Annotated in this window: 106 protein-coding genes and 2 pseudogenes (1 of these 108 running past the window's edge); 53 read left to right on the plus strand and 55 right to left on the minus strand. The window is 59.0% G+C overall.

Annotation, left to right across the window (positions count from 1 at the left end; translation table 11 throughout):
* Nucleotides 1-139 precede the first annotated feature (139 nt).
* The 4 genes from PG5_RS14550 to dadA form a co-directional block, all read right to left on the minus strand.
* Nucleotides 140-556 carry a cytochrome c5 family protein gene (locus tag PG5_RS14550; RefSeq protein WP_020797888.1) on the minus strand — a complete coding sequence of 139 codons (417 nt, stop codon included), beginning with the start codon at nt 554-556 and terminating at the stop codon, nt 140-142.
* Between the two features lie 182 nt (nt 557-738).
* Nucleotides 739-1,287, minus strand: coding sequence for a cupin domain-containing protein (locus tag PG5_RS14555; protein WP_020797889.1), 549 nt, complete (start codon nt 1,285-1,287; stop codon nt 739-741).
* A gap of 127 nt (nt 1,288-1,414) precedes the next feature.
* The gene (gene alr, locus PG5_RS14560; protein WP_020797890.1) at nt 1,415-2,488 is read right to left on the minus strand and encodes an alanine racemase; all 1,074 of its coding nucleotides are present in this window, start codon (nt 2,486-2,488) and stop codon (nt 1,415-1,417) included.
* Nucleotides 2,489-2,606: 118 nt separating this feature from the next.
* Entirely contained in the window at nt 2,607-3,911 is a 1,305-nt protein-coding gene (gene dadA / locus PG5_RS14565; RefSeq protein ID WP_033044263.1) for a D-amino acid dehydrogenase, read from the minus strand.
* Between the two features lie 157 nt (nt 3,912-4,068).
* Between dadA and PG5_RS14570 the strand changes: the two genes are divergently transcribed.
* Nucleotides 4,069-4,557: an Lrp/AsnC ligand binding domain-containing protein gene (locus PG5_RS14570; RefSeq protein WP_003177284.1), complete on the plus strand. Its 489-nt coding sequence runs from the start codon at nt 4,069-4,071 to the stop codon at nt 4,555-4,557.
* Nucleotides 4,558-4,595: 38 nt separating this feature from the next.
* Here the strand turns inward: PG5_RS14570 and PG5_RS14575 are convergent, their stop codons facing one another.
* On the minus strand, nt 4,596-4,949 hold the full coding sequence (locus PG5_RS14575) for a YkgJ family cysteine cluster protein (protein ID WP_020797892.1): 354 nt from the start codon (nt 4,947-4,949) through the stop codon (nt 4,596-4,598).
* 146 nt (nt 4,950-5,095) lie between these two features.
* On the opposite strand from PG5_RS14575, the gene PG5_RS14580 reads away from it, so the two are divergent.
* Nucleotides 5,096-6,409 carry an FAD-binding oxidoreductase gene (locus PG5_RS14580; RefSeq protein ID WP_020797893.1) on the plus strand — a complete coding sequence of 438 codons (1,314 nt, stop codon included), beginning with the start codon at nt 5,096-5,098 and terminating at the stop codon, nt 6,407-6,409.
* Nucleotides 6,410-6,549: 140 nt separating this feature from the next.
* Here PG5_RS14580 and PG5_RS14585 read toward each other — a convergent pair whose 3' ends face one another.
* Complete coding sequence (locus tag PG5_RS14585; RefSeq protein WP_020797894.1) at nt 6,550-6,795, minus strand: DUF1127 domain-containing protein; 246 nt, start codon at nt 6,793-6,795, stop codon at nt 6,550-6,552.
* Between the two features lie 179 nt (nt 6,796-6,974).
* Between PG5_RS14585 and PG5_RS14590 the strand changes: the two genes are divergently transcribed.
* Together PG5_RS14590 and PG5_RS14595 are read left to right on the plus strand one after the other, a co-directional pair.
* Nucleotides 6,975-8,408, plus strand: coding sequence for a PLP-dependent aminotransferase family protein (locus tag PG5_RS14590; protein WP_020797895.1), 1,434 nt, complete (start codon nt 6,975-6,977; stop codon nt 8,406-8,408).
* A 60-nt stretch (nt 8,409-8,468) separates the two neighbouring features.
* Nucleotides 8,469-10,037, plus strand: coding sequence for a phospholipase D family protein (locus PG5_RS14595; RefSeq protein WP_042955424.1), 1,569 nt, complete (start codon nt 8,469-8,471; stop codon nt 10,035-10,037).
* A gap of 78 nt (nt 10,038-10,115) precedes the next feature.
* On the opposite strand, the gene PG5_RS14600 is transcribed toward PG5_RS14595, so the two are convergent.
* Together PG5_RS14600 and PG5_RS14605 are read right to left on the minus strand one after the other, a co-directional pair.
* Nucleotides 10,116-11,258: an MFS transporter gene (locus PG5_RS14600; RefSeq protein ID WP_020797897.1), complete on the minus strand. Its 1,143-nt coding sequence runs from the start codon at nt 11,256-11,258 to the stop codon at nt 10,116-10,118.
* A gap of 184 nt (nt 11,259-11,442) precedes the next feature.
* On the minus strand, nt 11,443-12,936 hold the full coding sequence (locus PG5_RS14605) for an aldehyde dehydrogenase (RefSeq protein ID WP_020797898.1): 1,494 nt from the start codon (nt 12,934-12,936) through the stop codon (nt 11,443-11,445).
* Between the two features lie 234 nt (nt 12,937-13,170).
* Here PG5_RS14605 and PG5_RS14610 point away from each other — a divergent pair, with 234 nt between their 5' ends.
* Nucleotides 13,171-13,533 (plus strand): cupin domain-containing protein, encoded by a 363-nt coding sequence (locus tag PG5_RS14610; protein ID WP_008054608.1) that lies wholly within the window; start codon nt 13,171-13,173, stop codon nt 13,531-13,533.
* Between the two features lie 71 nt (nt 13,534-13,604).
* Here the strand turns inward: PG5_RS14610 and rpmG are convergent, their stop codons facing one another.
* Both rpmG and rpmB read right to left on the minus strand, forming a co-directional pair.
* Nucleotides 13,605-13,760, minus strand: a complete 156-nt coding sequence (rpmG, locus tag PG5_RS14615; RefSeq protein ID WP_007894709.1) for a 50S ribosomal protein L33 — start codon at nt 13,758-13,760, stop codon at nt 13,605-13,607.
* Between the two features lie 11 nt (nt 13,761-13,771).
* Nucleotides 13,772-14,005, minus strand: a complete 234-nt coding sequence (rpmB, locus tag PG5_RS14620; RefSeq protein ID WP_003176907.1) for a 50S ribosomal protein L28 — start codon at nt 14,003-14,005, stop codon at nt 13,772-13,774.
* A gap of 447 nt (nt 14,006-14,452) precedes the next feature.
* On the opposite strand from rpmB, the gene PG5_RS14625 reads away from it, so the two are divergent.
* Nucleotides 14,453-16,039, plus strand: coding sequence for an ABC transporter substrate-binding protein (locus tag PG5_RS14625; RefSeq protein ID WP_020797899.1), 1,587 nt, complete (start codon nt 14,453-14,455; stop codon nt 16,037-16,039).
* Between the two features lie 130 nt (nt 16,040-16,169).
* On the opposite strand, the gene radC is transcribed toward PG5_RS14625, so the two are convergent.
* The gene (gene radC / locus PG5_RS14630) at nt 16,170-16,844 is read right to left on the minus strand and encodes a DNA repair protein RadC (protein WP_020797900.1); all 675 of its coding nucleotides are present in this window, start codon (nt 16,842-16,844) and stop codon (nt 16,170-16,172) included.
* 136 nt (nt 16,845-16,980) lie between these two features.
* On the opposite strand from radC, the gene coaBC reads away from it, so the two are divergent.
* From coaBC to argB, 4 genes and pseudogenes are all read left to right on the plus strand, one after another.
* The gene (gene coaBC / locus PG5_RS14635; protein ID WP_020797901.1) at nt 16,981-18,189 is read left to right on the plus strand and encodes a bifunctional phosphopantothenoylcysteine decarboxylase/phosphopantothenate--cysteine ligase CoaBC; all 1,209 of its coding nucleotides are present in this window, start codon (nt 16,981-16,983) and stop codon (nt 18,187-18,189) included.
* Nucleotides 18,190-18,194: 5 nt separating this feature from the next.
* Nucleotides 18,195-18,650 carry a dUTP diphosphatase gene (gene dut, locus PG5_RS14640; protein ID WP_008054604.1) on the plus strand — a complete coding sequence of 152 codons (456 nt, stop codon included), beginning with the start codon at nt 18,195-18,197 and terminating at the stop codon, nt 18,648-18,650.
* A 175-nt stretch (nt 18,651-18,825) separates the two neighbouring features.
* Nucleotides 18,826-20,229: pseudogene (locus PG5_RS14645) on the plus strand (phosphomannomutase/phosphoglucomutase); the annotation flags it as partial.
* 17 nt (nt 20,230-20,246) lie between these two features.
* Complete coding sequence (gene argB / locus PG5_RS14650; protein WP_020797904.1) at nt 20,247-21,152, plus strand: acetylglutamate kinase; 906 nt, start codon at nt 20,247-20,249, stop codon at nt 21,150-21,152.
* A gap of 179 nt (nt 21,153-21,331) precedes the next feature.
* Here argB and pyrE read toward each other — a convergent pair whose 3' ends face one another.
* Complete coding sequence (gene pyrE / locus PG5_RS14655) at nt 21,332-21,976, minus strand: orotate phosphoribosyltransferase (protein ID WP_020797905.1); 645 nt, start codon at nt 21,974-21,976, stop codon at nt 21,332-21,334.
* Nucleotides 21,977-22,058: 82 nt separating this feature from the next.
* Here pyrE and PG5_RS14660 point away from each other — a divergent pair, with 82 nt between their 5' ends.
* On the plus strand, nt 22,059-22,838 hold the full coding sequence (locus tag PG5_RS14660) for an exodeoxyribonuclease III (protein ID WP_008062840.1): 780 nt from the start codon (nt 22,059-22,061) through the stop codon (nt 22,836-22,838).
* A gap of 167 nt (nt 22,839-23,005) precedes the next feature.
* Here PG5_RS14660 and PG5_RS14665 read toward each other — a convergent pair whose 3' ends face one another.
* The gene (locus PG5_RS14665) at nt 23,006-23,374 is read right to left on the minus strand and encodes a DUF4870 domain-containing protein (RefSeq protein ID WP_020797906.1); all 369 of its coding nucleotides are present in this window, start codon (nt 23,372-23,374) and stop codon (nt 23,006-23,008) included.
* A 29-nt stretch (nt 23,375-23,403) separates the two neighbouring features.
* Complete coding sequence (gene rph / locus PG5_RS14670) at nt 23,404-24,126, minus strand: ribonuclease PH (protein WP_020797907.1); 723 nt, start codon at nt 24,124-24,126, stop codon at nt 23,404-23,406.
* A gap of 267 nt (nt 24,127-24,393) precedes the next feature.
* Here rph and PG5_RS14675 point away from each other — a divergent pair, with 267 nt between their 5' ends.
* The 6 genes from PG5_RS14675 (at nt 24,394) to PG5_RS14700 (ending at nt 29,698) form a co-directional block, all read left to right on the plus strand.
* Nucleotides 24,394-25,257 carry a YicC/YloC family endoribonuclease gene (locus PG5_RS14675; RefSeq protein WP_020797908.1) on the plus strand — a complete coding sequence of 288 codons (864 nt, stop codon included), beginning with the start codon at nt 24,394-24,396 and terminating at the stop codon, nt 25,255-25,257.
* Between the two features lie 10 nt (nt 25,258-25,267).
* On the plus strand, nt 25,268-25,888 hold the full coding sequence (gene gmk, locus PG5_RS14680; protein ID WP_020797909.1) for a guanylate kinase: 621 nt from the start codon (nt 25,268-25,270) through the stop codon (nt 25,886-25,888).
* Nucleotides 25,889-26,055: 167 nt separating this feature from the next.
* Nucleotides 26,056-26,319 (plus strand): DNA-directed RNA polymerase subunit omega, encoded by a 264-nt coding sequence (rpoZ, locus tag PG5_RS14685; protein WP_007921129.1) that lies wholly within the window; start codon nt 26,056-26,058, stop codon nt 26,317-26,319.
* A 57-nt stretch (nt 26,320-26,376) separates the two neighbouring features.
* On the plus strand, nt 26,377-28,482 hold the full coding sequence (spoT, locus tag PG5_RS14690) for a bifunctional GTP diphosphokinase/guanosine-3',5'-bis pyrophosphate 3'-pyrophosphohydrolase (RefSeq protein WP_008062824.1): 2,106 nt from the start codon (nt 26,377-26,379) through the stop codon (nt 28,480-28,482).
* 27 nt (nt 28,483-28,509) lie between these two features.
* Complete coding sequence (locus PG5_RS14695; protein WP_003229509.1) at nt 28,510-28,890, plus strand: RidA family protein; 381 nt, start codon at nt 28,510-28,512, stop codon at nt 28,888-28,890.
* 67 nt (nt 28,891-28,957) lie between these two features.
* The gene (locus PG5_RS14700; protein WP_020797910.1) at nt 28,958-29,698 is read left to right on the plus strand and encodes a hypothetical protein; all 741 of its coding nucleotides are present in this window, start codon (nt 28,958-28,960) and stop codon (nt 29,696-29,698) included.
* 126 nt (nt 29,699-29,824) lie between these two features.
* Here PG5_RS14700 and PG5_RS14705 read toward each other — a convergent pair whose 3' ends face one another.
* The gene (locus PG5_RS14705) at nt 29,825-30,682 is read right to left on the minus strand and encodes an SDR family oxidoreductase (protein WP_020797911.1); all 858 of its coding nucleotides are present in this window, start codon (nt 30,680-30,682) and stop codon (nt 29,825-29,827) included.
* A 190-nt stretch (nt 30,683-30,872) separates the two neighbouring features.
* On the opposite strand from PG5_RS14705, the gene exbB reads away from it, so the two are divergent.
* The 6 genes from exbB (at nt 30,873) to PG5_RS14735 (ending at nt 37,695) form a co-directional block, all read left to right on the plus strand.
* Nucleotides 30,873-31,847: a tonB-system energizer ExbB gene (gene exbB / locus PG5_RS14710; RefSeq protein WP_033045207.1), complete on the plus strand. Its 975-nt coding sequence runs from the start codon at nt 30,873-30,875 to the stop codon at nt 31,845-31,847.
* A 6-nt stretch (nt 31,848-31,853) separates the two neighbouring features.
* A complete protein-coding gene (gene exbD, locus PG5_RS14715) occupies nt 31,854-32,282 on the plus strand; it encodes a TonB system transport protein ExbD (RefSeq protein ID WP_020797913.1) in 429 nt (142 codons plus the stop codon).
* Complete coding sequence (locus tag PG5_RS14720) at nt 32,279-33,028, plus strand: energy transducer TonB (protein WP_020797914.1); 750 nt, start codon at nt 32,279-32,281, stop codon at nt 33,026-33,028. The genes exbD and PG5_RS14720 overlap by 4 nt, the downstream gene beginning before the upstream one ends.
* A gap of 174 nt (nt 33,029-33,202) precedes the next feature.
* Nucleotides 33,203-34,132: a hydrogen peroxide-inducible genes activator gene (locus tag PG5_RS14725; protein ID WP_008064487.1), complete on the plus strand. Its 930-nt coding sequence runs from the start codon at nt 33,203-33,205 to the stop codon at nt 34,130-34,132.
* Nucleotides 34,133-34,140: 8 nt separating this feature from the next.
* Nucleotides 34,141-36,216, plus strand: coding sequence for an ATP-dependent DNA helicase RecG (recG, locus tag PG5_RS14730; protein WP_020797915.1), 2,076 nt, complete (start codon nt 34,141-34,143; stop codon nt 36,214-36,216).
* A 78-nt stretch (nt 36,217-36,294) separates the two neighbouring features.
* Nucleotides 36,295-37,695 carry an aminoacyl-tRNA deacylase and HDOD domain-containing protein gene (locus PG5_RS14735; RefSeq protein ID WP_020797916.1) on the plus strand — a complete coding sequence of 467 codons (1,401 nt, stop codon included), beginning with the start codon at nt 36,295-36,297 and terminating at the stop codon, nt 37,693-37,695.
* A gap of 91 nt (nt 37,696-37,786) precedes the next feature.
* On the opposite strand, the gene PG5_RS14740 is transcribed toward PG5_RS14735, so the two are convergent.
* The 7 genes from PG5_RS14740 to PG5_RS14770 all read right to left on the minus strand — a co-directional run bounded on the left by PG5_RS14740 (nt 37,787) and on the right by PG5_RS14770 (nt 43,437).
* Nucleotides 37,787-39,091, minus strand: a complete 1,305-nt coding sequence (locus PG5_RS14740; protein ID WP_177326141.1) for a hypothetical protein — start codon at nt 39,089-39,091, stop codon at nt 37,787-37,789.
* A gap of 141 nt (nt 39,092-39,232) precedes the next feature.
* Nucleotides 39,233-39,619, minus strand: coding sequence for a hypothetical protein (locus PG5_RS14745; protein ID WP_020797918.1), 387 nt, complete (start codon nt 39,617-39,619; stop codon nt 39,233-39,235).
* A 148-nt stretch (nt 39,620-39,767) separates the two neighbouring features.
* Nucleotides 39,768-40,142 (minus strand): DUF6124 family protein, encoded by a 375-nt coding sequence (locus PG5_RS14750; RefSeq protein WP_020797919.1) that lies wholly within the window; start codon nt 40,140-40,142, stop codon nt 39,768-39,770.
* 376 nt (nt 40,143-40,518) lie between these two features.
* On the minus strand, nt 40,519-41,424 hold the full coding sequence (locus PG5_RS14755; protein WP_042955426.1) for a leucine-rich repeat domain-containing protein: 906 nt from the start codon (nt 41,422-41,424) through the stop codon (nt 40,519-40,521).
* Between the two features lie 205 nt (nt 41,425-41,629).
* Nucleotides 41,630-41,905 (minus strand): HU family DNA-binding protein, encoded by a 276-nt coding sequence (locus PG5_RS14760; RefSeq protein ID WP_003213368.1) that lies wholly within the window; start codon nt 41,903-41,905, stop codon nt 41,630-41,632.
* 194 nt (nt 41,906-42,099) lie between these two features.
* Nucleotides 42,100-43,248: an NAD(P)/FAD-dependent oxidoreductase gene (locus PG5_RS14765; RefSeq protein ID WP_020797922.1), complete on the minus strand. Its 1,149-nt coding sequence runs from the start codon at nt 43,246-43,248 to the stop codon at nt 42,100-42,102.
* Nucleotides 43,249-43,266: 18 nt separating this feature from the next.
* Nucleotides 43,267-43,437, minus strand: a complete 171-nt coding sequence (locus PG5_RS14770; protein ID WP_007995385.1) for a rubredoxin — start codon at nt 43,435-43,437, stop codon at nt 43,267-43,269.
* A gap of 202 nt (nt 43,438-43,639) precedes the next feature.
* Between PG5_RS14770 and PG5_RS14775 the strand changes: the two genes are divergently transcribed.
* Complete coding sequence (locus PG5_RS14775; protein ID WP_033045499.1) at nt 43,640-44,203, plus strand: chorismate lyase; 564 nt, start codon at nt 43,640-43,642, stop codon at nt 44,201-44,203.
* Nucleotides 44,203-45,093: a 4-hydroxybenzoate octaprenyltransferase gene (gene ubiA, locus PG5_RS14780; protein WP_020797925.1), complete on the plus strand. Its 891-nt coding sequence runs from the start codon at nt 44,203-44,205 to the stop codon at nt 45,091-45,093. Before PG5_RS14775 ends, ubiA begins: the two co-directional genes overlap by 1 nt.
* A gap of 113 nt (nt 45,094-45,206) precedes the next feature.
* On the opposite strand, the gene PG5_RS14785 is transcribed toward ubiA, so the two are convergent.
* A complete protein-coding gene (locus PG5_RS14785; RefSeq protein ID WP_020797926.1) occupies nt 45,207-45,593 on the minus strand; it encodes a hypothetical protein in 387 nt (128 codons plus the stop codon).
* A 152-nt stretch (nt 45,594-45,745) separates the two neighbouring features.
* Here PG5_RS14785 and phoB point away from each other — a divergent pair, with 152 nt between their 5' ends.
* The 3 genes from phoB to PG5_RS14800 all read left to right on the plus strand — a co-directional run bounded on the left by phoB (nt 45,746) and on the right by PG5_RS14800 (nt 49,266).
* Nucleotides 45,746-46,435, plus strand: a complete 690-nt coding sequence (gene phoB, locus PG5_RS14790) for a phosphate regulon transcriptional regulator PhoB (protein WP_020797927.1) — start codon at nt 45,746-45,748, stop codon at nt 46,433-46,435.
* Nucleotides 46,436-46,515: 80 nt separating this feature from the next.
* Complete coding sequence (phoR, locus tag PG5_RS14795; RefSeq protein WP_240963565.1) at nt 46,516-47,802, plus strand: phosphate regulon sensor histidine kinase PhoR; 1,287 nt, start codon at nt 46,516-46,518, stop codon at nt 47,800-47,802.
* 123 nt (nt 47,803-47,925) lie between these two features.
* A complete protein-coding gene (locus tag PG5_RS14800) occupies nt 47,926-49,266 on the plus strand; it encodes a hemolysin family protein (RefSeq protein WP_008064508.1) in 1,341 nt (446 codons plus the stop codon).
* A 114-nt stretch (nt 49,267-49,380) separates the two neighbouring features.
* Here the strand turns inward: PG5_RS14800 and PG5_RS14805 are convergent, their stop codons facing one another.
* From PG5_RS14805 to PG5_RS14840, 8 genes are all read right to left on the minus strand, one after another.
* A complete protein-coding gene (locus PG5_RS14805; protein WP_020797929.1) occupies nt 49,381-50,277 on the minus strand; it encodes a peptidoglycan DD-metalloendopeptidase family protein in 897 nt (298 codons plus the stop codon).
* A 175-nt stretch (nt 50,278-50,452) separates the two neighbouring features.
* Complete coding sequence (locus tag PG5_RS14810; RefSeq protein WP_020797930.1) at nt 50,453-51,349, minus strand: response regulator; 897 nt, start codon at nt 51,347-51,349, stop codon at nt 50,453-50,455.
* A gap of 80 nt (nt 51,350-51,429) precedes the next feature.
* A complete protein-coding gene (gene phoU / locus PG5_RS14815; protein ID WP_008064514.1) occupies nt 51,430-52,191 on the minus strand; it encodes a phosphate signaling complex protein PhoU in 762 nt (253 codons plus the stop codon).
* 71 nt (nt 52,192-52,262) lie between these two features.
* Nucleotides 52,263-53,096: a phosphate ABC transporter ATP-binding protein PstB gene (gene pstB / locus PG5_RS14820; protein ID WP_020797931.1), complete on the minus strand. Its 834-nt coding sequence runs from the start codon at nt 53,094-53,096 to the stop codon at nt 52,263-52,265.
* 131 nt (nt 53,097-53,227) lie between these two features.
* On the minus strand, nt 53,228-54,898 hold the full coding sequence (gene pstA / locus PG5_RS14825) for a phosphate ABC transporter permease PstA (RefSeq protein WP_020797932.1): 1,671 nt from the start codon (nt 54,896-54,898) through the stop codon (nt 53,228-53,230).
* Between the two features lie 15 nt (nt 54,899-54,913).
* Nucleotides 54,914-57,196 (minus strand): ABC transporter permease subunit, encoded by a 2,283-nt coding sequence (locus tag PG5_RS14830; protein ID WP_020797933.1) that lies wholly within the window; start codon nt 57,194-57,196, stop codon nt 54,914-54,916.
* A 190-nt stretch (nt 57,197-57,386) separates the two neighbouring features.
* Nucleotides 57,387-58,385, minus strand: coding sequence for a phosphate ABC transporter substrate-binding protein PstS (locus tag PG5_RS14835; RefSeq protein ID WP_020797934.1), 999 nt, complete (start codon nt 58,383-58,385; stop codon nt 57,387-57,389).
* Nucleotides 58,386-58,619: 234 nt separating this feature from the next.
* Nucleotides 58,620-59,918 (minus strand): MFS transporter, encoded by a 1,299-nt coding sequence (locus PG5_RS14840; RefSeq protein ID WP_020797935.1) that lies wholly within the window; start codon nt 59,916-59,918, stop codon nt 58,620-58,622.
* A 362-nt stretch (nt 59,919-60,280) separates the two neighbouring features.
* On the opposite strand from PG5_RS14840, the gene PG5_RS14845 reads away from it, so the two are divergent.
* Complete coding sequence (locus PG5_RS14845; RefSeq protein WP_007896491.1) at nt 60,281-60,685, plus strand: acyl-CoA thioesterase; 405 nt, start codon at nt 60,281-60,283, stop codon at nt 60,683-60,685.
* Nucleotides 60,686-60,758: 73 nt separating this feature from the next.
* Entirely contained in the window at nt 60,759-61,658 is a 900-nt protein-coding gene (locus PG5_RS14850; protein ID WP_020797936.1) for a D-hexose-6-phosphate mutarotase, read from the plus strand.
* Between the two features lie 84 nt (nt 61,659-61,742).
* Here PG5_RS14850 and PG5_RS14855 read toward each other — a convergent pair whose 3' ends face one another.
* From PG5_RS14855 to PG5_RS14875, 5 genes are all read right to left on the minus strand, one after another.
* Nucleotides 61,743-62,279: a DUF3299 domain-containing protein gene (locus PG5_RS14855; RefSeq protein ID WP_020797937.1), complete on the minus strand. Its 537-nt coding sequence runs from the start codon at nt 62,277-62,279 to the stop codon at nt 61,743-61,745.
* Nucleotides 62,280-62,362: 83 nt separating this feature from the next.
* Nucleotides 62,363-62,608 (minus strand): GlsB/YeaQ/YmgE family stress response membrane protein, encoded by a 246-nt coding sequence (locus tag PG5_RS14860; RefSeq protein WP_020797938.1) that lies wholly within the window; start codon nt 62,606-62,608, stop codon nt 62,363-62,365.
* Between the two features lie 112 nt (nt 62,609-62,720).
* Complete coding sequence (locus PG5_RS14865) at nt 62,721-63,803, minus strand: 5-(carboxyamino)imidazole ribonucleotide synthase (protein ID WP_020797939.1); 1,083 nt, start codon at nt 63,801-63,803, stop codon at nt 62,721-62,723.
* A gap of 11 nt (nt 63,804-63,814) precedes the next feature.
* Entirely contained in the window at nt 63,815-64,306 is a 492-nt protein-coding gene (gene purE, locus PG5_RS14870) for a 5-(carboxyamino)imidazole ribonucleotide mutase (RefSeq protein ID WP_007971731.1), read from the minus strand.
* Between the two features lie 308 nt (nt 64,307-64,614).
* The gene (locus PG5_RS14875; protein WP_020797940.1) at nt 64,615-65,529 is read right to left on the minus strand and encodes a LysR substrate-binding domain-containing protein; all 915 of its coding nucleotides are present in this window, start codon (nt 65,527-65,529) and stop codon (nt 64,615-64,617) included.
* Between the two features lie 180 nt (nt 65,530-65,709).
* Between PG5_RS14875 and aspA the strand changes: the two genes are divergently transcribed.
* The 3 genes from aspA to PG5_RS14890 all read left to right on the plus strand — a co-directional run bounded on the left by aspA (nt 65,710) and on the right by PG5_RS14890 (nt 70,142).
* On the plus strand, nt 65,710-67,134 hold the full coding sequence (gene aspA, locus PG5_RS14880) for an aspartate ammonia-lyase (RefSeq protein ID WP_020797941.1): 1,425 nt from the start codon (nt 65,710-65,712) through the stop codon (nt 67,132-67,134).
* A gap of 412 nt (nt 67,135-67,546) precedes the next feature.
* A complete protein-coding gene (locus PG5_RS14885) occupies nt 67,547-68,998 on the plus strand; it encodes a sodium:alanine symporter family protein (protein WP_020797942.1) in 1,452 nt (483 codons plus the stop codon).
* A gap of 139 nt (nt 68,999-69,137) precedes the next feature.
* On the plus strand, nt 69,138-70,142 hold the full coding sequence (locus PG5_RS14890; RefSeq protein ID WP_020797943.1) for an asparaginase: 1,005 nt from the start codon (nt 69,138-69,140) through the stop codon (nt 70,140-70,142).
* Nucleotides 70,143-70,229: 87 nt separating this feature from the next.
* On the opposite strand, the gene PG5_RS14895 is transcribed toward PG5_RS14890, so the two are convergent.
* Nucleotides 70,230-73,094, minus strand: coding sequence for an EAL domain-containing protein (locus PG5_RS14895; RefSeq protein ID WP_020797944.1), 2,865 nt, complete (start codon nt 73,092-73,094; stop codon nt 70,230-70,232).
* A gap of 257 nt (nt 73,095-73,351) precedes the next feature.
* On the opposite strand from PG5_RS14895, the gene uvrD reads away from it, so the two are divergent.
* From uvrD to PG5_RS14915, 4 genes are all read left to right on the plus strand, one after another.
* Nucleotides 73,352-75,535, plus strand: a complete 2,184-nt coding sequence (uvrD, locus tag PG5_RS14900; RefSeq protein WP_020797945.1) for a DNA helicase II — start codon at nt 73,352-73,354, stop codon at nt 75,533-75,535.
* Between the two features lie 53 nt (nt 75,536-75,588).
* Nucleotides 75,589-76,029: an EamA family transporter gene (locus tag PG5_RS14905; RefSeq protein WP_020797947.1), complete on the plus strand. Its 441-nt coding sequence runs from the start codon at nt 75,589-75,591 to the stop codon at nt 76,027-76,029.
* Nucleotides 76,030-76,208: 179 nt separating this feature from the next.
* Complete coding sequence (locus PG5_RS14910) at nt 76,209-77,087, plus strand: Tim44 domain-containing protein (RefSeq protein ID WP_020797948.1); 879 nt, start codon at nt 76,209-76,211, stop codon at nt 77,085-77,087.
* Nucleotides 77,088-77,225: 138 nt separating this feature from the next.
* The gene (locus PG5_RS14915; RefSeq protein ID WP_003187120.1) at nt 77,226-77,633 is read left to right on the plus strand and encodes an SMI1/KNR4 family protein; all 408 of its coding nucleotides are present in this window, start codon (nt 77,226-77,228) and stop codon (nt 77,631-77,633) included.
* Nucleotides 77,634-77,656: 23 nt separating this feature from the next.
* Here the strand turns inward: PG5_RS14915 and PG5_RS14920 are convergent, their stop codons facing one another.
* Nucleotides 77,657-79,420 (minus strand): cation:proton antiporter, encoded by a 1,764-nt coding sequence (locus tag PG5_RS14920; RefSeq protein WP_020797949.1) that lies wholly within the window; start codon nt 79,418-79,420, stop codon nt 77,657-77,659.
* A gap of 286 nt (nt 79,421-79,706) precedes the next feature.
* Here PG5_RS14920 and PG5_RS14925 point away from each other — a divergent pair, with 286 nt between their 5' ends.
* On the plus strand, nt 79,707-80,189 hold the full coding sequence (locus tag PG5_RS14925) for an acyl-CoA thioesterase (RefSeq protein ID WP_020797950.1): 483 nt from the start codon (nt 79,707-79,709) through the stop codon (nt 80,187-80,189).
* A gap of 63 nt (nt 80,190-80,252) precedes the next feature.
* Here PG5_RS14925 and pdxY read toward each other — a convergent pair whose 3' ends face one another.
* Complete coding sequence (pdxY, locus tag PG5_RS14930; protein WP_020797951.1) at nt 80,253-81,125, minus strand: pyridoxal kinase PdxY; 873 nt, start codon at nt 81,123-81,125, stop codon at nt 80,253-80,255.
* A 120-nt stretch (nt 81,126-81,245) separates the two neighbouring features.
* Here pdxY and PG5_RS14935 point away from each other — a divergent pair, with 120 nt between their 5' ends.
* Complete coding sequence (locus tag PG5_RS14935) at nt 81,246-81,659, plus strand: DUF3301 domain-containing protein (RefSeq protein WP_020797952.1); 414 nt, start codon at nt 81,246-81,248, stop codon at nt 81,657-81,659.
* A 70-nt stretch (nt 81,660-81,729) separates the two neighbouring features.
* On the opposite strand, the gene PG5_RS14940 is transcribed toward PG5_RS14935, so the two are convergent.
* Nucleotides 81,730-82,695 carry a GTP-binding protein gene (locus PG5_RS14940; RefSeq protein ID WP_020797953.1) on the minus strand — a complete coding sequence of 322 codons (966 nt, stop codon included), beginning with the start codon at nt 82,693-82,695 and terminating at the stop codon, nt 81,730-81,732.
* Between the two features lie 26 nt (nt 82,696-82,721).
* On the opposite strand from PG5_RS14940, the gene PG5_RS14945 reads away from it, so the two are divergent.
* A complete protein-coding gene (locus tag PG5_RS14945; RefSeq protein ID WP_042955427.1) occupies nt 82,722-83,078 on the plus strand; it encodes a hypothetical protein in 357 nt (118 codons plus the stop codon).
* Nucleotides 83,079-83,081: 3 nt separating this feature from the next.
* Here PG5_RS14945 and zigA read toward each other — a convergent pair whose 3' ends face one another.
* Entirely contained in the window at nt 83,082-84,287 is a 1,206-nt protein-coding gene (gene zigA / locus PG5_RS14950; RefSeq protein ID WP_020797955.1) for a zinc metallochaperone GTPase ZigA, read from the minus strand.
* Between the two features lie 94 nt (nt 84,288-84,381).
* Between zigA and folE2 the strand changes: the two genes are divergently transcribed.
* Together folE2 and PG5_RS14960 are read left to right on the plus strand one after the other, a co-directional pair.
* A complete protein-coding gene (gene folE2 / locus PG5_RS14955) occupies nt 84,382-85,278 on the plus strand; it encodes a GTP cyclohydrolase FolE2 (protein ID WP_020797956.1) in 897 nt (298 codons plus the stop codon).
* A 195-nt stretch (nt 85,279-85,473) separates the two neighbouring features.
* On the plus strand, nt 85,474-86,373 hold the full coding sequence (locus tag PG5_RS14960) for a His/Gly/Thr/Pro-type tRNA ligase C-terminal domain-containing protein (protein ID WP_020797957.1): 900 nt from the start codon (nt 85,474-85,476) through the stop codon (nt 86,371-86,373).
* Nucleotides 86,374-86,434: 61 nt separating this feature from the next.
* Here the strand turns inward: PG5_RS14960 and PG5_RS14965 are convergent, their stop codons facing one another.
* Nucleotides 86,435-86,956 (minus strand): DUF3617 domain-containing protein, encoded by a 522-nt coding sequence (locus tag PG5_RS14965; RefSeq protein ID WP_020797958.1) that lies wholly within the window; start codon nt 86,954-86,956, stop codon nt 86,435-86,437.
* Between the two features lie 133 nt (nt 86,957-87,089).
* Between PG5_RS14965 and cls the strand changes: the two genes are divergently transcribed.
* Nucleotides 87,090-88,529: a cardiolipin synthase gene (gene cls, locus PG5_RS14970; protein ID WP_020797959.1), complete on the plus strand. Its 1,440-nt coding sequence runs from the start codon at nt 87,090-87,092 to the stop codon at nt 88,527-88,529.
* Nucleotides 88,530-88,532: 3 nt separating this feature from the next.
* Here the strand turns inward: cls and cfaB are convergent, their stop codons facing one another.
* The 5 genes from cfaB to hflK (PG5_RS14995) form a co-directional block, all read right to left on the minus strand.
* Entirely contained in the window at nt 88,533-89,720 is a 1,188-nt protein-coding gene (cfaB, locus tag PG5_RS14975; RefSeq protein WP_020797960.1) for a C17 cyclopropane fatty acid synthase CfaB, read from the minus strand.
* Between the two features lie 168 nt (nt 89,721-89,888).
* Nucleotides 89,889-91,802, minus strand: a complete 1,914-nt coding sequence (locus PG5_RS14980) for a heavy metal translocating P-type ATPase (RefSeq protein ID WP_020797961.1) — start codon at nt 91,800-91,802, stop codon at nt 89,889-89,891.
* A complete protein-coding gene (gene hflK, locus PG5_RS14985) occupies nt 91,799-92,857 on the minus strand; it encodes a protease modulator HflK (protein ID WP_020797962.1) in 1,059 nt (352 codons plus the stop codon). The genes PG5_RS14980 and hflK (PG5_RS14985) overlap by 4 nt, the downstream gene beginning before the upstream one ends.
* On the minus strand, nt 92,854-93,888 hold the full coding sequence (gene hflC, locus PG5_RS14990) for a protease modulator HflC (RefSeq protein WP_020797963.1): 1,035 nt from the start codon (nt 93,886-93,888) through the stop codon (nt 92,854-92,856). The genes hflK (PG5_RS14985) and hflC overlap by 4 nt, the downstream gene beginning before the upstream one ends.
* Nucleotides 93,885-95,849, minus strand: coding sequence for a protease modulator HflK (gene hflK, locus PG5_RS14995; protein ID WP_020797964.1), 1,965 nt, complete (start codon nt 95,847-95,849; stop codon nt 93,885-93,887). Before hflK (PG5_RS14995) ends, hflC begins: the two co-directional genes overlap by 4 nt.
* A gap of 218 nt (nt 95,850-96,067) precedes the next feature.
* Between hflK (PG5_RS14995) and lpdA the strand changes: the two genes are divergently transcribed.
* Nucleotides 96,068-97,468 carry a dihydrolipoyl dehydrogenase gene (gene lpdA / locus PG5_RS15000; protein ID WP_020797965.1) on the plus strand — a complete coding sequence of 467 codons (1,401 nt, stop codon included), beginning with the start codon at nt 96,068-96,070 and terminating at the stop codon, nt 97,466-97,468.
* A gap of 109 nt (nt 97,469-97,577) precedes the next feature.
* On the opposite strand, the gene PG5_RS15005 is transcribed toward lpdA, so the two are convergent.
* Nucleotides 97,578-98,051, minus strand: coding sequence for an Lrp/AsnC family transcriptional regulator (locus tag PG5_RS15005; protein WP_008064568.1), 474 nt, complete (start codon nt 98,049-98,051; stop codon nt 97,578-97,580).
* Nucleotides 98,052-98,197: 146 nt separating this feature from the next.
* On the opposite strand from PG5_RS15005, the gene PG5_RS15010 reads away from it, so the two are divergent.
* Entirely contained in the window at nt 98,198-98,827 is a 630-nt protein-coding gene (locus PG5_RS15010) for a LysE family translocator (protein WP_020797966.1), read from the plus strand.
* Nucleotides 98,828-98,830: 3 nt separating this feature from the next.
* Here the strand turns inward: PG5_RS15010 and PG5_RS15015 are convergent, their stop codons facing one another.
* The 6 genes and pseudogenes from PG5_RS15015 to PG5_RS35365 form a co-directional block, all read right to left on the minus strand.
* On the minus strand, nt 98,831-100,960 hold the full coding sequence (locus tag PG5_RS15015) for a hypothetical protein (protein ID WP_020797967.1): 2,130 nt from the start codon (nt 100,958-100,960) through the stop codon (nt 98,831-98,833).
* The gene (locus PG5_RS15020; RefSeq protein WP_020797968.1) at nt 100,947-102,143 is read right to left on the minus strand and encodes a DUF3142 domain-containing protein; all 1,197 of its coding nucleotides are present in this window, start codon (nt 102,141-102,143) and stop codon (nt 100,947-100,949) included. Before PG5_RS15020 ends, PG5_RS15015 begins: the two co-directional genes overlap by 14 nt.
* Nucleotides 102,144-102,255: 112 nt before the next feature.
* Nucleotides 102,256-104,286, minus strand: coding sequence for a pyridoxamine 5'-phosphate oxidase family protein (locus tag PG5_RS15025; protein ID WP_020797969.1), 2,031 nt, complete (start codon nt 104,284-104,286; stop codon nt 102,256-102,258).
* A gap of 63 nt (nt 104,287-104,349) precedes the next feature.
* The gene (locus PG5_RS15030) at nt 104,350-104,976 is read right to left on the minus strand and encodes a glutathione S-transferase family protein (protein WP_020797970.1); all 627 of its coding nucleotides are present in this window, start codon (nt 104,974-104,976) and stop codon (nt 104,350-104,352) included.
* 131 nt (nt 104,977-105,107) lie between these two features.
* The gene (locus PG5_RS15035) at nt 105,108-106,010 is read right to left on the minus strand and encodes a LysR family transcriptional regulator (RefSeq protein ID WP_020797972.1); all 903 of its coding nucleotides are present in this window, start codon (nt 106,008-106,010) and stop codon (nt 105,108-105,110) included.
* A 79-nt stretch (nt 106,011-106,089) separates the two neighbouring features.
* Nucleotides 106,090-106,182, minus strand: a pseudogene (locus tag PG5_RS35365) (hypothetical protein); the annotation flags it as partial.
* A 383-nt stretch (nt 106,183-106,565) separates the two neighbouring features.
* Here PG5_RS35365 and PG5_RS34200 point away from each other — a divergent pair.
* From PG5_RS34200 to PG5_RS15070, 8 genes are all read left to right on the plus strand, one after another.
* The gene (locus tag PG5_RS34200) at nt 106,566-106,736 is read left to right on the plus strand and encodes a hypothetical protein (protein WP_020797973.1); all 171 of its coding nucleotides are present in this window, start codon (nt 106,566-106,568) and stop codon (nt 106,734-106,736) included.
* Nucleotides 106,737-106,824: 88 nt separating this feature from the next.
* Entirely contained in the window at nt 106,825-108,042 is a 1,218-nt protein-coding gene (locus tag PG5_RS15040) for a YcaO-like family protein (protein WP_020797974.1), read from the plus strand.
* Nucleotides 108,023-108,703: a TfuA-like protein gene (locus tag PG5_RS15045; protein ID WP_052024693.1), complete on the plus strand. Its 681-nt coding sequence runs from the start codon at nt 108,023-108,025 to the stop codon at nt 108,701-108,703. Before PG5_RS15040 ends, PG5_RS15045 begins: the two co-directional genes overlap by 20 nt.
* Entirely contained in the window at nt 108,700-109,464 is a 765-nt protein-coding gene (locus PG5_RS15050; RefSeq protein ID WP_042955428.1) for a hypothetical protein, read from the plus strand. Before PG5_RS15045 ends, PG5_RS15050 begins: the two co-directional genes overlap by 4 nt.
* 9 nt (nt 109,465-109,473) lie before the next feature.
* Complete coding sequence (locus PG5_RS15055; protein ID WP_020797977.1) at nt 109,474-109,746, plus strand: MoaD/ThiS family protein; 273 nt, start codon at nt 109,474-109,476, stop codon at nt 109,744-109,746.
* Between the two features lies 1 nt (nt 109,747).
* Nucleotides 109,748-110,875: a HesA/MoeB/ThiF family protein gene (locus PG5_RS15060; RefSeq protein ID WP_020797978.1), complete on the plus strand. Its 1,128-nt coding sequence runs from the start codon at nt 109,748-109,750 to the stop codon at nt 110,873-110,875.
* Between the two features lie 45 nt (nt 110,876-110,920).
* Nucleotides 110,921-112,225, plus strand: a complete 1,305-nt coding sequence (locus PG5_RS15065) for an MFS transporter (protein WP_020797979.1) — start codon at nt 110,921-110,923, stop codon at nt 112,223-112,225.
* Nucleotides 112,226-112,270: 45 nt separating this feature from the next.
* The gene (locus tag PG5_RS15070) at nt 112,271-113,491 is read left to right on the plus strand and encodes a spermidine synthase (protein WP_020797980.1); all 1,221 of its coding nucleotides are present in this window, start codon (nt 112,271-112,273) and stop codon (nt 113,489-113,491) included.
* A 53-nt stretch (nt 113,492-113,544) separates the two neighbouring features.
* Here PG5_RS15070 and glmS read toward each other — a convergent pair whose 3' ends face one another.
* Nucleotides 113,545-113,777: the 3' portion of a glutamine--fructose-6-phosphate transaminase (isomerizing) gene (glmS, locus tag PG5_RS15075; protein WP_020797981.1), read on the minus strand. 1,600 nt of this gene lie beyond the right edge of the window; 233 of the gene's 1,833 nt are visible here — the last part of the coding sequence; its start codon lies beyond the right edge, outside the window; the stop codon is at nt 113,545-113,547.

Genomic DNA, 113,777 nt, shown 5'->3' on the forward strand with positions numbered 1-113,777 from the left:
GTCGCCCTCATGCAGTTGCGCTTCACTTCGTTCGCTGTGGTCAGCTTACGGCGGGACTTTCACCCACAAGATTGCGCCCATGCTGGGCGCACACAAAAAAAGCCGCTCGAAAGCGGCTTTTCAGCAGGAAGACTCAGGCTTATTTCAGGCCGGACATCTTCTGGATGGCGCCTTTGAGCTCGGCGTCGGAGCAGTCAGCGCAGGTGCCTTTAGGTGGCATCGCGTTGATACCGGTAATGGCTTTGGCCAGGATGCCGTCGAGGCCGCCCTGGTGATCGGCACGCTCTTTCCAGGCGGCGGCATCACCGATTTTCGGTGCGCCCAACAAGCCTGAACCGTGGCAAGCGTTGCAATGTTTTGCAATCACCTCATCCGGGGTTTTTGCACCACCGCCGCCGCCAGCAGCAGCGGCGACTTCCATGCCCTTGCACTCTTTGCCCTGGACACAGACCTGGCCGACTGGCTCAAGGCGCTTGGCGATTTCGTCATTGGTCGCAGCTTGAGCGCTGGCAGCCCAGAGGGCCAATACGGTTGCTGGTACGGCCAGCATTTTCATAATTAGATTCACGCGTTCACCCTCAATGGTGGCTAGTCACGCCTACGGCCACGGTTCGCAGGCGGGCGCAAGTATAGCGGTAAGCCCGCGACACTGAAACAACCCCAAAGTCGAAGGGGTCTTGTTGCGCAACGGTCAAACGGCTCAAGTGCCTCTGCCGTGCTGGCAGGACGCCTCTTTCCTTAAAAGTTCGCGGGTGTTGCTGCGCTGATTAGTCGCGCCGGCGCATCGAACGGATTACGGAAACGATGCGGCTTGGTACTTTCAAAGTAGTAGCTATCGCCAGCTTCGAGCACAAAAGTTTCAAGCCCGACCACCAGTTCCAGTCGCCCTTCCAGCAAAATCCCGGTTTCCTCGCCCTCATGGGTGAGCATCTCCTCACCGGTATCGGCGCCTGGAGGGTAGATTTCATTGAGGAATGCGATAGCGCGGCTCGGGTGAGCCCGGCCGACCAGTTTCATGGTCACTGCACCATCGGAAATATCGATCAGCTCGTTGGCTTTGTAGACGATCTGAGTCGGTATTTCCTGCAGGATTTCTTCGGAAAAGAACTCGACCATGGACATGGGAATCCCGCCCAACACCTTCCTCAGCGAACTGATCGAGGGGCTGACGCTGTTCTTCTCGATCATCGAAATCGTGCTGTTGGTGACGCCCGCGCGTTTGGCGAGCTCACGCTGGGAAAGACCTTTGAGCTTGCGGATTGATTGCAGTCGTTCACCGACGTCCAAGCTTGCGCCTCCAAGGATTCAGGTTGTTGGAATATTGAGCGTTATCATGGCGACAGCGTTCAGTATTTACAACACCTTGACCTGAATCCTGTTCGGCGAGGCGACTTCCGGTCTGGGCGGCTTTGCCCTAGCTCCCGGAATAGAGCATTGGCACCCGGCGCAGGTTGCAGAAGATCTGGTACGGAATCGTGCCGGCGGCGATGGCCACGTCGCTGGCGAGGATGTTTTTGCCCCATAACTCGACGGTCGAGCCCAGGCCTGCTTGTGGAATGTCAGTCAGATCGACGCACAGCATGTCCATCGACACCCGGCCGATCAACTGGCTGCGTTGCCCGGCGACCAATACTGGCGTCCCGGTCGGTGCCAGCCGCGGATAGCCATCGGCATAACCCATGGCCACCACGCCAACGCGCATCGGCTTCTGGGTAATGAATTTGGCGCCGTAGCCGATCGGCTCTCCAGCAGGCAATTCACGGACGCTGATCACCTTCGATTCAAGGGTCATCACTGGTTGCAGGCGCGAGGCCACGGCGTTGGCTTCCTCGAACGGCGTGGCGCCGTACAGCATGATCCCCGGGCGAACCCAGTCGCTGGGAATCTGCGGCCAACCCAGCACCGCCGGGGAATTTCGCAGGCTGACCTCGGCCGACAAGCCCTGACGCGCCGCTTCAAAGACCGCGACCTGCTCGGCACTGGCCTGGCAGTTCAATTCGTCAGCACGGGCGAAATGGCTCATCAGCACAATCTTCGCAACTTTGCCGCTGGCCAGCAGCCGTTGATAGGCTGCCTGATAGTCCTTCGGATGAAGGCCGACCCGATGCATGCCCGAGTCGAGCTTGAGCCAGACCGTGATCGGCTTGCTCAATGCAGCTTTCTCGATCGCTTCGAGTTGCCACAGCGAATGCACAACGCACCAGAAATCATGCTCGACAATCAGCGGCAGTTCATCGACTTCGAAAAAACCTTCAAGCAGCAGGACGGGCGCGCGAATGCCCGCCGCCCGCAACTCCAGGGCTTCTTCGATGCAGGCCACGGCAAACCCGTCCGCCTCGGCTTCCAGCGCCTGGGCGCAACGCACCGCGCCATGGCCGTAGGCATCGGCCTTGATCACCGCAAGAGCACGGGCACCCGTGACTTCACGGGCGATCTGGTAATTGTGACGCAGGGCTTGGAGGTCGATCAGGGCACGGGCAGGACGCATGGCGGCAGACTTCTGGTCGGTCGGTTAAAAAAAACCGGCGCTGCGGGCGGCGATAACCGCCAGTAGCACCGGGAGAGGGATCTCGCATTATCGCTTTCGCAGCGCGCCTAGCGTGGGCTCACTGGTGAGCCGGCGCTGGATTGACATGTTTTGCAGGCTCCTGACGGTTGCTGCCATACCGGGAGATATCCAGCCCTTCGGCACTGATCTGCGGCTTTTTCTTGGCCATCAGGTCGGCCAGCAAGCGGCCAGAGCCACACGCCATGGTCCAACCGAGGGTGCCATGACCGGTGTTCAGGAACAGGTTCTTGAACGGGGTAGCGCCGACAATCGGCGTGCCGTCCGGCGTGGTCGGACGCAGGCCGGTCCAGAAGCTGGCTTCGGCCAGATTGCCGCCCTGAGGATAAAGGTCGTTGACGATCATCTCCAGGGTTTCGCGCCGACGCGGGTTCAGCGACAGGTCAAAACCGGCGATTTCCGCCATGCCGCCAACGCGGATACGGTTGTCGAAACGGGTGATCGCGACTTTGTAGGTCTCGTCGAGAATGGTCGAAGTCGGGGCCATCGCCGGGTTGGTGATCGGCACGGTCAGGGAGTAACCCTTGAGCGGATACACCGGCGCCTTGATGCCCAGCGGCTTGAGCAATTGCGGCGAGTAGCTGCCGAGCGCCAGCACGTAGCGGTCAGCGGTTTCCAGTTTGCCATCGATCCACACACCGTTGATGCGGTCACCGGCGAAGTCGAGGCTCTGGATGTCCTGGCCAAAGCGGAATTGCACGCCAAGGTTAGTGGCCATCTCTGCCAACTTGGTAGTGAACATCTGGCAGTCGCCAGTCTGGTCGTTCGGCAGGCGCAGGGCACCGGCGAGGATGTCGGTCACATTGGCCAGGGCCGGCTCGACGCGGGCAATGCCTTCGCGGTCAAGCAGTTCGAACGGCACGCCGGACTCTTTCAGCACGGCGATGTCTTTTGCAGCGCCATCGAGCTGAGCCTGGGTGCGGAACAATTGAGTAGTACCCAGGCTGCGGCCTTCGTAGGCAATACCGGTTTCGGCGCGCAGTTCGTCAAGGCAGTCACGGCTGTACTCGGACAGGCGGACCATGCGCTCCTTGTTCACCGCGTAGCGGCTGGCGGTGCAGTTGCGCAGCATCTGTGCCATCCACAGGTACTGATCGATGTCGGCAGTGGCCTTGATCGCCAGGGGCGCATGGCGCTGCAACAGCCATTTGATAGCCTTGAGCGGCACACCCGGCGCGGCCCACGGCGAGGCATAGCCCGGCGAGACCTGCCCGGCGTTGGCGAAACTGGTCTCCATGGCAGCAGCCGGCTGCCGGTCCACTACCACCACTTCAAACCCGGCGCGTGCCAGATAATAAGCACTGGTGGTACCGATGACGCCGCTACCCAAGACCATAACGCGCATTTTCATTTCCCTCATCGCGGCTAACCGCTGACGTTTGTTGTTCAAAGCTTCGGATGTGCGCAGTGTAAAAAAGATTTGCCAGTGCTTTTCACTATATAAGCGCCTATATTTGGCGACAATTCTCGGCAAAAACCCTTTTCACGGAGGCGCATCCCCTATGCGTACCAACACTCAAACCAAACGTGAGCTGGACAAGATCGACCGCAATATCCTGCGGATCCTGCAAGCGGATGGGCGCATATCTTTTACGGAACTTGGGGAAAAGGTCGGGCTCTCGACCACGCCCTGTACCGAGCGGGTGCGGCGCCTGGAGCGCGAAGGGATCATCATGGGCTACAACGCCCGGCTCAATCCGCAGCACCTCAAGGGAAGCCTGCTGGTATTCGTCGAGATCAGCCTCGACTACAAGTCCGGTGATACCTTCGAAGAATTCCGACGCGCCGTGCTGAAACTGCCCCACGTCCTGGAGTGCCACTTGGTATCAGGCGACTTCGACTACCTGGTAAAGGCGCGGATATCGGAGATGGCCTCGTACCGCAAACTGCTGGGCGACATCCTGCTCAAGCTGCCGCATGTGCGCGAATCCAAGAGTTATATCGTGATGGAAGAGGTGAAAGAGAGCTTGAGCCTGCCGATTCCGGATTGACTCGACATGGATCGTTCCCAGGCGGAGCGTGGGATCGATCAAACAAGAACCTGCCGGGTGCTGGCCATGTATTCATGGATCTGCTTCTCGACCCGAGGGTGAATCAGCTCTACCGGCCGCCGCCCATTGGGGCATGGCAGTGTTTGTGTAGTGCCAAACAGCCGACAGATCAGCGGCCGTTCGTCATACACCGTGCAGCCGTTCGGCCCCAGATGGACGCAGTTGAGTTCATCCATCGCCGCATCCTGCTCGGCGCGGCTCTTGCGTGGCAGGCGGGACATTTCCTCCGGCGAGGTTGTTACCGGACCACAGCAGTCATGGCAGCCGGGGACGCACTCGAACGAGGGAATCTGCTGGCGCAACGTGCGAATTTTCTGACTGTTGCAGCTCATCCAAACTATTACCGATCTCGAAACAGAGGCAGATTCTGACGTAAAAATCCCCAACCAGACAGCACCGAGCGACCAGTGTTGCCCGCCTTCGAGGTCCGGCTTATGCTCCGTCGAATTTTCTAGACACACCCATCAGGATCACGCACATGAATGGCCGTGCCCAGCAGCCTGTCCCGAATCACCGGCACACCGCCTCCTATTACGCCGCCAGCAGCCTGCCTCAGCCTGACTATCCGGTGCTGTCCGGCGAACAGATGGCTGACGTCTGCGTGGTCGGGGGCGGTTTCTCCGGGTTGAACACAGCGCTGGAACTGGCGGAACGCGGCCTGAGCGTGGTGCTGCTGGAAGCCCATAAAATCGGCTGGGGCGCCAGCGGCCGCAATGGCGGGCAACTGATTCGCGGGGTTGGCCATGGCCTTGATCAGTTTGCCAACGTGATAGGCGCCGACGGTGTACGTCAGATGAAGCTCATGGGCCTGGAAGCAGTTGAAATCGTCCGACAGCGGGTCGAGCGTTTTCAAATCCCCTGCGACCTGACGTGGGGTTACTGCGACCTGGCCAACAAGCCCCGTGATCTCGAAGGTTTCGCCGAAGACGCCGAAGAATTGCGCAGCCTCGGCTACCGCTACGAAACCCGTCTGCTGCAACCCCATGAAATGCACACCGTAGTGGGCTCCGACCGCTACGTCGGCGGTTTGATCGACATGGGTTCCGGGCATCTGCACCCACTGAACCTGGCGCTGGGCGAAGCCGCCGCCGCCCGGCAACTGGGCGTGAAACTGTTCGAACAGTCGGCCGTCACGCGCATCGACTACGGCCCCGAGGTCAAGGTGCACACAGCCACAGGCTCGGTCCGGGCAAAGACGCTGGTACTGGGCTGCAACGCCTACCTCAATGAGCTCAATCCCGAACTCAGCGGCAAGGTGTTGCCCGCCGGCAGCTATATCATCGCGACCGAACCCTTGAGCGAAGAACTGGCCCACGCACTGTTGCCGCAGAACATGGCGGTCTGCGATCAGCGGGTGGCGCTGGATTACTATCGACTCTCGGCGGATCGCCGCCTGCTGTTCGGCGGTGCCTGCCATTACTCGGGGCGGGACCCGAAAGATATCGCCGCCTATATGCGGCCAAAAATGCTGGACGTCTTCCCGCAATTGGCCGACGTGAGGATCGATTATCAGTGGGGCGGGATGATCGGAATCGGCGCCAACCGTCTACCGCAGATCGGACGACTTAAAGATCAGCCAAATGTGTATTACGCCCAGGCATATTCCGGTCACGGGGTGAACGCCACGCACCTGGCGGGCAAGTTGCTGGCCGAGGCCATTAGCGGGCAGCACAGCGGTGGCTTCGATCTGTTCGCCCAGGTGCCGCACATTACTTTCCCCGGCGGTAAGCATTTGCGCTCGCCGTTGTTGGCGTTGGGGATGTTGTGGCATCGGCTCAAAGAGTTGGTCTGATATTTGGCTGTGGTCTTTGCGGCCCCATCGCGGGCAAGCCCGCTCCCACAGGGTTCTCGTCGTACACAGCATTTGTGACCGGCGGGGTCATTGTGGGAGCGGGCTTGCCCGCGATGAGGTCCGCAAAAACGCTACAGGACTCAAATCCGCCAAAATGGCTTAAGCCCCTCCTCCCGCGCCTGCTCACGCGTCAGCCCGACATCCTTGAGCTGAGCGGGTGTCAATTCCAGCAATGCCTTGCGCGTGTGCAGACGACGCCAGAACCGATCCCAGCGCTTCAGGTCTGACGGCGCGCCGCGCATGTCCGCCTCGCGCGCACCGTGATCCTGCCCTGCCGTCAGCTCCTGACTGTGTAACGTCAGCCGCACATCGCTCAAGCCGTTCATTTTGATTGCTCCTGTTTACTTGGGTAGCCAGAGCTTTCATGATGCGTGGACGGCGAAAAGCATTACAGATTCAACCAAAGTGTATTATCTCCATACAGATTTAACGCTGTAGGTACTGAATCCTGATTTTTTGCTCCATCTGTACTGGTCAATCCCACGACCTCAGACGAGACTGCACCATGACTCTCTACGTCAACCTCGCCGAACTGCTCGGCACGCGAATCGAACAAGGCTTCTATCGCCCCGGTGACCGATTGCCGTCGGTGCGCGCGCTGAGTGTTGAACACGGCGTCAGTCTGAGCACGGTGCAGCAGGCTTATCGCGTGCTGGAAGACAGCGGACTGGCCACGCCAAGGCCTAAATCCGGATATTTCGTACCGGTCAGCCGCGATCTACCCGAACTTCCAGCGGTGGGTCGCCCGGCTCAGCGGCCGGTAGACATTTCCCAATGGGACCAGGTGCTGGAGCTGATCCGTGCGGTGCCGCGCAAGGATGTGGTGCAACTGGGTCGCGGCATGCCAGACATCACAACGCCGACCCTCAAGCCGCTGCTGCGCGGCCTGGCGCAGCTCAGCCGCCGACAAGACATGCCCGGCCTGTATTACGACAACATCCACGGCAATCTGGAACTGCGCGAGCAGATCGCCCGGCTGATGCTCGATTCCGGCTGCCAACTGGCCCCCGGCGACCTGGTGGTAACGACTGGCTGCCACGAGGCGCTGTCCACCAGCATTCGTTCGATCTGCGAGCCAGGCGATATTGTGGCTGTGGATTCGCCAAGCTTTCATGGCGCCATGCAAACCCTCAAGGGCCTGGGGATGAAAGCCCTGGAAATCCCCACCGACCCGCTCACCGGGATCAGCCTGGATGCACTGGAACTGGCATTGGAACAGTGGCCGATCAAGGCCATACAGTTGACCCCAAACTGCAACAACCCGCTGGGCTATATCATGCCGGAGTCGCGCAAACGCTCACTGTTGACGCTTGCACAGCGCTTTGACGTGGCGATCATCGAAGACGATGTGTATGGCGAGCTGGCCTACAGCTATCCTCGCCCGCGCACCATCAAGTCTTTCGACGAAGACGGTCGTGTCCTGCTGTGCAGTTCGTTTTCCAAGACCCTCGCTCCCGGCCTGCGCATTGGCTGGGTCGCGCCGGGACGCTATCTGGAGCGCGTGCTGCACATGAAATACATCAGCACCGGTTCGACCGCGCCGCAGCCACAGATCGCCATCGCCGAGTTTCTCAAGGCCGGTCATTTCGAACCGCATTTGCGGCGCATGCGCACGCAATACCAGCGCAATCGCGACGCGATGATCGATTGGGTCACGCGGTATTTCCCCGCAGGCACCCGCGCCAGCCGCCCGCAAGGCAGTTTCATGCTGTGGGTCGAGTTGCCGGAAGGCTTCGACACCCTGAAACTCAATCGCGCCTTGCACGATCAGGGCGTACAGATTGCCGTCGGCAGCATCTTTTCTGCCTCGGGCAAGTACCGCAATTGCCTGCGCATGAACTACGCTGCCAAACCAACAGCACAGGTTGAAGAAGCTGTGCGCAAGGTCGGCGCCGCTGCCATCCAACTGCTGGCGCAAACCAACGGGCTGACTGACTGACCTTTCTGCGCAAATTAGCGTCCATATACCAACATCTGCCGCCAATCGGAACGGTCCCACGTGAGAATCAGACAGCCCCTGCTAGCTCTGGTGTTACTTGCTTCGTTCCTTGGCGGCTGCGCCAGCCTCGACGTGCAGCGCGAACAAAGCCAGGCGCTGCCGGCGAGCGCTTCGGCATTTGGCCGTTCGGTCCAGGCGCAGGCGGCACCCCATGAAGGGAAATCCGGCTTTCGCCTGCTATCGGACAGCACCGAAGCCTTCACCGCCCGCGCCGAACTGATCCGCAACGCCCAAGGTAGTCTCGATTTGCAGTACTACATCGTGCATGACGGCGTCAGCACGCGGATGCTGGTGGAGGAATTGCTCAAGGCCGCCGACCGCGGGGTGCGTGTGCGCATCCTGCTCGACGACACCACCAGTGACGGCCAGGACGTCACCATCGCCACGCTTGCAGCGCATCCGCAGATCCAGATTCGAGTGTTCAACCCTTTGCACCTGGGGCGCAGCACCGGCGTAACGCGTACCATGGGTCGCTTGTTCAACTTGTCACAACAACATCGGCGCATGCACAACAAGCTGTGGCTGGCGGACAACAGCATGGCCATCGTCGGCGGGCGTAATCTGGGTGACGAGTATTTCGATGCCGAACCCAATCTGAATTTTACCGACATCGACATCCTCGGCGTCGGCCCGGTCGCGGAGCAGCTCGGGCACAGTTTCGACCAATACTGGAATAGCGCCCTGAGCAAACCGGTCGAACAGTTTCTGTCGAGCAAACCGACCGCACAGGACCTGAAAAATACCCGGGCCCGACTGGAAGAATCCCTGGAACAATCACGCAAACAGAACCATGCGCTCTTTCAGCAGTTGAGGAAGTTTGCCACGGACCCGCGCCTGGATACCTGGCGCAAAGAGCTGATCTGGGCCTGGAACCAGGCGTTGTGGGATGCACCGAGCAAAGTGCTTGCGGACGGCGAGCCAGACCCGCACCTGCTGCTGACCACCCAATTAGCACCCGAACTCGATGGCGTCAGTAAAGAACTGGTGATGATTTCCGCTTATTTCGTGCCCGGTCAGCCGGGCCTGGTGTATCTGACCGGCCGCGCCGATGCCGGCGTGTCGGTGAGGTTGCTGACCAATTCATTGGAGGCCACGGACGTACCGGCGGTGCATGGCGGCTACGCCCCGTATCGCAAGGCGTTGCTGGAGCATGGCGTACAACTCTTCGAACTGCGCCGCCAGCCCGGCGATGAAAGCGGCAGCGGACCGCGCCTGTTTTCCCGCAGGTCCTATGGCGAGTCCGACTCCAGCCTGCACAGCAAGGCGATCATCTTCGACCAACAGAAATCCTTCATCGGCTCATTCAACTTCGATCCGCGCTCGGTACTGTGGAACACCGAAGTCGGCGTGCTGGTGGACAGCCCGGAACTCGCGGCCCGCGTGCGCGAACTGGCATTGGAAGGCATGGCGCCAGCCCTGAGTTATCAGGCGCGGCTGGAGAATGGCCAAGTGGTATGGGTGACCGAAGACGACGGCAAGATGCACACCCTGACCGAAGAGCCGGCCAGTTGGTGGCGACGTTTCAATGCCTGGCTCAGCACTACAGTGGGACTGGAGCGCATGCTTTAAAAGACCCGAGCGTTCGGCAGTCCTGCCACTGAAATGCGATCGCCTGCAGGCGCTGCCGAAGATTGCGATCTTTTGATCTTATGCTGGCTGTACGGCGCCAAATGCCCCTTGGCGCGACAGCAGAATCACCAGGCCAAACGCTCCCGCCGCCATTAGCAATGGCAACGCGTGCCCGCTGATCCACTGGCTGCCAGCACCGGCGATCAACGGCCCGAGCAGGCAACCGATGCCCCACAACTGTGCGATGTGGGCATTGGCTCGGACCAGCGCATCGTCGCGATAACGCTCGCCAATCAGGATCAGCGACAAGGTAAACAGCCCGCCAGCACTGGCGCCGAACAGCACCCACAGCGGCCAGATCATCAGAGTGTCGATCAGCAGCGGGATCGCCAGGCTCGACACCAGCAGGACCATCGCGCACCAGGTGAACAATGCTCGGCGCGACATCCGGTCCGCCAGCGCGCCGATTGGCAATTGCAGCAACGCATCCCCCACCACCACCGTGCTGACCATCGCCAGGGCGATTTCCGTGGTGAAGCCCTGGCGCAGGCAATACACCGGCAGTAACGTCAAGATCATCGCTTCGAACGCCGCGAACAGCGACACCGCCCAGGCAATCGCCGGCAGGCCACGGCAGAAAGTCAGCAAATCACCGAAGGTCACGCTGCACGCCTCGCTACTGGGCGCACCACTGCGGCCCAACAACAGCAACGGTGCCGCCACCAGCAATCCGACGCCAACCCAGAAGCCATAATCGTGCTGGGTGCCCAGGACGCCCAGCAATATCGGCCCAGCCAATTGGCTCAACGCATAACTACTGCCGTACAGCGCCACCAGCCTCCCGCGCCACTCTTCGACCACCAGTTGGTTGATCCAGCTCTCACCGAGGATAAAGACCAGGGTCAGAACCACACCGATCAACAAGCGCAGCACCAGCCAGATCGGATAGCTGGGCAACAATGCCAGCAGGCCGATGGACACAGCCCCACCCCACAAACACAGGCGCATCAGATTGGCTGTGCCGAGACGCGCTGCCAGGTGACTGGAAATCTTCGCGCCTAATAAAACACCAATGGCCGGCATCGCGGCCATTACGCCGATGGCAAACGAGCCGTATCCCCAGCTTTCCAGGCGAAACGACACCAGCGGCATGCTGACACCCAGGGCCAGGCCGACACTCAAGACAGACGCCAATACGGCGAAATACGTCGCCCAACGCATGTTCCACGCTCCTGTGGATAATTTTTGTACAGCACAAAACACTGTGGGAGCGGGCTTGCCCGCGAAGAGGCCATCACATCCAACATCAAAGTTGACTGTCATGGCGCCTTCGCGGGCAAGCCCGCTCCCACAAGGGATCTGCGTCGCTCAGAAGCCCGGTCAGCTGCCGGACTCCCTCACTGGCTTACAACTTGATCCAGGTCGCCTTCAGCTCGGTGTACTTGTCGAACGCATGCAGCGACTTGTCGCGACCGTTGCCGGACTGCTTGAAGCCACCGAACGGCGCCGTCATGTCGCCACCATCATACTGGTTGACCCAGACGCTACCGGCACGCAGTGCGCGGGCGGTCAGGTGAGCCTTGGAGATGTCGGCAGTCCACACCGCGGCGGCCAGGCCGTAAGGCGTGTCGTTGGCGATGGCGACGGCTTCTTCGGCGCTGTCGAAGGTGATGACCGACAACACTGGCCCGAAGATTTCTTCCTGGGCGATTTTCATCGCGTTGCTTACGCCGTCGAAAATGGTCGGCTCAACGTAGGTGCCCCCCGATTCCTGAAGCGTACGCTTGCCACCGGCCACCAGTTTGGCGCCGTCGGCATGGCCAGACTCGATGTATGACAGCACAGTGTTCATCTGCTGGGTATCGACCAGCGCGCCGACATTGGTCGCCGGATCCAGCGGGTTGCCAGGCTTCCAGGTCTTCAAGGCTTCGATCACCAGCGGCAGGAATTTATCCTTGATGGAGCGTTCCACCAGCAGGCGCGAACCAGCGGTGCAGACTTCGCCCTGGTTGAACGCGATGGCGCCCGCAGCGGCTTCGGCGGCTTCTTGCAGGTTCGGTGCATCGGCGAACACGATGTTGGGGCTCTTGCCACCGGCTTCGAGCCAGACGCGCTTCATGTTCGACTCGCCGGAGTAGATCAGCAGTTGCTTGGCGATCTTGGTTGAACCGGTGAATACCAGGGTGTCGACATCGTTGTGCAGGGCCAAGGCCTTGCCGACGGTGTGACCGTAACCCGGCAGCACGTTGAGCACGCCTTTCGGAATACCGGCTTCGACGGCCAGGGCAGCGATGCGGATGGCAGTCAGCGGGGATTTTTCCGACGGCTTGAGGATCACCGAGTTACCGGTGGACAGCGCCGGGCCGAGTTTCCAGCACGCCATCATCAACGGGAAGTTCCACGGCACGATGGCACCGACAACACCGACTGGCTCGCGAGTGACCAGACCCAGTTGATCGTGCGGGGTTGCCGCCACTTCGTCGTAGATCTTGTCGATGGCTTCGCCGCTCCAGCTCAGTGCTTGCGCCGCGCCAGGAACGTCGATGTACAGGGAGTCGCTGATCGGCTTGCCCATGTCCAGGGTTTCAAGCAGGGCCAGCTCTTCGGCGTGCTGTTTCAGCAGGCCGGCGAAACGAATCATGGTGGCTTTGCGCTTGGTCGGCGCCAGGCGCGACCAGACGCCAGAGTTGAAGGTGGCGCGGGCGTTTTCAACAGCGCGCTGGGCATCGGCGGCGTCACAGCTGGCGATCTTGCCCAGCAGGCGGCCATCGACCGGGCTGATGCACTCGAAGGTCTCGGCGGAGACGGCATCGGTGTATTCACCATTGATGTAGGCGCGGCCTTCGATCTTCAGATCGCGAGCGCGTTGCTCCCAGTCGGCACGAGTCAGGGTGGTCATGCGAGTGTCCTCCTCTTATTGAATACGACACCCGCGTTCTTCGCGGGCGCTGTCAGGAATTCTGCCCGGCCAGCCAGCTTGCGGCCCAAGGCAACCACCACCCTAAACCAGCGGCAGGTGAAGTTTCAATATATTTGACATAACACCGGCAAACGGCCTTGCGATGTTCATTTTAATAAACATAGACTTAAACATTACCAGCCACTCGCACCGCAAAGACGGGGGAATACAATAATGAGCATCCAGAACATCGTAGACTTCAGCCAGGCCACCACTGCCGTCGAACGCTATCGCCCAGACCCGGCGAAAGTTCTCAAAGGCGATCCCGAGCAAGCCGTGTACAACCACTACAACAGCCCTTGCGGACAGTTGAATGCCGGTGTGTGGGAAGGCGCGGTCGGCCAGTGGCTGGTGAATTTCACCGAGCACGAATACTGCGAAATCGTTCAGGGTGTTTCTGTGTTGCGTGACAACGACGGCAACAGCAAAACCGTACGCGCGGGCGATCGCTTCGTGATCCCGGCAGGCTTCCGTGGCACCTGGGAAGTGCTGGAGCCGTGCCGCAAGATCTATGTGGCGTTTGAACAGAAAGCCTGATTTTTTTGCAGGCAGCAAAAAAGGCCCGTATCTCGCGATACGGGCCTTTTTCGTAAGTCAGGAAAAATCAATTACTTGATTTTGCCTTCCTTGTAGATCACGTGCTTGCGAACAACCGGATCAAATTTCTTGATCTCGATTTTGTCCGGAGTAGTACGCTTGTTCTTGTCGGTAGTGTAGAAATGACCAGTACCGGCGCTCGAAATCAAACGAATCAATTCACGCATGATTAGCTCCCTTAGATCTTGCCAGCGGCGCGGATTTCGGCCAGCACGACAGTGATGCCACGCTTGTCGATGATGCGCATGCCTTTGGCAGATACGCGCAGACGCACGAAACGTTTCTCTTCTTCAACCCAGAAGCGGTGATGCTGCAGGTTCGGCAGGAAACGACGACGGGTTTTGTTATTTGCGTGGGAAATGTTATTCCCAGTCACCGGACCCTTACCGGTAACTTGACAGACTCTCGACATGCCTCAGCCCTCTAAAACCACATGCCCAACCCGGCATGGGTTGGCCGCTTAATCTCTCAGTCATTTGGCGCCAGGCGCCGCGTTTCTTTAAGGGTCTTACCGGCTACACCTACAAACGAAGGAACCGGGCCCCTAGAAAAGAGCGCTGCTTTATACCAGAAAGACTAGAGAGCAACAACATTCAGTGTGCGCTGAGTTGATAAAAACCCTGTTTTTCAGGCGCCAGGCGCCTTGGATCAAGGCTATCGTCGCTTGCGACCGCTCGTCGCAGAGAATCTGCGCAACAAGCCGATCCAGCTTTTTCCCAACCAGCGCTCGCCAGAATCGATCGGCTATAGTCCCCTGAAAACGAAAAAGGGGATAGTCATTTGCAATCCAGCCCACTAGGGTAAGCCTTTTCCAGACTGCACTTGCAGATGGGCCTTCGATCTGTAAAGGAACCCGACCATGCGCCTCGCTGCCCTACCGCTGTTGCTTGCCCCGCTCCTGCTGGGCCCACAGGCCTACGCCGCCGCCCTGAGCGTCTGCACCGAGGCCAGCCCCGAAGGGTTCGATGTGGTGCAATACAACTCGCTGACCACCACCAACGCTTCGGCTGACGTGCTGATGAACCGATTGGTGGACTTCGACAATGCCAGCGGCAAAGTTGTCCCCAGCCTCGCGGACAGTTGGGAGGTCACACCGGATGGCCTGACCTACATCTTCAAGTTGCACCCCCAGGTGAAATTTCATCGCACCGACTACTTCAGCCCAACGCGTGAACTGACCGCCGAGGACGTGAAGTTCAGCTTTGACCGGATGCTCGATCCGGCCAACCCATGGCACAAAGTCGCCCAGAGCGGCTTCCCCCATGCTCAGTCGATGCAATTGCCCGCACTGATCAAGAAGATCGACGCACTGGACCCCCTAACCATACGCTTTACCCTGGATCACCCGGACTCCACCTTCCTCGCCACCCTGAGCATGGGCTTCGCCTCGATTTACTCGGCCGAGTACGCTGACAAGCTGATGAAAGCCGGCACGCCGGAAAAGCTCAATAACCAACCGATCGGCACTGGCCCGTTCGTATTCACGCGTTTCCAGAAGGACGCCACCGTTCGCTACAAAGCCAACGCCGAGTACTTCCGCGGCAAGCCCTCGGTCGATCCGCTGATCTTTGCCATTACCCCTGACGCCAACGTGCGCTTGCAGAAATTGCGCCGCAATGAATGCCAGATTGCGCTGTCGCCCAAGCCTCTGGATGTCCAGGCGGCGCTGAAGGAGCCGACGCTGAAAGTCGAAAAGACTGACGCCTTCATGACCGCCTTCGTTGCCATCAACAGTCAGCACCCGCCTTTGGACAAACCCGAAGTGCGCCAGGCGATCAACCTCGCCTTCGACAAGGCCAACTACGTCAAGGCCGTGTTCGAAGACACCGCTGAACCCGCCAACGGCCCCTACCCGCCCAACACCTGGAGCTATGCGAAAACATTGCCGGGTTACCCGCATGACGTCGAGAAAGCCAAGGCGTTGATGGCTAAGGCCGGGCTCAAGGAGGGATTCCAGACCACCATCTGGACCCGCCCTTCCGGCAGCCTGCTGAACCCTAACCCGAGCCTCGGCGCTCAACTGCTTCAGTCCGATTTGGCGGAAATCGGCATTCAGGCCGAAATCCGCGTCATCGAATGGGGTGAGTTGATTCGCCGCGCCAAAGCTGGCGAACACGACTTGCTTTTCATGGGCTGGGCGGGTGACAACGGTGACCCGGATAACTTCCTCACGCCGCAGTTTTCCTGCGCAGCCGTCAAGTCCGGCACCAACTTTGCGCGCTATTGCAACCAGGACCTGGACAAGTTGATCAGCGCCGGCAAGACCACCGGTGAGCAAGGCGTGCGCACCAAGCTCTACGAACAGGCCCAGACGCAGATCCAGCAACAGGCGTTGTGGCTGCCCCTGGCGCATCCGACCGCCTTCGCCCTGACCAGCAAGGCCGTCGAGGGATACTCGGTCAGCCCGTTTGGGCGACAGGATTACTCGAAGGTCAACATCAAATAGGCCACCCGACACAAAACCCTGTAGGAGCGAGCATGCTCGCGATGGTCGTCAACGATGACGAGGGCCGCCTGAAAGAAAGCGGTGCCACTACCACCATCGCGAGCATGCTCGCTCCTACACGGGGGGGGGGTCACATCCACCCGTACTCCGCCATCGACAGCGGGTTGCCATCGCCAATGATGAAATGGTCGAGCACCCGCACATCGATGAGGTCCAGCGCCTTCTGCAGGCGCTTGGTCAGCATCCGGTCAGCCTGGCTGGGGTCAGTGTTGCCTGACGGATGGTTGTGACAGAGGATCAGTGCCGCCGCATTGTGAGCCAATGCACGCTTGACCACTTGCCGCGGGTGAACGCTGGTGTTGTCTATCGAGCCGCGAAACAGCACCTCAAACGCCAGGACCTGATGCCTGGAGTCGAGAAACAGGCACCCAAACACCTCGTGGGGCTCATGTCGCAGCATCGACTTGAGGTATTCACGCACCGCCTGCGGGTTTTCCAGGGCCGACTTTTCTCGCGCACGCTCGGCCAAATGGCGCCTGCTCATTTCCTGAGCAGCCTGCAACTGCGCGAATTTCGCCGGACCGAGCCCCAACTGCTTACTGAACGTTTCCTGGTCGGCCTCCAACAGCAAACGCAGGCTGCCAAACTGATTCAACAGGTGTCGCGCCAGATCGACGGCACTTTTACCCACCACGCCAGTTCGTAAAAATATCGCCAGCAACTCGGCGTCCGAAAGACTTCCCGAGCCCTGTTCAAGCAACCTCTCCCGCGGCCGTTCCGACGCCGGCCAATCGCGAATACTCATACCACCTCCCTGTCTGTGGGCGCCGCTGTTCCGTTGCGGTCGCTGTGATATCGTAGCCCATCTTTTTTGCGGGCGATTTCACTCCTGGGGAGGGGGTATCGCAACGCAGTCATCAACGAAAATGAAAGGCAGGCCTATGCAGCGGCTGTATCGGAAACGCATTGTTCTGGGCGTCGGCGGCGGTATCGCTGCCTACAAGAGCGCCGACCTGGTTCGCCGCCTGATCGATCAGGGCGCGGAAGTGCGCGTGGTCATGACCCGTGGCGGCGCTGAATTCATTACTCCGCTGACCATGCAGGCCCTGTCCGGGCATCCAGTGCACCTGGACCTGCTGGACCCGGCGGCCGAAGCGGCGATGGGCCACATTGAGCTGGCCAAATGGGCCGATCTGGTGCTGATCGCCCCCGCCACCGCGGATTTGATCGCGCGCCTGGCCCAAGGCATTGCCGATGACCTGCTGACTACGCTGGTGCTGGCCACCGACGCAGTGGTTGCCATCGCTCCGGCGATGAACCAGGCCATGTGGCGCGATCCGGCCACCCAGGCCAACCTGCAAACCCTCGAAAACCGTGGCATCAAGGCCTTCGGTCCAGCTTCGGGCAGCCAGGCCTGCGGCGACGTCGGCCTGGGACGCATGCTCGAAGCGACGGAGCTGGCTCAATGCGCGGCAGACTGCTTCCAGCGCCAGGCATTGACCGGCAAGCACGTGCTAATCACCGCCGGCCCTACCCAGGAAAACATCGACCCGGTGCGCTACATCACCAACCACAGCTCCGGAAAAATGGGCTTTGCCCTGGCGGAAGCGGCGGTTGAAGCCGGCGCCCGCGTAACCCTGATCACGGGCCCGGTGCATCTGCCGACCCCGGACCGTGTTACGCGCATCGACGTAGTCAGCGCCCGCGACATGCTCGCCGCGTGCGAAGCGGCGATTCCTTGCGACCTGTTTATTGCCTCGGCAGCGGTCGCGGACTACCGCCCAGAAGTCGTCGCACCACAGAAACTCAAGAAAGATCCTACGAACGGCGACGGCTTGTTGCTACAAATGGTGCGCAACCCGGACATCCTGGCCAGCATCGCTACACGCCCCGACCGTCCGTTCAGCGTCGGTTTCGCCGCCGAAACCGAACACCTGCTCGACTACGCTGCCCGCAAGCTGAAAGACAAGAACCTCGATTTGATCGTCGCCAACGACGTCGCCAACCCGAGCATTGGCTTCAACAGCGAAGAAAACGCCTGCAGCGTAATCGACCGTGAACTTCACGCCACACTCTTCGCCCAGACCAGCAAGAGCAAGATTGCTCGCCAGCTGATCACTTTTATCGCCGAACGTCTGAACCAGGTTTAATTTACATGCACGCTTTGCAAGCCAAGATCCTCGACCCCCGCATCGGTACCGAATTTCCGCTGCCACAGTACGCCACGCCAGGTTCCGCCGGCCTCGACCTGCGCGCCATGCTGGAGCAGGACATCGTGATCAAGCCGGGTGAAACGGTACTGATCCCCACTGGCCTGTCGATCTACATCGGCGACCCGAACCTGGCGGCGCTGATCCTGCCGCGCTCCGGCCTGGGCCATAAACACGGTATCGTCCTGGGCAACCTGGTCGGGCTGATTGACTCCGACTACCAGGGACCGCTGATGGTCTCCTGCTGGAACCGTGGCCAGACCGACTTCACCATGGCCGTCGGCGAACGCCTGGCGCAGCTGGTGCTGGTGCCGGTGGTGCAGGCGCATTTCGAGATGGTTGAAGAGTTCGTCGAAACCCAGCGTGGTACCGGCGGTTTCGGTCATTCCGGCAGTCACTGATACGTTCGCTATACCCCTGAAATCAATGGATTGAACGGCCCAAAGCCGCTCGCGTCGCTGGCATGGCCTTTTCGCACCACGAACTCTGCGCGAAAAACGCCGTCATACCTTTCAGTTTGAACCTGTCGACGACTTATTCGCAGGCCGGTCCAGCCACTTTCACGATGGAGCATTTCCCCAGATGAGCACCCCTGTACGCGTTGCCCCCAAGTTCCCCGACAGTATTTTCCGTGCCTATGACATACGCGGCACCGTCCCGGAATTTCTCAACGCCGAAACGGCTTACTGGCTTGGTCGCGCCATCGGTGCACAGAGCCTGGCCCAGGATGAACCGAATGTATCCGTTGGTCGTGACGGTCGCCTGTCCGGCCCCGAGCTGGTTGAACAGCTGATTCAAGGCCTGGCCGACAGCGGCTGCCACGTCAGCGATGTCGGCCTGGTGCCTACGCCCGCGCTGTACTACGCCGCCAACGTGCTGGCCGGCAAATCCGGGGTGATGCTCACTGGCAGCCACAACCCAGCGAACTACAACGGCTTCAAGATCGTCATTGCCGGGGATACCCTGGCCAACGAACAGATCCAGGCCCTGCATGACCGCCTCAAGACCAACAACCTGACCAGCGGCAAGGGCAGCATCACCCGGGTCGAGATCCTTGATCGCTACAACACCGAAATCGTCCAGGACATCAAACTGGCCCGCCGCCTGAAAGTCGTGGTGGACTGCGGCAACGGTGCAGCCGGCGTGATCGCCCCGCAATTGATCGAGGCGCTGAACTGCGAAGTCATCCCGCTGTTCTGCGAGGTCGATGGCAACTTCCCTAACCATCACCCGGACCCGGGCAAGCCTGAAAACCTCGTCGACCTGATCGCCAAGGTCAAGGAAACCAATGCGGATATCGGCCTGGCTTTCGACGGCGACGGCGACCGCGTCGGCGTGGTGACCAACACTGGCAGCATCGTTTTTCCGGACCGCCTGTTGATGCTGTTCGCCCGCGACGTGGTGGCGCGCAATCCGAACGCCGAAATTATCTTCGACGTTAAATGCACTCGCCGCTTGATCCCGCTGATCAAGGAATACGGTGGTCGTCCGCTCATGTGGAAAACCGGTCATTCGTTGATCAAGAAGAAAATGAAACAATCCGGCGCCCTGCTGGCCGGCGAAATGAGCGGGCATATCTTCTTCAAGGAGCGCTGGTTCGGTTTCGACGACGGCATTTACAGCGCCGCGCGGTTGCTGGAGATCCTGAGCAAGGAGAAATCCACGGCCGAAGAGTTGTTCGCGACCTTCCCGAACGATATTTCTACGCCGGAAATCAATATCCATGTGACCGAAGAGAGCAAATTCAGCATCATTGATGCATTGCACGACGCGAAGTGGGGCGAAGGCGCCGACCTGACCACCATTGACGGCGTGCGAGTCGACTATGCCAAAGGCTGGGGCCTGGTTCGCGCTTCCAACACCACACCGGTGCTGGTCCTGCGTTTCGAGGCCGATGACGAGGCAGAACTTTCGCGCATCAAGGACGTTTTCCACGTCCAGTTGAAGCGTGTTGCACCTGATCTCCAACTACCGTTCTGATTCACCCGGAGCCCTGAATGACCCTCGAACGCGAAGCCGCCGCCAACACCGCCAAGGTCCTGTCCGAAGCGCTGCCTTACATTCGCCGCTATGTCGGCAAGACACTGGTGATCAAATACGGCGGCAACGCGATGGAAAGCGAGGAGCTGAAAACCGGCTTCGCCCGCGACATCGTGTTGATGAAGGCCGTGGGCATCAACCCGGTCGTGGTTCACGGCGGCGGCCCGCAAATCGGCGATCTGCTCAAGCGCCTGTCGATCGAGAGCCACTTCGTCGACGGCATGCGCGTTACCGATGCCGCTACCATGGACGTGGTCGAGATGGTCCTCGGTGGCCAGGTCAACAAGGACATCGTCAACCTGATCAACCGTCATGGCGGCAGCGCCATTGGCCTGACCGGCAAAGACGCCGGGCTGATTCGTGCGAAGAAACTGACCGTCACCCGCCAGACACCGGAGATGACCCAACCGGAGATCATCGACATCGGCCAGGTGGGCGAAGTGGTCGGGATCAACACCGAGCTGCTGAACCTCCTGGTCAAAGGCAACTTCATCCCGGTGATCGCGCCAATCGGCGTCGGCGAGAACGGCGAGTCGTACAACATCAATGCTGACCTGGTGGCCGGCAAAGTCGCCGAAGCGCTGAAAGCCGAGAAGCTGATGCTGCTGACCAACATCGCCGGCCTGATGGACAAGGCGGGAACGGTCCTGACCGGCTTGACCACCCAGCAAGTCGACGACCTGATCGCCGACGGCACCATCTATGGCGGCATGCTGCCCAAGATCCGTTGTGCACTGGAAGCGGTCCAGGGTGGCGTGGGCAGCTCGCTGATCATTGACGGTCGGGTACCGAATGCGATTCTGCTGGAGATCTTCACCGATACCGGTGTGGGCACCCTGATCAGCAATCGCAAGCGTCCGTAAGCGATAGCGCACAAAAAAGACCCCGCTCAGCCTGGCTGAACGGGGTCTTTTTTTGCCCACGATCCCTATGAAACCTGAATATCCCTGTAGGAGCTGCCGCAGGCTGCGATCTTTTGACTTGGCTTGTAAAAAACAGGATCAAAAGATCGCAGCCTGCGGCAGCTCCTACAGGGATCGTGTTAAACGCCGAATTGGGCGCGGTAGGCTTCCACGGCTGGCAGGTGCTGCTTGAGCTGCGGATCGTCAGCCAGGAACTCGAGCACCTGGTTCAGCGAAACGATGCTGATCACCGGAATACCGAAATCACGCTCCACTTCCTGGATCGCTGACAACTCACCGTTGCCACGCTCCTGACGGTTCAGGGCGATCAGCACGCCGGCCGCCTTGGCGCCGTCCTGGGAGGCGATGATCTGCATCACTTCACGGATCGCGGTGCCAGCGGTAATCACGTCGTCGATGATCAGCACATTGCCGGTCAGCGGCGCGCCGACCAGGCTACCGCCTTCACCGTGAGCCTTGGCTTCCTTGCGATTGAAGCACCATGGCAGGTCACGACCGTGATGTTCGGCCAATGCCACTGCAGTGGTCGCCGCCAAAGGGATCCCTTTGTAGGCCGGACCGAACAGAACATCGAAGCCAATACCGCTTTCGGCAATGGCTGCAGCGTAGAAACGACCCAGCTGCGCCAGGGCCGAACCCGAGTTGAACAGGCCCGCATTGAAGAAGTAAGGACTGGTGCGCCCGGACTTCAGGGTGAACTCACCGAAGCGCAAAACGCCGCGATCGATGGCAAAACGAATGAAATCGCGCTGATACGCTTGCATGAAAAAAACCCCAAATACCACGGATTTAGCTAATTAGGTTGACGCCGTGTATCATACACGCACGCGATTTTTGGGGCCATTTATGCGGATCATCAGTGTGAACGTCAATGGTATTCAGGCTGCAGTCGAGCGAGGTTTGCTCAGTTGGCTGCAGGCACAGAATGCCGACGTCATCTGCCTGCAGGACACCCGTGCCTCCGCCTTTGAACTGGACGATCCAGCCTTCCAACTGGATGGATACTTCCTTTATGCCTGCGACGCCGAAGTTCCCGCCCAAGGCGGCGTGGCTTTGTACTCGCGGTTGCAACCGAAGGCTGTCATCAGCGGTCTCGGTTTCGAGACGGCAGACCGCTACGGGCGCTACCTGCAAGCAGATTTCGACAAAGTTAGTATTGCAACCCTGCTGCTTCCTTCCGGGATGAACGGCGATGAGGACTTGAACCAGAAGTTCAAGCTCATGGACGACTTCGCCAAGTACCTGGACAAGCAGCGGCGCAAACGCCGCGAGTACATTTATTGTGGCTCGCTGTATGTGGCGCAACAGAAACTGGACATCAAGAACTGGCGTGACAGCCAGCAATCCCCGGGCTTCCTGGCGCCTGAACGCGCCTGGATGGACGAGATTGTCGGCAACATGGGTTACGTCGATGCCCTGCGCGAAGTCAGCCGTGAAGGCGACCAGTACAGCTGGTGGCCGGATAACGAACAGGCCGAAATGCTCAACCTCGGCTGGCGCTTCGATTACCAGATCCTGACCCCGGGCCTGCGCCGCTTCGTACGCAGCGCGCGCCTGCCACGTCAGCCACGGTTCTCGCAACATGCGCCACTGATCGTGGACTACGACTGGACGCTGACCATCTAAGTGTCAGATGCAAAAAAGCCGACAGCGATGTCGGCTTTTTTATGGGTGATTAGTTTTCTGTCGGAGCGAGCCTGCTCGCGAAGGCGGAGTGTCAGTTAATACAAATGTCGCCTGGCACAATGCTTTCGCGAGCAGGCTCGCTCCCACAAAAAGATCTTCGCTGATCGTTATTTGATCAACCGCCAGGTGAACGGATACCGATATGGCACCCCTTCATTGGCTTTCACACCACCGATGATGGTCAAGACCAGCGCCCCAATCGCCACCAGGCCGAACAGGAAAAACCCGATAATCACCAGCATCAGCAGCAAGCAAATGGCGGAAGCAATGGCGACCGTGATCTGAAAGTTCAGCGCCTCCTTGCCCTGCGCGTCGATGAACGGGTCCATCTCGCGCTTCATCTGCCACAGAACCAGCGGGCCGATCAGCGTACCGAATGGAATCCAGATCCCCAGCAAGGCGGACAAGTGACAAAACATGGCCCACTGCCGAACCTCTTTGCTCGGGGTGGGAAGTAGCTGTTGCTCTTCACTCATGGCGCCCTCCTTGCCTACAGGTATCCAGATCAGTCGGCCAGTGCAGCCTTTTGCAGATCAAAGATTTCGTTCATGCCTTTTTTCGCCAGTTCCAGCATGGCGTTCAGCTCTTCAGGCTGGAACGGCGCGCCTTCGGCAGTGCCCTGGACTTCGATGAAGCCGCCAGTGCTGGTCATCACCACGTTCAGGTCGGTCTCGGCCGCCGAATCTTCCAGGTAGTCGAGGTCGAGCACAGGTTCGCCTTGATACATGCCCACCGACACGGCGCCGATCATTTGCTTGAGTGGGTCGCCGCCTTTCAGGCCGCCACGCTTCTTGATCACTTTCAAGGCATCGACCAGGGCAACCATGGCGCCGGTGATGGAGGCGGTGCGCGTGCCACCGTCAGCCTGGATCACATCGCAGTCAACGTACAGGGTGATGTCACCCAGCTTGGACATGTCCAGCGCAGCGCGCAGGGAACGGCCGATCAGGCGCTGGATCTCCAGGGTACGGCCGCCTTGCTTGCCGCGGCTGGCTTCACGCTGGTTACGCTCGCCGGTGGCGCGCGGCAACATGCCGTACTCGGCCGTCAACCAGCCCTGGCCCTGGCCCTTGAGGAACCGCGGCACGCCGTTTTCGACGCTGACGGTGCAGATGACCTTGGTATCACCGAACTCGACCAGTACGGATCCCTCGGCGTGTTTGGTGTAGTTGCGGGTAATGCGGATCGAGCGGAGCTGATCGGCAGCGCGACCACTTGGACGTTTCATAAGGGATACCTGTACGGGGACGGAAAACTGCGGAGCATTATAGAGCCGCCAGCCACGACTGGGCACTTCTAAAAAAATCCTCGGACGAGCGAAGGCTCTGCACAGCCCGCTGCCGACGACCTGCAGGCCTTTGTCACACCGTGTGTTTGGGCGCATCCACGCCACTGCGCTACAATCCTGCGCCTTTGCTGCCAGTCGGCTTAAATTCATTCATATCGGATTGCCGGAACGTCAGTTGCGCGCCGATCTGCATTGCGAGGTACCTCCATGGTGCACAGCATGACCGCCTTCGCCCGCGTCGAGAAAGCCGGGGGCCAGGGCACCCTGAGCTGGGAGCTGCGCTCGGTCAACAGCCGCTACCTGGAACCCCACTTGCGCCTGCCGGAGTCCTTCCGCGACCTCGAAGGCGCCGTACGCGAAGCGCTGCGCCAGGCTGTCTCCCGAGGCAAGCTCGAATGCACCCTGCGCTTCACCGAAGAAAATACCGGTAAACCACTGCAGGTGGACCAGGCACGCGCAGCACAACTGGTTGCGGCCGCCGAGACCATTGCCAGCCTGATCAAGAACCCAGCTGCGCTCAACCCACTCGAAGTGCTGGCCTGGCCCGGCGTATTGGTGGGCGACGCGACCGACCCGCAAGCGCTGAACGCCGAGGCACTGGCACTGTTCAACCAGGGCCTCAAAGAGCTCAAGGCCGGCCGCGAGCGCGAAGGCGCGGAGCTGGCACGGCTGATCAACGATCGCCTGACGTCCATTGAAGAAGACGTGGTGACCCTGCGCGAACTGGTTCCGCAGATGCTCGCCACCCAGCGCCAGAAAGTGCTCGACCGCTTTGCCGACATGAAGGCCGAGATGGACCCGCAGCGCCTGGAGCAGGAAATGGTCATGCTCGCGCAAAAAAGCGACGTCGCCGAAGAACTGGATCGCCTGAGCACTCACATCATCGAAGTTCGCCGGGTGCTCAAGTCCGGCGGCGCCGCCGGTCGGCGCCTGGACTTCCTGATGCAGGAACTCAACCGCGAAGCCAACACACTGGGCTCCAAAGCCTTCGACCCGCGCAGCACCCAGGCTGCGGTCAACCTCAAGGTGTTGATCGAGCAGATGCGCGAACAAGTGCAGAATATTGAGTAAGGCAAACCCCATGACCCATAGCACCGGCACCCTCTACATCATTTCCGCGCCTTCGGGCGCCGGCAAGACCAGCCTGGTCAAGGCCTTGATCGACGCCCAGCCGCAGATCCAGGTTTCCGTTTCCCACACCACCCGCGCGATGCGCCCGGGCGAAGTGGATGGCGTGAACTACAACTTCGTCTCGCGCGAACAGTTCGTGAAGATGATCGAGCACGGCGATTTCCTTGAGCGCGCCGAGGTGTTCGGCAATCTCTACGGCACCTCGCAGAGCCATCTGCAGCAGACGCTGGACGAAGGCCATGACCTGATCCTGGAAATCGACTGGCAAGGCGCCGAGCAGGTGCGCAAGCTGATGCCCCAGGCGCGCTCGATCTTCATCCTGCCGCCGAGCCAGGAGGCCCTGCGCCAGCGCCTGGACAATCGCGGCCAGGACAGCAACGAGATCATCGAAGGTCGCATGCGCGAAGCCGTCAGCGAAATGAGCCACTACGTCGACTACGACTACCTGATCATCAACGACGATTTCGCCCACGCACTGGACGACCTGAAGGCGATTTTCCGCGCCAATCAGTTGCAACAAAAACGCCAGCAGCAACGTTTTGGCAAATTACTGGCTGAATTACTCGGCTAAAGAGCTCTTCCCAAAACAGCTGCAAGGGCTTTACATTGGCACTTGCAGCGCGTTGAAGAGCTTGGTCAAAAAATCAGCGCTTCCCTAAACGCTGGTGATTTTTTAAACTGTTGAGTCCGCTCGCCCATCCGGGCAGCGCGCATATTGCATTTGCTACGAGGAAGACCATGGCCCGCGTAACCGTTGAAGACTGCCTAGAACACGTGGATAACCGCTTTGAGCTGGTCATGCTCTCTACCAAGCGTGCCCGTCAACTGGCCACCGGCGGCAAAGAGCCGAAAGTAGCATGGGAAAACGACAAGCCTACCGTCGTCGCCCTGCGTGAAATCGCTGAAGGCCTGATCGACTACGCAGCTATCGCCGAAGCCGAAATCGTTGAAGATGAACCGCTTTTCGCTGCATTCGAGGACGAGTCCAACGAGGCCGTCTAAGCCTATGCCTGGTCGACGTAGCACGGCGCGGGAACACAGCTTGCGGCAGGAGTCATCATGCCGAGCATAGACGCCCTCGCCGATCGCTTATCGACCTACCTCGGCAAAGACCAGGTCAACCTGGTCCGCCGAGCGTATTTCTACGCCGAACAAGCCCACGACGGCCAACGCCGCCGTAGCGGTGAGGCGTACGTCACGCACCCACTTGCGGTGGCGAATATTCTTGCGGACATGCACATGGACCATCAGAGCCTGATGGCGGCCATGCTGCATGACGTGATCGAAGACACCGGCATTGCCAAGGAAGCGCTGCAAGCGCAATTTGGCGAAACCGTGGCCGAACTGGTCGACGGGGTCAGCAAACTGACCCAGATGAACTTCGAGACCAAGGCCGAAGCCCAGGCTGAAAACTTCCAGAAAATGGCCATGGCCATGGCGCGCGACATTCGCGTGATCCTGGTCAAGCTGGCCGACCGCCTGCACAACATGCGCACGCTGGAAGTGCTGTCCGGCGAAAAGCGCCGGCGCATCGCCAAGGAAACCCTGGAAATCTATGCACCCATCGCCAACCGGCTGGGCATGCACGCCATCCGCATAGAATTCGAAGACCTCGGCTTCAAGGCCATGCACCCGATGCGTTCCGCGCGAATCTACCAGGCGGTCAAGCGCGCCCGGGGCAACCGCAAGGAAATCGTCAACAAGATCGAAGAATCCCTCAGCCATTGCCTGGCCATCGATGGCATCCAGGGCGAGGTCAGCGGGCGCCAGAAACACCTCTACGGCATCTATAAGAAGATGCGCGGCAAGCGTCGGGCCTTCAACGAGATCATGGATGTATATGCATTCCGGATCATCGTCGACAAGGTCGATACCTGCTACCGCGTGCTGGGTGCTGTTCATAATTTGTACAAACCGTTGCCGGGGCGCTTCAAGGATTACATCGCGATCCCCAAGGCCAACGGCTATCAGTCGCTGCACACCACGCTGTTCGGCATGCACGGTGTTCCGATCGAGATCCAGATCCGCACCCGCGAAATGGAAGAGATGGCCAACAACGGCATCGCCGCCCATTGGCTGTACAAATCCAGCGGCGACGAGCAGCCAAAAGGCACGCATGCGCGCGCGCGCCAGTGGGTCAAGGGCGTACTGGAAATGCAGCAACGGGCCGGCAACTCGCTGGAGTTCATCGAAAGCGTGAAGATCGACCTGTTCCCGGACGAGGTCTACGTGTTCACGCCCAAAGGCCGGATCATGGAGCTGCCCAAGGGCTCCACGGCGGTCGACTTCGCCTACGCGGTGCACACCGACGTCGGCAACAGCTGCATTGCCTGCCGGATCAACCGTCGCCTCGCGCCGCTGTCCGAACCGTTGCAAAGCGGTTCCACGGTCGAGATCGTCAGTGCTCCCGGCGCACGGCCGAACCCGGCGTGGCTCAATTTCGTGGTTACCGGCAAAGCACGCACCCATATTCGCCATGCGCTGAAACTGCAGCGCCGTTCCGAGTCCATCAGCCTGGGCGAACGCCTGCTGAACAAGGTGCTCAACGGCTTCGACAGCTCGCTGGAAAAAATCCCGGCCGAGCGCGTGAAAGCGATGCTTGCCGAGTACCGCCTCGAACTGATCGAAGACTTGCTTGAAGACATCGGCCTGGGCAATCGCATGGCCTACGTCGTCGCCCGACGCCTGCTTGGCGAAGGCGAGCAGTTACCCAGCCCTGAAGGTCCGTTGGCGATCCGCGGCACCGAAGGTCTGGTCCTCAGCTACGCCAAGTGCTGCACACCGATCCCGGGCGACCCGATTGTCGGTCACCTGTCCGCGGGCAAGGGCATGGTCGTGCACCTGGACAACTGCCGCAACATCAGCGAAATCCGCCACAACCCGGAAAAATGCATCCAGCTCTCGTGGGCCAAGGATGTCACCGGCGAATTCAACGTCGAACTGCGCGTTGAGCTGGAACACCAGCGCGGCCTGATCGCCCTGCTGGCCAGCAGCGTCAACGCGGCCGACGGCAACATCGAAAAAATCAGCATGGATGAACGCGATGGTCGCATCAGCGTGGTCCAACTGGTGGTCAGCGTGCACGACCGTGTGCACCTGGCCCGCGTGATCAAGAAACTGCGCGCCCTGACCGGGGTGATCCGCATCACCCGCATGCGCGCGTAGCCACCCACCCATTACAAGGAGTCATTCATGACCAAGACTGTTATCACCAGCGACAAGGCCCCGGCCGCCATCGGTACTTACTCCCAGGCGATCAAGGCTGGCAACACCGTCTACATGTCGGGCCAGATCCCTCTGGACCCAAAAACCATGGAACTGGTCGAAGGCTTCGAAGCACAGACCGTCCAGGTGTTCGAGAACCTCAAGGCCGTGGCCGAAGCCGCCGGTGGTTCGTTCAAGGACATCGTCAAATTGAACATCTTCCTCACCGACCTGAGCCATTTCGCCAAGGTCAACGAGATCATGGGCAAATACTTCGACCAGCCTTACCCAGCACGCGCCGCCATTGGCGTTGCGGCCCTGCCAAAGGGTTCGCAGGTTGAAATGGATGCCATCCTGGTCATCGAGTAACGCGTCTGGCGCAGCCAATGGCTGCGCCGACCGCTCTGCAGTAAAGAAAGCCTGAAAGGATTCCACCATGCGCAAAGCGCTTGTTCTCTCGCTGCTCGCCCTGTTTTTGGGCGGTTGTGCCAGCAACCCTGCCGACCGTGATATCAGCGGCACCTGGATCAACCAGGCGGCGATCGATGCTGCAGCCAAAGGCGGCCCCCTGCGTGAAGCCCTCCAGGCCTATGGTCCGAACCTGGAGTGGGACGTCAATACCAAGGCCAGTCAGGCCCGCTACACCAATGGCTTTGAAAATGTCGAAGGCAAGTTGCTGGGCGAACAGTCCGGCGCCTGGAAAGTCGACTTTTATGGCAGCTCTGCCAGCGAGCTCAAGCGTGACGGCAAGCAACTGAGCCAGGCCGCCAGCGACAACGAACCCGAGCAGGTCTTCGACCGCGCATTGATTCCGGTTCCGGATGGCGCACCGATGGGCGCCAGTTTCGAACGCGCGCTGTACTCGGCGTACATGGGCGGTAGCTGGAAGGTCGTCAGCGGCCCCGGCGAAGGCAATAGCGTGCAGTTCCAGGCCGACGGCCAGGTCATCGGCCTGCCGGAAGCCGATCGATATGCCCTGTGCCTGGCGGGTGATTGTGCATCGATGAGCGGTGGCAACGACAACATGTGGTTGCAACTCAACGGACAAGGAAACCCCTGGATCTTTGCGCGCAAAGGCAAGGAACTGGAAATCTTCCAGGCGGTGAATACCGCCCAGGCAGACGAAATGCCCCAGTACACACCGGGCAATCGCAAGTGGCTGCTGGAAAAACAGTAATCCACACATGCCCCATGTGGGAGCGAGCCTGCTCGCGAAAGCGGTGTATCAGTCGACATAAATGTTGAATGTTACGACCTCTTCGCGAGCAGGCTCGCTCCCACGATTGATTCGGGCGTCTGGCAGTTAACAATTCCCTTCAATGATCGCCGCATAACCCTCGCGAAAACTCGGATACTTCGGCATCCAACCCAACGCCTTCGCCCGCGCGTTACTACAACGCTTGCTCCCGGTGCGGCGCACAGTGGCGTCCTCCGCCCATTCGGTCACACCCATGTACTCGCGCAACCAGCCCACCACATCCGCCAGCGCGGCGGGTTCGTCATCAACACCTATATAGACATCGTCCAGTGCCACGCCACGCCGGTCCGCCTCGAGCAGACACGCCATCAAGCCGGCGGCGTCATCGGCATGAATTCGATTGGCGTACAGCGGCGGATCGATCGCCACGCGATACCCGCGGCGAACCTGGGTCAGCAACCATTCACGACCCGGGCCGTAGATACCGGTCAAACGCACGATACTGGCCGGGATGCCGCTATTGAGAGCAATCTGCTCCGCTTCAAGCATCACACGCCCTGAATAACCCGCCGCCACGGCTGGCGAAGTCTCATCAATCCACTCGCCCTGCTGCTGGCCGTAGACACTGCTACTGGAAACGAACAACAAGCGATTGGGCACCTGGCCATAGTCGTCCAGCCACTCCAGCACATGCTGCAAGCCCTGGACATAAGCGGCCCGATAACCCGCTTCATCGTGATCGGTGGCGGCCGCGCAATACACCAGGTAATCCACCGCACCGACCGGCCAAGTTGCCGGGCAGTCCTTGTTGAACAGGTCGCCGGCCACTCCGACAACCCCGTCGGGCAGGCGCGAAACGTCACGGCGCAGGCCATGGACTTCCCACCCGCCAGCCAACAACTGCGTGGCCAGGCGACTGCCGACATCACCGCAACCGGCGATCAAAACAGAGGGTGCGGACATCAGAAAACTCTCCTTGAAAATGGACAAACCAGCGCTGGCAATGGACGAGCGGCTAGCAATGCAGGAAAAAAAGAGACGCTATTACTTCTGTTAACAAGAATTACTTGCAATAATGCGGACCACTTTTGTTCTCGGCCTTACGAGGCCTGGAAGAACATTAACCGTCTTTTTCCTTCAGGTCCGGCCCAGCATGACACGTATTCAACTCTCCGCTTCGCCAACCAAACGACCTCGCGCCTGGAGCGCGGTGGCCGCCCTGCTACTCAGCCTGATGCTGGCGCCAACCGCCGCCTTTGCTGACGCACAAGCCCCCGCCACCCCGACTGCCGCCGCCGCACCTGCCCAGGCCGACCACGCCGGCCCGGCAGCGGCGCCGGTCGCGACCGATCCTGCCCAGGCAGTACCGGCAGACGCGATTGGTGAAGACGCTCCCGAAGTCCTCGAGGCCGACAACACCCTGGGCATGGCCCATGACCTGTCGCCGTGGGGCATGTACCAGAACGCCGACATCATCGTGAAAATCGTGATGATCGGCCTGGCCATCGCCTCGATCATCACCTGGACCATCTGGATCGCCAAGGGTCTTGAGTTGATGGGCGCCAAGCGTCGCCTGCGCGGTGAAATCGCCCAGCTGAAAAAGTCCGCCTCCCTCAAGGAAGCCAGCGCCACTGCGGCAAAGGAAGGCACCCTGGCCAACCTGCTGGTCCATGATGCCCTCGAAGAGATGCGCCTGTCGGTCAACAGCCGTGAAAAAGAAGGCATCAAGGAGCGCGTCAGCTTCCGCCTTGAGCGCCTGGTAGCGGCTTGCGGTCGCAACATGAGCAGCGGCACCGGCGTGCTTGCCACCATCGGTTCCACAGCGCCGTTCGTCGGCCTGTTCGGTACCGTATGGGGCATCATGAACAGCTTCATCGGCATCGCCAAGACCCAGACGACCAACCTCGCCGTCGTCGCCCCCGGCATCGCCGAAGCCCTGTTGGCCACGGCTCTGGGCCTGGTTGCAGCGATCCCTGCGGTGGTGATCTACAACGTGTTCGCCCGCTCCATCGCCGGTTACAAAGCGCAGGTCTCCGACGCGTCGGCAGAGGTCCTGCTGCTGGTCAGCCGCGACCTCGACCACCAGCCTGAGCGCAGCTCACATCCGCACATGGTGAAAGTGGGGTAATCGGCCATGGGCCTGCATTTGAAAGAAGGGGCAGACGACGATCTGTCCGAAAACCACGAAATCAACGTCACGCCGTTCATCGACGTGATGTTGGTGCTGCTGATCATCTTCATGGTGGCGGCCCCGCTGGCTACCGTAGACATTAAGGTCGACCTGCCCGCGTCCACCGCCAAGCCGGCGCCACGGCCGGAGAAACCGGTGTTCCTCAGCGTCAAGGCTGACCAGCGCCTGTTCCTCGGCGAAGACGAAGTGAAGGTCGAAGCACTTGGCGCCACGCTCGACGCCAGGACCCAGGGCAAGAAAGACACGACGATCTTCTTCCAGGCCGATAAAGGCGTGGATTACGGCGACTTGATGAGCGTGATGGACAATCTGCGCGCCGCCGGTTACCTGAAGGTGGGCCTGGTCGGACTCGAGACGGCAGCCAAGAAATGATCAATACGCGCCATAAGCTGACGCGTTACAGCGGTAGCCTGGCCATTGTGCTGGGCGTTCACGCGCTGGCCATCGCACTGGCCGTGAACTGGACTGCCAACCCGCCCATCGAATTGCCACCTCAGGCAATGATGGTCGAACTGGCACCGCTTCCCGCCCCGCCACCGCCTGCACCGCCGAAGGTCGTCACGCCACCGCAGCCGCCCGCTCCGGTTGAAGAATTGCCGATACCCAAGCTTGCCGAAGCGCCGAAGGCCGAGATTGCCGTGCCCAAGCCGGTAAAACCCAAGCCGAAGCCTCAGCCGCCCAAACCGGTAGAGAAGAAGCCTGATCCGCCAAAGGAAAAGCCGTCGGAGGAGAAACCCGCCGACACGCAGCCGACCCAGGCGCCGACGGAGAAGTCCGCACAGCCTGCACCAGGCCCTTCAGCGGCTCAAGTCGCGGCCAAGGCGAGTTGGCAAGGCGCATTGCTGGCGCACTTGCAAAAGTACAAGAAGTACCCTGCCAGTGCACAGGCACGGGGCAAGGAAGGCATGAACCGTCTGCGTTTCGTGGTGGACGGCGAAGGCAACGTCCTGTCTTTCGAGCTGGTGGGCGCTTCGGGCACAGCCGATCTGGACCGGGCGACCCTGGACATGATTCGCCGAGCGCAGCCGCTGCCCAAGCCGCCGGCCGACATGCTGACCAATGGCTCCATCGAAATCGTTGCACCCTTTGTGTACTCGATCGACAAGCGCCGACGCTGATCACACCGGCCATCCAGGCCCCTGGCTCTGCAAAAGGCACCGATAAGGTGCCTTTTGCATATCTGGATACGGCAAACCGGTATTGCCCTGTGTTACACGCCACATACCTTCTGATAACGTGCGTCTATCGATTGCAGCCGGTATGCTTGGCTCGCAACTTCATGGACGCTTGCTATGACCCTCACAGAATTACGCTACATCGTTACCCTCGCCCAAGAACAACACTTCGGCCATGCCGCCGAGCGTTGTCACGTCAGCCAACCAACCCTGTCGGTGGGCGTGAAAAAGCTTGAAGACGAACTCGGTGTGCTGATTTTTGAGCGCAGCAAAAGCGCCGTGCGCTTGACCCCGGTTGGCGAAGGCATCGTCGCCCAGGCGCAAAAAGTACTCGAGCAGGCCCAGGGCATTCGCGAACTGGCCCAGGCTGGCAAGAACCAGTTGACCGCGCCGCTCAAGGTCGGCGCGATCTATACCGTCGGCCCGTACCTGTTTCCGCACCTGATCCCGCAACTGCACCGGGTTGCCCCGCAGATGCCGTTGTACATCGAGGAAAACTTCACCCACGTGCTGCGCGACAAACTGCGCAATGGCGAACTCGACGCGATCATCATCGCCCTGCCGTTCAACGAAGCCGACGTGCTGACCTTGCAGCTCTATGACGAGCCGTTCTATGTCCTGATGCCGGCTCAGCACCCATGGACGCAGAAAGAATCCATCGACGCCAACCTGCTCAACGACAAGAGCCTGCTGCTGCTCGGCGAAGGGCACTGCTTCCGCGACCAGGTACTCGAAGCCTGCCCGACACTGGCCAAGGGCAACGACGGCGCCAAGCACACCACGGTGGAGTCCAGTTCGCTGGAAACCATCCGCCACATGGTGGCCTCCGGCCTCGGCATTTCAATCTTGCCGCTGTCGGCGGTCGATAGCCATCACTACGCCCCCGGCGTGATCGAGGTTCGACCACTGTCGGCGCCAGTGCCATTCCGCACCGTAGCCATTGCCTGGCGTGCGAGCTTCCCGCGACCCAAGGCCATTGAAATTCTCGCTGACTCCATTCGCCTGTGCTCGGTGGCCAAGCCCGCCGCACCGGTAACGGCCGGTTAAGCCACGCCATGACCGAGTTGTCGCAAGTGTCGGTGACGGCACTCAAGGGTGTCGGCGAAGCCATGGCCGAAAAACTGGCCAAGGTCGGCCTGGAGAATCTCCAGGACGTTCTGTTTCATTTGCCATTGCGTTACCAGGATCGCACTCGCGTAGTGCCGATCGGCGCACTGCGCCCAGGGCAGGACGCCGTCGTCGAAGGCACCGTCAGCGGCGCAGACGTGGTCATGGGCCGACGCCGCAGCCTTGTCGTGCGCATGCAGGACGGCACCGGCGGCCTGAGTCTGCGCTTCTATCATTTCAGCAATGCACAGAAAGAAGGCCTCAAGCGCGGCACGCGGATTCGCTGCTACGGCGAAGTGCGGCCCGGCGCCTCGGGGCTGGAAATCTACCACCCGGAATACCGCGCCATCACCGGCGACGAACCACCGCCCGTGGATGAAACCCTGACCCCGGTGTACCCGCTCACCGAAGGCCTGACCCAACAGCGTCTTCGGCAGCTGTGCATGCAAACCCTGACTTTGCTCGGCCCGAGCAGCCTGCCCGACTGGCTGCCGAAGGAACTGGCCCGCGACTACCAATTGGCGCCGCTGGCCGATGCGATCCGCTACCTGCATAACCCGCCTGCCGATGCCGATGTCGACGAACTCGCCTTGGGTCACCACTGGGCCCAGCACCGCCTGGCCTTCGAAGAGCTGCTGACCCATCAACTGTCCCAGCAGCGCCTGCGCGAGAGCATGCGTGCCCTGCGCGCGCCAGCGATGCCGAAAGCCACGAAGCTGCCCGGCCAATATTTAGCCAACCTCGGCTTTACCCCGACGGGCGCGCAGCAACGGGTGGGCAACGAAATCGCCTACGACCTCAGCCAGCACGAACCCATGCTGCGACTGATTCAGGGCGACGTCGGCGCGGGCAAGACCGTGGTCGCCGCGTTGGCTGCACTCCAGGCGCTGGAAGCCGGTTATCAAGTCGCCCTGATGGCGCCCACCGAAATCCTCGCCGAGCAGCACTTCATCACCTTCAAGCGCTGGCTCGAACCGTTGGGTATCGAAGTCGCGTGGCTCGCCGGCAAGCTCAAGGGCAAGAACCGTGTCGCCGCGCTTGAGCAGATCGCGGGCGGTGCGCCGATGGTGGTCGGCACCCACGCGCTGTTCCAGGACGAAGTACAGTTCAAGAATCTCGCGCTGGCGATCATCGACGAACAGCACCGCTTTGGTGTACAGCAACGCCTGGCGCTGCGGCAGAAAGGCGTCGGCGGGCGGATGTGTCCACACCAACTCATCATGACCGCCACGCCGATCCCCCGGACGCTGGCCATGAGCGCCTACGCCGACCTCGACACCTCGATCCTCGACGAACTGCCCCCCGGCCGTACTCCGGTGAACACGGTGCTGGTCACTGACACCCGGCGCGTCGAAGTGATCGAACGAGTGCGCGGTGCTTGCGCCGAAGGGCGTCAGGCCTATTGGGTGTGCACGCTGATCGAAGAATCGGAAGAGCTGACCTGCCAGGCCGCTGAAACTACGCACGAAGACCTCACCGCCGCCCTCGGCGAATTAAAAGTCGGCTTGATCCATGGACGCATGAAGCCTGCCGAAAAAGCGGCGGTGATGGCCGAGTTCAAGGCCGGCAACCTGCAACTGCTGGTCGCCACCACAGTCATTGAAGTCGGCGTGGACGTACCCAACGCCAGCCTGATGATCATCGAAAACCCCGAACGCCTGGGCCTGGCGCAACTGCACCAGTTGCGCGGCCGCGTGGGGCGGGGCAGCGCGGTCAGCCATTGCGTGCTGCTTTATCATCCGCCGTTGTCCCAGATCGGACGTCAGCGACTGGGTATCATGCGCGAAACCAACGACGGTTTTGTGATTGCCGAAAAAGACCTCGAACTGCGCGGCCCCGGCGAAATGCTCGGCACACGGCAAACCGGCCTGCTCCAATTCAAGGTCGCCGACCTGATGCGCGATGCCGACCTGCTGCCTGCCGTACGCGACGCCGCCCAGGCCTTGCTGGAACGCTGGCCTGACCATGTCAGCCCGTTACTCGACCGCTGGTTGCGCCACGGGCAGCAATACGGCCAAGTGTGAGCAGCGTCTCAGTTTCCAGGCGATGGCTTTGAGCAAGCTGGTTATACTCCTGAAATTGTTTTGGAACGGATACAGACCATGACCGAAGTTGCCCTCGCACCTGCTGCCCCGCACGCTCCGTCGGTCATTCGGCTGCTGCTGGACAAAATGGGCATTACCTTCGAAGAAGTGCTCGACCATCACGGCCTGAACGCTGCGCGCAAAGTCCAGGCCGTGCTGCTCGATGACAGTGTCGGCGCGCTGATGGTGCTGTATCCGCAGAGTCAATTGCTGGACCTCAATCGCCTGACCGAACTCACAGGCCGCCGCCTCACAGCCGTGTCGACCGAGCGTCTGCAGAAAATGCTCGGCAAACACAGCCTGAGCCTGCTGCCGGGCCTGCCATCGCTGACCAGTTCGCCCTGCCTGTATGAAGAAAGCCTGTTGCGCGAACCCATGGTGCTGGTCAATTCGGGGGAGCCGGGCGTGCTGCTGGAGATCACCAGCGAAGCCTTCAGGTCCATGCTGACCAAGGCCAGCGCCGCCAACTTCGGCGAGAACCTGAGCAGCATCCGCCCCAACCTTGATCGCCCTGACGATGACCGCGATGAGATCTCCCAAGCCGTCCAGGCGTTCACGGCGCGACGTATCCAGCAACGACTGGAAGCGACCATCGAGATTCCACCGCTGGCCGAAACGGCGCAGAAGATCATCAAGCTGCGCGTCGACCCTAACGCCACTATCGACGACATTACCGGCGTGGTCGAAACCGACCCGGCCCTCGCCGCACAAGTGGTGAGCTGGGCCGCATCGCCGTACTACGCCTCACCGGGCAAGATTCGTTCGGTAGAAGACGCGATCGTCCGGGTACTGGGTTTCGACCTGGTGATCAACCTGGCGCTGGGCCTGGCCCTGGGAAAAACCTTGAGCCTGCCCAAGGACCGCCCGCAACACAGCACTCCGTACTGGCAGCAATCGATCTACACGGCCGCGGTCATCGAAGGCCTGACCCGGGCCATGCCCCGCACCCAGCGCCCGGAAGCGGGCCTGACCTACCTGGCGGGCCTGCTGCACAACTTCGGCTACCTGCTGCTGGCCCACGTGTTCCCGCCGCACTTCTCGCTGATCTGCCGTCACATGGAGGTCAACCCACACCTGTGCCACAGCTACATCGAGCAACACCTGCTCGGCATCAGTCGCGAACAGATCGGTTCATGGCTGATGCGCTACTGGGACATGCCGGAAGAACTCACCACCGCGCTGCGCTTCCAGCACGACCCAAACTACGACGGCACCTACGCCGAATACCCGAACCTTGTTTGCCTGGCCGTACGCCTGCTGCGCAGCCGGGGCATTGGCTCCGGACCGGATGAAGACATTCCGGACGCCCTGCTGGAGCGTCTCGGCTTGAGCCGTGCTAAAGCCGAAGACGTTGTCAGCAAAGTGCTGGAGGCTGAAGTGTTATTGCGTGAGCTGGCGTCGCAATTCAGTCAACCCTAAAAGCTTCGCGGGACAGCCTCGCTCCTACAAGGATTTGGATCTTCCCTGTGGGAACAAGCAAGCTGGCAATGGGTAAAGGCGGCCGAAGAAATCAAGCCAAGCAGCGCACCACATGGCCTGCTAGACCGCTTACGCGTCCATAACCACAAAAAACCACCCGGTGGTCCGGCAACACTGCGAGAGACGTGAAAAAGCCCTCAGTTGCGTCGAAAGCAATAAATCCTTTTCCGCCGCCAAACGTCGTATCAAAAGACCCATCAGGAAGGTAACGCGCAACCAGGTTGACCAGCTCTCTACTATCACCAACAAACACTGCCAGCCCAACGAGGATTCGCCCGTCATCCTGCAAAGCAAGACTTTTCACCACATTGTTTGGATATCCGGAATAAACAGATAACGCTGGCTGCCCATCATTGAAATCTTTGGAAAAACTTCCATCCGAAGTTAGAGAAACGAGTAGCGTACTCCTTCCAGAGTCGCTTGCGTTATCGCCTGCTGCTACCACCCCCCCGTCAGGCTTTAGTGCCATCGAAGTTAGCGTGCTGGATAAGTTAATACTCGGAATGGTCACAATACCAGTTCCTTTGTCACCGTAACTTATGTCAACGCTTCCGTCCTGATTATAGCGAATGACATGGACATAGCGGTTATACGTAAAGAAAACCAAAACTTTACCGTCCTGCTGTAACAGTACCCCACGACTAAAACGCTCCTCCGAGCTAGCGGAAGCAATGAATACATAGCCCTTACCACCAAATGTTTCGTCCAATGAACCATTCTCGCTCAGTCGAATCACGATTACCCTAAAATCGCTTGCGCCGACTTTGATAGTCCGAGTCAAAACAATTTGACCATCCAGTGCAGTTGCGACTCCTCTAACACCGCTTGAGTAACCGGTTGATTTATCGACCTGCTCCCCCTCAGCTTCACTGCTGTGAAAACTGGCACCAGGATAGCTATTGCTATCAAGAAAATTGTAAACGTTATAACTTACTTGACCATCATTATTATCGCCAAACGAGGGATCTGGCGCACCATCCTTTACCTGCCGAACAATTGCGACAGTGTTATTTATCGCGCCACTAACAAGAAACTTGTCATCTGGCAACAAATCCAATGAGTTAGCATAAAAATAACCGATACGGGACGTCGGAACAACGACACTCCCACCACTGGCAAACGACGAGTCAAGTGATCCGTCTTCATTTAGCCTTACCATTTTTAGACTTGTATCGTCACCAGTAGTAACCATCAGCAATTTGTTTTGTGGCAGGGTAGCTATCGCCTGAGGAAAATCACTAGCGGCGACATTATCGATTGGGAAGGTTACAACACCTCCGATACCAAAAGTTTGATCGTAAAAATTCCCAGCTATTTTAGCTTGCGATTGACTCATGATCAGGCTCCACCAGGTCGGCATTGATGTACTAAGACCCCCACAATGGAGCATGTCCTCATTTAAAACACCTGTCAGAAATGATAGCTATACATTCTTTTGAGGCCAGATAACCGACTTATCAGGCCAAAAAATCGGAACTCAGCTACCTTTAGTTGGCTTCTTCCGCGGCTTCAAATACTTGGTCAACCCTTGGAACCAGATCACCAGCGCCGGGTTGCCCTTGATCTGAATCGACTTGTCCTGAATACCCGTCATGAACGCCAACTGCTTGTTCTTGGCCTGCATCGTGGCAAAGCCGTAGGCCGCATCCTTGAAGGCAATCGCAAACGCTGGCTCGGCATACACACCCGCCTTGCTGGTGATGCGCTGATCCTTCACCCGGAAGTGCCGCGCTACTTTCCCGTCCAGGGTCTGCAGTTGAAACACCAGTTCTTTATCACCCAGCTGCTGCTGAAACGCCGGATTGGTCCGACTGGCCTTACCCATCAACAAACCCAGCATCCACAGCAGAAAACGAAATTTCATGCGCAAGCCTCAGAAGAAAAATGAACGGCCGGCGCAGTGTAGCGATTAAATTCCAGAACGCCACCTTCCAGATATGTTTGGAGGAGATGCCTGGATTTTTGACGCCGATGACTACCAAGTCACGGACGAAAGCCTGCCTTTTCTGGACTCAGACGGGGTGTGGTGGGGCGACGTTATCCAGCACTCGATTTACCGCCAGTTCACCGAGCATGATCACCTGCTGAAGCGCCAGCATCGTACTGCGGTGCGCCCCCTCGAGCATTGCGGCGATTTCACTTGCCATCACGTTGGCCGACGCCAACGACTCACAGGCGTGGGCTAATAGCGTCTCGTTGTCGATGTCAGGCGCCACGACAAAGATCGCGCCGGGTGGATGAGCCCCGGTCATGACCAAGGCATTGGGTTTCAGGTAATGGTCCAGGGCGCGGGTGGCGGCATGGTGCAACTTTCTTGAAGTCGCGGACATGTACGGGGTAGTGCTAACGCTTTCTAATCCGGCGGGCAATTCTTTGGCCTTGGGCATGGTATATCTCCGATGAAGATTGGGAGTGACCAAACTAACCGTCGCGCTTCCGAAGGCCAACCTTAAAAAAGCGTCAGATGCTTCCTCAATTTTGTAAGGAAATTCATCATTTTCGAGATACGTTTAACGATTCCAAACCTGCCGTTTGGTAGCATAATCGCCATGGCCATCAGCAGAATGGTAAATAGGTAATTCATCGCACTCGGCTCTGGACTGCCCTCACACACCGATCCTGAACATGAAAAAAATCGTCCTGTAGGAATGGCCTAAGGCTGCGACATTTTGATGTTTGTCCCGCAAGCTTGCCGGAAACTTCCTGCAAGACGCGGGACGTATCTCGGGGTTCTTCATCCGCTAACCAAAGGATCGTTGGCCGTTACTCGATCACCGCGTAGCGATAGTTCACATTTGTCAGCCGCCCATGAATCGCCAGCATCACTTCGAACGTACCAGTGGTGCCGGTCGGCAAATGCACATCATGCCGGTTTGGGTCCAGATGCGTTCCTGGAGCGCCCACGATTTGAACTCCACTCGGCTCATACAGCTTGTCATCCGGTGTTTGGGCCTGAACAAATATTTCAGGCAGCCTGATGGTCAGCGAATTGTTTTGGCGTACTTTGCCCAAGTCGAAAATGCCCAAGGCTTGATTGTGGAAATTAATATTGGTGGTGGAAGGCATGGCATTCAACACAGTCATGTCTTCAAACCCGTTACTTTGAATCAACAGGTTTTTGAGGGCGGTCAGCCTGGCCATTGAGTCTGGCAGTTTTCCGCACAGATTATTGTTATTACCCACGTCGAAGCGTTCCAGTCTTGTCAGATTACCGATCGACTCCGGAATACTGCCTCTCATAATGCCCAGCGGCCTTTGAGAGCTCAGATTCAACTGGGTCAGGCTGGTCAGATTCCCTATCCAGTCCGGAATTGATTTGAGTGCGCTGTTGATGAAGTGCGCCGACGTCAACTTTGCCAACGTTCCGAAGTCTTCAGGCAGGCGAGTGACAGGTTGATTTTCTATCATTACGTTTTGCAAATTGCGCAGATGCCCAATGCCTCGCAGGCTGGTGAACTTTCCAGGCGCCCCGCTCAGCACACTCAAGACCGTCACTTTATCAAGCATGTCCTGCGTCACGACATCGTCGATGGTCACCGGTATGCCCGTGGCTTCTGAAATATGTGCGGCCGCAATGTGCGCAAAAGAAAGGTCGTCAAAGAGCGTCCTTATCTTTGCCGGGATTATCACAGGGGAAAAAGCCTTTGCAATAGCAGTGTCCGAAGTCATGTCGTCACCTTGCCCGCATTTAATGAACTCCTTTTATAAACCATCGGTTGAAGTTCGGTAACTGTCATAGCTGACAGTTGACAAAAGCCACTTGGCTACATGCTTGATAAGCAAGACTTCTCGATTAACAAAAAATGGGCACCCAATCTCATTGGCGTGCCCATTCTTCAGTCCGCTCCCCTGAACTGCAGGTTCGCGAAACAGATTACGGATTAACACTGTCCTTCAACGATTTACCCGGTTTGAATGCAACAGTGTTGCTGGCCTTGATCTTAACCGGCTCACCGGTTTGCGGGTTTTTGCCGGTGCGGGCACCGCGGTGGCGTTGCAGGAAGGTGCCGAAACCTACCAGCGTCACGCTGTCTTTGCGGTGCAGGGCGCCGGTGATTTCTTCGAGAACGGCGTTGAGGACGCGGTTGGCCTGCTCTTTGGTTAGATCTGCTTTTTCAGCGATGGCTGCGGCGAGTTCTGGTTTACGCATATTAGTGAAGCCCCTTTGACGGTTTTTTGTTGTTATGTCCGTGCCGCCCTCTATGGAGCAGCGCCCAAAGCGCCGCAGGTGCTCTACTCTGCGGCAGACGGGAGTGAGGATGGCACGCAGTGAGGAGCCGCGCCAGTGTCGGCACGGCCAATGTACGGGCAAAATGGGGGTGATTCCGACAGAACGACCGGTATTTACGCCAGCAGTGCCGGAAGCTCTTTGTTGAGGGCCAGCTTTTCCATCACGGCTGCGCCTGTGAGGGCATAACCGAGCAGTTTGCCGTGGGCATCACGGCATAAAACCTTGATGTCGGCGCCCTGCCCTTCGACTGTCCAGAAGCCCTCCGTACCCCGTGGCGGCGGGGATACCACCAATGGGCACACCGGGGTTTTGACAGTGATCGGCATCGGGCCGTAGTTGACCACCGTCGGGTTGCCGGCAAGGGTCTGTGCCAGCGCTCTCGCACAACTCATCAGGGGCATCACGTACAACAGGTTCAGCCCATCGACCTCGGCACAGTCACCCAGGGCGTAGATGTTGGCATGGGACGTTTGCAGGTGCCGGTCGACCACTACGCCGCGATTGACCTGCAGGCCGGCAGCGGCGGCCAGGTCGATGCGCGGACGCAGGCCAATGGCCGACACCACCACGTCGCACGGTATGACCTGACCATCGGAAAGATGGGCCTCCAGGCCGTCAGCAACCCGCTGCAGGCGATTGAGCACCGGCCCGAGGTGGAAGCGTGCACCCAGGCTTTCCAGCCCGGCCTGGACCGCTGCGGCCGCTGCCGGGTGCAATAGGGTCGGCATGACCTGCTCGCACGGTGCAACCAGTTGCACCTCGTAGCCGCCCAGGGTCAGGTCGTTGGCGAACTCGCAACCGATCAGGCCGGCGCCCAGCAACAAGACCCGCCGCTTGCCGGCCGCAGCCGCGCGAAAGCGCGCGTAGTCTTCCAGATCGTTGATCGGGAACACGCAATCACCTGCATCACCTTCGATGGGTACGCGCACGGTTTCCGCCCCCCACGCCAACACCAGGTCACGGTAGATCACCGCTTCCTCGCCGATCCACAGGCGCTTGTGGCCCGGGTCGATGCCACTGATGCGGGTATGGGTGCGCACCTCGGCCTTCAATTGCTCGGCCATCGCGCCCGGTTCAGCCATGCTCAGGCCGTCGGCGTCCTTGTTTTTGCCGAAACCGGTGGAGAGCATCGGTTTGGAGTAGGAGCGCCCGTCATCGGCGGTAATCAGCAGGAGCGGGGTTTCGCTGTCGAGTTTGCGAAACTCGCGAGCGACGTTGTAGCCAGCCAGCCCGGTACCAACGATTACGACAGGTGCGTTCATTCCTTACTCCTCAGTTGTTCAGGCGGCGATTTCGATCATTTCGAAATCCATTTTGCCCACACCGCAGTCCGGGCACAGCCAATCTGCCGGAACGTCTTCCCAACGGGTGCCCGGCGCAATGCCGTCATCGGGCCAACCGTCGGCTTCGTTATAAATCAGGCCGCAGACGATACATTGCCACTTTTTCATTCAGGTAATTCCTCGGGATTCAGGCTATTGCCGGCGCGGACGGTCGATGGTTACTGCGTTGCCATCCAGCTCAAAGCGTTTTTTTACTGATCGGGCCCGACAGATGCAAGCCTGTTCGGCGCATTGGGTGGCCCGGATCAATCAACATTGGTGGCTGACATGGTAAGCTCACAGGCTCCTTTGCTGCCAATAATGACTCATTGTGCAACACACAGAATCCCCCTGCCCTCCCCCAACCTGGCTCTTTCAAAGCCAACTGACGCCTCTCCCCGACACGTCTATCCTCGATTGGTTGTTCGATAATGGCTCGCTGACCAGGCGTCTCATTCATCTGACGAATGATGCGTTTAGCGTCACGCCATTATTCGAAGGGTGGCAGCCCCTGCGCACGGATGAATGCGCCGCGCTCGACCTGGCCGAGGGCAGTGAAGGCTGGGTGCGCGAGGTGTATTTGCGTGGACACGGGCAAGCCCTGGTGTTTGCCCGCAGCGTAGCGGCGCGCAGTGCGTTGCAGGGCGACGGCTTGCACATGGACGAATTGGGCAGCCGCTCCCTGGGCGAACTGCTGTTTTGCGATCACGCCTTCCAGCGCCGTGCCATCGAGGTTTGCCACTACCCGCAGGCGTGGTTGCCGAGCGAAGTGCGGGCGCCCGGGCTGTGGGCTCGCCGCTCGCGTTTCGACCGTGGCGCCTTGAGTGTGCTGGTGGCCGAGATCTTCCTGCCGACCCTGTGGAGCGCCGCCCGCGTCCATCCGGAGAATTGCTGATGTACCAGAGCCTGCTCAAGTCCTTGAACCGCTTGAATCCCCGGGCCTGGGATTTCATTCAGCTGACGCGCATGGACAAGCCGATCGGCATCTACCTGCTGTTGTGGCCGACGCTATGGGCGCTGTGGATTGCCGGCAAGGGCTCGCCGTCGCTGGCCAATATCGTGATTTTCGTCCTTGGCGTGGTGCTGACCCGCGCGGGGGGCTGTGTGATCAATGATTGGGCGGACCGCAAGGTCGATGGCCATGTGAAGCGCACCGAACAGCGCCCGCTGCCGAGCGGCAAGATCAGCTCCAAAGAAGCGTTGGCGTTCTTTGCATTATTGATGGGCCTGAGCTTCCTGCTGGTGCTGTGCACCAACGCGGCAACGGTGTGGCTGTCGTTCGGTGGCTTGGCGCTGGCCTTCACCTATCCATTCATGAAACGCTACACCTATTACCCGCAAGTGGTGCTGGGCGCGGCGTTTTCCTGGGGGATGCCGATGGCGTTCACTGCCGAGACCGGCGAACTGCCAGCGGCGGCGTGGCTGCTGTGGATCGCCAACCTGATGTGGACGGTGGGTTACGACACTTACTACGCGATGACCGACCGCGACGATGACTTGAAGATCGGCGTGAAGTCCACGGCAATCCTGTTTGGCGAGGCTGATCGGGTGATCATCCTGACCCTGCAAGGGTTGGCGTTGGGTTGCCTGCTGCTGGCCGGGTCTAAATTCGAGCTCGGCGGCTGGTTCCATCTGGGACTGGCGGTGGCGGCGGGCTGTTTTGCCTGGGAGTTCTGGTACACCCGTGACAAGGACCGTATGCGCTGTTTCAAGGCGTTCTTGCACAACCATTGGGCCGGGTTGGCGATTTTTGTCGGGATCGTGCTGGATTACGGGTTGCGTTGACCCGTTTTCCTGTAGGAGCGAGCATGCTCGCGAAGATCTCACAGACGCCGCGGGGTGTCAGGCTTGCCGCGTTATCGTTGACGACCATCGCGAGCATGCTCGCTCCTACACGTTTACTTCTGCGACTCGTGCATGACGTGCCAGACGTCCTTCATTTTGTCGCCTTTCATGTCTCCAGGTTTTTCGTCCTTCACAAAGGTATAAAGTGGTTTGCCGTCATAAGCCCACTGCATCGTGCCGTCATCGCGCTTGATTGGCGTAAATTTGCCCTCGGCCTTGGCCCCCGCCGGTGCCATCATCGGCGGCCAATTCTTGGCACAATCACCATTACACATCGACTTGCCATCCGAGTCCTTGTCGAATGTGTACACCGTCATACCTTTATGGTCGACCATCATGCCGTCCTTCATCATCGCCGGGTCAGCGGCGAAGGCCATGGTCGGCAGCGTTAGCGCAGCAGTCACCAGCAAAGCCTTCCAGGATTGAGCAATGTGTTTCATGGAAACCTTCCGTTTGTGGTTGTCAGGATTCGGACTTAGAGCTTAGCCCAGGTTCATGACAATCGCCGGGCGACTAAAATACTGTCACACGACTGCAATAATTCCGTTATCTAATGCGGCGCAAGACAGTTAAATGACAAGAGGATTAAGGCATGGTTGGCAGGAGCATTCTGATCGTCGACGACGAAGCGCCCATTCGCGAAATGATCGCCGTTGCGTTGGAAATGGCCGGCTACGACTGCATGGAGGCGGAGAACTCCCAGCAGGCCCACGCCATTATCGTCGACCGCAAACCGGACCTGATCCTGCTTGACTGGATGCTGCCCGGCACGTCCGGCATCGAGCTGGCCCGCCGCCTCAAGCGCGACGAGCTGACCGGGGATATCCCGATCATCATGCTCACCGCCAAGGGCGAAGAGGACAACAAGATCCAGGGCCTGGAAGTCGGCGCCGATGACTACATCACCAAGCCCTTTTCCCCGCGTGAGCTGGTCGCACGCCTCAAGGCCGTGCTACGCCGTGCCGGCCCCTCCGATGGCGAAGCACCGATCGAAGTCGGCGGCTTGCTGCTGGACCCGATTGGCCACCGCGTGACCATTGACGGCAAACCGGCGGAAATGGGACCGACTGAGTACCGTCTACTGCAGTTCTTCATGACGCACCAGGAACGCGCCTACACCCGTGGCCAGTTGCTGGATCAGGTCTGGGGCGGCAATGTGTATGTCGAGGAGCGCACCGTGGATGTGCACATCCGGCGCCTGCGCAAAGCCCTCGGCGATGCCTACGAAAACCTGGTACAAACCGTGCGCGGCACCGGTTACCGCTTTTCCACAAAAGCGTGACCCGGATTTCCCCGTTTTAGAAGTAGACAAGGACGCGCTTTCAAGTGAACCAAAACTGGCATGGCACCCTGATTCGCCACATGCTGCTGCTGGTCACCGCCTGCCTGGTGATCGGCCTGGTCACCGGCTACTACGGCTGGAGCCTCGCCGCGGGGCTTGGCGTTTACCTGGCCTGGACCCTCAAGCAACTGCTACGCCTGCACGAATGGCTGCGGCTGCACAAACCCGATGAAGCACCTCCCGATGGCTACGGCCTGTGGGGCGAGGTGTTCGACAGCATCTACCATCTGCAACGCCGCGACCAACGCGTTCGCGGACGCCTGCAAGCGGTCATCGACCGGGTCCAGGAATCCACCGCAGCCTTGAAAGACGCGGTGGTCATGCTCGACAGCGACGGCAACCTGGAATGGTGGAACCGTGCCGCTGAAACCCTGCTGGGCCTCAAGACCCCGCAGGACAGCGGCCAGCCGGTGACCAACCTGGTACGCCATCCGCGCTTCAAGGAATACTTCGAGCAGGACAGCTACGCCGAACCGCTGGAAATCCCTTCGCCGACCAACGACCGGATGCGCATCCAGTTGTACATCACCCGTTACGGCAACAATGAGCACCTGATGCTGGTGCGCGACGTGACCCGTATCCATCAGCTGGAACAGATGCGCAAAGACTTCATCGCCAACGTTTCCCACGAGCTGCGCACGCCGCTGACGGTGATCTGTGGCTACCTGGAAACCCTGCTCGATAACGTCGAGGAAGTGAACCCGCGCTGGACCCGTGCCCTGCAACAGATGCAGCAGCAAGGCGGGCGCATGCAAACCTTGCTCAATGACCTGCTGTTGCTGGCCAAGCTGGAAGCCACCGATTACCCGTCGGACAACCAGCCGGTGGCCATTGATGGCTTGCTGCAGTCGATCAAGGGCGACGCTCAACAGCTGTCGGGCCAGAAAAATCAACAGATCACCCTGGAAGCCGACCCGACGATTCTGCTCAAGGGCAGTGAAGCGGAATTACGCAGCGCGTTTTCCAACCTGGTGTTCAACGCAGTGAAATATACCCCCGCCGAAGGCAGCATCCGCATCCGCTGGTGGGGTGATGAGCAAGGCGCGCACCTGAGCGTGCAGGACTCCGGGATCGGCATCGACAGCAAGCACCTGCCGCGCCTGACCGAACGCTTCTACCGCGTCGACTCCAGCCGCAATTCCAACACTGGCGGTACCGGGCTGGGCCTGGCGATCGTCAAGCATGTCCTGCTGCGTCACCGCGCGCGCATGGAAATCAGCAGCGTGCCGGGCCACGGGAGTACATTTACCTGCCACTTTGCACCCGCTCAGGTCAGCAAATCCCGGGTGATCAGCACCGCCGACTGATACCGGCCAGCACACGCCACTAGGCAATTTCACGGACAGCCGCTACATTGGCTGACTTGTGCCTGCCTTTCAGGTGCACTTTTTTCTTTTCATTCGATTACACGGAACCCGCAAAACTCCATCATGGACCCTTCCCCTGGCTTGACCCTCGCAACAATATTCGCCGACTTCGGCATGATCCTTTTTGCTCTGATCCTGGTTTTGCTCAACGGCTTTTTCGTTGCGGCGGAATTCGCCATGGTCAAATTGCGCTCGACCCGGGTCGAAGCCATCGCTGAGCAGCACGGCTGGCGTGGACACATCCTGCGCACCGTGCACAGTCAGCTCGATGCTTACCTGTCGGCGTGCCAATTGGGTATCACCCTCGCCTCGCTGGGCCTGGGCTGGGTCGGTGAACCTGCGTTCGCGCACCTGCTGGCGCCTGTACTGAGTGCCGTGGGCGTCGATTCGGCCGAAGTGGTCAAGGCCGTGTCGTTCTTCACCGCGTTCTTCATCATTTCGTACCTGCACATCGTGGTCGGCGAACTCGCCCCGAAATCCTGGGCCATCCGCAAACCCGAACTGCTGTCGCTGTGGACCGCCGTGCCGCTGTACCTGTTCTACTGGGCCATGTACCCGGCCATTTACCTGCTCAATGCCAGCGCCAACCAGATCCTGCGCATCGCCGGGCAAGGCGAACCCGGCCCGCACCACGAGCACCATTACAGCCGGGAAGAACTGAAACTGATCCTGCACTCCAGCCGTGGCCAGGACCCGAGCGACCAGGGCATGCGCGTACTGGCCTCGGCCGTGGAAATGGGCGAACTGGAAGTGGTCGACTGGGCCAACTCCCGCGAAGACCTGGTGACCCTGGAATTCAACGCGCCACTCAAGGAAATCCTGGCGATGTTCCGTCGCCACAAGTTCAGCCGTTACCCGGTGTACGACAGCGAGCGCCAGGAGTTCGTCGGCCTGCTGCACATCAAGGACCTGCTGCTTGAGCTGGCGGCCCTGGACCACATTCCCGAGTCGTTCAACCTGGCCGAGCTGACCCGCCCGCTGGAGCGCGTGTCGCGGCACATGCCGTTGTCGCAGCTGCTGGAGCAGTTCCGCAAGGGCGGCTCGCACTTCGCCGTGGTCGAGGAAGCCGATGGCAACATCATCGGCTACCTGACCATGGAAGACGTGCTGGAAGTGCTGGTGGGCGATATCCAGGATGAACACCGCAAGGCCGAACGCGGCATCCTCGCTTATCAGCCAGGCAAGCTGCTGGTACGGGGCGATACGCCCTTGTTCAAGGTCGAGCGCCTGCTGGGTATCGACCTGGACCACGTTGAAGCCGAAACCCTCGCAGGTTTGGTCTATGAAAGCCTCAAGCGCGTTCCTGAAGAGGAAGAAGTGCTGGAAGTCGAAGGCCTGCGCATCATCATCAAGAAGATGAAAGGGCCGAAGATTGTGCTGGCCAAGGTGTTGATGCTCGATTGATGGGCTGATCCAGAGCCGAGTCGATCCCTTCGCGAGCAGGCTCGCTCCCACATTGGAATGCATTTCAAATGTGGGAGCGAGCCTGCTCGCGAAGGCGTCAGATCAGTCAACGCATTATTGTTTGCCCAGCGCGAAGTTGGGTAACGCCCCCATCGGTTGCTTGAACTGGTACGGGATCGACACCAGCCCCATGCCGGTATTGCGCTGCACCACGAAGTGCAGATGCGGCCCGCTGCTGTTGCCGGTATTGCCCGACAGCGCCAGCGGGCTGCCCACGACGACCCGCTGCCCTTCGCGCACGCTGACCGAACCTTTTTGCAGGTGCAGGTACACGCCCATCGTCCCGTCATCATGCAGCACCCGCACGAAATTGCCCGACGGGTCGGTACCGCGCCCGGTCTGCCCGTTTTCGGTCTTCACCACGATCCCGCCCCGCGCGGCAATGATCGGCGTGCCTTCCGGCATGGCGATGTCGATGGCGTAGCGATTCCTAGGGCCGAAGTGGCTGTATTGGCCTTCGGCGCCCTGGCTCACGCGAAACGGTCCGCCACGCCAGGGGTACGGGTATCGGTAGGCCACGGCAGCGCCTGCGGGGTCGCCCAGGGAATATTCGAACTTGGGAAGGTAGGCGAGCGGCCGCCCGGCCCTGGTCGGCGTGAGCTGCGCCAGGCGAATGCTGCTTCGCAATGGCATTACCCGACGAATGGGACGACTCGGTGCACCGCTGACGTTGTTCAACCCGGTAAAGCTCAATTCGATTTCGACCGGCGCATACAGGTCATTGCGAACGTAGACGCTGTCCACGCCGTCCTTTTTCATGATCACGAGGTACACCTGACGCTCGAGGTTCTCGACCATGCGATCGCGGAACGTGAACACGCTGGAGCCTTTCGTGGGGCGGTCGCTGTAGGAGACCACGCCACTGGCGTCGGTGGACTTGTAGATGGTCACTGCCATGGCCGAAGTCGAGGCGATGAAAAGACCACAGAAAAACAGTAGGCGCGCGAACATGGGCGGGATTCTGTCGATTCAGGTTTGGGATTGAGCCTAGCAGGCGCAATGGACCTGTGAAGTCGGCAGATGTTCAGATGGATGTACGGTGATTTCGAGGGCCTCTTCGCGAGCAAGCTCGCACCTACAGGTCGGCGCAAACCCTGTGGGAGCGGGCTTGCTCGCGAAGGCGGTCTTAAGCGCCAGGAATGAAATGCTTCTGCGCCGTACCACGAGCGATCAATCGCGAAATGTAGTCGAGTTTCTGCGCATCCTGATCGACAAAGCGGAAGGTCAGCTGCAGCCAGTCGCTGTCGGGCTTGGGCTCGTGGGCCACCACAGCGTGCAGGTAGCCATTGAGGCGGGCCACTTCGGCACTCTCGCCCTGCTCCAGATCCAGTACGGCGCTGTCGAGGACCTGCGGCAGGCTGTCGGTGCGCTTGACCACCAGCAGCGCTTCCTTGAGGCTCAGCGCCTTGATCACGCACGGCTGGATGCCGTTGGGCAGCCGCAGCTGACCCTGGCCGCGTCCACCGCCGCCAGTAGCAGCCACCGGAGCCTTGACCGGTGGGCTGTTGAGCAACCCTGGAGATGCTGCCGCGGGCGCCGGGGCACTCACGGCAGGCTTGCCACTGGTCAATGCGTTCAAGGTGTCGTTACCGAACGCCGAGATCGTTTTGGTCGCCGCCACGCTGATCAAGCTGTCGAGTTTGCCGACCTTGTGCAGCGCCTGCTTGACCTTGGTGATCAGTTGCTCGTTGGTGAAGGGTTTGCTGACGTAGCCGGAAACGCCAGCCTGGATCGCCTGGACGACGTTCTCCTTGTCGCCGCGACTGGTCACCATCACGAATGGCATGCCTTTGAGGCTGTCTTGTTCGCGGCACCAGGTCAGCAGCTCCAGGCCGGACATCTCTGGCATTTCCCAGTCGCACAGCACCAGGTCGAATGCCTCCCTGGCCAGCAGCGACTGCGCCTTGCGGCCGTTGACCGCGTCTTCGATGCGCATGCCCGGGAAATAGTTGCGCAGGCATTTCTTCACCAGGTCACGAATGAACGCAGCATCGTCCACGACCAACACACTGACCTTACTCATCCACAACCCCTTTAAAAAATCCCGGCGACCCCCAAACGAAAACGCCCGGCCAATAGGCCGGGCGCTTTAATTGGGCAATCTTACTTATCGTCAGATTTGCCCGGAACATTAGCGGTTTCGCCGCTGGTTCCTTCAACTTCTTCCTTCATGCGCTTGAGGCCCAGGTGACGTACGTCTGTGCCTCGCACCAGGTAAATCACCAGCTCCGAGATATTGCGTGCGTGGTCGCCGATGCGCTCCAGCGAACGCAGTACCCAGATGATGCTCAAGACCCGCGAGATAGAGCGTGGGTCTTCCATCATGTAGGTCGCCAGTTCACGCAGGGCCGTCTTGTACTCACGGTCGATGATCTTGTCGTACTGCGCCACCGACAAGGCCAGGTCGGCGTCAAAACGGGCAAAGGCATCCAGCGCATCACGGACCATGTTGCGCACCTGGTCGCCAATGTGGCGAACCTCGACGTAACCCCGCGGCGCTTCGCCTTCTTCGCACAGCTGGATGGCGCGACGGGCGATCTTGGTCGCTTCGTCACCGATGCGCTCCAGGTCGATCACCGATTTGGAAATGCTGATGATCAAACGCAAGTCGGACGCCGCCGGCTGACGACGGGCCAGGATACGCAGGCATTCTTCGTCGATATTGCGTTCCATCTGGTTGATCTGGTCGTCGATCTCACGCACCTGCTGGGCCAAGCCGGAATCGGCCTCGATCAGCGCGGTGACCGCGTCGTTGACCTGCTTTTCGACCAGCCCGCCCATGGCCAGGAGGTGGCTGCGCACTTCCTCGAGCTCGGCGTTGAACTGCGCGGAAATGTGGTGGGTAAGGCCTTCTTTACTAATCATGTTGGCGTCCTTGGAGCGTCCGGTAAGGTGCGGTGGACCGCAGCGTCAGTTTAGTGAGCAACAACCGCTTACTAGCCATAACGACCGGTGATGTAGTCTTCGGTCTGCTTCTTCGCCGGATTGGTGAACAGGGTATCGGTATCGCCGAATTCCACCAGTTTGCCCATGTACATGAACGCCGTGTAGTCGGAAACCCGCGCGGCCTGTTGCATGTTGTGGGTCACGATGACGATGGTGAACTTGGATTTCAGCTCGTAGATCAGCTCTTCGACTTTCAGCGTCGAGATCGGGTCGAGTGCCGAGCAAGGTTCGTCGAGCAGCAGCACTTCCGGCTCCACGGCGATGGTACGGGCAATCACCAGGCGTTGTTGCTGACCACCGGACAAGCCCAGCGCCGATTCATGCAGACGATCTTTGACTTCGTCCCACAGGGCCGCGCCTTTCAACGCCCACTCAACCGCTTCGTCGAGCACGCGTTTCTTGTTGATGCCCTGGATACGCAGGCCGTAGACCACGTTCTCGTAGATGGTTTTCGGGAACGGGTTCGGCTTCTGGAACACCATGCCGACGCGACGACGCAGCTCGGCCACGTCTTCGCCCTTGCGGTAGATGTTGTTGCCGTAGAGGTTGATCGCGCCTTCGACACGGCAACCGTCCACCAGGTCGTTCATGCGGTTGAAGGTGCGCAGCAGCGTCGACTTGCCGCAGCCGGACGGGCCGATGAAGGCGGTCACGCGCTGTTTCGGGATGTTCATGCTGACGTCGAACAGTGCTTGTTTGTCGCCGTAGAACAGGCTCAGGCCCGGCACTTCGATGGCCACGGTTTCCTGCTCGAGGCTCAGGCTCTGTTTGTCGCGACCCAGGGCCGACATGTTGATGCCGTGGGTATGTGCTTCGTGCTGCATGGGAGGCTCCCTGTGCTAACAAATTCGGTTCAATTTTTGTGGGAGCCAGCCTGCTGGCGAAGGGGCCATCAATGGCGCCAAAAGCTTCGCGAGCAGGCTCGCTCCCACATAGAAATAATTGCTGCTGCTAATCAGCTATCCAGCGCCTTGTACTTCTCGCGCAGGTGGTTACGGATATAAACGGCCGACAGGTTCAACGTCGCGATCACCAGCACCAACAGTAGCGCCGTGGCGTACACCAACGGCCGCGCGGCTTCGACGTTCGGGCTTTGGAAACCGACGTCATAGATGTGGAAGCCCAAGTGCATGATCTTCTGGTCCAGGTGCAGGTAAGGGTAATTACCATCCACCGGCAGCGACGGCGCCAGCTTCACCACACCCACCAGCATCAGCGGCGCCACTTCACCCGCGGCGCGTGCCACGGCGAGGATCATGCCGGTCATCATGGCCGGGCTGGCCATTGGCAATACGATCTTCCACAAGGTTTCCGCCTTGGTCGCGCCGAGGGCCAACGAGCCTTCACGCACGGTGCGAGGAATCCGCGCCAGGCCTTCTTCGGTGGCCACGATCACCACCGGCACCGCCAGCAGCGCCAGGGTCAACGATGCCCACAACAGGCCCGGTGTACCGAAGGTCGGCGCCGGCAAGGCTTCAGGGAAGAACAGGCGGTCGAGTGAGCCACCCAGCACGTAGACGAAGAAGCCCAGCCCGAACACGCCATAGACGATCGCCGGAACGCCCGCCAGGTTGTTCACCGCGATGCGGATCACCCGGGTCAGGGTGTTCTGCTTGGCGTATTCACGCAGGTACACCGCGGCCAGTACGCCGAACGGGGTCACGATCATCGCCATGATCAACGTCATCATCACGGTGCCGAAGATCGCCGGGAAAATCCCGCCTTCGGTGTTCGCTTCACGCGGGTCGTCGCTCAGGAACTCCCAGACCTTGCTGAAGTAGAAACCGATCTTGGTAAAGGTGCCCATGGCGTTCGGCTGGTAGGCGTGAACCACTTTACCGAGGCTGATTTCGATTTCCTTGCCGTTGGCATCGCGGGCAGTAAGGCTGTCGCGGTTGAACTGCGCGTGCAGATCGCCCAGACGGGCCTCGATGTCCTGATAACGGGCATTGAGCTCGGCGCGCTCGGATTCCATGTCCGCTTGCGCAGCGGCGTCGAGCTTGCCGTCCAGTTCCAATTTGCGGCCGTGCAGGCGGATGCGTTCGAGACCGGCGTTGATCGCGCCGATGTCGGACTTCTCCAGGGTCTTGAGCTGGGCAGCCAGCTGATTCACGCGGTTGATCCGCGCCTGCAGCTCGGGCCATGCAGCCTCGCCTTCGGCAATCACCTTGCCGTCCTGTTTGACGTTGACCAGGTAGCCGTAGAAATTGCCCCACTCACGACGCTCAAGCGCCATCAATTCGACCGGCGTTTTCTGATTGGTCAGCCACTCGCCGACGATCCACGTGAAATCGGTGCCGTTCAGGTCACGGTTGCCGACCTTGATCAGCTCGCGGGTCATGAACTCCGGGCCGTCCTCAGGCACCGGCAGGCCGGCACTCTTCAAACGCGCACGTGGCACTTCTTCCTTCTGCACCACTTCGCCGATGACCAAATGATTGGCCTGGCCCGGCACGTCGTAGCTGGCGTGGATCAGGTCCGCCGGCCAGAAGTGACCCAGGCCGCGCACGGCAATCACCGCCAGCAGGCCAATGGTCATGATGACCGCGATGGACACCGCGCCACCGCTGATCCAGACGCCCGGGGCGCCGCTCTTGAACCATCCTTTCAGGGAGTTCTGTTTCACAGACTTCTACCTTTCTTAAAGCGACGAGTATTTCTTGCGCAGACGCTGACGAATCAGTTCCGCGAGGGTGTTCATGACGAAGGTGAACAGCAGCAGCACCAGCGCCGAGAGGAACAGCACGCGGTAGTGGCTGCCGCCGACTTCCGACTCCGGCATTTCCACCGCGACGTTGGCGGCCAGGGTACGCAGGCCTTCGAACAGGTTCATTTCCATGACCGGGGTGTTACCGGTGGCCATCAACACGATCATGGTTTCGCCGACCGCACGACCCATGCCGATCATCAGCGCCGAGAAGATGCCCGGGCTGGCGGTGAGGATCACCACGCGGGTCATGGTCTGCCACGGCGTTGCACCGAGGGCCAGCGAGCCCAGGGTCAGGCCGCGCGGCACGCTGAATACGGCGTCTTCGGCGATGGAGTAGATGTTCGGGATGACTGCGAAGCCCATGGCCAGGCCGACCACCAGGGCGTTGCGCTGGTCGTAGGTGATGCCCAGGTCGTGGGAGATCCACATGCGCATGTCGCCGCCGAAGAACCAGTTCTCCATGAACGGGCTCATGTACAACGACAGCCAGCCGACGAACAGGATCACTGGAATCAGCAGGGCACTTTCCCAGCCGTCAGGGACTTTCAGGCGAATCGATTCCGGCAGTCGGCTGAAGGTGAAACCGGCGACCAGGATGCCGATTGGCAGCAACATCAGCAGGCTGAAGATGCCCGGCAGATGCCCTTCCACATAAGGGGCGAGGAACAGACCGGCGAAGAAACCGAGGATCACCGTCGGCATCGCTTCCATCAGCTCGATCACCGGCTTGACCTTGCGGCGCATGCCCGGAGCCATGAAGTACGCGGTGTAGATCGCCGCGGCGACGGCCAATGGAGCGGCCAGCAGCATGGCGTAGAACGCGGCTTTCAGGGTACCGAAGGTCAGCGGCGACAGGCTCAGCTTGGGTTCGAAGTCGGTGTTGGCGGCGGTCGATTGCCAGACGTATTTAGGCTCGTCGTAGTTCTCGTACCAGACCTTGCTCCACAACGCGCTCCACGATACTTCCGGGTGCGGGTTGTCCAGCAGCAACGGTTGCAGCTTGCCGCCGGCCTCCACGATCACGCGGTTGGCCCGTGGCGACAGACCGAACAAGCCCTGGCCTTCGACCACCTGGTCGACCAGCAGGGTACGGTGTGCGGTGCTGTGGAACACCCCGAGCTTGCCCGAGGCGTCGAGGGCGACGAAGCCCTTGCGGCGCTCTTCGGCGGTGATTTCAACGATGGGCGTGGTGCCCATCTGGAAGGTGCGGATCTGCTTCAGGCGCTGCTCACCATCCGGGTCGCGGGCCATGAACCACTGGGCCAGACCACCTTTGGAGTCGCCAAGGATCAGCGAGATACCGCCTACGAGCTGGGTACTGGCGGTAATTTCGGCTTCGCCGTTTTCCAGCAGCTTGTAGCGACCGTTCAGGCTCTTGTCACGCAAGCTGAAGACGTCGGCCTGGGCACGACCGTTGATCACGTACAGCCACTGCTGAAGCGGGTCGACGAAGATGTTCTTCACCGGCTCGGTCATCTGCGGCAGATCGATGCGCTTCTGCTCGCTGGTGATTTCGCCTGTCATCATGTTTTCTTCGCTGGTCAGCGACAAAACATTGAGTTGCGAACCGGTAGAACCCACCAGCATCAGGGTCGAATCGTTGGCGTTGAGGCTGACGTGTTCCAGCGCACCACCCGCCTCGTTCAGCGTGATCGGGGATTCGCCATACGGGTATTCAATGGCTGGCGAGATGGTCTTCTTGCCGTCCGGGTAGCTGACTTTGTAGGTGTGGCGGAACACCATGGCCTGGCCGTTGGACAAGCCCACCGCCACCAGTGGGTGACCTGGCTGGTCGTCACCGATGGACGTCACGCTGGCACCGGCCGGGATCGGCAGATCGACGCGCTTGAGTTCGACACCACTGTCGATGTCGAAGAACAGTGCCTGGCCCTTGTCGGAAACCCGCATCGCGACCTGGTTCTGCTCTTCCAGGGAGATCATCAACGGCTTGCCGGCGTCTTGAATCCAGGCCGGCGTGATGGCGTCCTTGGATGTCAGGCTGGCACCCTGAAACAGGGGCGCAACGACGTAGGCGAGGAAGAAAAAGATCAGCGTGATCGCGCCGAGAACGGCGAGGCCGCCCACCAGGACGTACCAACGGGTCAGGCGATCCTTGAGCGCGCGGATGCGGCGCTTGCGTTGTAGCTCAGGCGTATTGAAATCAATTCGCTTGGGGGGATTTGTAGTCATTGTGGAATTGGCCAGATCATTCATTCGCACACCCTAGCGATCCTGTATGACAGAAAGATGACAGTGCAGTGACGCAACAAATCCGCCGCCCGGTGAAACCGGCAGCGGAGCGAAAAATTTGGGGGTGTTGGAACGCAATTCCGTGGCGAGGGGATAAATCCCCTCACCACACAAGCCCCCCAAAGAGATCCGGGGTTAGCCCCGGATCAGGGTTTTACTTTTTTGCGACTTCGGTACCTTCCTGCAGACCCAGGTCAGCCAGTGCTTTTGCTGCAACCTTGGCTGGCAGCGGGATGTAGCCGTCTTTCACCACGACTTCCTGGCCCTGCTTGGACAGAACCAGCTTCACGAACTCGGCTTCCAGCGGGGCCAGAGGCTTGTTCGGGGCCTTGTTGACGTATACGTACAGGAAGCGGGACAGCGGGTACTTGCCGTTCAGGGCGTTTTCTTCGGTGTCTTCGATGAACTCGCCGCCTTCTTTCTTGGCCAGGGCAACGGTTTTCACGCTGGCAGTCTTGTAGCCGATGCCCGAGTAACCGATACCGTTCAGCGAGGAGCTGATCGACTGCACGACCGAAGCCGAACCTGGCTGTTCGTTGACGTTCGGCTTGAAGTCGCCTTTGCACAGGGCTTCTTCCTTGAAGTAGCCGTAGGTGCCGGATACCGAGTTACGACCGAACAGTTGAAGCGGCTTGTTGGCCAGGTCACCGGTCACGCCCAGATCACCCCAGGTTTTGACGTCGGTCTTGGCGCCGCACAGGCGAGTCGAGGAGAAAATCGCGTCGACTTGAGCCATGGTCAGGCCCTTGATCGGGTTGTCCTTGTGCACGAATACAGCCAAGGCGTCCACGGCAACCGGGATAGCGGTTGGCTTGTAGCCATACTTGGTTTCGAAGGCTTGCAGCTCGTTATCCTTCATCTTGCGGCTCATCGGGCCCAGGTTAGCGGTGCCTTCGGTCAGCGCAGGTGGCGCGGTAGACGAACCGGCGGCCTGAATCTGGATGTTTACGTTCGGGTATTCTTTCTTGTAGTTCTCAGCCCAGAGGGTCATGAGGTTGGCCAGGGTATCGGAACCGACGCTGGACAGGTTGCCCGACACACCAGTGGTCTTGGTGTAGCTCGGGATAGCAGGGTCAACAGCGGCAACCGCGTTGGCAGTCGCAACGCCAGCAGCGACAAAAGTCATTGCCGCCATCAAACGCTTCAGTTTCATGCCTTACTCCTAGCAGATAGGGTGTGTTATTCGGGGCCAAGTATCAGCAGGCCGTGTGAACACTCTATGGCTGAAATATGACAATTGGATGAAAGGCCAGCATCTGCCGACAGATCGTTCCCACGCTCTGCGTGGGAACGCCTCAAGGGACGCTCCGCGTTCCAGCTTTAGGAAGGGCCGCGGAGCGACCTTGGCTGCGTTCCCACGCAGAGCGTGGGAACGATCGGCGGTGAATTAGCGCCCTTTCTTCCAGAGATACGCCCCCACCAAAATCCCGACCCCGCACAGCACCGCCACGTAATACGCCGGTCCCATCGGGCTTTCCTTGAGCAGCAGGCTGACGACCATCGGCGTCAAACCACCGAAAATCGCGTAGGCCACGTTGTACGAGAACGACAGGCCGCTGAAACGCACCACTGGCGGGAACGCCTTGACCATCACGTACGGTACCGCGCCGATGGTGCCCACCAGCAGACCAGTCAGGGCATACAGCGGGAACAACCAGTCGGGATGGTCGGCCAGGCTGTGATAGAACGTCCAGGAACTGGCCAGCAACGCCGTGCATCCGACAACGAACACACGCCCCGCACCAAAGCGATCCGCTAACGCACCGGCAATGATGCAGCCAATGCTCAGGAACACGATTGCCACACTGTTGGACTGCAACGCGGTGGTTGGCGCGAAGTGGTAGACCGTCTGCAGCACGGTCGGGGTCATCAGGATCAACACCACGATGGCGGCGGACAACAGCCAGGTCAGCAGCATCGAAATGGCAATTGCACCGCGATGGTCACGCAGCACCGCGCGCAACGGCACCTCCTCGGCCAGAGCCTTGCGCTGCTGCAGCTCGGCGAACACCGGAGTTTCGTGCAGCCAACGGCGCAGGTACACGGAGAACAGACCGAACACGCCACCGAGCAGGAACGGGATCCGCCAGGCGTAATCCGCCACTTCAACTGGCGTGTAAATGCTGTTGATCGCCGTGGCAACCAGGGAACCCAGCAGGATACCCGCCGTCAGGCCGCTGGTCAGGGTGCCGCAGGCATAGCCGACATGCCGTTGCGGTACGTGTTCAGAAACGAAGACCCAGGCACCCGGCACCTCACCGCCAATTGCCGCGCCCTGGATCACCCGCATCAGCAGCAACAGGATCGGCGCCCACATGCCGATCTGTGCATAGGTCGGCAACAGGCCCATGATCAGGGTTGGCACCGCCATCATGAAGATGCTCAGGGTGAACATCTTCTTGCGCCCCAACAGGTCGCCAAAGTGCGCCATCACGATGCCGCCCAGTGGCCGCGCCAGGTAGCCGGCGGCGAAGATGCCAAAAGTCTGCATCAAGCGCAGCCACTCGGGCATGTCCGCCGGGAAGAACAGCTTGCCCACCACCGTGGCGAAGAACACGAAAATGATGAAATCGTAGAACTCCAGCGCGCCGCCCAGGGCCGACAGTGATAGCGTCTTGTAGTCGTTGCGGGTCAGCGGACGTGCGGATGGGGAAGGCTGCGCGATACTCGAGGGCGCTGTGGTCATGGCAAGGGCTTCTCTTATAGTCAGGTCTGCCGCCCCAACAACGCTGGCAAGGGCTCGGGCAGGACCGGCACGATAGCAAATTGTTCGAAAAAGCACATAGAGGCGCGTATTTGATGGGCAAAATGAGAACCGGACGGTCGTATCGGAGTCTATCGACCGATATACTCGCAATTGTGTAATAGCTTGTAAGGGGTTGCTGTGCGAAAACGCCTGTCAGGTTCATAGGCGATTTCGCAGAGTTTCCCTTTAGGCGCCTTACGAAAAACGTGACGAACGCAGTGAGTTCGGGGATGAATCGTTTTTCCAGGACGGCTATTTATCCGCTACACAACGAAGAGTCACGGGTCAGAGGCACCCCCCGCATGATAGAGCTCGAACAAGAAGATCCGATCCCGCAAGGCGACCTGGCCCTGCAAATTACCGCGCTTCCTCGCGAAACCAACGGCTTTGGCGATATTTTCGGCGGCTGGCTGGTGGCGCAGATGGACTTGGCCGGTACTGCGATGGCCAGCAAGGTGGCTGGCGGTCGCGTGGCCACTGTCGCGATCGACCGCATGGCATTCCTGGTTCCGGTCGCAGTGGGCGCCCAGCTCTCCTTCTATACCCAGGCACTGGAAATCGGCCGCAGCTCGATCCAGATGATGGTCGAGGTCTGGAGCGACGATCCACTGTCCAGCGAATGGCGCAAAGTTACCGAAGCGGTGTTTGTGTTCGTCGCCATCGATGGCAGCGGCCGTACTCGTTCGGTTCCGCCCCGGGCACGTTAAAAACGGGCTGCGTTAAACCCGATAAGCGTTTTGCGGTCCATTGCAGTCATTGTTACTGATCGAGAGCTGTCCCATGAGCACGCCCAACGTTGAAGCCGTCAAACTGGATGAACTGAACTGCTGGCGCATCCGCCACGGCCAGGCCGAATTGCTGGTGGCCCAGCAAGGCGCGCACATCCTCAGCTATCAAGTGGCCGGCCAGCCACCGCTGATCTGGCTCAACGACGAGGCCGTGTTCAAGGCGGGCAAAAGCATCCGCGCCGGTGTGCCAGTGTGCTGGCCGTGGTTCGGCAACCTGGCGCGCAACCCGCAGAGTGTCCAGGCAATGCGCATCAGCAGCGAACCCGCCGCCGCTCACGGGCTGGTACGGGCGATCGACTGGGAATTGGGCGGCATCGAGGCCGAGGGCGAAAGCCTGAAGATCGAGTTCCTCTTGCCTTGCCCCGAAGGCGGCTTGCCTGGCTGGCCGCACAAGGTCGACCTGAAGTTGAGCATTCGTCTGGATGAGCAACTGCATATCAGCCTGACCAGTCACAACCAGGGCACCGACACCGTCACGATCAGCCAGGCGCTGCACAGCTATTTCGCCGTCAGTGATGTGCGAAATGTGCATGTCGAAGGGCTGGACGGGCTGAGCTATATCGAGACGCTGGACGACTGGAAAACCGTGACCCAGTCCGGTGACTTGCACTTTACCGGCGAAACCGATCGCATTTACCTCGATACGCCGACCCAGCTCAGCATTGTCGACCCGTCCTGGGAGCGGCGTATCGAGCTCACCAGTTCCGGTTCACGTTCGGCTGTAATCTGGAACCCATGGACCGAACGCGCCGCGGCTTTCAGCGACATGGCCGACGATGGCTGGCAACGCATGCTGTGCATTGAAACGGCAAATGTGATGGGTGATGTGGTGGCTTTGGCTCCGGGGGCCAGTCATACACTCGGCGTGAGTATTGGCAGCAAAGTGCTTTAAGATCAAAAGATCGCAGCCTGCGGCAGCTCCTACACAGATCCCTGTAGGAGCTGCCGCAGGCTGCGATCTTTTTGCTTCACTCGATCACAGGTCCGATTCCTGCACCACCCTCACCTTCGCCGCGTCCAGCGCATACGCCGCATCCGCCAGGTCATTGCTGACCTTCTCGATCTTCAGCGTGCCGGTCACCCACAGCGGCGTGTAGATATCCTCCAGCTTCAAACCCTTGGGATAACGCACCAGCACCAATTGATTGGGTGGCGGCGGCGGTACGTGGATGCAGGCCCCCGGGTATGGCACAAGGAAAAACAAGGTGCTGCGGCCCTTGGCGTCGGACTCCAGCGGTACCGGATAGCCACCGATACGGATTTCCTTGTCGTTCATGGACGCTACGGTCTTGGTCGAATACATCACCGCGGGCAAGCCCTTGCTCTGCTTCATGCCACCTTTTTCAGTGAAGGTGCCATTGGCTTCCGGAGAGTCGTGGTCGATTTCAGGCATGGCCTCGAGGGCTTTCTGGTCCGACTTGGGCATCAGTTCGAGCCAGTCGGTTTCCGGCAGCTCGCCGGCATGGGCAAGGCCCGTACTCAGTAAAACAAGAGTCAGCAGAAGACGTCGCATGAAAATGCCCGGTAGGGTTAAGGAGATCGCCGGGCATTCTAGTCCTCCCGGGCTGCGCAGCCGAGAGGACTTTGTCGCTTGAGTCAGTTCTTTTTGATCAAGCCGTAGATCACCAGCAAGATGACGGCGCCCACCAGTGCGCCGATGAAGCCTGCGCCTTCACCCGCTTGATAGAGACCCAGAGCCTGGCCGCCGTAGGTGGCTGCCAGCGAACCGCCGATACCAAGCAGGATGGTCATGATCCAGCCCATGCTGTCATCGCCCGGTTTAAGGAAGCGTGCCAGCAGGCCGACGATCAAGCCGATAAAGATGGTTCCGATGATTCCCATGGCATTTCCCTCTGATTAAATGGCAGTGTCCAAAGCCTAGTCAGACTTTGGCATCCTGCCATGAGAGAACGGCGGTCCCTGAATGGTTCCGCCGCTGCCACATGAAACTGTTTTACTCGGCGATGAGCGCTTCGACCTTGAGGATCTGTGCGGCCAGCGTTTCGCGGTCTGCACAGCGCAGATTGGCGTGACCCACCTTGCGGCCGACCTTGAATGCCTTGCCGTAGTGATGCAGGTGGCAATCGGCGATGGCCAGGACTTTGTCGGTCTCCGGCACTTTACCGATGAAGTTCAGCATTGCGCTTTCGCCGACCTTGGCGGTTGAACCCAGCGGCAGGCCGGCGACCGCCCGCAGGTGGTTTTCGAACTGGCTGCACTCGGCACCTTCGGTGGTCCAGTGCCCGGAATTGTGTACGCGCGGGGCAATTTCGTTGGCCTTCAGGCCCCCGTCGACTTCAAAGAACTCGAACGCCATCACGCCAACATAATTCAGCTGCTTGAGCACACGGCTGGAATAATCTTCGGCCAAGGCTTGCAACGGGTGATCGGTGCTGGCCACGGACAGCTTGAGGATGCCACTGTCGTGGGTGTTATGTACCAGCGGATAGAACCTGGTTTCGCCATCGCGGGCGCGCACGGCGATCAGCGAGACTTCGCCGGTGAAGGGTACGAAACCTTCCAGCAGGCAAGCCACGCTGCCCAGCTCGGCGAAAGTGCCAACCACATCTTCAGCTGTACGCAGGACTTTCTGGCCCTTGCCGTCGTAACCCAGGGTGCGGGTTTTCAGCACGGCTGGCAGACCGATGGAAGCCACGGCGGCGTCCAGATCGGCTTGCGACTGAATGTCGGCGAACGCCGGGGTTGGAATGCCCAGGTCCTTGAACATGCTCTTTTCGAACCAGCGATCACGAGCGATGCGCAGGGCTTCGGCACTCGGGTAAACCGGCACGAACTGCGACAGGAACGCCACGGTTTCCGCCGGGACGCTCTCGAACTCAAAAGTCACCAGATCGACTTCATCGGCCAGCTGACGCAGGTGATCCTGATCGCCATAATCGGCGCGCAGGTGCTCGCCCAACGCGGCAGCACACGCGTCCGGCGCCGGGTCGAGGAAAGCGAAGTTCATACCCAGCGGAGTTCCCGCCAGCGCCAACATGCGACCCAATTGGCCGCCACCGATTACACCGATCTTCATCGTCAACAACCTCAGGCGATGCGTGGGTCTGGATTTTCCAGGACGCTGTCTGTCTGTTCAGCACGGAAGGTTTTCAGCACCGCGTGGAACTGCGGGTGCTTGGCGCCCAGGATACTCGCCGAAAGCAGGGCGGCGTTGATCGCACCGGCCTTGCCGATGGCCAGGGTGGCGACCGGAATGCCTGCTGGCATCTGCACGATGGAGAGCAGCGAATCGACGCCCGAGAGCATCGCCGACTGCACCGGCACGCCCAGCACCGGCAGATGGGTCTTGGCTGCACACATGCCAGGCAAGTGGGCTGCGCCACCGGCACCGGCGATGATCACCTCGATGCCACGCGCCTCGGCTTCTTCAGCGTACTGGAACAGCAGGTCCGGGGTGCGGTGGGCAGAGACCACTTTCACCTCGTAAGGGATGCCGAGCTTTTCCAGCATATCGGCGGTGTGGCTAAGGGTGGACCAATCGGACTTGGAGCCCATGATCACGCCAACCAATGCACTCATCGTCGTGCCTCTTCTCTCTGGGCGCCCGCAGGCGCATCAAAAAACAACAAGCCACGCAGAATGCGTGGCTTGATTGTACGAATTATGGCCAGGCGAACCGGCCGAAGGCCGCGCAGTATACCTCAATGAAGCAGATAAACAGCCCCCATTGCGACCATCTGTCACCCACCGCAAAGCACCGGATTTATTGACTCTAAGGTCAGTAGAAATACTCGCCATCGCCCCGCCCCCTGTAGGAGCACAGCTTGCTGGCGATGGCGATTTCGAAGACGCCATCGCCAGCAAGCTGTGCTCCTACAAAGGCATCGTTAACCGGCGGTGCCCTGCGCTGCCCCGCCCTCCAGCTTGCGCCACAACAACCGCACATTCGCCTTGCGCACCAGCGCACAGCGATACAGGCGGATCTCAAGCGGCACATGCCATTGCGGACCGCCACAGACCACCAACTCACCGCGTGCCAGTTCGGCGCGCACACTCAGTTGCGGCACCCAGGCAATCCCCAGCCCTTCCAGGGCCATGCTTTTCAGGCTATCGGCCATGGCGGTTTCATAAACAGTAGTAAAGCGCAGCGCGCGCTGGCGCAACAGCCCATTGACCGAGCGTCCGAGAAACGCACCCGCGCTGTAGGCCAGCAATGGCACGCTTGCCTCGCCCTCCAGGTCGAACAGGGGCTTGCCCTGCTCGTCTGCCGCGCACACCGGGAGCATTTCGGTGTGCCCAAGGTGCAAGGAAGGAAAAATCTCAGGGTCCATCTGCATGGCCGCGTCCGGGTCATAGAACGCCAGCATCAAGTCACAACCGCCCTCGCGCAACGCATGCACGGCGTCGCCAACGTTGGTGGCGACCAACCGTGTGGCGATGTTCAAGCCTTCATTGCGCAGTTGCGCGATCCAGCGAGGGAAAAACCCAAGAGCCAGTGAGTGTGCCGCCGCGACTTGCATCACTTCGCCCTGCCCGCCTTCCAGATGATGCAGGTGGCGCAGCACCTCACCGAGCTGCTCGACCACGGTACGCGCGGTAACCAGGAACAACTGGCCTGCCGCCGTCAGCTCGACCGGCGTGCGGGAGCGGTTGACCAGGGTCAATCCCAGCGCGGCTTCGAGGCTGCGGATTCGGCGGCTAAAGGCCGGTTGAGTCACAAAGCGGCGTTCCGCTGCCTGGGAGAAGCTGCGGGTGGCGGCCAGGGCACTGAAGTCCTCCAGCCATTTACTTTCCAGATTCATCACATCCTCCCGGACACGCACCAAATTAGGTCACACGCTCGCCGTCAACATGGCGTCACATGGGCATTATGCCGAATGTGCATAGGCCAGTGTTTAACAGCATTGGCCCAAAATTCTCCACAAGCCTAGCATTTGCAGTGTTCCGGCACAGCCCGGGTCCATATTGAGATGATTTCTATCATGTCCTCCGCTGCATCATTCCGCACAGAAAAAGACCTGCTTGGCGTACTCGAAGTACCGGCTCAAGCGTATTACGGCATCCAGACCCTGCGAGCGGTGAACAACTTCCGTCTCTCCGGCGTTCCGATCTCGCATTACCCGAAGCTGGTAGTCGGCCTGGCCATGGTCAAGCAAGCCGCCGCTGACGCCAACCGCGAGCTCGGTCACTTGAGTGAAGCCAAGCACGCGGCCATCAGCGAAGCCTGTGCACGACTGATCCGCGGCGATTTCCACGAAGAATTCGTGGTGGACATGATTCAAGGCGGCGCTGGCACTTCTACCAACATGAATGCCAACGAAGTCATCGCCAACATCGCGCTGGAGGCCATGGGTCACCAGAAGGGCGAATACCAGTACCTGCACCCGAACAACGACGTGAACATGGCGCAGTCGACCAACGACGCCTACCCGACCGCGATCCGCCTGGGTCTGCTACTGGGTCATGACGCGCTGCTGGCCAGCCTCGACAGCCTGATCCAGTCGTTCGCCGCCAAAGGTGAAGAATTCAGCCACGTCCTGAAGATGGGCCGTACCCAGCTGCAAGACGCTGTGCCGATGACCCTTGGCCAGGAATTCCGTGCGTTCGCCACGACCTTGGGCGAAGACCTGGCACGCCTGAAGACCTTGGCACCCGAGCTGCTGACCGAAGTGAACCTGGGCGGTACCGCAATCGGCACCGGCATCAACGCCGACCCGCGTTACCAGCACCTGGCCGTTCAGCGCCTGGCCACCATCAGCGGTCACCCGCTTGTACCGGCAGCCGACCTGATCGAAGCCACCTCTGACATGGGCGCCTTCGTGCTGTTCTCCGGCATGCTCAAGCGCACCGCGGTCAAGCTGTCGAAGATCTGCAACGACCTGCGCCTGCTGTCCAGCGGCCCACGAACCGGCATCAACGAAATCAACCTGCCGGCGCGTCAGCCAGGCAGCTCGATCATGCCAGGCAAGGTCAACCCGGTAATCCCGGAAGCCGTGAATCAGGTAGCGTTCCAGATCATCGGCAACGACTTGGCCCTGACCATCGCGGCCGAAGGCGGCCAGCTGCAACTGAACGTGATGGAGCCGCTGATCGCCTTCAAGATCTTCGACTCGATCCGCCTGTTGCAACGCGCCATGGACATGCTGCGCGAGCACTGCATCACCGGCATCACCGCCAACGAAGAACGTTGCCGTGAACTGGTCGAGCACTCGATCGGCCTGGTGACCGCGCTGAACCCGTACATCGGCTATGAAAACGCCACCCGTATCGCCCGCATCGCCCTCGAAAGCGGCCGCGGCGTATTGGAACTGGTGCGCGAAGAAGGTCTGCTCGACGACGCCATGCTCGCCGACATCCTGCGCCCGGAAAACATGATTGCCCCGCGTCTGGTGCCTCTGAAGGCTTAACCAACGCTGTAGCACCGCTCACCAGGTCGAGGGACTAGACACCTCTCACCTTTTGAGGGCTTGGAGATTTCTCTCCAAGCCCTTTTTTTTACAAGCGAAAAGATCGCAGCCTTCGGCAGCTCCTACGGGGGAATGCGGTCCCTGTAGGAGCTGCCGCAGGCTGCGATCTTTTGATCTTGCACCACAACCGTGCAGACGGACGGCACTGTCATCGGTATAGTGCCGCCCCTCTTCGCGTGAGCGGTCGTCGGTAGCGAGGCCACAACCCATGCGAAACCCGAACTAACAACAAACCCGCGATATGAATCCGGGACGAACTTCGCCTGATCCGTTATGCCGTGCGCGAACGGATGTAACACGATGTTTCTTCCTGGCCAGCATCTGCCTACACAAAAAACAGCGAGGAATAACCATGCTCGAAGTCATTAACGACTTCCTCTCAGGGAAAGTACTGATCGTGCTCATTGTCGGGCTCGGTAGCTACTTCACGATCCGCTCGCGTTTCGTTCAATTGCGTCACTTCTTCCACATGTTCGCGGTGTTCCGGGACAGCCTCAAAAGCAGCGCTGGGCAACTCAGCTCGTTCCAGGCCCTGATGCTCAGCCTTGCCGGTCGTGTCGGCGCAGGCAACATCGCCGGTGTCGGTATTGCCGTGACACTGGGCGGCCCCGGTGCCGTGTTCTGGATGTGGGTGACCGCACTGGTCGGCATGTCCAGCAGCTTCTTTGAATGCTCCCTCGGCCAACTCTACAAACGCACCGATGCCGACGGCACCTTCCGTGGCGGTCCGTCCTATTACATCCAGCACGGCCTGCAGAAGCGCTGGTTGGGAATGATCATGGCGTTCCTGCTGCTGATTACCTTCGGCTTCGCCTTCAACGGTTTGCAATCCCATGCCGTGACCCACTCGCTGAACAACGCTTTCGGCCTCGATACCACCTGGACCGGCCTTGGCCTTGCCGTACTGCTGGGCCTGGTGTTCATCGGCGGGATCAAGCGCATCGCCAAGGTCGCCGACCTGCTGGTGCCAGTGAAAACCCTGGTGTACATCGGCGTGACCATCTACGTGATCGTGCTGCAGTTCGATCAGGTACCGGGCATGCTGATGACCATCGTTAAAAGCGCCTTCGGCCTTGACCAGGCATTTGGCGGCCTGATCGGCAGCGCGATTATCATGGGCGTTAAACGTGGCGTATTCGCCAACGAAGCGGGCCTGGGCAGCGCGCCGAACGTGGCCGCGGTGGCCTCGGTCGAGCACCCCGTCGCCCAAGGCGTGGTTCAAGCGTTCAGTGTGTTCCTCGACACCTTCGTGATCTGCACCTGCACGGCCCTGCTGATCCTGCTCTCGGGCTTCTACACCCCGGGCTTCGAAGGCGACGGTATTGCCCTGACCCAGAACTCCCTGGCTGCCGTGGTCGGTGACTGGGGCCGGATGTTCATTTCCGTGGCGCTGGCGTTGTTCGTGTTCACCTCGATCCTCTACAACTACTATCTGGGTGAGAGCAACCTGCGCTTTTTGATCGGTGAAAACCGCAAGGCACTGATGGGCTACCGTGCGCTGGTTCTGGTGCTGATCTTCTGGGGCGCCATCGAAAACCTCGGGACCGTGTTCGCCTTTGCCGACATCACCATGACGATGCTCGCGTTCGTCAACCTGATCGCGCTGTTCCTGCTGTTCAAGGTCGGCATGCGCATCCTGCGCGACTACGATGACCAGCGTGCAGCCGGGATCAAGACGCCGGTGTTCGATTCGAGCAAGTTCCCGGACCTGGATCTGGATCGCCAGGCCTGGCCAGCCAATCCGCCTACAGTCACCACCAAGGCCGAAGCCGTGCCGCAAGGCGTGCCCGCAGCGCAACGCTGATCGGTTAAAGTGCGAAATCCCTTGTGAGAGCGGGCTTGCTCGCGAAAGCGGTGTATCAGACAACACTAATGTCGCCTGACACTCCCTCTTCGCGAGCAAGCCCGCTCCCACAGGACATCATCGTTCTCGGAGCAGCTCCATGAATTCCTCGACCTACCCTGCCGCCCAGCACGTCATGGTGCTCTACACGGGCGGCACCATCGGCATGCAAGCCAGTGCCCACGGCCTGGCGCCGGCGTCCGGTTTCGAAGCGCGGATGCGTGAGTACCTGCACAGCCAGCCTGATCTCGTGGTACCGCAATGGCGCTTTCGCGAAATGTCGCCGCTGATCGACAGCGCCAACATGACCCCGGCGTATTGGCAGCAATTGCGTGAAGCAGTGGTCGATGCCGTGGACGTGCAAGGTTGCGACAGCGTGCTGATCCTGCACGGCACCGACACCCTCGCCTACAGCGCCGCCGCCATGAGCTTTCAATTGCTCGGCCTGCACGCACGCGTTTGCTTTACCGGCTCGATGTTGCCGGCCGGCGTGACCGACAGCGATGCCTGGGAAAACCTCGGCGGCGCCCTGGTTGCATTGGGCCAGGGCCTGGCTCCGGGTGTGCACTTGTACTTCCACGGTGAATTGCTGGACCCAACCCATTGCGCGAAAGTGCGCAGTTTCGGCCGTCATCCGTTCAAGCGACTGGAACGTCAGGGTGGTGGTGCGAAAGCGTCTTCGATTCCGGCGCAACTGCATTACAACCAAGCCCGGCAACAGGCGAACGTTGCAGTGTTACCGCTGTTTCCCGGCATCGGCGCCGAAATACTCGATGGCCTGATCGACAGCGGTATTCAGGGCCTGGTGCTGGAATGCTACGGCAGCGGTACCGGGCCGAGCGACAATCCCGGGTTCCTCGCCAGCCTGGAACGGGCGCGGGACGCGGGCGTCGTGGTGGTGGCAGTCACGCAGTGCCACGAAGGTGGCGTAGAACTGGACGTGTATGAGGCGGGCAGTCGTTTGCGGGTGGCCGGTGTGCTTTCAGGTGGCGGCATGACCCGTGAAGCGGCGTTCGGCAAGCTGCATGGCTTGCTGGGGGCAGGACTTGAACCTGCGGAGGTCCGGCGGCTAATTGAACTGGACTTGTGTGGGGAGCTGGCCTGATACATCGAAGCTTACCCATCAGCCTGTTTCCCACGCTTTAAAACTTTCCGCCAGACACATCAGGTGTCTGGCGGAAAACCTCGTCGATCAACTTACACCTTGTACTTGAAGCAACCGTGCCAGGGCCTCGGCCTCAACCGGCCGGCTGATCAGATAGCCTTGCACTTCATCACAATGTTCGGCTTTCAAAAATTCAAGCTGCTCCAGCCGTTCCACGCCTTCAGCCACCACTTTCAATTTCAAGCCGTGCGCCATCGCAATGATTGCCCGAGTGATCGCCGCGTCTGCCGTACCCTCTCCCAGGCCCCGGATAAACGCCTGATCGATCTTCACGTAATCCACCGGGATGCGCTTGAGGTAGCTCAGGGACGAATACCCGGTGCCGAAATCGTCGATCGCCAGCGTAACGCCCAAATCACGCAGTTGCTGGAACGTCGCGATAATGTGCTCGACGCTATCGAGTAACTGGCTCTCGGTCAGTTCCAGCTCCAGGTAATGCGGCGCCAGTCCGGTTTCTTCCAGGACCTGACGCACCAGGCTAACCAGTTTGCCCTGACGCAATTGGTGCACCGACAGATTGACCGACACCCGAATTCCCTCAAGCCCCAGGCGCTGCCATTCGCAGGCTTGCCAGCAGGCCTGGCGCAAGACGAACTCGCCGATTGGGCCGATCAAACCGGTCTCCTCCGCCAAGCCAATGAAATCCCCCGGCGGCACACGCCCCATGGTCGGGTGGTCCCAACGCACCAAGGCCTCGGCAGCATTGAGCTTGCCCGTGGCGAGGCACAGCTTCGGTTGGTAAAACACCTTCAGTTGCTTATCTTCGACCGCTTTGCGCAGATGATTTTCCAGCTGCAGGCGCTCAAGGGTGCTGGCTTGCAAGCTATCGGTGTAGAACTGGAAATTGTTACCCCCCAAATGCTTGGCGTGCTGCATAGCCATGTTCGACTGACTGACCAATGCGGATATTTCCCGGGCGTTGTCCGGCAACAGGCTGATACCCATGGATGCGCTGACCACCAGCTCATGACCGTCGACGGTCACCGGCACACGCAATTTGGCCGACAAGCGAGTCGCCACTCGCGCCAGACTGGAGAGGTTGCCGTAGGCATTGAACAGGACAGCGAATTCATCGCCGGACAAGCGTGCGATGGTGTCTGCCTCGGGCAATGCGTTGACCAGGCGCCGGGCCATTTTCTGCAATAGCTGATCGGCCACCTCATGACCCAGGCTGTCGTTGAGCTGCTTGAAGCGATCCAGATTGATGTGCAACAAAGCCAGGCTGCGATAACCGCCCTGGCGTACCCGCTGATGTGCTTCGCTGAGTCGTTCGCGGAACATCGAGCGATTGGCCAGCCCCGTGAGTTCGTCGTGATGGGTCAGGTAGCGCATGCGCTCCTCGGATTCTCGCCTTGCCGAGAGATCCGCGAAGAAGCCCACGATATGACTGACATTTCCCCGAGTATCGCGTACGGCGGTCAATTGCAGCCATTGCGGATACATCTCGCCACTCTTGCGGGTTTCCACCAGCTCACCCTGCCAATTGCCGTGCTGCTCCAGGGTTAGATGGATCGCACCGTAATGCCGGCGCGCATCGCGACTGCAGGGCAACTCGACCACGTTGCGTCCAAGAACCTCCTCGATTTCATAGCCAGTGACCCGGCTGAAGGCTTGGTTGACCGCGATCACGGCATAATTCGGATCGAAAATCACAATGCCTTCGCTGGCGGCCTCGAACACGGTCGCCGCCAGTTGCAGTTGCTCTTCCTGGACCTTGCTGACACTGATATCGCGCCGCGTGCCCACCATGCGAATCACCCGGCCGTTGGCGGCACGTTCCACCGCCCGTCCGCGGTCCTCGATCCACACCCAATGGCCATCGCCATGCCGCACGCGGTACTCGATCTGGTAATCCTCGGTGCGCCCCTTCAAATGCTCGACCAACGCCTTTTTCAGTGCAGGAAGGTCGTCGGGATGCAAGCGCGGTTTGAGGTGGCGCAATAATGCCGTCACCTGGTCCGGCTCCAGGCCGAACAATTCCTGGATCTGCGTGTGATGGACTTCATCGGTTTGCAGGTTCCAGTCCCACAACCCCAGTTCGCTGGCCTTCAGTGCCAGTGCCAGGCGCGCCTCACTCTTGCTCAGCGCCTGGTTGGCCGCGTCCAGCTCCAGACTGCGCTGGGCGACACGGTTTTCCAGGTCGACCTGGATTTCGCGTAATTCGTCTTCGGCACGCCGACGCTGATCGATTTCCCTGGCCAGCTTTTGATTGAGCTGATCGCTGCAGTTCTGCGCCTGCTGCAGATTCTCGATCAGCGCCTGATTCTGGAAGCGTCGCAACAGGCCCCGATCGATCAGCCGGTTCACTTGCCAGGCAACCACACTCAGCGCACCCAGCAAAATCAAGCCGAACCAGCCCCAACCGTGCTCATCCCCACCCCAGAACATATAGGCAATGGCCGGCAACAGGCAGGGTAAGGTGAAGGACAGGAACGCCGGCAAACTCACCGCATAGGCCACGCTGGCCGACAGCGCCGCGGCGCCGATCAGGCCAAAGACCCAGGCTTGTTGAATGAAGTTATCGGCAGGAACCAGAGCAATACCGGCGCCAGCCAGGGTCAGGCCCGTGAGACCCGAGCCCAGTAAAAACATGCGCCGCCAGATCGGATGAGCCTGGCGGTTGGGAATCGCCGAATCGAAGGCCGCCACCTGGATCACCCGCAATGCCACCAGCGACAGCAACCACACCAGCCAGACACTGACCAGGAAGTAGCGCTGCGGACTCCAGAGCAATCCGGCGCAGACCAGGCCATTGATCAACATGAACAGCGTGGGCAGCAAGGACCCCTGATACAACAGACGCGTGCGTTCGACCGCCATTTCCATGGCGTATTGTTTACGAATAACCCTGGGCTCCACAGTAGGGCCCGACAGGTCGAAGCTGAGGGTCATAGGCAGTGTTCTTGTTCTTATAATGATGAGCATGTGCCCGAAACGTCGACGGAGCATACACAAGCCAATGCCCGGACCAAACTGCTCCCGATCAAAAAACAGACCAAAGTATCAGCCGCCAGCGGTGGCAAAATGCCGCCAAACAGGCACGGCAAACGATTGCAGCCGATGACTGACCGGTCGTCCCTTGCGTAACTTTCATCGGCTAAAACGAAGCGGGGTTTGCCCGGGGTGACGCGGCCCCCTAGAATGGCCCGATGCGCGATGATCTCTCCCTTCTGCTGAACTCTCTCAACGATGCCCAACGCCAGGCCGTAGCTGCCTCCGTGGGTCGTCAGTTGGTCCTGGCCGGTGCTGGTTCCGGTAAAACCCGAGTGCTGGTGCACCGTATCGCCTGGTTGATCCAGGTCGAAAACGCCTCGCCCCACTCCATCCTGTCGGTGACCTTCACCAACAAGGCTGCTGCCGAGATGCGCCATCGCATCGAGCAGCTGATGGGTATCAACCCGGCCGGCATGTGGGTCGGCACCTTCCACGGCCTGGCGCACCGCTTGCTGCGGGCGCACTGGCAGGAAGCCGGCCTGAGCCAGACCTTCCAGATTCTCGACAGCGACGACCAGCAACGCCTGGTCAAGCGGGTGATCCGCGAGCTCGGCCTGGACGAACAGCGCTGGCCCGCCCGTCAGGCCCAATGGTTCATCAACGGGCAGAAAGACGAAGGTCTGCGCCCGCAACACATTCAAGCCAGCGGCGACCTGTTCCTGGCGACCATGCGCAGCATTTATGAGGCCTACGAGGCCGCGTGCCTGCGCGCCGGTGTCATCGACTTCTCCGAATTGCTGCTGCGCGCCCTCGACCTGTGGCGCGATCACCCTGGCTTGCTGGCGCACTATCAGAAGCGCTTCCGGCACATTCTGGTGGACGAGTTCCAGGACACCAACGCCGTGCAGTACGCCTGGTTGCGCCTGCTGGCCAAAGGTGGCGACAGTCTGATGGTGGTCGGCGACGACGACCAGTCGATCTATGGCTGGCGTGGCGCGAAAATCGAGAACATCTACCAGTACTCCGAAGACTTCCCGGACGCCGAAACCATTCGCCTGGAGCAGAATTACCGCTCCACCGCAGGCATCCTCAAGGCCGCCAATGCCTTGATCGCCAACAATACCGGACGCTTGGGCAAAGAGTTGTGGACCGACGGCGGCGACGGCGAAGCGATCAACCTGTACGCCGCGTTCAACGAACACGACGAAGCTCGCTACGTTGTCGAAACCATCGAAAGTGCGCTGAAAACCGGCTTGGCTCGCAGCGATATCGCGATTCTGTATCGTTCCAACGCCCAATCGCGCGTGTTGGAAGAAGCCTTGCTGCGCGAGCGCATTCCCTACCGCATCTACGGCGGCCAGCGCTTCTTCGAACGTGCTGAAATCAAGAACGCCATGGCCTACCTGCGATTGCTCGAAGGCCGTGGCAACGATGCCGCGCTGGAACGGGTGATCAACGTGCCAGCCCGGGGCATCGGCGAGAAAACCGTCGAAGCGATCCGCGACCACGCCCGCCACAGTGATGTGTCGATGTGGGAAGCGATGCGCCAGCTGGTGGCCAATAAAGGCGTTACCGGCCGCGCAGCCGGCGCGCTGGGCGCGTTTGTCGAGTTGATCGAGAACCTTGCCGCCAAGTGCATGGAAATGCCGTTGCACCTGATGACCCAGACCGTCATCGAACAGTCGGGGCTGATCGCCTATCACGAAGCGGAAAAAGGCGAGAAGGGCCAGGCCAGGGTAGAAAACCTTGAGGAACTGGTCAGCGCGGCGCGCAACTTCGAAAACAGCGAAGAGGACGAGGACCTGACGCCACTGGCAGCCTTCCTCGGTCACGCCTCGCTGGAAGCCGGCGATACCCAGGCCGACGAACACGAAGACAGCATTCAATTGATGACCCTGCACAGCGCCAAGGGCCTGGAATTTCCCTATGTGTTCCTGGTGGGCATGGAAGAAGGCCTGTTCCCGCACAAGATGAGCCTGGAAGAGCCCGGCCGTCTTGAGGAAGAACGTCGCCTGGCCTATGTCGGCATCACTCGGGCCATGCAGAACCTGGTGATGACCTATGCCGAAACCCGACGCCTCTACGGCAGCGAGACCTACAACAAGGTTTCGCGGTTCGTACGCGAAGTGCCCAAGGGCCTGATTCAGGAAGTACGGCTTTCCAACAGCGTCAGCCGGCCGTACGGCGGCAATCAGTCGATGAGTGGCAGCAATCTGTTCAGCGGCAGCGAGATTCCGCAGACCGGCTTCAGCCTGGGCCAGACTGTACGCCACTCGATCTTCGGTGACGGCGTGATCCTCAACTTCGAAGGCGCCGGAGCGGCGGCTCGGGTACAGGTTAACTTCAGCGAAGGCAGCAAGTGGCTGATGCTGGGGTATGCCAAGCTGGAAGCGATCTAAAGACCGCCGCTCCCACAGGGTTATGCATCGTCTGAACTGAAAGAAAACGACTCATGGGCTCAGGCTTCTTTTCTTCCTGGACATTCTGGGCCCTGTTATCGGCAGCATTCGCGGCAATGACCGCCATTTTCGCGAAGATCGGTGTCGAAAACGTCAATTCAGACTTCGCCACCCTGATACGCACGGTGGTGGTGCTGGTCAGCCTGGCCTTGATTTTGTGCGCCACGGGCCAATATCAGTCTTTAGGATCGATCTCCTCCAGAAGCTACCTGTTCCTGTTGTTGTCGGGCCTTGCCACCGGTGCCTCGTGGATTTGCTACTTCCGCGCACTCAAGGTCGGCCCGGCCTCACTGGTTGCCCCTGTGGACAAACTCAGCGTGGTGCTGGTAGCCGTGCTCGGTGTGGTCCTGCTGGGCGAGAAGCTTGATCTGCGCCAATGGAGTGGGGTCGGCCTGATCACGGCGGGCGTCATCATGCTCGCGCTGCGACGATAGACATCCTTCTTACAGAACTTATCCACTTTTCCTACAGACCAAAGTTAACAAGCCCTATTGCACTGACTGAAGCTGAATGCAACCTGTCAGGCAAAAGCTCGAAACACTCTGCCGCTAGCCAGTAACACTTCAGCTGTGCAACATGGCGCGCGTGCCTTCCACAAATGGGAATTCCCTTTATGAAACGTTTTCTTAGCATCGCCATGGCGTTGTGCATCGGCTTGACGATGAGCCTCGACGCCAATGCCGCCAAGCGCTTTGGTGGTGGCAAAAGCGCAGGCGCTGCGCCGACACACCAGACCAGCCAGATGGCTCCTTCTTCTCCAGGCATGGGCGGCGCTGCAGCGACCGCTGGTGCAGCCGGTGCCGCTGGCGCCGCAGCCAAGGCCGGTGGCGCTTCGCGCTGGCTCGGCCCTCTGGCCGGCATCGCCGCTGGTGGCCTGCTGGCATCCATGTTCATGGGCGACGGTTTCCAGGGCATGCAGATCCTCGACATCCTGATCATGGCGGTCATCGCGTTCCTGGTCTTCCGCTTCATCGCCGCTCGTCGTCGCAAGCAGCAGCCGCAAATGGCTCCGGCAGGCTACGCGCCGATGCAGCGTGAGGCGTTCGAACAGAAGTCTGCTGGCGGTTCGATCTTCGGTGGCGCGGCAGCACCGGTTGCCGCTCGTCCGGTAATCAACGCTCCGGCCTGGTTCAACGAACACAACTTCATCGAAGCTGCGCGCAATCACTTCCAGTCCCTGCAGCAACACTGGGACGCGAACGAAATGGACAAGATCGCCGAGTTCGTGACCCCGCAAATGCTGGAGTTCCTCAAGCGCGAACGTGCTGACCTGGGTGACGGCTTCCAGTCCACCTACATTGATAACCTGAATGTGCAATTGGACGGCGTAGAAGATCGTGCCGACAAGACCATCGCCACCCTGACCTTCAGCGGCGTGTCGAAGACCTCGCGTTTCGACCAGGGCGAAGTGTTCAGCGAAAGCTGGAACATGGAACGTGCACAGGGCGAAAACCAGCCTTGGCTGGTGGCTGGTATCCGCCAGAACGGCTGATTCCCCTCCGCGCTTCACTTGTTGTAATAAAAACCCCAGCCTCGGCTGGGGTTTTCTATTTCGCGGTTGCATCTATAGCGAGCTACTGTATAAACCGCCCCATATAAACCGCGCCATACAAGCAAGAGGATCCCGGACGTGGAAGAAATCATCGAACAACTGCGTGAAGCCAACGAACCGGTACCGGTCCCCTTGGAGTTGCCCGACGAAGATCTGCTGGTCGAAATCGAAGAACAACTGTTCATCGACATTCCGTTCGTCTTCAGGGAGTTCCTGCTGACCGTCAGCGACGTGGTCTATGGCAGCCTGGAGCCCGTGACCGTCACGGACCCGCAATCCCACACTTACCTGCCGGACGTTGCCGCCAACGCCTGGGATGCAGGCGTCGATCGCAGCCTGATCCCGATCTGCCAGGACGGCGACGACTACTACTGCGTCGAAGAAGACGGCACCGTAGTGCTTTGGCAGGCCGAAGAAGAGCTGATCGCCGAAGAAACCTGGGAATCGGTATGGCACTGGGCGCGGGACGTCTGGCTGGAAAGCTGAGCCGTTCGACGCCCCTCACATGATCAATGCCCCGGCGAATCCTTGTGGTTTTCCAGGGTATCGAGCAAGGCTACCTGCATCCGTGTGTGCACTCGGATGAACCAGCGCCAGAGCAACGCCGCTACGGCGGCCGCGACCACGGCGATCAGGACCAGTAACTTGTTGGTCGGCAGAATACTGGCCGACAAGGCTGCCAGCAGCAGGAAAATCACCAGCAGCGAGAGGATCGGGATCACTTCGGAGATCACCCGGCGCACTCGCTGCGTGTGACGACCCGCCATCTCCGGTTTGACACCCATTTCCGCCAGCAACATCGACAACGCCTTGAGCTTGCGATACGCGGCAATCAGGAAAGGCAGCGACAGTAGCAGCGCCCCACCCCAGATCAGCGCTTTCTGCCAGCTCGAGTCGCTGATCCAGTCTTGCAGATAGGTAGACATGCCTTCGGCAAAGTAAGCACCGGCGAAGAAGATCGCAATCACCAATGCCAGATTGACCCCCACCTGCAGCAAAATCCGCCGAATCATCGAAGCCAGCAACGCACCCTCGCCCTGCGGTTGAATACTGCGCAGCCATTCGCCATACATCCCCAACACCCGAGCCAGCCGTTGCGGCATCACCGCGGCCAGCTTGATCGACAGCGGGTCGGCCGCGCGGATCAGATAGGGCGTCATTAGCGTGGTGAGCACCGAGACCGCCACGGCCACCGGGTAAAGGAAGTTACTGGTGACCTGCAGGGTCATGCCCAGCGATGCAATGATGAAAGAGAATTCGCCAATCTGCGACAGCCCCATCCCGACGCGAAGCGAAGTTCGTCCGTCATTGCCGGCGATGAAGGCGCCAAGGCCGCAGGACAGCATCTTGCCGAGCACCACCGCCACGGTGATCACCGCAATTGGCCAGGCGTATTGCAGCAAAATCATCGGGTCGAGCATCAACCCGATCGCCACGAAGAAGATCGCGCTGAACAAATCGCGAACCGGTTCGATCAAGCGCTCAATTTTCAGCAACTGACGAGACTCAGCCATGATCGCGCCAATCAGGAACGCACCGAGCACCATGCTGTACTCAAGCTTGACCACCAGCAGGCAGAAGCCAAAACACAGGCCCAGCACGGTGATCAGCAGCATTTCGTTGCTCTCGAACTTGGCCACGTACGCCAGCAAGCGCGGCACCAGCAAAATGCCAATGACCAGCGCGACGATCATGAACAGCGAAAGCTTGCCGACAGTGGAGAACACTTCGCCCGAACTGACCGTGCCGCTGACCGCGATACTGGACAGCAAGGCGATGATGCCGATACCGAGGATGTCTTCGACGATCAGTACGCCGAAAATCAACTGCGCAAAGCGCTGATTTTTCATCTTCAGGTCATTGAGTGCCTTGACGATGATGGTGGTCGAGGAAATGGCCAGGATCGCCCCGAGAAATAGCGAGTCCATTGTGTTCCAATCGAACCAGCGGCCGATTTCGTAGCCGATCCAGATCATCAGAACGATTTCCAGGAACGCCGCGATAAACGCCGTGGCACCGACCTTGAACAGCTTGCGCAGGCTGAACTCCAGGCCCAGGCAGAACATCAGGAAAATCACCCCCAGCTCCGCCAGGGTCTTGATGGTTTCTTCATCGTGGATCAGGCCGAACGGTGGAGTGTGCGGGCCAATAATGAAGCCGGCCACAATGTAGCCCAGCACCACCGGTTGCTTGAACCGATGGAACAGTACGGTCACCACGCCCGCAACCAACATGATCACTGCCAGATCCTGAATAAAACTGATGGCATGCATGGCGTGGGCTCCTTGGGTGCATTGGCTTAATCATCGGACGCGGCTAAGTGTCCGATTCGAGCAGCGTAAAATTCTGCTTTGCGTGTAGGACTTTTCCCTTGGTCCGGGCTTTTGCAGGGTAACACCGCGACTTCCGGCGAAAAGGCGGTGCAATATATGGAAACAGATCGATCAGGCGTGACGGCGGCCGCCCGCGCGGCGTCCCGATATCTGTTGGTTTGAAAAAACCGCTGAAGCGCCCGCAGAGGTGCGTCCCTCAAACCTTGCCTTGACCCGTGAGAACGCTATGGAACCCGGAAACGCCCAGCTGTCGATGACAGTATTGATGACCCCCGACATGGCCAATTTCTCTGGCAATGTTCATGGTGGCACCCTGCTCAAATACCTCGACGAAGTGGCCTACGCCTGCGCCAGCCGCTATGCCGGCCGCTATGTGGTGACCTTGTCGGTAGACCAGGTGATTTTCCGCGAGCCGATCCATGTCGGTGAACTGGTGACCTTCCTGGCGTCGGTCAATTACACCGGCAACACCTCCATGGAGGTGGGCATCAAGGTGGTGACCGAGAATATCCGTGAGCGCTCGGTACGCCATACCAACAGTTGCTTCTTCACCATGGTCGCCGTGGATGACCAGCGCAAGCCCGCCCCGGTGCCGCCGCTGCAACCTGTAAACAGCGAAGACAAGCGCCGTTATATGCAGGCCCAACAACGCCGTCAGATTCGCCAGGAACTGGAAAAGCGTTATCAGGAAATCAAGGGCGACGCTTAAAGCAAAGGATCGCAGCCTCTGTAGAAGCTACCGCAGGCTGCGATTTTTTTCGCCGTAACCGGATTACAAACTGATCGGCGTGGCCTCGAACCGCACGCGCGGATGGGTGATCCGGTCCTGAGCCCGAACCAGTTCCATTTCGTAACTGGCGCAGGCTTGCGTCTCCAGCAACACTTCATGCACCGCCGACGCGGCGAATTCGAAAGCCGCCACCAGGCTGTCGCCCAGCAGGACGCGGGCCAGGAACAACCCGGACGTCAGGTCGCCAACACCCACCGGCTGACGCGGAAAAGCCAGCAGCGGACGCTGCAGGTGCCAGCTGCCTTCGGCCGTCACCAACAACATCTCAAAGACATCGGTTTTTTTGCCGGGATAATCCAGGTGCTTGACCAACACCGCCTTCGGCCCGCGTGCCAGCAGCGCCCGCGCCATCGCCAGGCAATCGAACAGCGACTGCGGCTTGCGCCCCGAGAAGCTGTCGAGCTCCAGTTGATTGGGGCACATGAAATCGGCCACGCTGGCGGCCTCCTCCAGCAGGAAATCGCTGACTTCCGCCGGTACGCTGCAGCCCTTCTCCGGATGGCCCATCACCGGGTCACACAGGTACAACGCCTTGGGATTGATCGATTTGATCTTCGCCACACCCGTCAGGATCGCCCTGCCCTGGGCTGCACTGCCGAGGTAACCGGACAGCACCGCATCGCAATTGCCCAGCTCGCCAATGGCCGCGATACCGTCGACCAGATCGGGAATCTGGTGCGGTGCCAATACGTCACCCGACCACTGGCCGTATTGGGTGTGATTGGAAAACTGCACGGTGTTAAGCGGCCAGACATTCACCCCGACCCGCTGCATCGGGAAAACCGCGGCACTGTTGCCTGCGTGACCGAACACCACGTGGGACTGGATAGCAAGCAGATGGGGTGTACGTTTCATGCGGTGAGTTATCCGTAAAACGATTGAAATTCGTGCCGCGCAGTATGCGACTAAACGCAGCCTGTACGACAGACCAACGACACAGTTAAGCTGACACTATCTTGTTGGAGCGCCCTGTAGATGCTGACCCTTGGAAATATTCTAGTGCTGATGCTTTTCGCTACCGCGGCTGCCTGGCTATGGCACAACCACGGCTTGCGCGAACACGCACTCGAGCGGGTCAAGCAGCATTGCGCCAAGCTCGGGATCGAGTTGCTGGATGGCAACGTAGCATTGAAAAAAATCGCGTTCATCAAGGATGCCAATGGTCGGCGACGATTGGCCCGTGTGTATAACTTCGAATTCACTGTAACCGGCGAAACCCGCCACAACGGCACCATCACCCAATTCGGCCCACACAGCGCACAGATCGAACTGGCGCCTTATCCTGTGCCATTCGACGACACCGCCACGGTGGTCGACGTGGTCAAGCCGCGTGCCGAGGTGATCGAATTGAGCCAGTGGCGGCAGGAACATACCAAGTGGCGGCCTTGAACTAACGCAACTGGCGATCCCTGTAGAAGCTGCCGCAGGTTCGGCCTGCGTTCGGACAATCTTTTGATCCTCACCCCAACCGACAGCCGTCCAGTCCTCGTTGCAGCACCTGAACATCCTGCATCTGACTGAAAATAAGCTCAATCCGCGAGTCCTGGCGCCATTCGCTGGACCGCCATTCCAGCGCCGCATTATCCAGCGCATTCGCCGACATCCACCCCTCGACGCTGTGGATAACCAGCTTGGCCCGCCGCCAATCAAGGCCTGCGAGCCACCGAGCGATCCTGTTAGTGTCAAAGGTCTGGCTCGGATGCCAGCGCCAACCAATGCTCCAGCTGTCCTCCTGCGCCTGGCTCAAGCAAATCGGTAGCGCCGGATCGGTCCAGATCGCCGGCAACTGTGCCAACCCCTTGGGCGCCACGAAGTTATCCACACCCGCCACAGCCTGCGCGGCCAGGCCAGGCAATTGGCTCAATGGCAAGGCTGCATGGTGCGCCCAATACAATGGGCGTTCCGGCAACTGCGCGACAAGGCGTTGCCGAGCGATTTCATCAAGGTGTTCCGCCTTGTTCAGCAGCAACAGGCCGGCACTCTCCAACGCCTCCTGTTGCGCCGGCGGGAGCGGCTTGCCAGCAGCCAGCGCCTTGGCGTCCAGTACCAGAACGCAGGGCTGGACACTCAGGACACCTTGCCACGGCGCTTCACGCAACTGCCGGAGCAACTGCGCCGGATGCCCCAACCCGGACGGCTCGATGAACAGTCGATCCGGTCGCGCCTTGCGTAATAAACGGCCGAGACCGACCTGAAACGGCGCACCGTTGACGCAACACAAACAGCCCCCGGCCACTTCACCCAGTGCGATACCATCGGCATCACGGGTCAACAACGCGGCATCGATACCGATCTGTCCGAATTCGTTGATCAGCACCGCCCAGCGCTCGCCAGCGGGACGTTGCGCCAGCAGGTGGCTGATCAGGCTGGTCTTACCGGCCCCCAGTGGCCCGGCGATGACATGGGTGGGTATGTTCTGCAACATGATCGAAGGTGTCTTGGGAGGTAAGAATGCGGTGGATAGGCGTGTCGTTGCTGCTGGCGCTCAATAGTGGCGAGGCGCTGGCCCAGGCTTGCGTGGTCCACAGCCAGGCGGAACGGCTTGACGTGAAAGTCTGCCAGCAAAACCGCAACATTCCGCAAAAACTGTTCGCCGATGGATTCTGCCAGCCAACCCTTGCAGGGCAGAAAGTCGAAGTGCAGTACGTCGACCAATGCCCTGGTGGGGCGTTCGGCCTGTGCAGCAACGCCCAAGTCGCCAATATGCCTTACCGGCAGGATATTCACTATTACGGCGTTGCCACGGATGCGGCGTATTTGAAGCCGTTTTGCGAAGCCCAGAGCCAGGGAACCTGGCTCGAGCCTTGAGGATCAAGCGGCCTCTTCATACCAAGGGCCAAACGGATCAGGCAACGAGCACCAGCTCTCTGCGCCTGGCGCCATCTCTTCATCGCTCAACAGACAATCGTCCAGCTCGGCGGCAAGTTGCGCGAAATCGACGTTCTGGCCGATGAACACCAGTTCCTGCCGGCAATCGCCACTATCAGCGTCCCAGTTCTGCAGGATGGCGGCGGTGCTTTCCTGATCCTGCGGCCACTGATCCTTCGGCACGAAACGCCACCAGCGCCCGGCAAAACCATAACGCATCATTCCGCCGGCCTGGGACCAACTGTCAGCGTCCGTGTGTTTGCTCGCCAACCAGAAGAAGCCCTTGGAGCGAAACAGCTTGCCATTGAGCCACGGGCCATCGATGAAATTGAAGAAGCGTTGCGGATGAAAGGGGCGACGCGCGCGATAGGCGTAGGACGCGATGCCATATTCATCGGTTTCCGGCACGTGTTCACCACGCATTTCCTGCAACCAGCCCGGTGCCTGCGCCGCTTTCTCGAAGTTGAAACGACCGGTATCGAGGATCTTCTCCAACGGCACTTCGCCCATGACCATCGGGATGATTAGCGCCTGCGCATTGAGGCGTTCAAGAATCGCCGTCAGCTCCTCGCGTTCTCGGCTACTGATCAAGTCAATCTTGCTGATCAGGATGACGTCGGCGAATTCGATCTGCTCGATCAACAGATCGGTGATCGCGCGTTCATCTCCCTCGCCCAGCGTTTCGCCACGTGACGCCAGGCTTTCGGCAGCCTGGAAATCGAGCAGGAAATTCATGCCATCGACCACGGTAACCATCGTGTCGAGCCGGGCGATGTCGGTGAGGCTCTGGCCGTTTTCATCGCGGAAGGTAAAGGTCTCCGCTACTGGCAGCGGCTCTGAAATGCCAGTTGATTCGATCAACAAGTAATCAAAACGACCCTCCCCGGCGAGCGAGCTAACCTCCTTCAGCAAGTCTTCCCGCAACGTGCAGCAGATGCAGCCGTTGCTCATCTCCACAAGTTTCTCTTGCGCACGATTGAGACTGACATCGCGCTGGACTTCACTGCCGTCGATATTGATTTCACTCATGTCATTGACGATGACAGCAACGCGCAGACCATTTCTATTACGTAGTATGTAATTAAGAAGTGTACTTTTTCCGGCTCCAAGAAAGCCCGAGAGGACTGTCACGGGAAGGCGATTTGGCATCAGAAGCTCCTCACAGGGTACCCGGTGAAATTATCGGGCTTGTCTTAATGTTATCATATAACATTACACAACAAACTCCACTATGGACCTGCTCATGAATGCGCTGACTCTGCCGGATATCGCCGCGCAGGCTTTACGCCAAGCCCACCCATTGGAATGGGTGGGCATGTGTGGCATTGCTCTTCCTGTTTTACTCGACGGCAAAAAATTGCCTGCGACGGCCGACGCGGGTGTGAGCCTCGATAACGGCGAGGCGCGTGGGATTCATATGTCGCGGCTGTATCTGGGGTTGGAAACGCTTGAGCAAGAAACGCTATCGCCCGGTCTGCTACGACGGGTTTTGCATAGTTTCCTGATCAGTCACGAAGGGCTATCAAACAACGCCTACCTGACTATTCACACCGATTTGCTGCTGAAAAGACCGGCATTGGTCAGTCCTCTGTCTGGCTGGAAAAGCTATCCCGTCAGCATCGAAGCACGTTTGAAAAACCAGATGTTCCACGTGGAACTAAAAATGGCACTGCCTTATTCCTCAACCTGTCCTTGTTCAGCCGCGCTGTCCCGACAACTGATCCAACAGCAATTCGTCGATAATTTTGCCAACCGGACTTTGCATCACGACGAAGTACTCGCTTGGCTCGGTTCCCCTGAAGGCATTGTTGCGACGCCCCATAGTCAACGCAGTACGGCGCAACTGAGTCTGCGATTGCACGAGAGCCTGGATGAATTGCCGCTGGTCGCAATCATCAACGACGCCGAGGCAGCCCTCGGCACCGCCGTACAAACCGCTGTCAAACGGGCTGATGAACAGGCGTTCGCCTTGGCTAATGGTCAGAACCTGATGTTTTGCGAAGACGCTGCTCGACGCTTGAACCTGGCCCTGAAACGCTCACCCGGCGTCAGTGGGTTCCAGATACGCGTCATCCATGCTGAAAGCCTGCATGCCCACGATGCCGTTGCCGAGAGTCGGTGGAACTGGGAGGCCGCATAATCCATTTACAGGCATTGCGCCAGGCTCTGTACCGAAGTTATGGCGCGCATCAACAATCAATCTGCTGCGCGCCTACAGGGCTTTCTAGAAAGAGTTTTGAGTGGGCACGACAAACGTCTACATGACAGCGGCCGGGTTTTGGATCTAAGGTTAAGCCGCTGACGCATGTGATCGAAGCATTCGAGAACAAAAACTATGATCCAGATCACTCTGCCCGATGGTTCATTGCGTGAATACGATCAACCGCTGTCCGTACATGAGATTGCCGCGAGTATTGGCCCCGGGCTGGCCAACGCTGCAGTAGCGGGTCGGGTGGACGGCCTGTTGGTCGACTGTGAGTTCGTGATCCGGGCCAATGCCAGGGTCAGCATCGTTACGCCCCAGGAACCCGACGGCCTGGAGATCCTCCGGCGCTCCTGTTCGCTGATGCTGGCGATGGCAGTCAAGCAATTGCATTCCCATGCTCAATTGCGAACCGGCTCGGCGTTGGGTGACGGGTTCTATTGTGAGTTCGCTGTCGAACGTCCAATGAGGACCGCTGACCTGCCGCTGATCGAAGCGCGTATGCAATCATTGGCGGCGGCCAACCACTCGATCCGTCGCAATCGCAACCACTCGCCCTCTTGCGCCGATCTGTCGCTGTATCGCCTGGGGGATACCGACTATGTGACGAGCGGCCCTCATGTGCCCACCACCAGGGTCTTACAAGCTTTCGCCCTCGATCACATCAACGGAACCTTGCAGCAAAGGATCTATGGTACCTGCTGGTCCAACCACCACGAGCTGCAGCATTGGCGCCTGCCAGCCCATGTGGTGGTGGTCAGCATGGATGACCGGCAGGCAAGTTACGCACACGCAGTTACCGAACACTTGCGCCGCAGTGGTGTGCGTGCCCTGGCGGACCTGCGTAACGAAAAAGTTCGCCACAAGATTCGACATCACAGTCAGACGGTGCCGTACCTGGTGGTGGTTGGTGAACAGGAAAGAGCTGGCGGGTATGTCAGCGTGCGCAATCGCAATGGAGAGGATTTTGGCAGGATGAAGGTTGAGGCGGTGTGCGAGTGGTTAGGTCAGCCGGGGATTGGAGGTGGCTGAACGGACGTCTTCGCGGGCAAGCCTCGCTCCTACAAAAAAGCAAGGCTCGCCCCGATGAGGTTTAGGCTCTTGGTTTTACGGTGCCGCAGTCCTGTCCCAACCAGACCGCGCGGGTATCGAGGCTACCCTTCTGCTGGATGCCGGTGGCGTTGAACGTACCGTTGACCTTGGTGGTGAACTCACGATCACTGAGGAAGGTGGCTACACCCGCGCCCTGTGCTTTCGGGCAGCTGAAACGGAACTTCCACTGATTACCGGTGCGCTCGGTGATTTCCTGTTTGCAGCCCGATTGTGGGTCGGTCAGCGGAATGTTGTCGCTCTTGACCTGCTCTGGCGTCAAGCACGCCCGAATCCCTTTGCCACCCATGGTGATGCCCTGTTTTTCCAGCTGCGCGCGCTGTTCAGGAGTCATCTGGCTTTGTATTTGACCCAGGATCAGTTGCAGATCCGGCAGGTTCTGGTCATCGACTTTCATGTTGCTCGAAGTCAATTCCCACAAACCTGGCTGAAGCATCTGCGCCTGAGCAGCCACAGGAAGTGCCAAACCAAATGCCATGGCCAAACCCAGCAGACGAACGTTCATCGAGTAACTCCTGATCAGTAGTGGCCGTTAGACGTCGCCAGCGGGCTTCGGTTCATGGGCCAATTAAATAGCGACATTCTGCACGGAACATGGTCTGTTAAGCATTGAATCTTCAGGAGCAAGGTTGCCCCCCATGGATTATTTTGGACCCCATGTCTTTGGTTATTTCATCGCGCTGCTGCACTCATTGGGCCTGATTGCAGCAATCCATGCCGTGTTGACCGTCCGCACCGCGCAAGGCTCGATTGCCTGGGCCTTGTCATTGTTGTTCATGCCTTACCTGACACTCATCCCCTACCTGGTATTCGGCCGCAGCTCCTTCGACGGCTACATCAAGGCTCGGCGCCAAGCCAACGAGGAGATGCGCAAGGCGGTCTCCGAGCTGAACTGGCGGCCATGGGTGGAGGAAGCCCTCACCGCTCGCGCATCCAGCGCCTACGCGTCGCTGAGGGCCATGCCGAAACTGGGACGCATGCCGTGCCTGGCAAACAACGAAGTGTGCTTGCTAGTGAATGGACAGGCGACCTTCGAAGCGATTTTCCACGCCATCGACCAGGCCAGGGAAGCCGTACTGGTCCAGTTCTTCATCATCCACGATGACCGGCTGGGCCGTCGCCTGCATGACTTGCTCCTGCACAAAGCCAGCGAAGGCGTGGCGATTTACCTGCTCTACGACCGAATTGGCAGCCACTCCCTGCCCCACGGTTACGTCCAGTCACTGCGCGATGGCGGCGTCAAGGTCAAAGCCTTCGCCACCCGCAGCGGCTGGCTCAACCGTTTCCAGGTCAACTTTCGCAACCACCGCAAGATCGTGGTCGTCGACGGCATGCTCGGCTTCGTCGGTGGCCACAACGTTGGCGATGAATACATGGGCGAGAAACCACCGCTGGCACCGTGGCGCGATACCCATGTGCAAGTACGGGGACCGGTGGTGGCCTGCATGCAAGAGTCCTTCGCCGAAGACTGGTTCTGGGCGGCTCGAGAATTACCGCCGCTGATCCTGCCGCAGGTTTACCCGGACGACGGAGTGCTGTGCCAGGTACTCGCCAGTGGCCCGGCGGACGCCTACGAAACCTGTTCACTGTTCTTCGTCGAAGCGATTCACGCATCGACCGAACGGGTATGGATCACCAGCCCTTATTTCATCCCCGATGAAGCGGTACTCGCAGCGTTGCGCCTGGCGGTCTTGCGCGGGGTGGATGTGCGAATCCTGCTGCCGTCGCGGCCCGACCACCGAATCGTCTACGCCGCTTCCAGCCTCTATGCCTTTGAAGCCGTGCGCGCTGGTGTGCGGGTGTTCCGCTACCAACCCGGGTTCCTGCATCAGAAAGTGGTGTTGATCGACAGTGAAATCAGCGCCATTGGCAGTGCCAACATGGACAACCGATCGTTTCGATTGAATTTCGAAGTGATGCTACTGACGGTCGACAAAGCGTTTGCTGCCCAAGTGGAGCAAATGCTAAACGACGACTTCGACCAGGCTCACGAAATCGCCAAGGAAGAAGGCCGGGAGACCCGTCGCTTGCAGCAAATCGGCATGCGGGTCGCCCGGCTTATTTCGCCCATTCTCTAGGGATCAGGGATTGTAGATATCGTCTCGCGTCCAGGGCAGCTCATGGCTGCCATCGGCGTGGGCCTTCACCGCGAGAATCTGGTGCAGGTTGATCCAGCCGCGGGCGAACGCGTAGGCACAACCGGCCAGGTACAGGCGCCAGATGCGCAGGGCTTGATCCGGCACCAGTTTCGAGGCGGCCTCCAGATTGTCTTCCAGACGTTCGCTCCAGTGATCCAGGGTCCGTGCGTAATGCAGGCGCAGGCTCTCGACATCGACGATCTCCAGGCCTGCCTCACTGATCTCGGCAGAGATCATCGACAGGTGCGGCAGTTCTCCATTGGGGAACACGTATTTCTCAATGAACTCACCCGCACCGCGTCCCACAGGACGCCCATCGGTGTGCTTGGCGGTGATCCCGTGGTTCATCACCAACCCGCCCTCTTTCACTGCGCCGAACAAGGTTTTGCAATACTCGGCCAGGTTCGCGTGCCCGACATGTTCGAACATACCGACACTGACCACCTTGTCGAAGCGTCCGTCTTGAGGCAGGTCGCGGTAGTCGAGTAACTGCAACTCGATCAGGTCCTCCAACCCTTCCTCTTTTACCCGCTCCCGGGCCAGGGCCAGTTGTTCCTTGCTGAGGGTAATACCGAACACCTTCGCACCAAACTCACGGGCAGCGTACCGCGCCAGCCCACCCCAGCCGCAGCCGACATCCAGCAGATATTCGCCAGGTTGCAGGCGCAACTTGCGGCACAGATGACGGAATTTTGCCTGTTGGGCCTGTTCAAGGGATTCACTGCCTGTCTCGAAGTAAGCGCAGGAATACGCCATGTCGCTGTCGAGCCACAGTTGGTAAAAGGCGTTCGAGAGGTCGTAATGGTAGGAGATTGCCTTGGCGTCAGTCTCCTTGTCATGCATGGTGCGGACCGGCTGATTGCCGTCGTCCTCATCCAGCAACGCCTGACTCCATTCATCGCACACGCGGATCACATCGCTGATGGAACCTTCGAGTTCCAGTTTGCCCTCGACAAACGCAGCCCCGAGCGCGTCCAGGCTAGGGTGGGTGAACTGGGTGACCATTTGTGGGTCCTTGACCACAATTGTGACACTGGGCGTCGGCCCCAGATTGAATTCATGACCGTCCCAGAGTCGCAGGCGTAGCGGTAACTGCAGATTCTGTAAGGCCGGTGGAAGTTGCGCGAGCATGGAAAATCCCCCTTGTTTCAGACGTCTGCTGAGAGGTTAGACCATCCTGGAAAAACAACTGGCTATCGATTTCATAGCGGCACTCTACGAATATACAACGGTTGCGAATTCGCAGAAATGACCGCTCTTAGCTAAATGACTGCAAATCCGGCCCACAGTTCTGTATTGTTAAAACCGCTCTTCATTGAGCTTGAACAGCGGCTCCTGAAATCGCAACAAACGCCCAGCATTGCCCAACACCAGCAACGTACTGAGGTTATGCAGCAACGCAGCGATCATCGCCCCTGCTGCCCCGAGCCAGCCGAACGCCGCGAAAGCAACGATCGCCAAAGTCCAGCCCAAACCGATAATCACGTTGACTTGCAAAGTCTGACGGCATTGCCGACTCAAGCGCACGCAGGTGCCAAGGCGCCGCAGGTCGCTACCGATCAACACGATATCCGCTGAAGCCAGCGCGATATCCGCCCCGCCTGCACCCATTGCCACACCGACAACGCCAGCCTTGAGCGCCAGGGAATCGTTGATGCCATCGCCGACCACCATAGGCCGAAAGCCGTTACCGATTTCTTTCAACACGCGATTCAATTTGTCCTCGGGCAAGGCCTGCGCCTCAACCTCACTGATGCCGACATCCCGAGCGAGTGTGTGAGCGACGCTGTACCGGTCGCCGGTGAGTAAAAGCTGTCGGCCCAATCCAAGGTCCTTCAGCTCACTCAAGGCAACCTTCGCTTCCGGTTTAACACTGTCGGCCAACAACAGCCAAGCGAGAAACTCACCGTTGAGTGCCAGCCCGGCAATGGGGCCATCGTGGTCGGGAACATTTGGGGTAGCTATACCCAATTGGGCGAACAACTCCGGCCGCCCAAGCGCAGCCTCGCCCTGCTCTGTCATGGCCACCACGCCCAGACCCTGACGCTCGCGAATGTCCGACAGCAACTGAAAATGCTCTGGTGGGACGAGCCCGGCGAGCGCCCGGCTGACCGGGTGACTGCTGGCGGAACCGAGGCTGGCGGCGAGCCTCAAGACGGGGTTGCGATCCGCTAGCGAGCTCTCGATGGATTGCAGGCGCAAGGTGCCGAAGGTGAGGGTTCCGGTCTTGTCGACCACCAGCGATGTCAGGTCTGCCAGCTCTTCGAGAAACGCCGAGCTGCGAATCAGAATGCCGTGCCGAGCGGCTACCGCTACCCCGGCAATCGCCGTAGCGGGTGCCGACAGTACCAGCGCACAAGGGCAAGCAGCCACCAGCACCGCGAGCATGGCCTGGGCATCGTTGGTGATGAACCAGGTGACTGCGGCCAGCAACAACACCAGCACCAGGTAGCTCCCGGCGTAACGCTCCAGCAACCGGGTGATTGGTGGCTTCGATCGTTCGGCGTTTTGCATCAGCGCGATCACTTTGCCGAGGGTCGATTCGTCGCCGGTCCGTGTCACTTCAATGCGCAACAGGCCATCGAGATTGATCGCGCCACCGAACACCGCCATTCCGACACCCGCCTCCATCGGCACCGACTCGCCGGTAATGGATGCGGTGTCCAGACTCGCCTGCCCGGACAACACCTGGCCATCCGCCGGCACCCGATCACCTGCACGGACTTCCACCAGATCGCCGGCCCTGAGCGTGCCATTGTCGACTTCGACGATGGAGCCGTCGGCCTGAACCTTACGCGCGTGGCTGCGGGTCAGTTTGCCGAGGGCGTGAATGGCTTCCTGCGAGCCGATCACGCTGCGCTCTTCCAGCACATGGCCGAAGATCATGATGATCGGCAGCAATGCAGCCGTCAGCAGATCGCCTGTCGCCCATGCGCCAAGCATCGCCAGGGCGATGAGTTGATCGGTGATGCCGTGCAGGCTCGGATACCGCAAGCTGTACCAGGCTGAACGCATCACTGGCACGGCCACCAGTACAGAAGCAAAACCCAGCAACAATTGGCTGACCCCACTTTGCTCCGGGGACAACCAGCGCCATACAAGGCCCAACGCGAGCAAGCCGAGTGCAAGCATGGCCAAAGTCAGTTGGCGAGCAGCGCTGCGTTGTTCGGCCGAGGACAACATGCTCGGTGCGGCGGCAGTTTGAGCGGTCATTGTGCAGCTCCCTGAATGATCAGGCGGGAATCGTCTTGCGGATCGACCGTAATGACTGAGCCGGCCTGGCCAAGAATTTTCGGCATCCGCTCGCGGTAGATTCGCAGCAACATTTGCGGATCGGCGGCCTGTTGTTGCGCATTGGCCAGACTGATCACCGTGGCGGTATCAGCCGAGGCTTTCGCCAGCCGTTCACTCGCCTGAGCGTGTGCGACTTGTAGCGTACGGTCGGCTTGTTCATTGGCGGCCTGGGTCAGCTTCTCTGCTTCAGTGCGCGCGTTGGCCACGTCCTTGTCGGCTTGTTGGCTGGCGGTCAGTACGGCGTTGAAGGCGTTGATCGCAGGCGCCGGCAGGCTCGACTGCACGTCAACCCGCGCCACTTCGATCCCCAGCCCCTGCCCTGTCGCGGCCAATTGCGCCAGACGCTGATTGATGCCTTGCACCAGATCACCCCGTAGACGCTCGCGCCTTTCTGCCGCCTGATTATCAGCGCCGATCAACTCCGGCCGTGCGACCAGAATTGTGTCCAGGTCTCGTGCAGCCGTGAGTGCCAATGCGCTACGGGTCACCAGACGATCCAAGGCCGCAAGCACATGCTCGCCTTGAAGTACGAAGGCATACGGATCTGTGACCTTGTAGAACACCCGCACATCCAGTTGCACCACACCGGCATCCCCCGTCAGCAAATAACCGGATCCTGCCAGCGCATCACTGATCGGCGTTGCAAAACTGGCGGCGCGATCGGCCTGCAATGCGGCGTCAGTTCGCAGCAGGTTCTCCACTCGACGCTCGATGACCCTGTCTGCCGCTGGCAGCAAAATCACCTGTTCAAACGGTCGCGGCCAGGCCAATAGCAAACCGGCATTCTGGACGCGATCAAGAGCGCCGAAGTGCAAAACCACCGCACGATTTTGCGGGTCGATTTGTCGCACATTGGAGAACGCCCAAGCCAAAGCGGCCAACACCGTCACGGCATACAGAGCGAAAAACGCCACGCGTCCGGCCTGAATCCACGGGCTACTCAACTCATTTGTTCCACGTGGAACCAAATTCATGGCTGCGACCCGGGTTTATTTTCAAGCGTCGGCGGACCATCAACCAATGCCCGGAAAGGCGCGGCATCGGTACGCAGAATCAGTTTTGTGCCCGGGGTAATCACCGTGCCCAAGGTATCGAGTGAGCGCAGCAAATTGTAAAGCTGCGGTGAACCAGCGTAGGCACGCGCGTAAATCTGCGCGGCTTCGACCCTGGATTGCGCCTCAATGTCCGCCGCTTTCACCGTGGCATCAGCCTGGACGATTCGTGCATCGCGTTCCGCCGCGGAGCGAATTTGCGCCGCTTCGCGCTTGCCAATGGCGGTGCGTTCAGTCGCGATTGTTTCACGCTCGGCGCGCATGCGATCGACCGTCGCAGTGAGCGTGACCGACGGTAAGGTCAGGCGCTCGATGCCAACTTGTAGCACTCGCACGCCATAGGTGTTCAGCAACTGCTGATCGATTTGCTTGCGCAACTGTGCTTCGAAATCGGCGATGCGCACCTGATTGGCATCGGTGTTCACCAGGTTGGCCAAATCGAAACTACTGGCCGTGGTTTCCAGCGCGGAGCCGACGAAGGTGCGAATCTGCCGTGCCGCTTCGTCCGGCTGGTTTTGCACAGCGCGCATAAAGCGCTGCACGTTGTCCGGATCACCCTGCACCTGCCAGGCAACGTAAGCCTGAACGATAATGCGCAAGCCGTCCCGCGTGCCCACATCCTGCAGACCGCTGGACGTGGTGCGCAGTCGCAGATCCACCGGGATCGCTGCTTCGAAGGGTGCCGGCCAGCGCCAGCCTAGCCCGGGTTCTACCAGCACCCGCGATGGATTGCCAAAACGTGTGATGACCGTGGCTTCGCCTGAACGCACTTGCACCAGGCTTGCTGCCGCCACGGCAAACGCCACCAACAACGCCGCCCAGCCCATGCGTCGCCAGGGGAACGGGCCGGCTTCTTGCGGATCACCATGATGGTGATGGCCGTGGTGATGGCCGCCATGGCTGTGATCGTGGCCACTGTGGTTGGCATGATCGTGGGTATGTAGCTGGCTCAATTGGCGACTCCTGGCTGATCAGTTTTACGCGACGACGCAGGGTCAGCCGGCAACGTGAATGTACGCAGATCGATGGTCGGAGCATTGCTGCTGCCGCCCAGACGATGATCGAGAACCAGCAAGCTGGCGCTGGCCAGGCCCTGGGAAAGTTGACCGAGGTATTGCTCCAGCACAAAGGCCTGGCCGGCATTGGCGTAAGCTTTTTTCTCGGCACTGAATTTCAGCTCGCCAGCCTTGGCCGTCGCGTTGATTTCATGGGCGGTTGCCGTTGCCTGATCCCGGGCAATGCTCGCCTGCAACTGCGCCTGGTTGGTGGCTTCGGCGGCGGCTCCGCGTTCACGGGCAATCAACGCCTGCGCGCCGATCTGTGCGGCTTGCACCCCGTGATAAGCATTGGCAGCCCCTGCCGGGGGATGGATCGCTTCAACGACCGTAGCGAGAATTTCCACGCCGCTGTCGAGTTTCTGCAGGTCGGCCTGCACGGCCCGGCCGATTTCCTCGGCAAGCCCTACCCGGTCCTCACCGAGCAAACCGTCAAGGGTGCGTGACGCGAAGTCGTGAACCAGAACTCGGCTCGCGGTGCTGCGGATCAACGTCGGCACATCCGCATTGTTATAGGTTGCAGCCAATGCCGCCTGATCGCTCAAACCAATGCGATAAACAAAACGCACGTCCATGTTGACGATCTGAAAGCTCTGCTTGTCTGCGCGGCTACTGGCAATCACCTGGGATTTGTCATTCACATGGCTGGCGTCCCACAACCGGTTGGCGGTTATCGGCGCCGGGCCTTCGGCGGGGTCTGCCTGCACGGGGGCCGATGTTTCGCCGACACTGGTGGCCAATTCGTGAACCACGCCATTTTCGACACTTAGCACCCTCCCCAATGGCCACGGTAAACCCGCATGCAGACCAGGCCCAAACACCGTCACCGGTTTACCGAATCGCTCGTAGATCCCCCGCCCTTGCAGCGGAATTTCGTGAACACCGGTCAGCACCCAACCGACGATGCCTACTACCCCCAGCACCGGCAACAATGCCCGGCGCATGTAAGTGAAGGCCCAAATTTGCCGCAGGTCGATGCCGAAGCGGTTGTGCAATTCTTGCTGTAACGCCTGCAATGGCCGTGGCGGCCAGCGCAACATGTCGGCGACAAAACTACTCGCCAGCAATGCAGGTTCAAGTTGTTCGCGACGCGGGCTGAACAATGACAGCACGGCACGCAGCAGTAATTCGAAGGCAACGAAGCCTGGCAGCAGGCCGATCAGTACCGCCAGACGCACCGGCCAAACCGAAGTCTCACTGCCGAACAGCAGGCAAAACGCTCCAAGAATCAGGCTGATGATCGCCACGCGGGTCAGCTGCGCCAAGGCGCCTGCCTCGGGCCATTGAGCAGTATTTTCCTGAGCAAGCTGACGCTCGAGAACCAACAGACCAAAGGCCAACAACAACCCCAGGGTCGCGCTGACAGTGGCCGACATGCCCAGCGCTGCGGAAGGCAAAGCAAGGGTCCATGCCTGTTCGACGCACAACAACGCCAGCAGCGCACAACCGGCCAGCCACAGTGTCGGGGCTCCGATTTGCCTGAGTAGCTTCAGGCAGTGCTGACTGATTCTCTCAAGCAGTCGCTCATACCAGCCTGCCGGGACTTCAGCTTCATCAGAATCGACCACCGACTCCAAGGGATTCATCGCCTGCGCACGCCATTGCGTGACCCACCAGGCCGATTGCAAGCCGGCGACCAGCACCAGCAATGCGGCGCTCTGATTGAACAACAGCGCAGGCCAAAGGGATTGCGGAGCAAACATCCCGACAAAAAAACCCAGCACCAGGCCCATTGCCGCGAGCGCGCCGAGACCGATGGCGAGCAGGCGCAATCGTCGCCCCTGAAAAACTGCCTGCTGAAAACGCGGCAGCCCGGCTACCTGCGCTCCATCACCACCCTCTTCGAGATCGACTTGCATACCACTCCAGTATTTAGAATTGCCCCGCGGGGCATTTCGTAACGATATAACAGTACTGGCGAAATTTTCGTGCTCAATCGCCCTATCTAAAGATGCTCAACCTGTCGCGAAGCTGAACCCTTGACCGAAAAGCATCGGAGCACACATATTACGCTCGTAATTTTATTCAAAGACTACTTTTACCCCTCCCCGTCCGCTTTCAATCCAGGAGTACTTCCATGAGCACCTATGACGTCGTGATACTCGGTGGTGGCCCCGGTGGCTATAACGCAGCGATTCGAGCAGGCCAACTGGGATTGAAGGCGGCGTGCGTAGAAGGACGCGCTACGCTCGGCGGTACCTGCCTGAACGTCGGTTGCATGCCGTCCAAGGCATTGCTGCACGCCTCGGAGCTGTACGATGCAGCCATGGGAGCGGAATTCGCCAACCTTGGGATCGAGGTCAAACCCACGCTCAACCTCGCCCAGATGATGAAACAGAAAGATGAAAGCGTGACCGGGCTGACCAAGGGCATCGAATTTCTCTTCCGCAAAAACAAGGTCGACTGGATCAAGGGTTGGGGCCACATCGACGGGCCGGGCAAAGTCACCGTGACGGATAACGTCGGCGGCAAGACCGAACTGGTTGGCAAAGACATCATCATCGCCACCGGTTCCGAACCCACTCCCCTGCCTGGGGTGGACATCGATAACCAACGCATCCTCGATTCCACCGGCGCACTGTCACTCACAGAAGTGCCGAAGCATCTGGTGGTGATCGGCGCCGGGGTGATTGGGCTGGAGCTTGGTTCCGTCTGGCGGCGCTTGGGGGCTCAAGTGACCGTGGTCGAGTACCTGGACCGGATTTGTCCGGGTGTGGATGGCGAAGCAGGAAAAACCCTGCAACGCTCACTGAGCAAACAGGGCATCAGTTTCAAATTGAGTTCAAAAGTGACCAGCGCCACGACGACCGCAACCGGCGTGCAGCTCAGCGTCGAACCTGCCGCAGGTGGAGCAGCCGAGTCGCTGGAGGCCGATTACGTGCTGGTGGCGATCGGACGTCGGCCTTATACCCAAGGTCTGGGGTTGGAGAACGTCGGCCTCGCCACCGATAAACGCGGCATGCTCGCCAACAAGGGGCACCGTACCGAAGCGGCGGGCGTCTGGGTGATTGGCGACGTCACTTCCGGACCGATGCTTGCCCACAAGGCTGAAGACGAAGCCATGGCCTGCGTCGAACAGATCGTCGGCAAGGCTGGTGAGGTCAATTACGACCTGATCCCCAACGTGATCTACACCAAGCCGGAGCTGGCCAGCGTCGGCAAGACCGAAGAACAGTTGAAGGCCGAAGGTCGCGCATTCAAGGTCGGCAAATTTCCGTTTACCGCCAACAGCCGGGCGAAGATCAATCATGAAACCGAAGGATTCGCCAAAGTGCTGGCCGATGAGCGTACCGACGAAATCCTCGGTGTGCATCTCGTAGGGCCAAGCGTCAGTGAAATGATTGGCGAATATTGCGTGGCCATGGAGTTCAGCGCATCCGCCGAAGACATTGCCCTGACCTGCCATCCTCACCCGACCCGATCCGAAGCCTTGCGCCAGGCCGCGATGAATGTGGAGGGGATGGCGACGCAGATGTAGGCCTCCAGATTTTTGGTGGCTGGGCCTTCGCTTCGCGAGCAGGCTCGCTCCCACATTGGAATGCATTCGTATGTGGGAGCGAGCCTGCTCGTGAAAAAGTCTCCTCGGTCTACAGCGGCAAATGCCCCAACGGCAACGCTCCCGGTGTCTTCACCGTGTGGATTGCAAAGTTGCTGCGGATATCGCTCACCCCTGGCAGCTTCAACAAACACCCCGTGAGAAACCGGTCATAGGCGCGTAAATCCGGTACCACCACTTGCAACAGAAAGTCCGATTCCCCAGATACCAGAAACGCCGAAATCACCTCCGGCAATGCTGTCACGGCCAAGCGAAAAGATTCAGCCTGTTCATCGTTATGGCGCTCGACTTTTACTCCGACGAACACGGTCAGCCCTAGTCCAACTTCATCGCGATCCAGATTGGCCTGATAACCACGAATCACTCCGGCCTCTTCAAGCATCCGAACCCGGCGCAAACATGGCGAGGCGGACAGACCGATTTCTTCAGCTAATTGCACATTACTCAGCCGACCATCCCGTTGCAGAGCGGCAAGAATCTTGCGGTCGTAGGCATCCAGTTTCATCGTTTGGCATATCCCGCTGGTTTAACCGTTATTTGTTGGCAGGTTATGCCAAAACAGCCACCTTTAGAAGCAAACTACGCAAGCACATGCCCTACTCCCTGGCTCTAGACTGGCACCACTGAATCGACTACGGACAGGGGTACGACATGGCGGGACTCGGGCTATTTTTCATGGCGCTGGCGGTGGTCTATCTGTTACCCGGGCCCGATATGATCCTGTTGTTGCAAACCGGTGCCCGCCAGGGCAAAGGCGCAGCGTTGGCCACGGCCGTCGGCCTGGCGATCGCCCGCGGTTGTCATGTAGTGCTGGCGGCGTTGGGATTGGCGGCATTGTTCAAGGCGGCTCCCTGGACATTCGACGCAGTGCGCCTGGTCGGGGCTGCTTATCTGCTGTGGATCGGTATTCAATGCCTGCGGACGACGATGCTGCCATCCCTGAACGGCCCAGGTACAACAGACGAAAAAACACGCTGGGGCGAAGCGATTCGCCGCGGTCTACTGACCAATCTGCTTAACCCCAAGGCGCTGCTGTTTTGCTCGGTATTGCTGCCGCAGTTCATCGATCCACTCAATGGACCGGTACTCGCGCAATTTGCGGTCCTTGGCCTGGTGTTGGTCGGTGTCGGTTTGCTGTTCGATAGCGCCTATGCGTTGACCGGTGCCGCGCTGGGTCGTTGGCTGCAACGCAGCCCCAGCTTCCAGCGCGTTCAACAATGGCTGTTCGGCAGCCTGTTGATCGGTTTCGCCGTGCGGCTGACCTTTGTTCAACAGGCTTGAACCTTATTGCACTTTGCGGCGACGACGCTTGACCTGCACCAGCGCCACCGCCATGACCAACAACACGCCTCCCATCTGCAGAGCTGTCTTGTACGGCCGCAGGGCCGAGCGGGCAGCATCGGTGACCTGCGTGACATAGCGCTTGTCTGCACTTTCAAAGTCGGGATACGGGCATTGATGGCCAAAATCCGCTGCCCACTCCACGAATGGTCCCTCTTTGACATATCGCTGGTAGAGCGCACTTTGTTCTTCAAGGCTGCTGTTCCAGCCGGCCGCTTCACACAGCACAGCGGCGAACGCCTGGCTGGTGTGCGGCAGATTGTCGGCAGCACGGCTGGCCAGTGCCGTCGCCACGAAGCGATAGTGGTAGCGCTGATCGGGTTGGGCGGCGCTGGCTCGCTGGCGCTTCACTTCGTCCTCGGCTACTAGCGGCCCGACCTTGAGTTCAGCACTCTCAAGGCTGAAGTTGCCCCCGAACGTGGCGTAGTCCGGCGCCATTTCATAACCGAGAATATCCATCCCCCATTCACGTGCGGTCCAGGCGGAATTGAACAGTGCCGCGGCACGCCGCGTCGGCCACCATGCCGAATCCGCCGCCATACGTTGCTGGCCGTACAGCCTGGCTTTGTGGCGCAAGCCATCGTTCTCGAAATAAGCCGGCGCTTGCTCGTAGTGTCCTTCGCGCAACAAACGCCGCCCAAGCAGATTGCGCAGGCTCGCCGCCACCGGCAGAGGCACGTAGTTGTCCACATCGTGCTGGCTGAGTGGTGGCGGTGCCGGTACCTGAGTATCGACGTACTGCTTGAGCTCATCCAACGTCAGTACACGCTCGGCAACAGTGGCCGCGTCCAACCAATAGATGCCTTGGCTGCGGTACAACTGGTCGAACGCCTGCAGATAATCCCCGCGTTGCATGGCCAGGATCGCGCTTTCGCCTTCGACCCGGCATTTGGGTTGCAGCGTTTCGAAATCGTAATCCGGCGTTCTCCGATCACCCCACGATTCATTCTGCGGGAAAGCCTTGGCGGCCTTCGCATACGCTGCAGCCGCCGCCGCTTTATCGCCATCGCGCACCGCCAGTTTGGCCCGAAGCCACCAGGCCAGGCCGCCGTCGCCAGCGCGCTCGAGAAAGGCCTTGGCGCTGTTGAAATCGCCCTGTTGATAATTCAACGCGGCCAGGCGGTCCGCATTGTCGAGGCTGCCGCGCGTACTGCTCTGCAACAGCTTGATTAGTTTTTGCTCGTTAGGTGGTTGATCACCGAATGACCAACCCAGTCGGCTGATCAAGGCGGCGGTCACCAGCTGCTGCACAGGCTTGCCCTTGAGCAACCCGGCCAACTGATCCTCGGGCATCGAAGCCAGTTCAGCCATCAACAGCTTCAACGAGGTGTAACCCACTGCCGAACCCTGAAGGTTCTGCGTCGCATAAAGTTCGATCGCCCCGTTCCAGTCACCTGCCGCCCGGGCCACGCGAGCCTCTTCACCGAGACTGGCGACGCCCAGTTCCAATGGGTCGCTGAAGCCGTCGATGCTCAGTTGGCGGGTTTGCTCAAAGGCTTTGCGCGATTGTTCCAGCAGGTTGGGGGCGGCGTCGGCCTGCGAACTCATGGCGAACAACGCCCGCCCCAGCGAGTAGGCAGCCCAGGTACTGCGCAATGCCCGTTGATCGGCGGGCAGCGCCAGCACCTTGCGGAAGTATTCGGCGGCCAGCGTTTGATCGCCGGCATTGAACGCTACCGCGCCCGCCAGATACAACTTGAGCTCGGCGGGAAGGTTCGTACCCTGTACTTCAACCTGCCGGGCATCGGCGAGCCCACGCAACTGTTTCACCTGTGCCTGCTGTTCATGGGTCAAACCAACCTGCTCGGCTTGATCCCGCTGTTCAACATGAGCGGAGGCTTCTCCATAGGCTGCGCCAGGGACAAGGGTGGCTGCCGTAACCGACTTGAGACCGGCAATCGCATGACCGAGGCGGCTCACCTCGAAACTGAAATTGCCCTCCGGTAATTCCGCAAGGGATTGACCTCGATTGTCCAGCAACCGCATGGGGAAATCCGGCCCGCATGCCATGGCTGCCAACGGCAGGCCAAGGCTCAGACAAAGCAAGTGACGAGGCCAGTTACGGGTGAACATTCGAAGCTCCTTGATCAATGATTGCGCAGCGTGCCCAACCGATGGCGCGCTGTCCGCCAGCCGCTATCCGGCCGTCGCGCAGGCGGGTGAAGGTAAGCAGGTTCGGTTCTTGTTGCAACGTATAACCGGCCAGCGCATCGGCCCCCTCACAACCCTGTACCGCCAGCGTCACGCGCTCGGGCCAGGCATTGTCGAGGTTGCCCTCATTGCTGATACCAATGTCATAGAGGCCTTCGTGCTCCGAAAGATTCAGTGCCAGATGACTCTCAAGGACATCACCACGCGACACGGCGCGCAAGGTCGCCAGGCTCCAGGCTCGACGGTCGTTGGCCAAAGGCAGCCGAAACCAGATCAAACCGGCCATATGAGCCGGCGGGTCTGCGCGCAACCGCGCAGCAAGCTTGCTCAATTGCAGTGGATCAGCCAACAACTCCCGGCGCTTGCCGTTACGCTCAATGGCTACTTCGCTTTCCACGATGGGAGCGCCACCGACACTCGGCAACAACGCGACGCCATAGGCCGGCAAGGCCAGGAAAAAGGGTTTCGAGGTGATACGACTCCAGGCCATTGCCCATTGGCTAGCGAGATCTGAATCGAACAAGCCGCGCCGGGGATCGCTCACGGCATGAACCTGTAACACGCTGCTATCGACGGTGGATAACAACGCTGGCAACTCGGGACTGTCGAGCCATGCCGGCAATGCAGTGATGCTTAAGGCCATGGGCGCTGGCATCACAGAACGCAGGTGCGCCAGAAACGCGCGATAGGCGGGTAACCGAGCGTTGCCCGCATCGTGGTCGATTTCCACCCCGGCGAGTGTCAGCCCCTTGCCCTGCCAATCGCTGATCAGGCGCTGGATCTGCTCCATGACCTCATCCTGATCCAGCGACTGTAGCTGGCCATCAAGGCGAATCACCGCAATCAGCCGCCGACCATCGCGCTTGAGCAGCGCCGGATCAATCCGCGCGCGACTCCAGCCCGCCTGAGGGAAGGCCTGTAATGCCAGCACCCGCAAGGTGGAAAAGTCGGCGCGACTCTCCCGCAATGCAGCGTCATGCGCCGGGGTCCATTGGCGTTGCCACACATAGAGTTGCTGATCGAGTGGCGGTGCGTTGTGCTGCTCGCAACCACCAAGCAGCGCGAGCGCCGTCAGCGAGACGATCACGCGAGTGAGAAAACCCATGAAAAAACGCCTGTCCCTGAAATGCACAAAGGGCCTTTCTTCGGCCCTTTTTCGTACTACCTACCCTACCCAGCCAACGACCGTCGGGCAATGGCTCCCGCGAGTTGACCCGCTAAAGATCCAGGACCAAAGGCTGCGTGCCTTGAGCCGGAACTGCGCAACAAATCAGCACCTGACCTTCATCCGGTATCTCCGCTGGCAGCTGTGGATAATTGACCTGGCCGCTGATCAGCCGTGTCTTACAGGTGCCGCAGGAGCCGCCACGGCAACTGAATTCCGGGTGCAATCCGCGACTTTCCGCCAGCTCCAACAGACTGCCGCCATCCGGTTGCCAGCGAGCTTCCTTGGCTGAGCGCTGGAACACCACCGGCACCGAGGTGGTAGCCGCTGGCGGTTGCTCAATGACGATGGCATCGGGGTCAGGCCGACGACGCAAAGTCGAAGGTCCGAAAGTTTCGGCATGAATCCGTGAGTCGCGAATATCCAGTTCGCGCAGGGCGTCATACAGTGCCTGGGTAAAACTGCCGGGACCACAGAGGACAAAATCCAGCTGATCATAGTCCTCGACCTCGAGCAGTTCCGAAAGCCGAGCGACATCAATTCGCCCGGTCACATCAAAGTCCTCGCCCTCCCGTGCCTCCGGCTCCGGTTGACTGAGCAGACGCACCACCCTGATCGCGTCACCGGCATGATCGAGCAAGCGATCCACCTCGGGACGAAATGGCTGATCGGCCAGGGTGCGCGAACTCTGGAAGAACCAGGTCGGCCGGATGTGTCGAGTGCGCAAGCCTTGATAAACCACCTCACGCAGCATCGACAGCAGTGGCGTAATACCCACACCAGCGGCCAATAACACCAGCGGCCGCCGTTCATGGGGCGCAACAGTGAAATGCCCCTGGGGTGCCCTTGCCTCCAACAAGTCACCGACGCGAACCTGGTCATGCAGGTGCGAAGACACCCGACCGTCACGTTTCACACTGATACGGAAAAAGTCATCCGATGGCGCACTCGACAGGCTGTAGGTGCGGATATGGGTTTCACCATCAATGTTGAAGCGCAGCGGTAGATGTTGCCCGGCTTGAAACAACGGCAACCCGACGTCGTCGGCTGGCTCCATATATATCGAACGGATGTGTTGGCTTTCCGCTTCGATCCGCACCACCCGCAGTGGCCGCCATTGATCGCCCAAGGTCTTGGCTTGCAAGCGCGCCTTGGCCTGCTCCCATGTTCCCGTCAGCAAACTGGTCGGCGAAACACCGTCAAAGCGCCAGCGCAAACCGAGGGCAGCGGGACGACGAACAACGTGTTCCACGTGGAACATCCACAAACGTTCAGCACCTTGAAATGCCTCTACCTGCGGGCCTTCAAGGATGATTTCGGTGCGCCCACTTAGCTGTAGCAGATCACCGGAATTGAAATCAATGAACAGCAAACCGGCTTTTGGATTGACCCGCAGATTACCCAAGGTATTGAAAAACAGGTTGCCGGCAAAGTCCGGGATGGTCAGGCAGTTCCCTTCCACCCGGACAAAACCAGACTGTCCACCACGGTGTGAAACATCCACCGACCGTACGCCATCGACATCGACGTAACTGGCGACGAAAAAGGTGTCCGCCTCAGCAATCATGGCTTTGGCCGCGTCATCCAATTCATTGAATTGCTGCGCGGGACGTGTTGCCGGATCCGCCAGGGGCACCGAGCGGTACTGCCTCAATTGGATGTACTGCGGGCAATTACCATAGGACTGATCCACCGTCACAGCAAACCCGCTGGTGGTCATTGCGCCAATATGGCCATTAATGCGATTGCGACGCCTGGTGTGCAGTTCAATGCCCAACAGACCGATCGCCGAACCCGCGCCCAGTTGCGCAGGATCATCAGCAGCCGGCAAGCTGCTAAATTGCAATAAACCTGGATTGGGGGAATGTACGAAACCCGGTTGACCTTCAAGCACGCTGGCCCAAGGACGACCGTCAGCATCAACCGCGCCGTACAACATGAACGGAAGTTGCTGATAGAAGGTGCGATGTTGATCCGGCATCTGGTCGCGAATTACCCTGCGCCCGAGTACGTCCATTCGCTCACCCACACCGAGATGAGCCTGCAATTCTTTTTCGCCAGCATGCCACGGTGAATGGTCCATTGCGGCTTCTCCCCTGCGCCATCGGCACAGCGTGAAGGGCCCGATAGAAGTCGGGCGAAAATATCAGGCAGTTTTTTGCAGGCCGGCGACAGTGCGAGGCATGCCGATAAAACCGGGCAAGGCTTCGACCCTCGCCAACCAGGCGCGGATGTTAGCGTAGTCCTCCAGCGAGACGTTGCCTTCCGGTGCATGGGCAATGTAACTGTAGGCAGCCACGTCGGCGATGGTCGGTTCGCTGCCGGTCAGGAAAGCTGTTTTGGCCAGTTCCTGATCGATCACCTTGAGCACGCTATGAGCGTAAGGAATCACTTCATCAGGATTGTACGGTGCACCAAATACCGTGATCAGCCTTGCCCGGGCGGGCCCGAAGGCGATTGGCCCGGCAGCAACCGACAACCAGCGCTGCACTTTGGCGGCACCGACCGGATCGTCTGGCAGCCAGCGACCTTTACCGTATTTTTTCGCCAGGTAGACCAGAATCGCATTGGAATCCGCCAGCACCACACCTTGATCGTCGAGCACCGGCACTTGGCCAAAAGCGTTGATGGCCAGGAACTCCGGCTTTTTATGCTCGCCCTTTGCCAGGTCGACGAGGACCAGCTCGGTCGGCAGTTGCAGCAGCGAAAGCATCAGTTCCACACGATGCGCGTGGCCGGAACGTGGAAAGTTGTAGAGTTTGATGGCTTGCATGGTCGACTCCGCTGGGCAGTGGCGCTGTCAGGGGAGAGATCAGCACCGATGGCAGCCATCTTCTACCAGTCACGAAAACAACAGAATACCCAGCAAACGCAATCAATTATTTCACCCAGAGAAATAAAGCATCAGTCCCGCAAAGCGAGATGCTCGCGGAGTGCCTTCACCGTAAAGTCGACAAAACTACGAACGCGCGTCGCAGCCTTGTGCCCGCCTTGATAAAGCACATGGATGGGCAAAGGCGGCATTTCGAAATCCGCGAGTACAATTTCAAGCTCACCTGCCGCCACTTTGCTCGCCGACTGATAGGACAGAACCCGGGTAAAACCCAGTCCAAGCCCGGCCGCGGTGATCGCTGCTTGATTCGCCGTTACTGTCAGACGCGGTTCTACCCGGACACTCAGTGGCTCGCCTCGCTCGAGAAAGGGCCAGTGCTTCAACTGTCCAATCGCGGACGTCGCAATAATCGGCGCCTGAGCCAGTTCTTGTGGATGTTTTGGCCGACCATGGATACCCAGAAATTGCGGCGATGCACAGATCACTCGCCGCACTTCGCCCACCCGAATCGCATGCTGGTTGCTGTCAGGCAACTCACCGATGCGGATGGCCACATCGACCCCTTCCTCGACGATACTCACCACCCGATCCACCAGCAGCGCATTGATCGTCACGTCAGGAAACTGCGTGAGAAAACTCACCATCAGCGGAGTGATGAACAACTCGCCGAACAAAACTGGCGCCGTAATCGTCAGATGCCCACGGGGCTGGACGTGACTGCCTGCCGCGGAATCCTCGGCTTCCTGCACTTCAGCCAGAATTCTTCGACAGTCTTCCAGATAACGCTGCCCCGCCTCGCTCAAATAAACACTGCGCGTAGTGCGCGTGAGCAACTGCGTGCCAATGCGCTTCTCCAACGCCGCCACCGCCCGGGTAACGCTGGCGGCGGACAAACCCAAACGCCGCGCTGCTGCGGAAAAGCCCTGGTCCTGGGCGACGGCGGCGAAGACCTGCATTTCCTGGAAGCGGTCCATGGGCGTGTCCTCGATTCAGATAAAAAAAATCGCAACCAAGTGGCTGCGATTTTTTAAGGTTCGATCAGCTGTGGATAACTTATTCCACAGTCACCGATTTCGCCAGATTGCGTGGTTGGTCGACGTCGGTGCCTATCGGCGCAGGAACATAGTATGACAGCACGTTTTTGGGGAAGATGTTGGTCGCTACTAAAAATTAGATCTGCCCCTGAAGCGTCCGTTTCTTTGCCCACCACGAAAATATCGAGAATCCAGTGAGTGGACTTCACATTACAACGTTGAAGTGACATGAAAATACGGCAAAACATTACTAATCAACAACTTATAAAAGGCAATTTAATATCGACTAATAAAGCGGCAAAATTAATACTCCACCCCAACACTCCAATTACTGTAAGAAAACTTACCAACCTTTGTAAGCCGCATCCGTAAAATATCAAATCCATAATATCCCCACCTCAAATAATTTGACACCACCAGTGGTATCTGCAAAAAATCATCACCGCTACACAACGATAATTTCTAAAACGAAATATTAGGGAAAGGACACGAAAAATGGATACCACAATCAATAACGAAACCTTCGATCTTGCACTAGATGCAGAAACTGCGGAGAAGTTCTCTGACATTCTTAACGATGAAAGCCTGATGCACGCCGGCTTTGTAGCACACCAGTCAAACAACAACGTGTTGACACTGCCTGAAGACAGTAAAATCGCAGCCTGACAAAATTGGAGGGAAGCGATTCCCTCCATTTTCTCCATTGTGCCTAACATGATACTGACAACTCTTATTAATCAGAGTGGGATAATTTATGCAAAGGCTTAGTTCGAGTCTTCGTCGGCGTAGTGCCGAAAATACATTAGATATTATCATTAACGATATTGCTCCACGACTGGGAATCACCCGAGTTACCGATACAACTTGGTTGGATCGTATTGGAATTCCGGTATTTGCAAGCATACGACCAGATGCATTGAATGGCTCTCTGTGCGTAAACGCCGGCAAAGGATTGAGACCAGCAGAAGCCAAAATAGGCGCATACATGGAGGCTATCGAGTTCAGCCTTGCGCAATATAATACTGCGCAACTTAAACTGATAAAGACCACTCCAAGAAAAATCATTGAAAGCCACGATGGGCAGATAGACTTCAACCAGTTCTGCATGTTGTATGGATTTTTCGCCGACGCCGACTCGCTCATCATGGCCATCGAAGTCGAAGATGTATTGCGCAAGAAAGAAGCGCTTGCGCCCGCAGAACTGGTGTTCATTCCATATTCCGAAAACCCTGGGCAACGACTCTTCGGGGAAAGCTCCAGCGGCTTGGCATCAGGCAATGACTTGGTGGAAGCCTCGGTACACGCTGTTTGTGAACTCATGGAACGCGATGTTCAAGCTTTTAATCACCTACATGATTGTTCCTGCTTCGTTAATCTAGACTGTTACAGTGCAGAAACCGAAGCCCTGATCAATAAAATCAATGCCGCGGGATTGAGCTTGTCGGTTCGTTACACCGAGAATTGTTTTGGTCTAGCCTATTTTCAAGCTTTTATCATGGAAGAGTCCTTCCAGGCTCCCATATCGGTAGCCACCGGCTCGGGTTTGCATCCAATAAAAGAAATTGCATTGATCCGTGCTATCTGTGAGGCAGCCCAAAGCCGTTTAAGCCACATCCATGGAGGCCGGGACGACATCATCGAGCGTGTCAAATACTTCGAGAAAAAAGGCCGTTCGGCCGAGCTTCAGGCTGTATCACGCTTGCGTGCCGAAGCTACTTCCCGGGCCCAGACCATCGATTACTCCTCCATCAATTGCCAGGAAGCGGCGATCCCCACGATCGAGTCAGCTTGGGAGTTACTCATTGAACGTTTGCAGCGTGCAGGGCTGAATACCGTGTTAAGGGTCTTGCTCAGCAAAGCGACTGACGACATTACTGTGGTCAGAGTCATTGTTCCGGGGCTGGAAACGTTCGAACCCGGTTTGAAAAGGATCGGTCCGAGGTTACGTACGTATGTCAAACAAAGCGCTTGAGGTATGCACGCTGTTTGCTGGCCCCTCCCTACAAGGAATCGACAGTCAATTACTGCGGGGTGGCGGACTGGAGTTATGCCCCCCCGTCAAACGCGGCGATATAGAACGCATAGTGCTGCAATCGCCACCGTCGAACCTCGCTATTGTCGATGGAGTGTTTCATTCACACCCTGCCGTCGGTCATTCCGAGATTCTCGCCGCTCTGGGTGCCGGTTGGCGCATTTGGGGATTGTCGTCCATGGGTGCCATTCGCGCATGTGAAATGGATGGGCTTGGAATGACAGGTTTTGGTGAAGTATATAAACAATTTGCGAACGATCCGGATTTTTCCGACGACGAAGTGACGCTGATACATCAAGCACAAGAGCCTTATCTCCCACTGAGCGAACCGCTTATTCATATCAGACAGTTTTTAAAACAGTGGACAGCTGAAAATATAATTACGCCAACACAAGAACAACACATACTTAGCCATCTAAAAAACATGTGGTACGGACATAGAACCCTTGATTGTTTAAAAAAATCTTTGTTGACGCTCCCGATTGATGCAAAAAAAATAGACTACGCTATTGCTAATTTTTCTACCCACAGAATTAAAACCAATGACTTGAAAAATTTTCTAATAACGCAACCATGGACAAGGACGGAAAAAAATAAATGACTCCATCACAGATTTTGTATGAAATAAATGGCCTGCCCTTTGTGCACCCCGAGTTCAATAGTACAAAACTTTTGACACTTGTCGCTGTCGTACGTAAAAACATCGATGGAGGCGAGTTACATTTAACTACTTATTTGCAACCGGATTTTGCTACTACCCTGTATAACCGGCACGTCGCAGGTGCACCAGAATTTCCGCCTCATCAAGCGCTTAGTAACGCCGAGCAGTTAATGATAGCTGAAGCGAAGAACAATCTAAAAGCGTTGCTGCCGGAATGGAAAAACTTACTGGATATACCGATTAAAATACACAAACTGCTGAATCAACAAGTCAGTCTGACCAACCCCTTACTGCCCCAACAGATGTTCTTAGGTGAAGCCGCGTTTACGACCATTACGGACCTTGAAGAATTTTTGGTGCATGAGCTATCCCATATCTGGTCAAGTTTGATCGCCGAGATTTACGATTTCCAACTCAAGAACAGTTCGAACAACTACGTACTGCCATCAGGAACAGGCGGGAAGAACCCTAGGGGTGTCTTGCTGGCTTGCCTGTTTGCGGTCAGCGCAGTGAACTACTATCAGCGCTTGCTGACTAGCGGTTCCGTGAGAGCTCGTTCCGAACGCCTCGTTTACTTGCACCAATATTTCTTCAAAAGTCTGGCCACTCTCCAGGCTTCGGACGAACTGTCCGAAATGGGAAAATTGATCACATCCAGGCTGGATGCGTTTTCTGGCGACCTGACAACCAAATCTATTTAAGGATGACTCATGGCAGTCGTACACTTTCCCCGGCAGTTCATGTCCTACACCAATCAGCATAAAACACATACCACTGAGGGTTCGTGTGTCAGCGATGTGCTAAATAATCTGACTGCACATTATCCCGATCTGATTGGGCCGGTCTTCACTGCGGATCTCCACCCACTGCCGTTCGTGGGGCTGTTCGTCGACGGGATGTCCGTGACCAGTGAGCACGACCGTCTTCGTCCTCTGGACAGTAATGCGCAATTGATTCTGATCAGCGCAGTGGCAGGTGGCTGACATGCAATGCCACCTAAAACCGGAAACAACCCGTTACGCTCGCCAAATCATCCTCTCTGAGGTTGGCACCCAGGGGCAGCAACGCCTTAGAGACAGTAAGGTGCTGGTGGTTGGCGCAGGAGGGTTAGGCTGTCCAGTAATCCTGTATCTGGCAGGTGCCGGTGTCGGGACAATCGGCATCGTTGATAACGACACCGTCGACGTGAGCAATCTACACCGACAAATTCTCTATGCGATTGCCGATGTAGGCGACCTGAAAGTGTTGGCAGCTAAACGCCGCATCAACGAGTTGAATCCGGACATTATGGTCCACACCTTTGACACGACTTTGAACTCGGAGAATGTTCTACCGCTGCTGACGGAATACGACATCATCGTTGATGCAACTGATAACTTCGTCGCCAAATACCTGATAAGTGACGCTTGTATCATTTGCGAAAAACCAATGGTCTATGCCTCGATCAGTCAGTTCGAGGGTCAGGTGGCGGTCTTTAATTATTACAACCGGCATACTCAACAATGGGGGCCGTGTCTCCGGGACCTGTTCGAAACGCCGCCCCCACCGCATTTGACCCAAAACTGCTCGGAAGCAGGCGTTCTTGGCGTCATACCTGGTTTGCTCGGTTGCTTTCAGGCTAATGAAGTACTCAAGCTTATCCTCCGTGTCGGGGAGCCCTTGAGCGGACAATTGTTGTCTATCGACTGCCTCGACAACACTTTCCGCCTGTTGAGTATCAACACAAAAATCCAGGATCGCCCCCCTAGTAAGATGCTTGGTGTTATGACCACGCCTATATGGCGCAATAGCGACTGGCTGTCCCCCGACGCACTACATGACTGGATAGCTAAAAAAGTGCCATTTCAATTGGTCGATGTGCGCGACGTCAGCGAGCATCAACAAGGTTCGCTGGGTGGCCGACTGATTCCGCTCAAAGACATCATCAAGCGCCAAGCAGAACTCGATACCACCCGCCGTATCGTTTTTTATTGCAGATCCGGCGTCAGGAGCAAGGCCGCCCTACTGGCAGTTCGCAGCCTCGACCAGGAAGCGGAACTCTATAGCCTGGAGGGTGGCATAGAACGATATCTGGCGATTTATCCTGATGAACACTACCCCGTCGCTTATTGAACGCCCCTGATTACGCAGTCCCCCTATCCGCACTAAGGAACGTCAATGTCTGCACATTTTTCGGGTAATGCGTGGGTCTTTCCCGGCACCGACCGCCGTTTGCTGAAAGTGCAATTCAGCTTCTTGCTGATGGTCCTGGGGGGACGTTGCAATCAACTGGCGGTCGCCTGGTGGGCATTACAGGAAACAGGCTCTGCGCTCTATTTTGCCAACATGGTCGCTTGTTCCATCGCGACGGAGGTCTTAGCCAAACCCTTGCTGGGATGGCTGGGAGACAAATACAACAAAATCCTGATCATCAAGCTGGCCTCATTGATAAGCTTGCTGACAGCGCTGTTGATGATGATGCTGTCAGCTATGGGGTCGTTTAACCCCTGGACGGTTGGCACGCTAATGATGATCAGCAGCGCGATTGTCGGCGTGCGCGACCCTCTCCAAGCATCGATCATTCCTTTATTTGCAGATGACGATAAAGTTTCCCTCGCCTTTCGGACCAAAAGCGTGATGTCGTCATTTTCAATTTTGCTCGGGCCGGCTCTGGCCAGCGGGTTGATTTACGGATTCGGTATCACCTTCGCCTTTGTCGCCGACTTTATTGCGATTCTCGTCGCTGGAGCGCTGATAGCGACCATCCCGAATCGCATCGGTGCCACTGATCAAGGCGAAAAGGCCGAGTGTGTCAGCGGCTTCAACATGATTTATTCCGGGTTCAAAGTTATTTACGGAGTGAAGGTCGAATTTTATCTGGCGATCATCGCAATGCTTATTAACTTTGCACTATTTCCATTCTTCACCATCCTGATCCCACTATATGTAAAGGACGTCATCCAGTTCCCGGTCACTTATATCGGTCTCCTGGATTCTTGTTTCGGGCTGGGTATTTTAGCGGGCAGCTACAAAATCATCGGCTGGCTATCCGACTGCGTCCCCCGTGATATGTGTGTGTCTGCCGGTTTTGCATTATTGGGATGCAATCTGGTGGTAGTTGGCACCGTTTCATCGTCATTAATCGTACCTGCTGCCTTCTTCTGCGGCGGTGTCGGCTTGATGTTGATCAACATCCCAACTTCAGCTGTGAGGTTATTGGCGACGCCAAAGCTCCACCGCAACCGGATTTTTGCCACCGTGTCATTTCTGTCGGCAGCGGCCAGCCCCTTGGGCAGTTTCGCGATGAATACCCTAGTTGCCTCTTTGGGAGTCGAAATGACAATCACGCTTCTGGGCGTCATGGTGCTGTTGTTGTCTCTGCTCGTCTTTCTGGTACCCGACTTCAAAACTTTCATGCGTTCCCAAGATATGCAGCTCAACGATGCCTACCTCGATAAATACCCTAAAGCGTTTGCGCACTGAAGCGCTTCGTCGCCCTTCGCATCTCACAAACGGAGTGACTTCCAGATGCCCGACCTAAAGGATCGACCTGAATCTGTCCGACACAAACAGATCTTCTGCGGCCAATACTATGACGACTTGGGCTGCACGGGTTTCCTGGGGGATCCATCCAAGGATCGTATCTCGGTTCTGATGCTGGGACTTTCGGACGGTGTGGCGCTGGCGCCAATCGGCGCCAGTACTAGAGTGGCCAGTCTGTTGGCCGTTGATATGGATGAGACCGCACTGGTGCGCAGCCTGGACAATCGGAACCGACTTGCAGCGCATATCGACTTTGAAAGTGTGGTGGCCGATGCCGCTAACTTCCTAGTCGTCACCTCCGACCGGTACGACGTCATTATTGTCGACCTCTATACCCAGAGCGGTTATGCCTCGATCGTGTTTGATCACGGGTTCCACCAACTTTTGAAATGCCGACTCCAACCCCTCGGTCATGTGGTGTTCAACGGTTTTGGCGTCCCTATGAATTTGGACCCGTTCAATGGACCAACGCCCCAAGCTTGGCTCGCTCACTGTTTGAATGACAGTTGGGGCGACATTCATTACCTTCCTCACCGCCGCAATGCGACTTTCGTTATCGGCCCACCGCCTGCAACTAAACTGGATACCATTCCTTCAGCGGAGTTTTTATGCCCCAGTGACCGGCTCTTTATGGACATCATGAGCCTTCGCTTGCGCTATCTGACACCCGCGGTTATCCGTCACGCGTCGCTTGTACCCCCCGCACTGGACTTCGTCGGAATCGATCTGGAAGTGCGAAAACGCTGGATGGAATCGTTACCGGCCTTATCTGCATTGCTTCCAGCCTCACTAAAGCTGAGCGCGCCCAGCGATCTTCGCGAGTTACTGGATGACCCGGATGCATGCCAAGCGCTTCAAGAGCGATTATTTAAGGAGAAGTCACCGTTGCGCATCACCCTGGCCTTGCTGATCGCAGGCGAAGTCAACTTCTCTGACCGAGATGTATCGTGGCTACCAGACTGGGTCGTAGCGACAATTGAGAACAGTGTAGAGATCCACCCACGAGAGTGGCTGGAGGGTTTATTCCCCTACGCCTTTGGCGTCATTACGCACAGAGCTCAAGTAGACGCATCTAAAGTGGAAGGATTTCGAAGGGCGCTAGCACGATTGTCACCTAGTGCCACCTACACACCCACAGCGACAAAATTGCTTGAAAATATCGACTTGTCGGGGGCGACGCCAAACCGCCACCCCCCACTCGTTTAGTCAATGCTCCGGAAAAATTTTCGAAAGCATCAACTCGATCAGCTGTGGATAACTTATTCCACGGTCACCGATTTCGCCAGATTGCGCGGTTGATCAACGTCGGTGCCTTTCAGCACAGCCACGTAGTACGACAGCAACTGCAGCGGGATGGTGTAGAGGATTGGCGACAGGATGTCGTGGATGTGCGGCATGTGCACAACGTGCGTGCCTTCACCATTGGTCATGCCAGCCTTCTCATCTGCGAAAACGATCAGTTGGCCACCCCGGGCGCGGACTTCCTGGAGGT

Source organism: Pseudomonas sp. G5(2012), assembly GCF_000408945.1.
Taxonomy (GTDB): domain Bacteria; phylum Pseudomonadota; class Gammaproteobacteria; order Pseudomonadales; family Pseudomonadaceae; genus Aquipseudomonas; species Aquipseudomonas umsongensis.

What these genes read in the sequence shown, in the direction of transcription:
- uvrD (WP_020797945.1), top strand. Translation starts at nt 73,352, where the DNA reads ATGCGCGATGATCTCTCCCTTCTGCTGAACTCTCTCAACGATGCCCAA.
- PG5_RS14755 (WP_042955426.1), bottom strand. Translation starts at nt 41,424, where the DNA reads ATGACTTCGGACACTGCTATTGCAAAGGCTTTTTCCCCTGTGATAATC.
- PG5_RS14575 (WP_020797892.1), bottom strand. Translation starts at nt 4,949, where the DNA reads ATGAGCTGCAACAGTCAGAAAATTCGCACGTTGCGCCAGCAGATTCCC.
- PG5_RS14865 (WP_020797939.1), bottom strand. Translation starts at nt 63,803, where the DNA reads ATGAAGATCGGTGTAATCGGTGGCGGCCAATTGGGTCGCATGTTGGCG.
- PG5_RS15055 (WP_020797977.1), top strand. Translation starts at nt 109,474, where the DNA reads ATGGCAGTCGTACACTTTCCCCGGCAGTTCATGTCCTACACCAATCAG.
- pstB (WP_020797931.1), bottom strand. Translation starts at nt 53,096, where the DNA reads ATGCAGCACGAAGCACATACCCACGGCATCAACATGTCGGCCCTGGGT.
- PG5_RS14885 (WP_020797942.1), top strand. Translation starts at nt 67,547, where the DNA reads ATGCTCGAAGTCATTAACGACTTCCTCTCAGGGAAAGTACTGATCGTG.
- PG5_RS14600 (WP_020797897.1), bottom strand. Translation starts at nt 11,258, where the DNA reads ATGCGTTGGGCGACGTATTTCGCCGTATTGGCGTCTGTCTTGAGTGTC.
- phoU (WP_008064514.1), bottom strand. Translation starts at nt 52,191, where the DNA reads ATGATTAGTAAAGAAGGCCTTACCCACCACATTTCCGCGCAGTTCAAC.
- aspA (WP_020797941.1), top strand. Translation starts at nt 65,710, where the DNA reads ATGTCCTCCGCTGCATCATTCCGCACAGAAAAAGACCTGCTTGGCGTA.
- PG5_RS15015 (WP_020797967.1), bottom strand. Translation starts at nt 100,960, where the DNA reads ATGTTCACCCGTAACTGGCCTCGTCACTTGCTTTGTCTGAGCCTTGGC.
- radC (WP_020797900.1), bottom strand. Translation starts at nt 16,844, where the DNA reads ATGAGTATTCGCGATTGGCCGGCGTCGGAACGGCCGCGGGAGAGGTTG.
- PG5_RS14785 (WP_020797926.1), bottom strand. Translation starts at nt 45,593, where the DNA reads ATGAAACACATTGCTCAATCCTGGAAGGCTTTGCTGGTGACTGCTGCG.
- PG5_RS15065 (WP_020797979.1), top strand. Translation starts at nt 110,921, where the DNA reads ATGTCTGCACATTTTTCGGGTAATGCGTGGGTCTTTCCCGGCACCGAC.
- PG5_RS34200 (WP_020797973.1), top strand. Translation starts at nt 106,566, where the DNA reads ATGGATACCACAATCAATAACGAAACCTTCGATCTTGCACTAGATGCA.
- pyrE (WP_020797905.1), bottom strand. Translation starts at nt 21,976, where the DNA reads ATGCAAGCGTATCAGCGCGATTTCATTCGTTTTGCCATCGATCGCGGC.
- PG5_RS14890 (WP_020797943.1), top strand. Translation starts at nt 69,138, where the DNA reads ATGAATTCCTCGACCTACCCTGCCGCCCAGCACGTCATGGTGCTCTAC.
- PG5_RS15050 (WP_042955428.1), top strand. Translation starts at nt 108,700, where the DNA reads ATGACTCCATCACAGATTTTGTATGAAATAAATGGCCTGCCCTTTGTG.
- PG5_RS14960 (WP_020797957.1), top strand. Translation starts at nt 85,474, where the DNA reads ATGATCCAGATCACTCTGCCCGATGGTTCATTGCGTGAATACGATCAA.
- PG5_RS15070 (WP_020797980.1), top strand. Translation starts at nt 112,271, where the DNA reads ATGCCCGACCTAAAGGATCGACCTGAATCTGTCCGACACAAACAGATC.
- spoT (WP_008062824.1), top strand. Translation starts at nt 26,377, where the DNA reads ATGCCGAGCATAGACGCCCTCGCCGATCGCTTATCGACCTACCTCGGC.
- rpoZ (WP_007921129.1), top strand. Translation starts at nt 26,056, where the DNA reads ATGGCCCGCGTAACCGTTGAAGACTGCCTAGAACACGTGGATAACCGC.
- PG5_RS14965 (WP_020797958.1), bottom strand. Translation starts at nt 86,956, where the DNA reads ATGAACGTTCGTCTGCTGGGTTTGGCCATGGCATTTGGTTTGGCACTT.
- PG5_RS14760 (WP_003213368.1), bottom strand. Translation starts at nt 41,905, where the DNA reads ATGCGTAAACCAGAACTCGCCGCAGCCATCGCTGAAAAAGCAGATCTA.
- PG5_RS14860 (WP_020797938.1), bottom strand. Translation starts at nt 62,608, where the DNA reads ATGGGAATCATCGGAACCATCTTTATCGGCTTGATCGTCGGCCTGCTG.
- rph (WP_020797907.1), bottom strand. Translation starts at nt 24,126, where the DNA reads ATGAAACGTCCAAGTGGTCGCGCTGCCGATCAGCTCCGCTCGATCCGC.
- PG5_RS14905 (WP_020797947.1), top strand. Translation starts at nt 75,589, where the DNA reads ATGGGCTCAGGCTTCTTTTCTTCCTGGACATTCTGGGCCCTGTTATCG.
- PG5_RS14750 (WP_020797919.1), bottom strand. Translation starts at nt 40,142, where the DNA reads ATGCCCAAGGCCAAAGAATTGCCCGCCGGATTAGAAAGCGTTAGCACT.
- PG5_RS15045 (WP_052024693.1), top strand. Translation starts at nt 108,023, where the DNA reads ATGTCAAACAAAGCGCTTGAGGTATGCACGCTGTTTGCTGGCCCCTCC.
- PG5_RS14830 (WP_020797933.1), bottom strand. Translation starts at nt 57,196, where the DNA reads ATGAATGATCTGGCCAATTCCACAATGACTACAAATCCCCCCAAGCGA.
- PG5_RS14850 (WP_020797936.1), top strand. Translation starts at nt 60,759, where the DNA reads ATGAGCACGCCCAACGTTGAAGCCGTCAAACTGGATGAACTGAACTGC.
- PG5_RS15005 (WP_008064568.1), bottom strand. Translation starts at nt 98,051, where the DNA reads ATGAAACTGGATGCCTACGACCGCAAGATTCTTGCCGCTCTGCAACGG.
- zigA (WP_020797955.1), bottom strand. Translation starts at nt 84,287, where the DNA reads ATGCCAAATCGCCTTCCCGTGACAGTCCTCTCGGGCTTTCTTGGAGCC.
- dut (WP_008054604.1), top strand. Translation starts at nt 18,195, where the DNA reads ATGCACGCTTTGCAAGCCAAGATCCTCGACCCCCGCATCGGTACCGAA.
- PG5_RS14605 (WP_020797898.1), bottom strand. Translation starts at nt 12,936, where the DNA reads ATGACCACCCTGACTCGTGCCGACTGGGAGCAACGCGCTCGCGATCTG.
- argB (WP_020797904.1), top strand. Translation starts at nt 20,247, where the DNA reads ATGACCCTCGAACGCGAAGCCGCCGCCAACACCGCCAAGGTCCTGTCC.
- PG5_RS14665 (WP_020797906.1), bottom strand. Translation starts at nt 23,374, where the DNA reads ATGAGTGAAGAGCAACAGCTACTTCCCACCCCGAGCAAAGAGGTTCGG.
- PG5_RS14700 (WP_020797910.1), top strand. Translation starts at nt 28,958, where the DNA reads ATGCGCAAAGCGCTTGTTCTCTCGCTGCTCGCCCTGTTTTTGGGCGGT.
- PG5_RS14695 (WP_003229509.1), top strand. Translation starts at nt 28,510, where the DNA reads ATGACCAAGACTGTTATCACCAGCGACAAGGCCCCGGCCGCCATCGGT.
- PG5_RS14590 (WP_020797895.1), top strand. Translation starts at nt 6,975, where the DNA reads ATGACTCTCTACGTCAACCTCGCCGAACTGCTCGGCACGCGAATCGAA.
- purE (WP_007971731.1), bottom strand. Translation starts at nt 64,306, where the DNA reads ATGAGTGCATTGGTTGGCGTGATCATGGGCTCCAAGTCCGATTGGTCC.
- dadA (WP_033044263.1), bottom strand. Translation starts at nt 3,911, where the DNA reads ATGCGCGTTATGGTCTTGGGTAGCGGCGTCATCGGTACCACCAGTGCT.
- PG5_RS14875 (WP_020797940.1), bottom strand. Translation starts at nt 65,529, where the DNA reads ATGAATCTGGAAAGTAAATGGCTGGAGGACTTCAGTGCCCTGGCCGCC.
- PG5_RS14660 (WP_008062840.1), top strand. Translation starts at nt 22,059, where the DNA reads ATGCGGATCATCAGTGTGAACGTCAATGGTATTCAGGCTGCAGTCGAG.
- rpmB (WP_003176907.1), bottom strand. Translation starts at nt 14,005, where the DNA reads ATGTCGAGAGTCTGTCAAGTTACCGGTAAGGGTCCGGTGACTGGGAAT.
- phoR (WP_240963565.1), top strand. Translation starts at nt 46,516, where the DNA reads ATGCTGCTGCTGGTCACCGCCTGCCTGGTGATCGGCCTGGTCACCGGC.
- PG5_RS14740 (WP_177326141.1), bottom strand. Translation starts at nt 39,091, where the DNA reads ATGAGTCAATCGCAAGCTAAAATAGCTGGGAATTTTTACGATCAAACT.
- cls (WP_020797959.1), top strand. Translation starts at nt 87,090, where the DNA reads ATGGATTATTTTGGACCCCATGTCTTTGGTTATTTCATCGCGCTGCTG.
- PG5_RS15020 (WP_020797968.1), bottom strand. Translation starts at nt 102,143, where the DNA reads ATGGGTTTTCTCACTCGCGTGATCGTCTCGCTGACGGCGCTCGCGCTG.
- PG5_RS14810 (WP_020797930.1), bottom strand. Translation starts at nt 51,349, where the DNA reads ATGAGTAAGGTCAGTGTGTTGGTCGTGGACGATGCTGCGTTCATTCGT.
- PG5_RS14580 (WP_020797893.1), top strand. Translation starts at nt 5,096, where the DNA reads ATGAATGGCCGTGCCCAGCAGCCTGTCCCGAATCACCGGCACACCGCC.
- PG5_RS14925 (WP_020797950.1), top strand. Translation starts at nt 79,707, where the DNA reads ATGGAACCCGGAAACGCCCAGCTGTCGATGACAGTATTGATGACCCCC.
- ubiA (WP_020797925.1), top strand. Translation starts at nt 44,203, where the DNA reads ATGTACCAGAGCCTGCTCAAGTCCTTGAACCGCTTGAATCCCCGGGCC.
- hflK (WP_020797962.1), bottom strand. Translation starts at nt 92,857, where the DNA reads ATGAATTTGGTTCCACGTGGAACAAATGAGTTGAGTAGCCCGTGGATT.
- PG5_RS15025 (WP_020797969.1), bottom strand. Translation starts at nt 104,286, where the DNA reads ATGGACCATTCACCGTGGCATGCTGGCGAAAAAGAATTGCAGGCTCAT.
- PG5_RS14835 (WP_020797934.1), bottom strand. Translation starts at nt 58,385, where the DNA reads ATGAAACTGAAGCGTTTGATGGCGGCAATGACTTTTGTCGCTGCTGGC.
- recG (WP_020797915.1), top strand. Translation starts at nt 34,141, where the DNA reads ATGACCGAGTTGTCGCAAGTGTCGGTGACGGCACTCAAGGGTGTCGGC.
- PG5_RS14720 (WP_020797914.1), top strand. Translation starts at nt 32,279, where the DNA reads ATGATCAATACGCGCCATAAGCTGACGCGTTACAGCGGTAGCCTGGCC.
- gmk (WP_020797909.1), top strand. Translation starts at nt 25,268, where the DNA reads ATGACCCATAGCACCGGCACCCTCTACATCATTTCCGCGCCTTCGGGC.
- PG5_RS14725 (WP_008064487.1), top strand. Translation starts at nt 33,203, where the DNA reads ATGACCCTCACAGAATTACGCTACATCGTTACCCTCGCCCAAGAACAA.
- PG5_RS15040 (WP_020797974.1), top strand. Translation starts at nt 106,825, where the DNA reads ATGCAAAGGCTTAGTTCGAGTCTTCGTCGGCGTAGTGCCGAAAATACA.
- PG5_RS14980 (WP_020797961.1), bottom strand. Translation starts at nt 91,802, where the DNA reads ATGACCGCTCAAACTGCCGCCGCACCGAGCATGTTGTCCTCGGCCGAA.
- phoB (WP_020797927.1), top strand. Translation starts at nt 45,746, where the DNA reads ATGGTTGGCAGGAGCATTCTGATCGTCGACGACGAAGCGCCCATTCGC.
- PG5_RS15010 (WP_020797966.1), top strand. Translation starts at nt 98,198, where the DNA reads ATGGCGGGACTCGGGCTATTTTTCATGGCGCTGGCGGTGGTCTATCTG.
- PG5_RS14705 (WP_020797911.1), bottom strand. Translation starts at nt 30,682, where the DNA reads ATGTCCGCACCCTCTGTTTTGATCGCCGGTTGCGGTGATGTCGGCAGT.
- lpdA (WP_020797965.1), top strand. Translation starts at nt 96,068, where the DNA reads ATGAGCACCTATGACGTCGTGATACTCGGTGGTGGCCCCGGTGGCTAT.
- pdxY (WP_020797951.1), bottom strand. Translation starts at nt 81,125, where the DNA reads ATGAAACGTACACCCCATCTGCTTGCTATCCAGTCCCACGTGGTGTTC.
- exbD (WP_020797913.1), top strand. Translation starts at nt 31,854, where the DNA reads ATGGGCCTGCATTTGAAAGAAGGGGCAGACGACGATCTGTCCGAAAAC.
- PG5_RS14745 (WP_020797918.1), bottom strand. Translation starts at nt 39,619, where the DNA reads ATGAAATTTCGTTTTCTGCTGTGGATGCTGGGTTTGTTGATGGGTAAG.
- PG5_RS14800 (WP_008064508.1), top strand. Translation starts at nt 47,926, where the DNA reads ATGGACCCTTCCCCTGGCTTGACCCTCGCAACAATATTCGCCGACTTC.
- PG5_RS14805 (WP_020797929.1), bottom strand. Translation starts at nt 50,277, where the DNA reads ATGTTCGCGCGCCTACTGTTTTTCTGTGGTCTTTTCATCGCCTCGACT.
- PG5_RS15030 (WP_020797970.1), bottom strand. Translation starts at nt 104,976, where the DNA reads ATGCAAGCCATCAAACTCTACAACTTTCCACGTTCCGGCCACGCGCAT.
- rpmG (WP_007894709.1), bottom strand. Translation starts at nt 13,760, where the DNA reads ATGCGTGAATTGATTCGTTTGATTTCGAGCGCCGGTACTGGTCATTTC.
- exbB (WP_033045207.1), top strand. Translation starts at nt 30,873, where the DNA reads ATGACACGTATTCAACTCTCCGCTTCGCCAACCAAACGACCTCGCGCC.
- PG5_RS14585 (WP_020797894.1), bottom strand. Translation starts at nt 6,795, where the DNA reads ATGAACGGCTTGAGCGATGTGCGGCTGACGTTACACAGTCAGGAGCTG.
- PG5_RS15035 (WP_020797972.1), bottom strand. Translation starts at nt 106,010, where the DNA reads ATGGACCGCTTCCAGGAAATGCAGGTCTTCGCCGCCGTCGCCCAGGAC.
- PG5_RS14840 (WP_020797935.1), bottom strand. Translation starts at nt 59,918, where the DNA reads ATGACCACAGCGCCCTCGAGTATCGCGCAGCCTTCCCCATCCGCACGT.
- PG5_RS14625 (WP_020797899.1), top strand. Translation starts at nt 14,453, where the DNA reads ATGCGCCTCGCTGCCCTACCGCTGTTGCTTGCCCCGCTCCTGCTGGGC.
- PG5_RS15060 (WP_020797978.1), top strand. Translation starts at nt 109,748, where the DNA reads ATGCAATGCCACCTAAAACCGGAAACAACCCGTTACGCTCGCCAAATC.
- PG5_RS14735 (WP_020797916.1), top strand. Translation starts at nt 36,295, where the DNA reads ATGACCGAAGTTGCCCTCGCACCTGCTGCCCCGCACGCTCCGTCGGTC.
- PG5_RS14845 (WP_007896491.1), top strand. Translation starts at nt 60,281, where the DNA reads ATGATAGAGCTCGAACAAGAAGATCCGATCCCGCAAGGCGACCTGGCC.
- PG5_RS14940 (WP_020797953.1), bottom strand. Translation starts at nt 82,695, where the DNA reads ATGTTGCAGAACATACCCACCCATGTCATCGCCGGGCCACTGGGGGCC.
- PG5_RS14610 (WP_008054608.1), top strand. Translation starts at nt 13,171, where the DNA reads ATGAGCATCCAGAACATCGTAGACTTCAGCCAGGCCACCACTGCCGTC.
- folE2 (WP_020797956.1), top strand. Translation starts at nt 84,382, where the DNA reads ATGAATGCGCTGACTCTGCCGGATATCGCCGCGCAGGCTTTACGCCAA.
- PG5_RS14910 (WP_020797948.1), top strand. Translation starts at nt 76,209, where the DNA reads ATGAAACGTTTTCTTAGCATCGCCATGGCGTTGTGCATCGGCTTGACG.
- PG5_RS14895 (WP_020797944.1), bottom strand. Translation starts at nt 73,094, where the DNA reads ATGACCCTCAGCTTCGACCTGTCGGGCCCTACTGTGGAGCCCAGGGTT.
- PG5_RS14765 (WP_020797922.1), bottom strand. Translation starts at nt 43,248, where the DNA reads ATGAACGCACCTGTCGTAATCGTTGGTACCGGGCTGGCTGGCTACAAC.
- PG5_RS14770 (WP_007995385.1), bottom strand. Translation starts at nt 43,437, where the DNA reads ATGAAAAAGTGGCAATGTATCGTCTGCGGCCTGATTTATAACGAAGCC.
- PG5_RS14570 (WP_003177284.1), top strand. Translation starts at nt 4,069, where the DNA reads ATGCGTACCAACACTCAAACCAAACGTGAGCTGGACAAGATCGACCGC.
- PG5_RS14920 (WP_020797949.1), bottom strand. Translation starts at nt 79,420, where the DNA reads ATGCATGCCATCAGTTTTATTCAGGATCTGGCAGTGATCATGTTGGTT.
- hflK (WP_020797964.1), bottom strand. Translation starts at nt 95,849, where the DNA reads ATGCAAGTCGATCTCGAAGAGGGTGGTGATGGAGCGCAGGTAGCCGGG.
- PG5_RS14855 (WP_020797937.1), bottom strand. Translation starts at nt 62,279, where the DNA reads ATGCGACGTCTTCTGCTGACTCTTGTTTTACTGAGTACGGGCCTTGCC.
- PG5_RS14935 (WP_020797952.1), top strand. Translation starts at nt 81,246, where the DNA reads ATGCTGACCCTTGGAAATATTCTAGTGCTGATGCTTTTCGCTACCGCG.
- cfaB (WP_020797960.1), bottom strand. Translation starts at nt 89,720, where the DNA reads ATGCTCGCGCAACTTCCACCGGCCTTACAGAATCTGCAGTTACCGCTA.
- PG5_RS14550 (WP_020797888.1), bottom strand. Translation starts at nt 556, where the DNA reads ATGAAAATGCTGGCCGTACCAGCAACCGTATTGGCCCTCTGGGCTGCC.
- coaBC (WP_020797901.1), top strand. Translation starts at nt 16,981, where the DNA reads ATGCAGCGGCTGTATCGGAAACGCATTGTTCTGGGCGTCGGCGGCGGT.
- alr (WP_020797890.1), bottom strand. Translation starts at nt 2,488, where the DNA reads ATGCGTCCTGCCCGTGCCCTGATCGACCTCCAAGCCCTGCGTCACAAT.
- PG5_RS14675 (WP_020797908.1), top strand. Translation starts at nt 24,394, where the DNA reads ATGGTGCACAGCATGACCGCCTTCGCCCGCGTCGAGAAAGCCGGGGGC.
- PG5_RS14945 (WP_042955427.1), top strand. Translation starts at nt 82,722, where the DNA reads ATGCGGTGGATAGGCGTGTCGTTGCTGCTGGCGCTCAATAGTGGCGAG.